Raw genomic sequence first — 111,123 nt, 5'->3', positions numbered from 1 at the left:
CAAGAGTGACCATGAGCGGGAGGAGGAGCGTCCGGTGAGTGCCAGGGAATGGCTCGACAAGGATTTCTACGCTGAACTGGGCGTCTCCTCCGATGCTTCATCCGAGGACATCAAGAAGGCTTACCGGAAGCTGGCTCGGGAGAACCACCCCGACGCCAACCCCGGCAACGCCCGGGCCGAGTCCAAGTTCAAGGCGGTCTCCGAGGCGTACGGGGTGCTGTCCGACCCCGACAAGCGCAAGCAGTACGACGAGGCCCGGCGGCTCTTCGGAGCCGGCGGGCTCGGTGGCGCGGGCGGTGGCTTCGGCGCTCCGGGTGGCTTCGGCGGTCCCGGCGGTGCCGGTGGCGGATTCGACCTCGGTGACCTCTTCGGTGCTCAGCAGGGGGCCGGTGGCCTGGGCGACCTGTTCGGCGGGTTGTTCGGCAACCGGCGACCCGGTGGTGGCGCGGGCCCGACCACGGCCAGCAGGCCGCGGCGCGGGGCCGACGTCGAGACCGAGGTGCGCATCGACTTCTACGAAGCGGTGCGCGGTGCCACGGTGCCGTTGAGGCTGTCGAGCCCGGCGACCTGCCAGACCTGCCGGGGCTCGGGGGCCAAGCCCGGAACCCGGCCGCGCGGCTGCTCCACCTGCGGTGGCGCAGGTCTGGTCACCCGCAACCAGGGCGCGTTCGCGTTCAGCGAGCCGTGCCCGGACTGCCGGGGACGCGGCCAGATCATCGACAGCCCGTGCGAGGACTGCGGCGGTGAGGGCATCAGCACTCGCACCCGGACGCTGACCGTGCGCATCCCGCCAGGGGTGGACGACGGGCAGCGGATCCGGCTGGCGGGGCAGGGCGAGCCCGGGCGACAAGGCGCCACCTCGGGCGATCTGTTCGTCGTGGTGCACGTCAACGGCGACAAGGTGTTCGGACGATCCGGTGATGACCTGACGATCTCGGTCCCGGTCACCTTCCCGGAACTCGCGCTGGGCACTACGTTGGCGGTGCCGACCCTGGACGGGAAGGTCACGTTGAAGGTTCCCGCCGGAACCAGCAGCGGACGGACCTTCCGGGTGCGTGGCAAGGGCGTGGGCAAGAAGGCCGGTGGCAACGGGGACCTCCTGGTGACGCTGCAGGTCGCGGTGCCGTCGAAGCTCGACGGCAAGGCGGCCGAAGCGCTCGCCGAGTACGCCGAGGCCACCGCCGAACACGACCCGCGCAGCGAGCTGAACGAGTTGCTCGGGAGGTGAGCATGGCCGGCCGCATGACGGGCCCCGGTGGGCTCGGTCCGGAGATGGGATTCGCGTTCCCGCCCGGTTCAAACGAGGACACCCCGATGTTCGTGATCTCGGTGGCGGCGCAGCTGTCCGGTCTGCACGCGCAGACGCTGCGCAGCTACGACCGGCTCGGACTCGTCTCGCCCGGACGCACCGCGGCAGGAGGCCGACGCTACTCGCTGCGCGACATCGCGCTGCTGCGCGAGGTGCAGCGGCTCTCCCAGGAGGAGGGCGTCAACCTGGCCGGTATCAAGCGCATCATCGATCTGGAGAACCAGGTCGACGCGCTGCAGGCCAAGGTCACCGAGCTCACCGAGGAGGTCGCGGCGGCCTACGCGGCGGCGGAATCGGCGGCGGCCCAGATCCACGCCTCCTACCGCCGGGACCTCGTCCCGTTGCGGCAGGAGACCGCGTTGGTCGTCTGGAAACCCAACCGCAAGCGGTAACCCCGTGAACGCGAAGGAGGGCGTCTCCCCTGGTGGGAGGCGCCCTCCTCGGCGTCGAGCACGGTTCAGAAGCCGGTTCGCTTCGCTGAGCAGGACGAGCGGACTCAGTCCAACGTGAACGGGTCGTAGCGGATGTGGTCGAGGGTGGTGCCCGCGACCAGCATCTTCGAGACCGTGGCGCGGATCATCGCCGGAGAACCGGAGACCAGCACGTCCCAGCCCTCCCAGGCGCCGTAGCGGGAGACGACGTCGGCGATCGTGCCGTGCTCGACACCGTCGAAGTTCGGGTCGTTCTCCAGCACGGCCGTGATCGTCAGCCACGGGTTGTGCATCGCGATGCGGCGGAGGTTCTCCAGGTCGTAGAGGTCGTCGCGGGTGCGTCCGCCGTAGAAGAGCTGCACGCGCGGGTTCTCGCCGTACTGGGCGAGGTCGTCGATGATCGCGCGCAGCGGCGTGACTCCGGTGCCGCCTGCGACCATCAGGACGTCCGGCGAGTTCCCCCGGTCGACCGTCAGCCGACCCATCGGCGAGCCGATCCGCCACTGGTCGCCGGGCTGCGCGTGGCCGACCACCGCACGGCTGACCCACCCGCCCTCGACGGAGCGGACGTGGAACTCCATCACGCCGTCGTCGCTGGGCGCGTTCGCCGGCGACAGGTACCGCCACATCCGGGGCCGCTGGGGGACCTCGACGCTGACGTACTGGCCGGGCAGGTAGGGCACCGGGTGGTCGGTCTGCACGCGGACCACGGCGAGGTCCCAGCTCAGCCGCTCGTGGTGCAGGACCTGGCCGGTGTACCAGGCGGGACCGTCGTCGGCGGCAGCCGCTTCGGTCATCGCCGAGGCCATGACCGTGTACGCCTCCGCCCAGGCGCGTTCGACCTGGTCGGTCCAGCTGTCACCGGCGTAGCGCTTGATGGCCGCCAACAGCGCGGTGCCGACCGCCTCGTAGTGCTGGGTGACGACACCGAACTTGCGGTGGTCGCGACCCAGCTGCTGCAGGAACGGCAGCAGCTCGTCGGGCTTGTCGACCATCTGGATGACGTGCACGAGCGCCCGAAGCAGGCGGCTGCGCTGCACCTCCATGTTGGCGGCGAACAGCTCGCGGGTGTGCGGCGCGATGCTGAACAAGGTGCCGTAGAAGAACTTCGCCACCTCGTCGGAGTGCGGTTCGACCACCGCGTAGCTCTCGCGGATGAGTCGAACCATCTTGCTCACACCGGAGTGGGACGGCTCGTGGTTCGGGGGCGGACCTGGACTCAGTACGGCGTTCGTCATCGTTTCGGGCGCAGTCTTCTCCACGTTGGCGGCAGGCACCTGGGGTGGGCGCAACCGCTACCTGCAAACGTCCCCCGACATCAGGGGCGACCCTAACCTCTGATCGGACGTACGTCTGCCTTGATGGCACTTTCGAGTGCTTTGCAACTACTTCACGTAGATAATCCATCAATCGGTCGGGGGAAAGCTAGTGGCCAACCTGTTACCGGACGGGTTGACATGACACTGTGGTCCGCCGTGACCCCCGATCACATCAACCCGGCCGGCGTGGCTCCCGCTGCCATGCTGGACCTGGAGCTGTCCGACAGCACAACACCCCCCGTCCCGATCCCCGCCCGATTATCCGAGCCGCAGCTCGCCGACCCGTTCCGGCAGGAATCCCCGACTCTGCCCGGATCGGCCGGTGAGCACCTGCTCCAGAGCGCCTACGGCACCGAGAAGCGGGCCCGCCGCTTCTACGACGACCAGGTCCTGGACAGGCTCAACGACGAGATGAAGGAGTTCATCGGGCGCATGGAGCTGGCCTTCGTGGCGACCTCCGACGCCCGAGGTGAGTGCGATTCCAGCCTGCGGGCAGGCCCGCCCGGCTTCCTCGAGGTCCTCGACGACCAGCACGTCTGCTACCCGGAGTACCGGGGCAACGGAGTGATGGCCAGCCTCGGCAACATCAGTGAGAACCCGCACGTCGGCATCCTCCTGGTGGACTTCGTCACCGACCTGATCGGCCTGCACGTCAACGGCAAGGCCCGCATCGTCGAGGACTCGGACCTGCGCGGCATCTACCCCGCGCTGCCCTCGGAGTTCGACCGGGGCCGCACGCCCGAGCGCTGGGTGGTGGTGCAGGTCGAGGAGGCCTACATCCACTGCCGCAAGCACATCCCCCGGATGATGCCCGTCCTGCGGGAACGCACCTGGGGCACCGACGACGTGAAGCGCAAGGGTGGCGACTACTTCAGCGCCAAGGGCATGCCCCGTCCCTGGCACGAGGTCTCCGCCTAAGCCTCCTGGTCGTGTTGCGTGGCGGTGCGGGTGGCGGAACTCCAGACGCCGTCTGGCTCGGTCCGGGACCTGAGTGTGGAGCGGACACGAAAGCGGGCTACGGCTGTCCCGCCAGACGACGTCTGAGAACTCGCGGTGCCGGCTGCTCAGGCGGGGCGCTGAGGAAGCGCCGTCAGCGCTCGCCTGGCGGTCGGTGACAGTCGTCGTCCGGTTGGGAATTCGGTTGACGAGTTCCCGGGCTGGTGCTCTGCGTTGCGGCCGTGCTCCCTAGAGTGGGGCGAAACGGTCGCAAGGTGCGGGGAGTGACGTGAGCGAGCAGGACGACGAGATCGCTGAGGACCCCGCGCGCCGCGAAGCGGCCGAGGAGATCGAACGCGAGCTGGTGATGATGTTCCGCAACGCGCGGAACCTCTCCACGCACGTCGCCGCGCTGGTGCACCCGGACCTGGACCCGGCCTCCTACACGATGTTGCTGATGGTGGCCAACGAAGGACCGCTGCGCGGCATGGACTTGGCCGACCGCACCGGCCTGGACAAGTCCACGGTCTCGCGGCAGATCGCCACCCTCGTCGATCTGGAGCTGCTGGAGCGCGCCCCCGACCCGGACGACGGCCGCGCCCGCCGCATCCAGCTCTCCGACCTGGGGCAGGAGCGCCTGGAGCGGGTGCGCGCCGAGCGCCGCAAGCACCTCCACGGCCAGTTCGCCAGCTGGAGCACGCAGGACCTCGCCGACCTCGCCCGGCTGCTCGGCAAGCTGAACCAGACCAGCTGATCTGACGGGCCCGCCAGCTCGGCTCCCGTGCGCTGAATCGTGCCCCATCGCGCAGAAGGCCCTGAATGGCCGGTGGTGCGAGTCACCCCCATTTCAGTTGCGTGCTGCAACCAAGTGGCCCTATTGTTGCCTAGAGCAACTAACAGGATGGGCTCGCGATGGGACCTACACCAGAGACCTGCGGTGAGCTGCTCCGCCCACTCCGCGCCTTGATGGACCTCAAGCAGGTCGCGCTGCAACGGGGGTTGCAGCTGTCCGACCAGGTCCCCTACGCCGCGGCGGGGCTGCTCACCGAGCTGGTGCACCGCGGCGAATGCCGGGTCTCCGACCTCGCTCACCACCGCATCGTCGATGCGTCCGTGGTGAGCCGGCAGGTGAACCAGCTCGAGCAGGCCGGACTGATCACACGCCGACCGGACCCAGTCGACCGCCGGGTCTCGCTGCTGCGGACCACCGATCTCGGCAACCGGGTCGTCACCGAGCTCGAGCGGAAGAAGGCGGAGTGGATCGGTGAGGCGCTGGTCGACTGGGAGGACGCGAAGGTCCGCGAACTGGCCCGGTTGCTCGGCGACGCGATGTCGGACATCCGCCGCCACACGATCGAAAGCGGAGATCACTCAGGCTCCGGGATGGGGGGACGAACTCGATGACCAGCTCGACGGAGACGGCGCCCAAGGTGTCGGCTCAACCGAGCGCGCCGCACGACTCGACCCAGGACCAGGCGATGTCGCACCGCCAGGTCCTGGAGGCCATGTCCGGCCTGATGTTGGCGCTGCTGGTCGCCATCCTCAGCTCGACCATCGTGTCCAATGCGCTGCCGAGGATCATCGCCGACCTGCACGGCACCCAAGGCCAGTACACCTGGGTCGTCACGGCGATGCTGCTGACCTCCACCGCCTCCACCCCGCTGTGGGGCAAGCTCTCCGACCTGTTCAGCAAGAAGCTGCTGTACCAGATCGCGATCACCATCTTCACCGTCGGCTCCGTGGCCGGTGGTTTCGCGCAGTCGATGGAGACCCTGATCGGTTTCCGCGCCCTGCAGGGCATCGGAATGGGCGGACTCCAGGCGCTGATCCAGGTCGTGATCGCCGCGATGGTCCCGCCGCGCGACCGCGGTCGCTACAGCGGCTACATCGGCGCCACCTTCGCCGTGGCGACCGTCAGCGGCCCGCTGGTCGGCGGCGTCATCGTGGACACCCCGTGGCTGGGATGGCGCTGGTGCTTCTGGGTCACCGTGCCGATCGCCGTCGTCGCCTTCATCGTGCTCGGCCGGGTGCTCAAGCTGCCGGTGATCAAGCGCGAGGCCAAGATCGACTGGTTCGGTGCGCTGTTCCTGGTCGGCGGCGTGTCGCTGCTGCTGATCTGGGTCTCGCTGGCAGGCAAGGACTTCGACTGGCTCTCGCCTGAGACCGGCTCCTTCGTCGGTGGCGGCATCCTCGCGCTGATCATCGCGCTGATCATCGAGTCCAAGCACAGCGAGCCGATCGTGCCGCTGAGGATGTTCCGCAACCCCACCGTCACGATGGCCACCATCGGCACCGTCGCGGTCGGCACCGCGATGTTCGGCGGCGCGGTGTTCCTGGGGCAGTACTTCCAGATCGCGCGCAGCTTCAGCCCGACCACCGCGGGCCTGATGACGCTGCCGATGGTCGGCGGTCTGTTCATCTCGTCCACGGTCAGCGGTCAGGTCATCTCCCGGTACACCGGCAGGACGAAACCGTTCCTCGTGGTCGGCTCGATCGTGATGATCATTGCGATGGGGCTACTGAGCACCGTCGATCATGAAACGAACCTGGTGCTGGTGGGGGTCCACCTCTTCCTGATGGGCACCGGAGTGGGCATGCTCATGCAGAACCTGGTGCTGGCGGTGCAGAACGCCACCAGCGCCAAGGACATGGGCTCGACGACCTCCGTCGTCACCTTCTTCCGCACCTTGGGAGGTTCGGCTGGTGTGTCGGTGCTAGGCGCGGTGCTGGCCACCCGCGTTCAGGACTACATCGTGGAAGGGCTGGCGAAGGTCCCCGGCGCGGCTGAGGCCGCGGCCTCCGGCGGCGGAACCGGATCGCTGGACGTGGGAAACCTGCCCGGGCCGATCCAGACCATCGTCCGCGCGGCGTACGGGGATGCCATCGGCGACATCTTCCTCATCTCGGCGTGCGTCTCCGTGGTCACCTTCCTCGCGGTGCTGTTCATCCGCGAGAAGCCGTTGCGGACCACGATCGAAAGCAACGAGGAAATGGAGACGGCTTCAGTGGCCGCACACGAAGAGGGCCGGAACAACGGCGCGCAGAGCAACTCCGCCCAGGCCAGCCCGTGGACCGAGCCGTCGATCCCGTCGTTCGCCTCCAACGGCGCGGCGCTGACCGGCGGCCACCACGTGGACGGCCAGGAGCACGCCCAGCAGCGGGTCGTGCACGGCGTCGTCCACGACTCGATCGGCACCCCGGTGTCCGGTGTGGTGCTGACCCTCACCGACGCCAACGGGCGCCAGGTGGAGCGGGCGCGCACCGACATCGACGGTGAGTTTCACTTCGCCGTCGACAACGGCGGCACCTACGTGCTGATCGCCTCCGGCGGCAGCTACCAGCCCACCGCCTCGATGGTGGTCGTGGCCGACCGACCGGTGCGGCACGACGTGCAGCTGCTCGGCGCCGGTGAGCTCAGCGGCCTGGTGCACGTCGGCGGTGTCGGCGTGGCGGGCGCGATGGTGGTGCTCACCGACGTGCGCGGCGAGGTCGTGGCCACCAACGCCACCGACGCCGACGGCGACTACGGCTTCTCCGACCTGGTCGGCGGTTCCTACGCGCTGACCGTCACCGCGGACGGATACCGTCCGGTGGCTAACCCGATCGTGGTCACCGATGGGGAGCGGGTGAGCCTCGACGTCGCCCTCCAGACCGGAGCGCAGCTGAGCGGCGTCATCCGGTCGGCCAACCTGGGCGTGCCGGTACCGGACGCGAGGGTGACGCTGCTCGACGATTCGGGCGCGGTGGTGGCCGCGGGCACCACCGACATCGACGGCAACTACCACTTCACCGACCTGCCCGACGGCGAGTACACGGTGATCGCCAGCGGTTATCCGCCGGTGGCCGGCTCGCTGCGGCTGACGGGCCAGGAGACGTCGCACGACGTCGACCTGGGCTATCCCGAAGGCTGACCGGTCGCAGCAGCACCACCCGGAGGTCACGGTCGTGCTGCGGCGGGCGGGATCGACTGGACGTCGGCCCGCCCGCCGAGCAAGATCATGATCGAGCTCTGCTTCAAAGGAGTGTTCTCAGATGGATTTCGGCCAACCGCAGGCCGCGTCCGCCAACGGCGAGACCGGTGCCGCCCGGGGGTCCGGGGCGGTGACGGCGTCGGTGTGCGGAAGCGACGGCTGGCCGGTGCCGGAGGCGGTGCTCACCGTCATCGACGGAAGCGGCACTCAGGTCGCACGGGCTCAAGGCGACGCGCAGGGCTCGGTGATGGCCTCCGGTCTCGCCGCGGGCGCCTACACCGCGATCGTCACCGCGATCGGCCACGAGCCGGTAGCTCGCACCACCCTGGTGCACGAGGGCGCGACCGCCAACCTCGGTGCCGTCGAGGTCCGCCGCATCGGCGGCTCCGACCTGCCCGCCCCCGGGCTGTGGCGGATCGACCCCGTGCACTCCTCCATCCAGGTCACCGCCAAGCACCTCGGCCTGAGCAGCATCCACGGCCGCTTCAACGAGTTCTCCGGCGAGGTGCGCATCGGCACCCCGATCGAGAAGTCGCTGGTGGAAGCCCGCATCAACGCAGACACCATCGACACCGGCAACAAGCTGCGCGACGACCACCTGCGCACCGAGGACTTCCTCGACGTCGCCGAGTACCCGGCGATCACCTTCCGCTCCACCGGGCTGCGCCCGCGCGGCGGCGACAAGTGGGACCTGGAGGGTGAGCTCACCATGCTCGGCGTGAGCAAACCGGTCATGCTGGACACCCGCTTCGACGGAGTCGGCCCCGACCAGTGGGGCGGCACCCGGGCCTCGGCCTCGGCGGTCGCGCAGCTGCGTCGCGACGACTTCGCGGTGCGGTTCCGCCAGTCGCTCAAGAGCGGCATCGCCACTGTCGGCACCACCCTGCGCGTGCAGATCGACGTCCAGGTGGTGCACGAGCAGGAATGAGACCAGGAGCGGTCTGCTGTGGCTGGCTCGGCCGCTCCTTAGGAAGAAGAAGCCGTGCGCACGTCGGGGGTGCGCACGGCTTCTTCATGCCTCAACCCCGATCACCGCCGATCGGTGACCGGGCACCGCGATCAACGCGGTGATCCGTGACCCGAGTTGCGCCGGTGTTCAGGGCAGGCGTCGGTCTTGCGTTCAGACGCCGGACTTCGAGTTGACCTTCCGAACCTCTCCGGAGCGGATCTTGGCCTTGTAGTCGGCCAGCTCCCGCTTGACCACCGGGATCATGATGTAGAGGCCGATGATGTTGAACAGGGCCAGCAGGAACAGCACCGCGTCGGTGAAGTCCATGACGCTGCTCAGGCTCAGCACCGAACCGACGACAACGAACAGGCAGAACACCACGTTGTAGATGTTGCGGCTCACCGAGGTGTTGCCGAACAGGAACAGCCACGCGCGCTGGCCGTAGTAGCCCCAGGTGATGATCGTCGAGACGGCGAAGAGCACGACCGCCACGGTCAGCACGTACGGGAACCAGGGCAGGACGCTGGCGAACGCCTCGGAGGTCACCGTGACGCCGTCCGGCTCCTCGCCGCCGGCCAGCACCGCCTTCTGCCCCTCGACCCACAGCTGCGGCTGCGCGATGACGATGGTCAGCGCGGTCATGGTGCAGATGATGACGGTGTCGATGAAGGGCTCCAGCAGCGCCACCAGGCCCTCGGTGGTGGGGTTCTTGGTGCGGACCGCGGAGTGCGCGATCGGCGCCGAGCCCAGGCCGGCCTCGTTGGAGAACGCCGCGCGCTGGAAACCGACGATCAGCACACCGATGAGACCGCCGAAACCGGCCTCCGGGGTGAACGCGCCCTGGATGATCGTGGCGACCGCGTCCGGCACAGCGGTGATGTTGACGCCGATGACCGTCAGCGAGGCCAGGACGTAGACGATGGCCATCGCCGGGACGAGCTTGCTGGTCACCGCGCCGATGGACTTGATGCCGCCGACCACGACCGAGCCGACGATGATCGCCAGGATGATGCCGAAGATCAGCGCGGCGCCGTCGGAGCCGAGCAGGCCCTCCTCGCCACCGGTGACGTCGCGCACCTGGGCGAAGGTCTGGTTGGCCTGGAACATGTTGCCGCCGCCGATGCCGAACAGCAGGATCATGATCGCCGACAGCACGGCGAGCACCTTGCCCAGGCCGCGTCCGAAGGCGTTGGGGATCTGCTCGGCGAGGCCCTTGCGCAGGTAGTGCATCGGACCGCCGTGAACGTTGCCGTCCGCGTCGATCTCGCGGTACTTCACCCCGAGGGTGCACTCGACGAACTTGGTCGCCATGCCGAGCAGACCGCAGAGGATCATCCAGAACGTCGCACCCGCGCCGCCGACGGTGACCGCGACACCGACGCCGGCGATGTTGCCCAGGCCGACGGTTCCCGACAGCGCTGAGGCCAGTGCTTGGAAGTGGTTGATCTCGCCGGGCTCTTCCTTGCTGGTGTACTTGCCGCGCACCAGGTCGACCGCGAGCTTGAAGTTCCGGATCTGCACGAAACCGAAGACCAGCGTGAACACCGTCGCGGCGATCACCAGCCAGGCGACGATCCACGGGAAGGTCACGCCGAAGACGGTGATCTCACCGAAAACGAATCCGGAGAAGGCCTCCGAGATCGGCGTGAAGACGTTGTTGATGGTGTCCTCGATGCCGGCGAGTGGGCCGGCATCAGCCGCAAGGACGAGTTCGCCGTCCGGCGGTGGTGTCCCCAAGGTGTAGGTCATGGCGCAATAGCAAAGCGAGCAAAACCGCTGAAAGCAAGCACTGTGCGTAACAATCTGCGGAAGGTTGGTCCGAATGGCCAGGCCCATGTTCACGCGGTGTGAAAAAAGAAAACTAGTGTGAAATCATGACTTGAGTGGAACGCGCTCAACTTTTGTTATGTTGGAAGTGTGAGTCTGGTGCCGACAGGCGGACCGACCAGGCACGGAACCGGCACGAGGTGAGTGATGGACGCGTTCAACCCGACGACGAAGACCCAACAGGCCATCTCCTCCGCGGTCCAGGCCGCCACCATGGCGGGGAACCCGGACGTGGGCCCCGCGCACGTGCTCGGGGCCCTGCTCGCGCAAGGTGACGGGCTGACCGCACCGCTGCTGACCGCCGTCGGGGCGGACGTCGCCGACGTGCGGCGCGAGCTCGACTCGCTGACGAACTCACTGCCCGCCGCCACCGGCAGCACCGTCGGCGCCCCGCAGCTGTCGGGCGAAGCCGTCAAGGCGCTCACCCGCGCGCAACACCTGGCCACCGAGATGGGCGATCAGTACGTCTCCACCGAGCACCTGCTCGTCGGGCTGGCAGCCGAGGGCGGCAGCGTCGCCGACCTGCTGCGCAAGCACGGAGCCACGCCCGACGCCCTGCGGGAGGCCTTCGCCAACGTGCGCGGCTCGGCCCGCGTGACCAGCCCCGATCCCGAAGGCACCTACCAAGCGCTGGAGAAGTACGGCCAGGACCTCACCGAGCGCGCCCGCGCAGGCGAGCTCGACCCGGTCATCGGCCGCGACGCCGAGATCCGTCGCGTCGTGCAGGTGCTGTCCCGGCGGACCAAGAACAACCCGGTGCTCATCGGTGAGCCCGGTGTCGGCAAGACCGCCATCGTCGAGGGCCTCGCGCAGCGGGTCGTCGCAGGTGACGTGCCCGAATCGCTGCGCGGCAAGCGGGTCATCTCGCTCGACCTCGGTTCGATGGTGGCCGGCGCGAAGTACCGGGGCGAGTTCGAGGAACGGCTCAAGGCCGTGCTGAAGGAGATCACCGAATCAGCCGGTCAGGTGATCACCTTCATCGACGAGCTGCACACCATCGTCGGCGCTGGTGCCTCCGGTGATGGTTCGATGGACGCGGGCAACATGATCAAACCCATGCTGGCGCGCGGCGAGCTGCGCATGGTCGGCGCGACCACGCTCGACGAGTACCGCGAGCGCATCGAGACCGACGCCGCGCTGGAACGCCGATTCCAGCAGGTGCTGGTCGGCGAACCGAGCCCCGAGGACGCCGTGGCGATCCTGCGCGGGCTCAAGGAGCGCTACGAGGTCCACCACGGCGTCAGGATCACCGACGGGGCCCTGGTGGCCGCAGCGACGCTGTCCGACCGCTACATCACCGCCCGCTTCCTGCCGGACAAGGCCATCGACCTGGTCGACGAGGCCGCCTCCCGGCTGCGCATGGAGATCGACTCGCGTCCGGTGGAGATCGACGAGGTCGAGCGGGCCGTGCGCCGGCTGGAGATCGAGGAGATGGCGCTGGCCAAGGAGTCCGACCCGGCCTCGGTCGAACGCCTCGCGGCGCTGCGCGCCGAGCTCGCCGACCGGCGCGAGAAGCTCTCCGAGCTCACCGCGCGCTGGCAGCAGGAGAAGGAGTCCATCGACAAGGTCCGCGACCTCAAGACCCAGCTGGAACAGCTGCGCGGGGAGTCCGAGCGCGCCGAGCGCGACGGCGACCTCGGCAAGGCCGCAGAACTCCGCTACGGGCGAATCCCCGCGCTGGAGAAAGAACTCGACACGGCCACCCACGCGCAGACCGAGCGCAAGGCGATGCTGCAGGAGGAGGTCACCGCTGACGACGTCGCGGACGTCGTCAGCGCCTGGACCGGCATCCCCGCGGGGCGCCTGATGGAGGGCGAGACCACCAAGCTGCTGCGGATGGAGGACGCCCTCGGCGCCCACGTCGTCGGTCAGGCGGAAGCGGTGCGCGCGGTCGCCGACGCGGTCCGGCGCACCCGCGCCGGTGTCGCCGACCCGGACCGGCCGACCGGCTCGTTCCTGTTCCTGGGCCCGACCGGGGTCGGCAAGACCGAGCTGGCCAAGGCGCTCGCCGGGTTCCTGTTCGACGACGAGCGGTCGATGATCCGCATCGACATGAGCGAGTACTCCGAGAAGCACTCGGTGTCCCGCCTGGTCGGTGCCCCGCCCGGCTACGTCGGCCACGACCAGGGCGGTCAGCTCACCGAATCGGTCCGCCGCAGGCCCTACTCGGTGGTGCTGTTCGACGAGGTCGAGAAAGCACACTCCGACGTCTTCGACGTGCTGCTGCAGGTCCTCGACGACGGGCGGCTCACCGACGGGCAGGGCCGCACGGTCGACTTCCGCAACACGATCCTGGTGCTGACCTCCAACCTCGGGTCGCAGGCCATCGCCGATCCCAACCTCGGCGAGCGGGACCGAGACGAGGCCGTGATGTCGGTGGTGCGCGGGCACTTCAAGCCCGAATTCCTCAACCGGCTCGACGACGTCGTGGTGTTCCACCAGCTCAACACCGAGGAGCTCACGTCCATCGTGGACATCCAAGTGGACCGGCTGGCCAAGCGGCTCGCGCAGCGCCGGCTGGCCCTCGACGTGCAACCGGCGGCGCGGGACTGGCTGGCGCTCAACGGTTTCGACCCGGTCTACGGCGCTCGCCCGCTGCGCCGCCTGGTGCAGTCGGCCATCGGCGACCAGCTGGCCCGCAAGCTCCTCGCGGGCGACATCCGCGAAGGCGACAAGGTCCGCATCGACGTCACCGACGACAACGAAGCCCTTGCCGTCGAACCCGCGGAGTGACCCCGCTCCCCGGGCGGCCTCGAACCTCGCGCGGAGTTCTGAGGCCGCCCGGGGTCAGCGGCGGAGCGTGGAGAGGGCGGCGATCGCGGCGAACGAGGAGGCCGCTGCGGTGAAGACCAGGGTGGCCGTCGTCAGGTCCGTGATGGTGCTGATGTAGCCGAGCACTACGGCCGGGACCGTGGCCGAGAGGTAGGCGACGACGTAGATCATCGCCGCCGTGCCCGCGCGCTGGTGCGGGGCCGCCAAGCCGGTGAGCATCCGGAAGGCGCCCATGAACATCAGCCCCCAACCGACACCGAGCACGGCGGTGGCCACGAAGAACAGGAACGCGTGCTGGGACAGGACCGCGGCAGCGACCCCGGCCATCGCGGTGATCATCAGCACCGCTCCGGCGCGCACCGCGCGCTCGGCGGGCCAGCGCGCCAGCAGCAGCTGAGTGAGGCCGCCGAAGCCGGCCAGCACCGCCACGGGGAGCCCGCTGATCAGGTTCGGGAGGTCGTGCACCATGCCCTTGGCCACCGACGGGGCCAGCGACATGAACATCCCGCCGACGATCCACGAGGCCAGCACCATGGTCGACATCAGCGCGAACCGAGCGCTCTGGCCCGCCGGGACGACCGGCCTGCGCGGGCGCAGCGCCTCACCGAACGAGCTGTTCTTCGCCACCGTTTCCGGCATCGCGAGCACGACCGGGATCGCCACCGCGAAACCGGTCGCGAGCAGCAGGTAGCTGGTCAGCGTCGGTCCGGGGGCGAACTGCACGAGGATTCCCGACAGCAGCGACCCGCCCGCCATGCCCAGCGCCGCCGCGACCCCGTTGACCAACGAGCCCTGGCTGGACCCGGGGCGTTGGAAGTCCAGCAGCGCACCGCTGATCGCGCTCGTCGCAGCGCCCGTGGCCAGCCCCTGCAGCACGCGGCCGGCGAACAGCCCGCCGACGCCGCTGGCCAGCGCGAGCACCAGCACAGCGGCGATCTCGACCACCAGCGCGCCGATCAGCACCGGGCGTCGTCCGACGTGGTCCGACAGCGACCCGCACAGCAGCAGCGCCACCAGGATCGCCACCGCGTAGGAGGCGAAGACCTCCGTCAGGACGGTGTTGGTGAACCCCCACCGCTGCTGGTAGATCGAGTACATCGGGGACGGGGCGGTGGAGGCCATCAGGAACAGGGCGTAGATCCCGCCGATGAACCAGAACGAGCCGGAACGCGACAACCCGCGCTCGCTCGCGGGGCCGGGGCGTGCCAGTTCGGTGGTCATGGATTTCCTCTGCGGTCGGAGTTCGGGAGGTCCGGACAACGACAACCTCTTAGCGGAACGAACCATTCCGCGCGGGCGTAGCCTTGTGTCCATGGCCACAGCAACGACCGCTCGGCACGACGACGCCGTGATCCGAGCCGCCCGGGAGGTCTTCGCCGAGCACGGGATGGCCGCTCCGATGGCCGAGGTCGCCAAGCGCGCCGGGGTCGGCGTGGCCAGCATCTACCGCCGCTACCCGAGCAAGTCCGAGCTCGTCGAGCAGGTGCGCATCGCGGCGTTCCGCCTGGTCATCGATGAAGCCGAGGCCGCGCGCGCCGAGGAGGGAGATCCCTGGCGGGCGCTGAGCCGCTTCATGCACCGCTGCCTGCGGGAGGGCTCGGGCATCGGGACCGCGCTGCCGCAGCTGGAGGAGCGGCACACCTCCTCGGTCGAGTTCCGCGACCTCCAGGAGCGGGTCGCCGAGGTGATCGAGGCGCTGGTCGACGACGCCAAGCGGGCCGGTGAGCTCCGGGCCGATGTCGACGGGACCGACGTCCTGCTGCTGTTCAAGCACCTCAACCCGTCGCTGCCGACCACCGAGTCGCGCCGCGCCGAACTCCGCGCCCGCTACCTCGGCCTGGTCCTGGGGGGCCTTCGCGCCGGCGGCGCCGCCCTGCGCGGCCCCGCGCCCGACACTGCCGAGTGGCGAGCCCTCTGCGACGACCGCGCCGGGTGAGCCTCCCGGAGCGCGGTTTTCGCACGTCAAGATCAGCCGAATGAGCGGTTCGAATTCCGATGCCCAGGTGATCTTCGAGTTCCGCGATGTTCGGACTACCCTGCCCGGTGTGGGCATACCTGCGTGGCTCTGGTTCCTCGTCGCCGTCGTCGCGATCGTCGCCGGCGTCGCGCTGCTGATCTCCGACCGATCGCAGCGCACCTCCAACAACCGGGAGCGGCGTCGCTGGGCGGCGCTGCGCGGTTGGCAGTTCGCCGAAGTGGACCGCGTCCTGCCGACGCGGTGGGAGCGCGGCGTGCTCGCCCAGTACGGCGCGACGACCGCGATGGACGTGGTGGCGGGCTCGACGTTCACCGCGAACGGCCGTCGTCAGGTCTACGTGCTGGACCTGGAAACCGGGGGGAAGAACGTCGCCGTCCTGGTGGGCGTCCGCTGCCGCCGCACGACCCCGGCGACCATCGAGCTGTGGCTGCCGGACGTGCCGGTGCCCCAGGACTCCGGGCTGGACCTGCTGGGCCCGGTCGGCTCGCGCTACGCCTTCGTCACCGAGGTCGCCTCGGCCCGCCCGCTGGTCACCGCCGACCTGGTCGAGGCCACCGAGGAGATCGGCCAGGACGTCACCGTGGTCTGGCTGGAGAACGACTGGGTGCTCGCCGCGATGCACCCCGCCGACGTCGACCCGGCACGCCTGGAGCGCCTGCTGCGCGATCTCGGCGACCTCGCCGACCTGGTCGACCCGTTCGACAGCGACCCCAACGGCACGTCGGCCGGGACCGAGGTGGAAGAGCCCTCGGAGCACATCCAGTAGGCCAAGAGGCGTATCCGTTCTGAGGTTGTTCTTCCCGCCGAAGCGGACGTGGTGCATCGGCGGCACGAGTCGGCGCGCCCGGAGCAGGAGGGCCGAGAGCTTTCCCGTTGGGCCCTGCGGCCACCCGCACCGCGCGCGAGGCAGGACGACCGCAGCACCGCCCTCATCTCGAGGCGGGTAGGTTCGGCACATGCCTACCGCACTCGTCACCGGTGCCACCGCGGGTATCGGCCGCACCTACGCCCGTCGGCTGGCCGCTGAGGGTCACGACATGGTCCTGGTCGCGCGCGACACCGAGCGTCTCGAAGAGCTCGCCGACCGGCTCAAGACCAGGCACAACGTGGCGGTCGAGATCCTCCCGGCGGACCTGTCCGACGCCGCGCAGCGGGCGGAGGTCGCCGAGCGCCTCGGCGACGCGACGAGGCCGGTGGACGTGCTGGTCAACAACGCCGGGTTCGGCACCGGCGGAGCTTTTTGGGACCTCGCGCCCGAGGTGCTGCGGCAGCAGCTGGACGTCAACGTCGCGGCGGTGCTGGAGCTGACCCACGCGGCCGTGCGGACGATGCGCGAGCGCGGGCGCGGCGACGTGATCAACGTGGGCAGCGTGGCCGGGTTCTTCACCGTTTCCGGCTCCACCTACGCCGCCACCAAGGCCTACGTGATCGCCTTCTCCGAGGGTCTGGCGACCTCCCTGGCGGGCACCGGGGTGCGGGTCATGGTGCTGTGCCCCGGATTCACCCGGACCGAGTTCCACGAGCGCGCCGGTCTGGAGATGAGCAAGCTCCCGCGCGCCTTCTGGCTGCAGGCCGACCAGGTCGTGCACGAGTCGCTGGCCGACCTCCGCGCGGGCAAGGCGGTGTCGATCCCGGGCGCCCAGTACAAGGCGCTGGTCGCCATCGGTCGGCTGATCCCGAAGAAGCTGCAGCGCATGGTGGTCACCCGCACCGTTCCCGGCCGGACCTGAGAACTATCCTCGGGTCTCGTGGTGAACGAGAAGCAGCGCTCCGAACTGGCCCGTCTGGTCAAAGAGCTCGCGGTGGTGCACGGCAAGGTGACGTTGTCCTCCGGCAAGGAGGCCGACTACTACGTGGACCTGCGCCGGGCGACCCTCCAGCACCAGGCGGCCCCGCTGATCGGGAGTCTGCTGCGGCAGATCACCGCTGACTGGGACTACACCGCCGTCGGCGGGCTCACCCTGGGCGCCGACCCGGTCGCCGCGGCGATGATGCACGCCGATGGTCCCGGGCTGGACAGCTTCGTGGTGCGCAAGTCCGCGAAGGCCCACGGCATGCAGCGCCAGATCGAGGGACCGGACATCACCGGCAGGCGGGTGCTGGCCGTGGAGGACACCTCGACCACCGGCGGCAGCGTGCTCACCGCCGTCGAGGCGCTGCGCGAAGCGGGCGCCGAGGTGGTCGGCGTGGCGACCGTCGTCGACCGCGACACCGGGGCTCGCGAGTCCATCGAGGAAGCGGGACTGCCCTACCGCACGTTGCTGGGGCTGTCCGACCTCGGACTGGCGTGAGCGAGGACGTCGGGCCCACCGAGTGGGGGACCAGCGTCGGCGTGGGCCCGTGGGAGGGTTCCTGGCCGGACGACGAGCGCTACGACCCGGAGCTGCTGGAGCACGGTGACCGGCGCAACGTCGTCGACCACTACCGGTACTGGAAGCGGGAGGCGATCGTCGCCGACCTGGACCAGCGGCGGCACGACTTCCACGTGGCCATCGAGAACTTCCAGCACGACCACAACATCGGCACCGTGGTGCGCACCGCCAACGCGTTCCTGGCGGAGGCGGTGCACATCGTGGGTCGTCGCCGCTGGAACCGGCGCGGCGCGATGGTCACCGACCGGTACCAGCACGTCCACCACCACCCGGACGTCGAGTCGCTGACCGAGTGGGCGCGGGAAGCGGACCTGGCGGTCGTGGCGGTGGACAACACGCCGGGCGCGATCCCGGTGGAGCGCGCGGAGCTGCCGCGCCGTTGCGTGCTGCTGTTCGGTCAGGAGGGGCCCGGTCTGCACGAGGAGTCCCGCCGCGAGGCCGACCTGGTGGTCTCCATCGCGCAGTTCGGTTCCACCCGATCGATCAACGCCGGAGTCGCCGCGGGAATCGTCATGCACACCTGGGTGCAGCAGCACGCCGACCTCGGCTTGGCGTGGTGAGGACTCCGGGCAGAACCGCCCCTTGATGCGGGAGAAGAGCCGGACCCGAACGGTCCGGCTCTTCTCCCGAGGGTTCCGTCAGGCCGCTTCGCGGGCCTTCTCGCGGCGTCCCTTGATGTACTCGACGATGATCGGCACGATCGAGATCACGACGATGACGAGGGCCATGGCCTCGATGTTGTTCCGGATCCACGGGATGTTGCCCAGGAAGAACCCGAGCAGCGTCATGCTCAGGGTCCAGGCCACACCGCCGATGGCCGAGTAGCTGAAGAACTTCTTCTGGTCCATCTGGCCGATGCCGGCCACCGCTGTGATGAACGTGCGGACGATCGGCACGAAGCGCGCCAGGATGATCGCGCGGGCCCCGTACTTCTCGAAGAACGCGTGCGTCTTGTCGACGTGCTCGCGCTTGAACAGCTTCGAGTCGGGCTTGTTGAACATCGCCGGGCCGACCTTGCGCCCGATCCAGTACCCGGTCACGTTCCCGACGAAGGCGCACACCGCGAGGAGCACGCAGACCAGCCAGATCGGCGTGTTGATCGCGCCGATGGCGACGAACATGCCGGTCACGAACAGCAGCGAGTCACCCGGCAGGAAGAAGCCGATGAGCAGACCGCATTCGGCGAAGATGATCAGGCAGACGCCGATCAGCGCGAACGGGCCGAGACCAGAGACGATGTTCTCCGGATTCAGCCAATCCGGAAGCAGAGCGAGCGCGGGTTGTGCCGCGGCGGCGAATTCGGACGTCACGCTTGCCAACGGTACCGTGACGCCGCTTCGCCCGATTTTCGGGAGAGCCGAGGGACATCAACGCAGCGCACACCCCCGATCACCCGTTGGGGTAACGGGTTGTGGCATCCGCAGCGAGCAATCCGGACAGGAGTCCCAGAACGATCACGAGGAGCCGCACGCCCGTGGGACCGGGTCGCAGCGTGCGCTGCGACGGGGTGGGACGGCTGCTCGCTCGCGCCGGCAACGCGGCGGACAGCGTGTCCTCGGTTTCCCGGCTGTCCATCCCCCGACCGCAACCAGCCGCCCGGCCGAACGGCCGCAGATCGGCGATGCGCCAGGTCACGCGGGTTCCGCAAGCCACCGGCCGCCGTGCATGACGCCCTGCAGGTCCAGGTCCTCACCGAGCACGACCATGTTCGCGTCCGCTCCCGGACGGATCTCGCCCACGTCGGCCAGCCCCAACCGCCGCGCCGGGTTCGTCGAGGTGGCCGCGACCGCGGCCGGTATGGACAGCCCGCAGCTGCGCACCAGGTTGCGGAACGCGGCGTCCATGGTCAGCGTGCTGCCGGCCAGCGAGCCGTCGGCCAGCCGGGGCTCGCCGTCGACGACCGCCACCGGCAGCGCGCCCAGTTCGTAGGTGCCGTCACCGGCGCCGGTGGCGCTGATGGCGTCGGTGACCAGGATCGTCCGGTCGGTTCCCGCGTGGGTGGCGGCCAGCCGGGCGACGGTCGGGTGCAGGTGCACCAGGTCGCAGATCAGCTCGACGCTGACCCGCTCGTCGTCCAGCAGCGCCCCTACCGGTCCGGGCTCGCGGTGGTGCAGCGGACGCATGCCGTTGAACAGGTGCGTCGCCACGGTCGCTCCGGCGTCCACGGCCTCCAGCACCTCGTCGGCGACCGCGTCGGTGTGCCCGACGGCGGCGATCGCACCGCCGTCGACCAGCTGCCGGACCGCGTCCCGCGAGCCGGGCAGCTCGGGAGCGAGGGTGACCATCCGGACCGTGCCGCGGCCAGCGTCGAGCAGCTGGCGGACGTCGTCGGCCTCCGGCGCGCGCAGCGCCTCCGGAGCGTGCGCGCCGCAACGGGCGTGCGAGAGGAACGGTCCTTCCAGGTGAACACCGGCCAGCAGACCGTCGGCGGTCAGCTCGGCCAGCGTGCCGATCTGCTTGACCAGCTCCGGGAGCGGCGCGGACACCAAGCTCGCCAGCATCGTTGTGGTGCCGTGCGCGCGGTGGTGGGCCACCGCGGTCTCGGTCTGCTCGGGTTCGAGTGAGGTGAACGAACCGCCACCACCGCCGTGGCAGTGGATGTCCACGAAGCCTGGCACCAGCCAGCGCCCGGACAGCTCGATCGCCGGGCCCTGGGGGACCGCGCCGTCACCGACGGCGGCGATCTTGCCTGCGGACACCCGCACCCAGCCCGGTTGCGCGATTCCGCCCGGGGTGACGACCCGCGCGCCGGTGAGGATCAGTTCGGCAGTGTTCACAACGACGATCCTCCGCCAAACGCGAGCAGTGGTCTACACCAAAACCGGTGTTCTACGGCTCAGCCGAACCGAACCCACCGAAGCGGTCACGGACGGTGAGACCGGGGGAATGTCTGATTCACCGAATATAGACCGTCGTCAGCTCGCCATGTGCTTCTGCAACGCCTCCAGGGCGCGGCTCGCCGTCGACTTGACGGTGCCCTTCGAGACGCCGGTCGCCTCGGCGATCTCGGCCTCCGACAGGTTGCCGTAGTAGCGCAGCACGAGCACCTCGCGCTGCCTGCGCGGCAGCTTGCCCAGCGCGTCCACCACCGCCTGGTGCTCGGCGGTGAGCATCGCCAGCGACTCCGCCGAGCGCGCGTTGGCCTGGTGCGGCGGCTGGTACTCGCGGGCGGTCTTGCGGCGGCGCAGCATCGAGCGGGACCCGTTGACGACCGCCGTGCGCAGGTAGGCGATCGCGGCGTTGGCGTCGCGCAGCCCGGACCAGTTCCGGTAGAGCCCGGTGAAGGCCTCCTGGACCACGTCCTCGGCGCTGCTGATGTCGTCGACCAGCAGGATCGCCAGCCGGACCATCCGCATCCGCTGCTGCTTGTAGATGTCCTCCAAGGACAGCGGTTGCTGCGTCTCCCGGTGGGCTCCGTCCAACTTGCGCAGCGTGCCGAAGGTCTTCTCGACGCTGCGCTCGATCCCATCCGAATCACCGCCCATGATCGAAGAACTTACCGGGCGAGGATGGGTTCGCGGGGCGGGTTCGGGTTAGCGTCCATGGCGATCGTTGAAACCGCCGCTAGGGAGGCAGAACATGGCGAGGTTCGTTGTCGAGCTGGTCTACGGGCCTGATGAGGAGAAGCGGCTGGCGGTCCGCCCGGAGCACCGGGAGTACTCGCGCGGACTGGCCGAACGGGGCACGCTGCTGGCCGGCGGGCCCTACACCGACGGCGAGGGCGCGCAGATCGTCTACGAGACCGCCGACGAGGCCGAGCTCGAGGACGTCCTGGCCGCCGACCCGTACACGAAGGCCGGGGTGATCGCCTCGACCACCGTCCGCCAGTGGGAGGTCGTCACCGGCGCTTGGCTGTAGGCGGCAGGCGCTCCGGCGTGTGAGTATGTGCACAGGATCGTTTTCTGAATCCTTGCACCAACTTTTCAAAACAACACCGCTGGGGCACTGTGACGCGCGAAAGAGTGGTATGTGCCCCGACGCGCCGCGGACGGTGCGCTGGGGTTCCTAGGATGCTGCGCGATCTCGCGTCACTTCACGACCGAACTCCATCTGAGGAGGATGACCGATGCCCATCGCGACCCCCGAGGTCTACGCGGAGATGCTGGACCGGGCGAAGACCGGTGAGTTCGCCTACCCAGCGATCAACGTGACCTCGTCGGAGACGCTCAACGCGGCGCTGCGCGGGTTCGCCGAGGCCGAGAGTGACGGCATCATCCAGGTGTCGACCGGGGGTGCCGAGTTCGCCTCCGGCACCAAGGTCAAGGACATGGTCACGGGTGCCGCCGCGCTCGCCGAGTACGCGCACGTCGTCGCCGCCAAGTACCCGGTGAACATCGCGCTGCACACCGACCACTGCCCGAAGGACAAGCTCGACGGCTACGTCAAGCCGCTGATCCAGATCAGCCAGGAGCGGGTCAACCGCGGCGAGAACCCGCTGTTCCAGTCGCACATGTGGGACGGCTCGGCGATCGACCTCGACGAGAACCTGCAGATCGCGCAGGAGCTGCTGGAGCTCTCGGCCAAGGCCAAGATCGTCCTGGAGCTGGAGGTCGGCGTCGTCGGCGGCGAAGAGGACGGCGTCGCCAACGACATCAACGACAAGCTCTACACCGCGCCCGGCGACTACATCAAGACCGTCGAAGCCCTCGGCACCGGCGAGAAGGGCCGCTACCTGCTGGCCGCGACCTTCGGCAACGTGCACGGCGTCTACAAGCCGGGCAACGTCAAGCTGCGCCCGGAGATCCTCAAGCAGGGTCAGGACGTGGTGTCGGAGAAGCTGGGCCTGGCCGCCGGCTCCAAGCCGTTCGACCTGGTCTTCCACGGTGGTTCCGGTTCGCTGCTGGAGGAGATCCACGAGGCGGTCTCCTACGGCGTGATCAAGATGAACATCGACACCGACACCCAGTACGCCTTCACCCGGCCCATCGCCGACCACATGCTGAAGAACTACGACGGTGTGCTCAAGATCGACGGCGAGGTCGGCAACAAGAAGACCTACGACCCGCGCAGCTACCTCAAGGTCGCCGAGCAGGCCATGGCCGCTCGCGTCGCCCAGGGCTGCGAGGTCCTCAAGTCCGCAGGCCGCATGATCGCCGGCTGATCATCGATGTTGCTGCTCGTGCTGCTTGGCGGTGCGGGTGGCGGAACCTGAGCGACTCACTGGCTCCGGGATCCGAGTCTGGTGTATGCAGCTTGCCTGACGTTGGTCGGCTTTGTTGTTCTGCGACGGTCCGTCCGCCCGGTGGGTGGACGGACCGTCGTCGTCTTGGGCGAAGTGCGAGGATGGGTGCATGACGAGGAACCTGTTGGAGCCGCCGGAGACGCTGCTGCCGGAGAGCCCGGAGGCGCAGGGCGCCCTGGACGCAGGCACCGACCCCGCCGAGGTCGCCGCGCAGCACCCGGCGTTCAGCGCCGCTTGGGCCGCGCTCGCCGACAACGCCCTGAACAGCGGCGAGAACATCGCCGCCTACGCCTACGCGCGCACCGGGTACCACCGCGGTCTGGACGCCCTGCGCCGCTCCGGTTGGAAGGGCTTCGGCCCGGTCCCGTGGCGCCACGAGCCCAACCGCGGCGTGCTCCGCTCGATCGCGGCGCTGGCCAAGGCGGCTCGAGCCATCGGCGAGACCGAGGAGTTCGACCGCTGCCGCCAGCTCCTCGAGGACAGCGACCCGGCCTCCCTGGAAGCCAACGACCTCGCCTGACCCGCAACCGTCATCACCACACACCCCCGCGATCACCGCCGAGTTCCGGGGCCGGATCACGGCGGTGATCGGGTTTCGGATCGCGGCGGTGGTCCGGGTCGGGTGACTGCGGCGGTGGCCGGATCTGCCGGTGGAGATGGCATTCGATGGCGGAGGATGGGTTCGTGGGGCGTTTGCGCGAGGAGTTGACCCGCCGGTTCCGGCGGTTGCTGCGAACCGGTGTGCCGATCGTCCAGTGCGCGCTGGCCGCCGGTGTGGCCTGGTTCCTCGCGCACGACATCGTCGGGCACGTCGCGCCGTTCTTCGCCCCCATCGCCGCGGTGATCTCGCTGGGCGTCTCGCTCGGGCAGCGGATGCGACGAGCCTTGGAGCTGGTCGTCGGCGTGTGCATCGGTGTCGGGGTCGGCGACGTGCTGATCTCGGTGATCGGCACCGGGACGTGGCAGATCGCACTGGTCGTCGCGCTGGCGATGTCCACGGCCGTGCTGCTGGACAGCGGGGGCGTGATCGTGCTGCAGGCAGCGTCGTCATCGGTGCTGGTCGCGACGCTGCTGCCGCCGGCCACGGCCGGCGGGCTGACGCGGATGCTCGACGCCGCGATCGGCGGGCTGGTCGGCTTCGCCGTCGCCGCGCTGCTGCCCGCCAACCCCCTCGCGGTCGCGCACCGCAACGGTCGCGTGGTGCTGGGAGCGCTCGCCGACGCGTTGCGCGGGGTCGCGAGCGCGGTCGCGCACCGGGACGTGTCGATGGCCGCTGATGTGCTGGCCGACGCCCGCAAGAGCCACAAGTCCGTCGAGGAGTTCCGCGCCGCGCTGGAGGCCGGGGCCGAGATCGCCCGGTTCGCGCCGATCCGCTGGCGCAGGCGCGGCGACCTGGAGCGCTACGAGAACGCCGCTACCCCCGTCGACCGCGCGCTGCGCAACACGCGCGTGCTGGCCCGGCGGGCGCTGGCCGCGCTGCGCGACGAAGAACCCGTTCCGCGCCCGCTACCGGGCATGCTGGAGGAGCTCGCGGGAACCGTGGTGCTGCTGCGCGACGAGCTGGCCAGCGGCAAGGATCCGCTGCAGGCGAGGGACGCTGCGCGCTCGGTCGCCAAGAAGTCCACAGTGGAACTGCTCGGCGAGGGCGACTTCTCGATGCAGGTCGTGGTCCTGCAGGTGCGTTCGATCGCCGTCGACCTGCTGCAGGCGTCCGGCCTGACCCGCACCGAAGCCGTCGCGGCCCTCCCGCCGTTGCACCCGGACGAGGGCTAAGGCCGGTTCAGCACGGCCGCCAGGCAGGCGTGCAGCGGCTCGTGGTCACGCGGGTCGTGCAGCTCGCAGTCGGCCGCTGAGAGGCGGTACCACTCCTCAGCGCCGGAGTAGCGGATGCGCACCCGCACCGCGCCCTGCTCGCAGGAGGTCGCCAGTTCCAGCTCGCCGGTGATCACGCCCACCTCGTCGGTCAGAACCCCGCCGGGAGGTGCGGTCAGAGTCGTGCGCAACTCGCCCATGACCGCAGTATGCCCTCGCCGAGTTCGTGCGGGGGCGCTTCGCGTGGCGGTGCGGAACCTGAGGCCGCCCTCCTGCTCCGGGCGCGCCGACTCATGTGGCCAGGTGCACAGCGCCGACGCGCCGTCACAGGAGGACCGCCCCGCGGCGGTGCCAGCTGATCAGGTGGTGGGGCGGAAGCGGCTGTGCCGCTTCAGCAGCCGTCCAGGGCGGTCTGGAGAGCGCCCTTCTCGGCTTCGGTGATGGTCAGCTGGTACTTGTGCTTGGTGCCGACCCACATGGAGGCGTAGGCGCAGTGGTAGTCGGCGGCCGGCGGCATCCAGGTGTCCGGGGTCTGGTCGCCCTTCTCCTGGTTGACGTTGTCGGTGACAGCGATGAGCTGCGGGCCTTCCAGGTCGTTGGCGAACGCCTGGCGCTGGTCCTGGGTCCACTCGGCGGCACCCGAGCGCCACGCGGCGGCCAGCGGAACGATGTGGTCGATGTCCAGGTCGGACGGCTGGGTCCAGGTCTCGCCGTCGTACGGGCTGGCCCAGCTGCCCGCGGTCGGGTAGCAGTCGGAGCCGACCTCGACGCCGTCACCGTCCCGCTTGAGCACCGCTTCGCGGGTGTTGCAGTTGTCCGGCCCGTCGATCCAGTGCGGGAACTCCTCCCGGCTGTAGCCGTCCATCGAGCCTTCGGCTGCGACGGTCAGGTCAGCGAGCTCGGCCTTGGCCGTGGTCGGGTCGGGGACGCCCGGCGGCTCGGCGGCGGCCGGGGTGGCGAGCCCGATGCTGATCAGTCCGGCCAGCGGCAGGGCGGTCAGGGTGGCGCGCAACGAACGTGACATGGCTTCCTCCGCAATGGGCTTGGTCGCCTGCTTCGGGATGACGATTGCCCACGTGGGTGGCCGATTCAATGCCGAGGAGTGGCCGGGAGGTGACATGGCGTGAAGTCGCCACCGCTCGTGCCACCTATATGTGAATTCCACACACCCCGGTGATCAACGCGCCAGGTTGAGGTCCTCGGTGTGCCGGTACCAGACCCACTTCTCCACCGGCCTGGGATGATCGCTGCCGTCGTGCCGCACGGTGGCCGACCGGAACGACGCCTGGAAAGCCCGCCCCCGGGCCGATCCGGTGCGACGGCGCAGCAGCCGGCGCCGGGTGACGCTGACCCGCAGCCCGTCCATCGGGGGCTCGATCGTGTGGTTCAGCGGATCTGCCGTCGGGTCCGGCAGCGGTGCCGCATCCGGGTCCGGGGAGACCACGAAACTCTGCGCGGCGCCGTTGAGGACCTGCTCGTCGTCGCAGTACGCCTGGCCGGTGACCGGCGCGATCACGCCCTCCCCCAGCAGGATTCCGCCCGAGTCGTCCCTGATCAGCGGCACCGGTCGCGGGGGCGCGGTCAGCGCGCGCTCGAAGTCCCCGACGCCCAGGCCCCACAGCCGGGCCACCGGTGAGTCGGCCACCGGCACGTAGCCGACGGCCAGTTCGGTCAGCCGTTCCTTGCGCAGCAGCCGCAGGACGACGGCGGCGAGGTCCATGTCCGTGCCGTGCACGACCACCCGATCGGTTGCTCCTGCCAGCAGCGGATCGACCTCGTTGCGACCCGGCGCGGCGGAAACTTCGTGCCATTGCACAGAGTCACCGGACGGACGCGCTGCGCCAGCAACGTTTCCGCAGGACAATGCGGTGGTACTCACGATTCGCTCCTGGTTTACCCTGATCGACCGGCATACCCCGTGGTGGGAGCGGGCGAAGCGTGCGGTCACGCTGGCGACCACCCAGTCCAGGTTGGAGTTTCACATGCCGGCGATCGTGCTGATCGGCGCCCAGTGGGGCGACGAAGGCAAGGGTAAGGCGACAGACCTGCTCGGCGAGCAGGCGCAGTGGGTCGTGCGTTACCAGGGCGGCAACAACGCGGGACACACCGTCGTGCTCCCGGACGGGCAGGACTTCGCGCTGCACCTCATCCCGTCGGGAATCTTGACCCCCGGCGTGACGAACGTGATCGGCAACGGCGTCGTCGTCGACCCGGGCGTCCTGCTGGAGGAGCTCGCCGGGCTGGAGGAGCGCGGGGTCGACACCTCGCGGCTGCTGCTGTCCGCCGACGCGCACCTGATCATGCCGTACCACGTGGCCATCGACCGCGTGACCGAGCGGTACCTGGGCAAGAAGCAGATCGGCACCACCGGCCGCGGCATCGGCCCCTGCTACCAGGACAAGATCGCTCGCGTCGGCGTCCGGATGCAGGACCTGCTCGACGAGAAGATCCTGCGCCAGAAGGTCGAGGCCGCCCTCGACATCAAGAACCAGATCCTGGTCAAGGTCTACAACCGCCGCGCGATCGACGCGGAAGAGGTCGTGGACACCGTGCTGGGGCAGGCGGAGAAGTTCGCGGGCCGCATCGCCGACACCAAGCTGCTGATCAACAAGGCGTTGGAGCGCGGCGAGCGGGTGCTGCTGGAAGGTTCGCAGGGCACGCTGCTCGACGTCGACCACGGCACCTACCCGTTCGTGACCTCCTCGAACCCGACCGCCGGTGGCGCTTCGGCCGGTTCCGGCGTCGGCCCGACGAAGATCAGCGCGGTGATCGGCATCCTCAAGGCCTACACGACGCGCGTCGGTGCGGGCCCGTTCCCGACCGAGCTGACCGACGAGGCCGGCGAGAACCTGCGCAAGCAGGGCGGCGAGTTCGGCGTGACCACCGGTCGCTCGCGGCGGACCGGTTGGTTCGACGCGGTGATCGCCCGCTACGCGACCCGCGTCAACGGCATCACCGACTACTTCCTGACCAAGCTCGACGTGCTCTCCGGCCTGGAGACCATCCCGGTCTGCGTCGCCTACGACGTCGACGGCGAGCGGGTCGAGGACATGCCGATGACCCAGACCGGCGTGCACCACGCGGTTCCGGTGTACGAGGAGATGCCGGGCTGGTGGGAGGACCTCAGCGACTGCCGCAGCTTCGAGGACCTGCCTGCCAACGCCCGCGCCTACATCGAGCGCATCGAGGAGCTCTCCGGAGCCCGCGTGTCGGCGGTCGGCGTGGGCCCGGGACGCGATCAGACGATCGTGCGCCACTCGATGGCATGATCCTCACCGGTTCCGCCGGAAACCTCCCAGGGCCGCTTCCCGCAGGTCCAGTTCGCGGAGGACGCGGCGCAGCACCTCGTCGCCGAGGTGGCCCGCGTCGCCTTCGTCCGCGATCGCCGAGCGCTGCACCGCGATGATGTTGCGGCGAAGTTCGGAGAACGTCCGGGTCGAGGTGTCGGCGCGCTCGGCTGGAGTGCGCCGACACCTGCTCGGTGCCGCCAGGTCCTGGTGCTCGACCACGTCCCGCACCCGGGCGAGCACCTGGTCCAGCGCTGAGCGCTGGCAGTGCGCGCCGCCCAGGTAGGCCAGGGCCGCGCTCGCGGCTGTCCGGCGAGCTAGGTGCGCTGCGCGGCGATCACCCGCGACGACGGAACCGCCGCCCCCGGAAGAGGACGGCGGTTCCAGCTCACCCGGATCGACCCGGGCTGGTCAGCGCTGGTCGCGAGCGGTGATGGCGAGGTCGGGCATGTCGCTGAAGACGCCGTCGATGCCCTGGTCGAACAGGGCGTGGAAGAAGCCGAGGGCGTCGCCCCACTGGGCCGGGTCCTGCGAGGACTGGAAGTCCTCCGGCAGGAAGGTGTTCTCGGCGCGGACGGTGTAGGGCACGACCTGCAGACCGGCGGCGTGGGCGTCGGCGACGACCGCGGTCGGCTCGGTGAGGTGGTTGCTGTCGTCGACCGGGAGGATCACCTTGGTGTCGGGGCCGATCACGTCCGCGTAGGTCGAGATCTCCTCCAGCCCCTCCGGTGTGACCAGGTCGGCGTAGGTGCGCGGGTCACCGGACTCGATGAAGTCCTGCGGTGCCCCGCTGTTGCTGATCAGCTGCGCCAGCCGCACCTGGAGCTCACCGCGCAGCTCCTTGAGGTTGCCGACCTCGAAGGACTGCACGACGACTTTCGCGCCCCGCTCGTTCAGGCCGTTGGCGTTCAGCGCCTCGACCACGCCGGGCTCCAGCGCCAGACCCAGACGGCGGAAGTGGCTGGGGTGCTTGGTCTCCGGTGCCACGCCGATGTCGCGGCCGAGTTCCTCCGACAGCCGCGCCCGCAGGTCGAGCACCTCCTGGAAGGTGGGCACCTCGTAGAGGCCGTCGTAGACGGTGTTGTGCTGGCGGATTTCCGGGATGCGCTCCTCGGCGCGCAGCGTCTTGAGCTCGGCGAGGGTGAAGTCCTCGGTGAACCAGCCGGTCATCTCGGTGCCGTCGACGACCTTGGTCGTCTTGCGGGAGGCGAACTCCGGGCGCTCGTCGACGTCGGTGGTGCCGCCGATCTCGGGCTCGTGCCGGGCGACCAGCACGCCGTCCTTGGTGGGCACCAGGTCGGGCTCGATGTAGTCGGCGCCCATGCGCGCGGCCAGCTCGTAGGAGGCGAGCGTGTGCTCCGGCCGGTAGCCGGAGGCGCCTCGGTGGCCGAACACCTCGATCTGGGCGGTGTCCGGAGCCGGCTCGGCGGCAGCGGGCCCCACCGAGGTGATCACCCCGAGCGCGGCAGCGCTCACAACGGACAAAGCGATCAACCGTCCCCGAATCTTCATGTTTCTCCTCGTTCCGACTGCGGCGGCTCCACCCAACCCCCCTCATCCGACGCCAGGGACACACCAGTGCGACATGCGGCCGACCGCCGGATGAACGCCGCGCGACCTGCGATGCGCCATCCGGCGGCAACACTTCCCCGGGGGCAGCCGCCAAGTGGCCCACCGCACGCTCTACGCTGCGTTTCGTGCGAATCCTCGTGATCGGCGGCGGCGGCCGGGAGCATGCGATCGTGTTGGCGCTGTCCCGTGATCCGTCCGTGACGGCACTGGCCTGCGCGCCCGGCAACGCCGGTACCGCCGCGTTCGCCGAGTCCTACGCCGTCGACGTCGCCAAGCCCGACGAGGTGGCCGCGCTGGCCACCCGCTGGAAGGCCGACCTGGTCGTCTTCGGACCGGAAACACCGCTGGTCGCAGGCGCTTCTGACGCCGTGCGGGCCGCGGGCATCCCGTGCTTCGGCCCGTCCAAGGCCGCGGCCCGCATCGAGGGGTCCAAGGCCTTCGCCAAGGACGTCATGGTCTCCGCCGGCGTGCCGACCGCGCGCAGCGAGATCGTGGACAACCCCGCGAAGCTGGACGCCGCGCTGGCCGGTTTCGGCCCGACCTGGGTGGTCAAGGACGACGGTCTGGCCGCGGGCAAGGGCGTGCTGGTCACCGGCGACTTCGACGCCGCCCGCGCGCACGCCATGAAGCTGCTCGACGGCGGCCACCCGGTGCTGCTGGAGTCCTTCCTCGACGGGCCCGAGGCCTCGCTGTTCTGCCTGGTCGACGGCACCACGGTGGTCCCGCTGCTGCCCGCGCAGGACTTCAAGCGCGTCGGCGACGGCGACGCGGGCCCGAACACCGGTGGCATGGGTGCCTACGCGCCGCTGCCGTGGGCCCCGGACGACCTGGTCGACACAGTGGTGCGCACGGTCGTGCAGCCCACCGTCGACGAGCTCGACCGCCGCGGCAGCCCGTTCTCCGGTTTGCTCTACGCCGGTCTCGCGCTGACCTCGAACGGCCCGCAGGTCATCGAGTTCAACTGCCGCTTCGGCGACCCCGAGACCCAAGCCGTGCTGGCGCTGCTGCACACCCCGCTGGCGCAGCTGTTCAACGCCGTCGCGCGCGGTGAGCTCGCCGAGCAGCCGGAACTGGAGTGGGAGCAGGGCTCGGCGGTGACGGTTGTGCTGGCCGCCGAGGGTTACCCGGGCCGTCCGCGCGTCGACGACGTCATCAAGGGGGCGGACCTGCAGGGCGTGCTGCACTCCGGCACGCGCCGCCGCGAGGACGGCGCCGTGGTGTCGTCGGGCGGGCGGGTCCTGTCGGTCGTGGCCACCGGCCCAGATCTCAGCGCTGCGCGCGACGCGGTCTACGAGCGGGTCGAACGAGTCCACCTGCCCGGCGCGCACTGGCGCACCGACATCGCCCGTCGCGCGGTCGATGGCGAGATCAGCGTTCCGAAGTACTGACGACCGGCGGCACCGAGACGTCGGTGCCCGTTCGGCGGGGCGCCCGCCTGACGGTCCACGCGCGGCCGCCGGCTCCGTCGGGGGCATCACCGATCCGATGCCCGCCGCACCTCCGGTGACCAGCGCGACCTGGCCTTCCGGACGTGCCGGGCGCCATCACCTCATCCGCATCTCATCGGACGAGAACACCGCTACAGATGATTGCCGCTCCCGGTCATCGGGATCCGCACCGACATCTGGCACGCTGGCTCGCATGGTGAAGCCCGCCGCGCTGGCCGCAGCTCAACGTGCGAACGTAGCCCCGTTCCAGGTCATGGAGGTCCTCACGGCAGCAGCCGCCCGGCAGCGGGCGCGCGGCGACGTCGTGTCGCTGGCCGCGGGTCAGCCCTCCACCCCGGCGCCGAAGGCGGTCCGCGAGGCCGCCGCGCGGGCGCTGGAGAGCAACGCGCTCGGCTACACCGAGCAGCTGGGCGTCCTGGAGCTGCGGGAAGCCATCGCCGGGCACTGCGAGAAGGCGTACGGCAAATCCGTACCGGTGGACGAGGTCGTCGTGACCACGGGTGCCTCCGGCGCGTTCCTGCTGGCCTTCCTCGGCGCCTTCGACGCCGGTGACCGGGTCGCGCTGGCCAGCCCTGGGTACCCGGCCTACCGCAACATCCTGTCGGCGCTGGGCTGCGAGGTCGTGGAACTGCCCTGCGACGCGTCCACCCGGTTCCAGCCGACCGTCGAGATGCTCGAAGGCCTCGACGAGCCGGTGCGCGGGCTGATCGTCGCCAGCCCCGCCAACCCGACCGGCACCGTGCTCTCCCGCGACGAGCTCGCCGGGCTCGCGGGCTGGTGCGAGGCCAACGGGGTGCAGCTGATCAGCGACGAGATCTACCACGGCCTCAGCTACGGCGAACCGCTGCACACCGCGCGGGAGTTCTCCGCCGAGGCGATCGTGGTCAACAGCTTCTCCAAGTTCTGGTCGATGACCGGGTGGCGGCTCGGCTGGATGCTCGTGCCACCACGCCTGCTGCGCGCGGTCGACTCGCTCACCGGCAACTTCACCCTCTGCCCTCCCGCGATCTCGCAGCAGGCGGCGGTCGCGGCGTTCAGCCTGGAGGCCTACGACGAGGTGCAGGCCCACGTCGAGCGCTACCGGGAGAACCGGACGCTGCTGCTCGACGGTCTTGCGGAGGCGGGCATCACCAAGGTCGCCCCCGCCGACGGCGCCTTCTACGCGTGGGTGGACATCAGCGACCACACCGACGACGCGGCGTCGTTCTGCCGCCGCCTGCTCGACGACACGGGCGTGGCGCTGGTCCCGGGCGTCGACTTCGACCCGGCCCGCGGCCACCACTACCTGCGCCTCTCCTTCGCGGGCGATCACCGCGACATCACCGAGGCCGTTCACCGGCTGGGAGCCTGGCTGTAGACCCCGGTGGTGCGCTGGACCTCAGGGGCACCCTGATGTTTTCCCGGAACCGGCCCTTCGACCTGCCGATTTCCGCGTTCCCTCTGGCAGGCTGGACCCGCGGGACTTTCCCCGGTGAAGAGGTGGTCGTGATGTTGTGGAAGGTGATCGGCGGTCTGCTGGTCCTGTGGCTGGTGGTCTCCGCCGCCGGAGTGCTGATCGAGGGCCTGTTCTGGCTCGCCGTGATCGGCGGGGTCCTCTTCGTCGCCACCGCCGCCCTCGGCTGGGCCAAGGACAAGAAGGAGATCAAGCCCTAGGCCCGTCGAGCACGTCGGAGGCGGTGTCGCGGCGTGCTCGCCACGACGCCGCTCGGACCCGGCCGGTGCGAGCTGCGCAGGTGGTGGAGGACAGGACCTTCGGTGCTCAGGCGGTCAGTCGCTCCCGGAGGAGGTCGCGGGCGTGGTCGGCCGAGCGCCAGAGCTCGGCGTTCAGCCCTGCTTCCCGGGCGCCGGCGATGTTCTCCGCTCGGTCGTCGAAGAACAAGCACTCCGCGGGCTCGGCGCCGATGGTGTCGAGCAGGATCTGCCAGATCTCCGGCGCGGGTTTGGCGACGCGCAGGTCGCCGGAGAACAGCAGGTGGTCGAAGAACCGCGCCCACGGCTTGCTCTCACCGGCGCGGGCGAACGTCGACGAGGCGTTGGACAGCAGCGCCAACGGGACCTCGCGCCGGTGCAGGTCTTCCAGCAGTGCCAGCGAATCCGGATCCGCGGACATCCAGCCGTCGACGTCGACGCTGGTCAGGCGGTGGATCAGCGAGTCGTCCAGCTCGCGGTCCAGCCGTGCCGCCACCGCGCGCCAGTAGTCGGCGTCGGACCGGCCCGCGTCGTAGTCCCGGCGCTCGGCCCAGTAGGCCCTCTCGAACTCCGCGGGATCGGTGTCCAGCAGCGCCGCCATGTCGGGCAGCGTGTCGGTGCGTCGGCTGATGACCTCGCCGTAGTCGAAAACGATCCACCGCAGCATTCGAAACTCCGCTCCTCGCCCTAGATCCCGGCTTCGCCGATCCGGCGCAACGCTTCTTCCACGTCCGGCTTCGACACGTCCCGATGCGTGACGAACCGGACCTGCCCGTTCATGGGCACCGCCAGCACGCCCACCGAGCGCAGCCGCTGCAACGTCAGCTGCACGTCCGGGACGGCCGCGAGCAGCATGTTCGTCTGCGGCGCGGTCACCTGCCAGCCCTGCTCGGTCAGGCCGTTGGCGAGCACCCGCGCGCTGTCGTGATCATCCGCCAGCGCGTCGACTCGGTCCAGCGCGACCAGCCCTGCCGCCGCCAGCACGCCGCCCTGCCGGACGCCGCCACCGAGCATCTTGCGGATCCGCCGCCCGGCCTTGATGAACTCCGCTTCTCCGGCCAGCACCGATCCGACCGGCGCGCCGAGGCCCTTGCTCAGGCACACCTGCACGCTGTCCACGCCCACCGTCAGCGCGGCGGGAGGCACTCCGAGCGCGACCGAGGCGTTCCACAGCCGGGCGCCGTCGAGGTGCACCTTGAGGCCGAGCTCCTTCGCCGCGGCCGCCAGCCGGGCGTGCTCGTGCGGCGGGAGGACTGCGCCACCGGCGCCGTTGTGGGTGTTCTCCAGGCACAGCAACGTGGTGTGCAGGGCGTCGTAGGCCATGGTGAGGTTCGCGTGCGTGCGCACCGCCTCGGCCGTGGGCGCGCCAGGACCGGCGTCCCACTCCAGCGGATCCGGCATCCCGCCCGCCAGCCACGCCGCCGAACCGAGCTCGTGGTTGAGCACGTGCGCACCGCGCGGCGCGAGGAAGCGGTGGCCCCGCTCGAGGTGCAGCATCAGCGCGATCAGGTTGCCCATCGTGCCGCTGGGCACCCACAACGCCGAGGCGGTGCCCAGGAGCTGGGCCACCCGTTCCTCCAGCGCGCGCGTGGTGGGATCGTGGTCGAGTACGTCATCGCCGACTTCGGCGGCGGCCATCGCGGCAAGCATCTGCTCGTCGGGACGAGTCACCGTGTCGGAGCGGAGGTCGATGGGCGCCGGAGTGGTCACGAACGGATCACATCACACCTGCGCGGGGTCCAGGCAATGGCCCTGTGGGACGTGATCTCACCGCTGCGGTATCAATCACAGGTGGATCGGCTCGAAACAGCGTGCAACGGTTCGGGCACGCGATCCCGTCATAGCAGTGCAGGCAACGAACGAGCGGAGAGTTCCGCGTGGACCAGCGCGAAGAGCAGGAGTTCGCGGAGTACTTCGTGGCTCGGCGGGAGGCGGTGCGTCGGATGGCGTACATGATGTGCGGCGATTGGCACCGCGCGGACGATCTCGCCCAGACCGCGTTCATCGCCCTGCACCGCCACTGGCGGAAGGTCCGGGACAAGGGCGCGCTGGACGCGTACGTGCGCCGGACCTTGACCCGGGCGGTGATCGACGAGTCGAGGCGGCCCTGGCGACGGGAGAGGGCCGCCGAGGCTCTGCCGGACAGTCCGGTCGACGGCCTGGACGTGGATGACTCGGTGTCCACCAGGCAGACCCTCATCGCCGGGTTGCGCAAGGTGCCGCCGAAGCAGCGCGCGGTGCTGGTCCTGCGGTTCCTCGAGGGGCTGGACGTCGCGGGAGTGGCGGCGGTGATGCGATGCAGCGAGGGAACCGTGAAGAGCCAGTGCGCCCGGGGGTTGGCGACGCTGCGAGAGGTGCTGGGAGACGAGCTCGGGGATCTGAGGTCCGCGTGAAGGGGGTGCGGGGTGGACGAGCGCAAGCTCGAGGAGCTTTTCCGTGACTCGGTGCGAGCCGTTCCGCCGGCGTCGTTCGACGAAGGTGACGTCTCGACGGCGTCGCGGCGGATCACGGCCCGGCGCCGGATGACCGCGACCGCCGGTGGGACGGTGGTGGCGGCTGTGGTTCTGGTCGGCGGGATCGGTGTGGGAGCCGGTTGGTTCTCGTCGACGACTGACACGGTGGCGGGCCCGCCACCCGTGGCGCCGCTGACGGAGGGCCCCGGCCCGCAGGTCGGGTCCAGCGGGATCACCCCGCGCTCGGCCGGCTGCGAGCCGGACGCGTCGCTGGTCGAGGCGGTCGAGGTCACGCTGCCCGAAGCCGGGAGCACCACGCCGACGTCGGTGCGAACGTGCCCGACCGGCGCGAGAGCGGCGGCGTTCTCGCTGCGCGACGGTGCTGCGGCCGGGCGGGTGACGGTGATGATCAGCCCGGCGGGCGCGGCGCAGGCGGGTCAGTCGACCCCGGGTGACGTGCAGCGTCCCGACGGTGCGCAGCAGTCGGTGCGCAAGGCGCGCAGCGGCAAGCTCGTGGTGGTGCTCAGCGAGCCCGAGGCCGGTTCGCCGGGGGCTCCGTTCGTCGCGCGGGTCGGCAGCATCGCCGGGGATCTCGCCACCCGGTTCTGATCGGTGGAGCGGCTGGTCGGCCGTGCTGCGGGGCTCCTCCGCAGCGGCGATCAACCGGAGTTCCGGACACGGCTTAGGATCGCGGGTCATGACAGCGGCCAGCACACCGAAGGGCGAGCGGCGGCGGCAGGCGTTGGTGGCGGCTGCGGCGCAGCTGCTCGTCGAGGGCGGGTTCGACGCGGTGCGGCACCGCGCCGTGGCCGAGCGCGCCGCTCTTCCGCTGGCGTCGACCACCTACTACTTCTCCTCGCTGGAAGACCTGATCACCGCAGCGGTGGAGCACAACGCAAGGGAGGAGCTCGCCGCCGGGCGAGCCCGCCTCGCCGATCTGTCCGAGCAGCATCGCAGCACCGACGCGGTGATCGAACTGCTGCTGGACCTGCTCCTGGGTGTGGATTCCCGCCACGGCGGCGTGGAGCCGGTGCTGCTGCGCTACGAGCGGTTGGTCGGTTCGCCGCGCCGCCCCTACCTGGCTCCGCTGATGCGCGAGATGGCCGTCGAGCTGCAGGAGCTGCTCGCGGAGATCTTCTACCGCAGTGGCGTGGAGGTGGGCGCGGAGCGGCTCACCGAGCTGGTCGCGCTCGTCGACGGAGCCGTGGTCAACGCGCTGATCGAGTCCGATCCCGATCCGCGTGGAGTGGCCCGCAGGATGTTGCGGACGCAGCTCTCCTGATCCGCGTGCAAGAACGCTGCTCGGTCATCTGGCGAACCGAGAACGTTCTTCCACATCAAAAGTCCCAACTGGTTCCCGCGTAGTTCTCGACCTCAACTATTCCTTCGCATTCTGGGCACTTCCTCGTGACTTTCTTCGTCAGTGGATCGCGTCCCAGAGGGGTTGACTGCGGAATCTTGATCTGAACGTCGCAGAGCGCCGCTACGCATTGCCCTGCGTATACCGCCCCTGGTCGCATGGTTGTCGCGTGGCGTTCCGCCTGACCTGCGCCCACGATCCAGAACACGTCCTGCCGCTCTTCGGCGAACCTGGTGATGTCCATCCGCTCCCGTTCCTGTGCACAGCCGCGAATGTGTCGGCCAACGATAAGTTCGCGCCGTTGTATTCGTCCAGAATCCCACACCTGATCGAGCGGAATTGATGATTTCGCCGAACCAGTGATTGACGGGAAAATGTTCCGACGTGAACGCCCTGGACCGGACGGGTTCGGCGGGCCAGGATCCGCTCATGGTGAACTCCACGGGAAGCACCCTCAGCCACCTCGAGTGCACTGCGTGCGGACGCATCTTCGACGCCGACGTCCTGCACCGGTCGTGCGAGGAGTGCGGCAAGGTCCTGTACCCGCGCTACGACCTGGCGAGGGTCCGCCTACGGCCGTCGGACCTGGTGTCCCGGGAACCTTCGATGTGGCGCTACCGGGAGGTGCTGCCGATCCGCGACGCCGAGCACATCGTGAGCCTCGGCGAGGGGTTCACGCCGCTGCTGGCCGCACCGCGGCTGTCCGAGCGGCTGGGCATCGCCGACGTGCGGATCAAGGACGAGGGGCAGAACCCGACCGGCAGCTTCAAGGCGCGGGGCATGTCCGCCGCCGTGTCGCGCGCCCGGGAGCTGGGGGCCAAGGCCGTCGCCGCGCCGTCGGCGGGCAACGCCGGTGGAGCGCTCGCCGCCTACGCAGCGCGCGCCGGACTGGCCGCCGCAGTGGTGATGCCCGAGGACTGCCCGCGCATCAACCAGGTCGAAGCAGTCGTCTCCGGTGCCGGTACGTGGCTGGTCGAGGGCCTGATCGACGACGCCGGACGCCTGGTGCGCACCACCTCCGAGGCGCGCGGCTGGTTCGACGTCTCCACGCTCAAGGAGCCCTACCGCGTCGAGGGCAAGAAGACGCTCGGCTACGAGCTGGCCGAGCAGCGCGGCTGGGAGCTGCCGGACGTGGTGATCTACCCGACCGGCGGCGGCACCGGGCTGGTCGGCATGTGGAAGGCGTTCGCCGAGATGACCGAGCTCGGCTGGATCGGCGAGGAGCGCCCGCGCATGGTCGTCGTGCAGGCCGAGGGCTGCGCCCCGATCGTCCGCGCCCACGACCAGGGCGAACGGCACGCGCCGCGCTGGGAGGACGCCACGACCGACGCCAGCGGCCTGCGGGTTCCCGTCGCCGTCGGCGACTACCTGGTCCTCGACGCCGTCCGCGACTCCGGCGGCACGGCGGTGTCGGTGAGCGAGGACGAGATGCGCGAGGCTACCCGGGAACTCGCCGCGTCCGAGGGCATCTACGCGGCACCGGAAGGCGCCGCGACGCTCGCCGCGCTCCGCCGACTCCGCGACACCGGCGCGGTCACCGGCTCCGACCGGGTCGTGCTGTTCAACACCGGTGCCGGCCAGAAGTACCCGGACTTCGTGCCTGCCGCGCCGGAGGTGGTCCCGGCGGACTCCCCCGCCTGGACGTCGGGCCTCTGAGCAGCCCGGCGGCGAAGCCGCTCTTCTCCTCGCCCACTCGAGCCCTGCACGCCGCCAGGGTTCTGAGCCGTGCTGTGGAGAGCAGACCGCGGATTGGCACGCATCAGGAGTGGCGCGCTAGGTCCACAGCGCGGCTCGGGTTCCCCTGCCCCTCCGCAACGCAAAACGACCTCGGAGAACGCGCTGGTTATCCTGACCGGGTGACGGACAAGCCCAGCATCCCCAATGTTCTCGCCGGTCGCTACGCCTCCCCGGAGCTGGTCGAGCTGTGGTCGCCGCAGCACAAGATCGTTCTCGAGCGGCGCCTCTGGCTGGCCGTGCTGCGCGCCCAGGCCGACCTCGGCATCGAGGTGCCCGAGCAGGCCGTGGCCGACTACGAGCGGGTGCTGGAGCAGGTGGACCTCGACTCCATCGCCGCGCGCGAGCGCGTGACCAGGCACGACGTGAAGGCCCGGATCGAGGAGTTCAACGCCCTCGCCGGTCACGAGCAGATCCACAAGGGCATGACCTCGCGGGACCTGACCGAGAACGTCGAGCAGCTGCAGGTCCGCCGCAGCCTGGAGCACGTCCGCGACCGCACCGTCGCCGTGCTCGCCCGGCTGGCCGAGCTCGCAGGGCAGAACGCCGAGCTGGTCATGGCCGGTCGTTCGCACAACGTCGCCGCGCAGGCCACCACGCTGGGCAAGCGCTTCGCCACCGCCGCCGACGAGCTGCTGGTCGCCTTCCGCCGCATCGAGGAACTCCTCGACCGCTACCCGCTGCGCGGCATCAAGGGCCCGGTCGGCACCGCTCAGGACATGCTCGACCTGCTCGGCGGCGACACCGACAAGCTCACCGAGCTGGAGCGCCGCGTCGCCGGTCACCTCGGCTTCGCCAGCACGCTCACCAGCGTCGGCCAGGTCTACCCGCGCTCGTTGGACTTCGAGGTGCTGAGCCTGCTCTCGCAGCTGGCCGCCGCGCCCTCCAGCGTCGCCAAGACGATCCGGCTGATGGCAGGGCACGAGCTGGTCACCGAGGGCTTCAAGCCCGGCCAGGTCGGTTCCAGCGCCATGCCGCACAAGATGAACACCCGCTCCTGCGAGCGCGTCAACGGTCTCGCGGTGATCGTGCGCGGGTACGTCTCGATGAGCGCGGAACTGGCCGGTGACCAGTGGAACGAGGGCGACGTGTCGTGCTCGGTGGTCCGCCGGGTCGCGCTGCCGGACGCGTTCTTCGCCTTCGACGGCCTGCTGGAGACGTTCCTGACGGTGCTCGACGAGTTCGGCGCGTTCCCCGCCGTCGTGGCCCGCGAGCTCGACCGCTACCTGCCGTTCCTGGCCACCACCAAGGTGCTGATGGGTGCGGTTCGCGCGGGCGTGGGCCGGGAGGTCGCGCACGAGGCGATCAAGGAGAACGCCGTCGCGGTCGCCTTGGACATGCGCGAGCAGGGCGCCGAGCGCAACGACCTCCTCGACCGGCTCGCCGCCGACGAGCGCCTGCCGCTCGACCGCGTACAGCTGGAAGCCCTGCTGGCCGACAAGCTGGCCTTCACCGGCGCGGCGTCGTCGCAGGTGAGCGACGTCATCGCCGCAGTGGAGAAGGTCGCGACCCAGTACCCCCAGGCCGCGACCTACTCCCCGAGCGACATCCTCTGATCGCAGGTGCTGCACGATTTCAAGGGGAATCAGGGACCGGACTTCAATGGAAACCGGAGACCCGAGTGCCGTTTGAAAATCGTGCGACCCGGGAGCAGTTCTCAGTCCCAGTGGGCGTTGAAGAAGTCGATCTCGCATCTGGTGGCCTGCTGGAACAGGCGCAGGCACCGGGCTCGTTCGCGTTCGTCCAGCTCGGCGCCGACGCGGTCGAGCTCGGAGCGCAGCCAGCTCACCCACTGCTGGAAATCGGGGTTGGCGTGCAGCTCGATCCACTCGGCGTGGACGAAGTTGTCCGGCTTCGCGGGGGCGCGCACGGCCCACTCCAGGTATGTCCACTCGGCGACGGTGAGCACCGTCAGGACCTCGGCGTAGCCGCCGTTGTCGCGGGTGTCGCGCATCAGCTCGCGGAACGCCACCGTCGCCGGGTCGAGCTCCGGGTTGACCCGGTCGGCCTCACCGATGCCCAGCGCGTCGAAGGAGCGCTGGAAGTAGGTGTTCTCCTCGCTGGTGACCACCGCGATGCTGCCCGCCAGCGCCAGCCGCGAGGAGTACCGGTCGGCCCGGGCGACGGCGGCTCCGAGCAGCGCCAGGAAGTCGTCCACGAACTGGTAGTCCTGCACCAGGTAGGAGCTCATGTACTCGTCGGGCATCGACCCGTCGAACAGCGCGTCGGTGAACGGGTGTTCCACGACCTCGGTCCAGTCTGGTTCGCTGCGACCACGCAGCCAGTCGGTGAAGTTGTCGGTCACGATCTCCTCCTCCTGATCCCCCCAATCCCACCACGTGCGAGCCGCCAACCTGCGGTGGGAGACAATCGCGTCGTGGTTGCACTCGCCGATTACCCCCAGATCGCGGCAGGCAAGGTTCGCCAGCTGCACGCCGTTGACGACGAACACCTGCTGCTGGTCGCCTCGGACCGCATCTCGGCCTACGACCACGTGCTGGCCACGCCGATCCCGGACAAGGGCGCCGTGCTCACCGCGATGAGCGTCTTCTGGTTCGAGCTGCTGGCCGACGAGCTGCCCAACCACCTGGTGGCCTACGACGACCCGCGCATCCCCGCAGAGGTGCGCGGCCGCGCGCTGCTGGTGAAGCGGCTGAGCATGGTGCAGGTCGAGTGCGTGGCCCGCGGTTACCTGACCGGATCCGGGCTGACCGACTACGAGCGCACCGGTTCGGTGTGCGGCGTCGCGCTGCCGGACGGGCTCGTCGAGTCGTCGCGGCTGCCGGAGCCGATCTTCACGCCGGCGACCAAGGCCGAGATCGGCGAGCACGACGAGAACGTGAGCTTCGAGGCCGTGGCCGCGAAGGAGGGCGCCGAGCTCGCCGCCGAGCTGCGCGACCTCACGCTGCGCGTCTACGCCCGCGCGGCGGAGCACGCGCGCGAGCGCGGGGTGATCCTCGCGGACACGAAGTTCGAGTTCGGCCGCAACGCCGCCGGTGAGCTCGTGCTGGGCGACGAGGTGCTCACCCCGGACTCGTCGCGCTACTGGCCCGCCGACGGCTACGAGGCGGGCAAGGTCCAGCCGTCCTTCGACAAGCAGTTCGTCCGCAACTGGCTGACCTCGGAGGAATCCGGCTGGGAACGCCACTCCGACACCCCGCCGCCCGCGCTGCCGGACCACATCGTCGAGGCCACCCGGGCCCGCTACATCGAGGCGTACGAGCGCATCACGGGCCGCTCCTTCGCCGACTGGTTGCAGGGCTCCTGACCCGTCGGCTTCACCCGGTAGCGGGATTGGGCGGCGTGTCGCGGGGTGGACCTGGCCTGTGCGTTTGATGGTTGCACGGTGGAGGTTCGCCGGATTTGCGTCGGGGGGACACCTGGCTTTCAGGTAACGGTCACCCGCGCCAGGCCGAATGGGTGTTTGTGAGCACGCCGCTCGTGGTGTCGTTGTCGGGGCTGGAGCACCGGTCGCTGGACAGCTGCGCGGAGTTCGCCGCGGAGCTGGACCGCCGGAAGGTCCCGCTGTCCCTGTTGATCTCGCCGAGCCCGACCGACCTCGACTCCCGCGACAGCAAGTCGCCGCTGCTCGGCTGGGTGGCCGATCGGCTCGACCGCGGGGACACCGTGAGCCTGCACGGCTTCGCCAGGACCGCACCCGGTCTGCGATCGCGGCTCGCGCCCGCGGCGCGGCTCCCCGCGCACGAAGCGGGTTTGCGGCTGGTGGCGGCCTCGGCGGTGCTGGAGCAGGCCGGGCTGCGCACGCACACGTTCATCCCGCCGCGCTGGCTGGCCTCGCCGGGGACGGTCCTGGCCGCTCAGCGGCGCGGTTTCGCGGTGTGCGCGGACGCCATGGGGGTGCGCGACCTCGGCACCGGCAGCGTGCTGCGCTCCCGCATCCGGATCTTGGGTCCGGGTGAGGTCGCCGAGCCGTGGTGGTGCCGGGCGCTGGTGCTGGGTGCCGGTCGCGCGGCTCGCCGGGGACGTGCCGTCCGCTTGGCGCTGGAGGCGCAGACGTTGGCAAAACCGGCAGTGCGCCACGCCATCCTGGACGCGGTGGACCTCGCGCTGCACCACGGCACCGAGCCGGTCACCTACGCGTCGTTCGCCACGGTCCGCTCCGAGCCGGACCGAATCCCGGAGCCGCGAATTCCGCACGAGGCCCGGTGATCGGGCGGTCCTGGTCGAGCCGTCCATGATCGACGGCCCTGACGGCTGTGATCAGAACCGCCAGGTGCCTAGACCTCGGTCGCCGAGCCCCGGGGGAGGACGTCGACCGTGGTCTCCGAGGGGCTGAGCTCTTCGAACCTGCGGTAGTGCATCGCGGGCATCGCCAGGACCGCTTCGTGGATCGGAACGGCGGCGCGCGGTGCGACGGCGCGCAGGAAGTCGACGGCCTCGGAGAGCTTGAGCCAGGGCGCGCCGGTCGGCAGGCCCAGCACGTCGACCCGCTGCTCGGGGACGTGGAACGCATCGCCCGGGTGGTAGAAGGCGCCGTGGTCGACGAGGTAGCCGATGTTGTCGACGTTCGGGATGTCCGGGTGGATCACCGCGTGCTGCCCACCGACGATGTCGATCGAAGATCCGCCCAGGTCAAGGGCATCGCCGGGCCGAGCCGTGGTAGCGGTCAGCCCCTTCTCGGCGACGACGGGAGCGCTGCCCGGGTCGACGACCAGACGGGCGTCCGGGTTGGCGGCCAGCAGCGCCGGTAGCCGGTCGAAGTCGAGGTGGTCGGGGTGCTGGTGGGTGATCAGCACGGCGTCGAGGTCGCGCAGGTCCTCGAAGTCGGTCGAGAACGCGCCCGGGTCGAGCAGCAGCTTGGCCGACCCGGTCTCCAGCAGCACGCACGCATGTCCGAAGTGGGTGATGTGCACGCGAATCCTCCTCCGCAGCGGTCGCAGCGGGCGAAACCCGCGCCCCACTCTGCCACCACCGCGCGAGGGCGGAGACCGGTGGACCCCCGAGCCCCCGGTCTCCGCCTCCAGTCACCGGACGGTGATGGTGACGCCCGGGACCGAGCCGCCGCCCACGCGTGCGTGCACCACGTACTGGCCGGGCGGGACGTCGCCGATGGTGGCGACCGCGTCGGCGCTGCCGCCGGAGTCGCGGACCACGTGGGCGACGCCCTCGTCGGCGCCCATCGGGTGCTCGGAGTCGCGGACGAACGAACCGGAGGAGATCCAGCTCAGCGCCTCCGGCCCGTGGTCGAGGTGGATCGTCAGCTGCTCACCCGGGCGCACGGCGGTGTGGTCGACGGTCAGTCCGCCGCCCTGGGCGGTGACCGTGGCGGCCGGTGCGGTTGCGGTGGTGGCCGGAGCGGCGGCGGCGATGGGCGCGGCGGTGGTCAGCGCGAGGCCGGCGAGTGCGGCTCCGGCGAGCGCGGTCTTCGAGCTGCGCATCGTGAAAATCCCCTCAGTGCGGCGAGCGATGTTGTTGATGCCCTGAGGACGTCCAACTCGGGAACAGGTTCAGACGACACCTATTTCGTGACGCGGCACACAGTTGGTGGGTGAGCTGCGACGCACGTCAGGCCCCTGCTCGGAGGGGTGAACGCCCAGCTCAGTTACGCTGCGCAGGTACTGCTGGCCATCCGCCGGTACCGGCGGATCTGCACGGAAACCGGGAGCAGCACCCGTGGCCCGAGTCGTTGTCGACGTCATGCCGAAGCAGGAGATCCTCGATCCGCAGGGACAGGCGGTGGCCAACGCGCTGCCCCGTCTCGGGTTCGACGGCATCACCGAAGTCCGCCAGGGAAAGCGGTTCGAGCTGGAGGTCGCCGACGACGTCGACGACGCCACGCTCGCCAACATCGCTGAAACGTTGCTGGCCAACCCCGTGATCGAGGACTTCGTCGTGCGCCGGGTGGAAGCATGAGCGCGAAGATCGGCATCATCACCTTCCCCGGCACGCTCGACGACGTCGACGCCGCGCGCGCGGTCCGCCGCGCCGGTGGCGAGGCCGTCGCCCTGTGGCACGCCGACCACGACCTCAAGGGCGTCGACGCCGTGGTCGTGCCCGGCGGCTTCTCCTACGGCGACTACCTGCGCTGCGGCGCGATCGCCAAGTTCGCGCCGGTGATGACCGAGGTCATCGTCGCCGCGGGCAAGGGGATGCCGGTGCTCGGCGTGTGCAACGGCTTCCAGATCTTGTGCGAAACCGGGCTGCTGCCCGGCGTGCTGACCCGCAACGCGGGCCTGCACTACGTGTGCCGCGACCAGTGGCTGAAGGTGGAGAACAACTCCAGCGCCTGGACCACTCGCTACGACGCCGGCGCCGAGCTGCTCATCCCGATCAAGCACGGCGAGGGCAACTACGTGGCCGACGAGGCCGTGCTCGACCAGCTCGAAGGCGACGGCCGCGTGCTGTTCCGCTACGCCGGTGAGAACCCGAACGGGTCGCGGCGCGACATCGCGGGCATCACCGACGCGCGCGGGCGGATCGCGGGCATGATGCCGCACCCCGAGCACGCGATCGACCCGCTGACCGGGCCCACCGACGACGGCCTCGGCATGTTCCTGTCCGCTCTGGATTCTTTGGTGGCAGCGTGACCGACACGATCGACACGGCCGGTGGAGCCGGCCACATCGACTCCGTCGACCGGGCGAAGGCCTCTCCGGACGTCGACCAGCCGTTCCGCGAGCTGGGCCTGAAGGACGACGAGTACCAGCGGATCCGCGAGATCCTCGGCCGCCGGCCCACCGAGGCCGAGCTGGCGATGTACTCGGTGATGTGGAGCGAGCACTGCTCCTACAAGTCCTCGAAGGTCCACCTCAAGTACTTCGGCGAGACCACCACCGACGAGATGCGCGCCAAGATGCTCGCCGGCATCGGCGAGAACGCCGGCGTGGTCGACATCGGCGACGGCTGGGCGGTCACCTTCAAGCTGGAGAGCCACAACCACCCGTCCTACGTCGAGCCCTACCAGGGCGCGGCCACGGGGGTGGGCGGCATCGTCCGCGACATCATGGCGATGGGCGCCCGCCCGGTCGCCGTCGCCGACCCGCTGCGCTTCGGCCCCGCCGATGCCCCGGACACCAAGCGCGTCCTGCCGGGCATCGTCGCCGGAGTCGGCGGCTACGGGAACTGCCTGGGTCTGCCCAACATCGGCGGCGAGGTCGTCTTCGACGAGTCCTACGCCGGAAACCCGCTGGTCAACGCCATGTGCGTCGGCGTGATGAAGACCGAGGACCTGCACCTCGCGCACGCCTCCGGCAAGGGCAACAAGATCATCCTCTTCGGCGCGCGCACCGGCCTCGACGGCATCGGCGGCGTGTCCGTGCTGGCCTCGGAGACCTTCGACGGCGACGAGAGCGCGGGCGGCCGCAAGAAGCTGCCCAGCGTGCAGGTCGGCGACCCGTTCGCCGAGAAGGTGCTCATCGAGTGCTGCCTGGACCTGTACCACTCGGGCCTGGTCGTGGGCATCCAGGACCTCGGCGGCGCCGGGCTGTCCTGCGCGACCTCCGAGCTGGCGGCGGCCGGTGACGGTGGCATGCGCGTCGACCTGGACCAGGTCCCGCTGCGCGCCGCCGGCATGAACGCTGCGGAGATCCTCTCCAGCGAGTCCCAGGAGCGCATGTGCGCCGTCGTGGATCCGTCCAAGGTTGACGAGTTCATGAAGGTCTGCCAGAAGTGGGACGTCACGGCCAACGTCATCGGTGAGGTCACCGACGGCGAGAACCTCGAGATCCACTGGCAGGACGAGCTCGTCGTCGACGTGCCGCCGCGGACCGTGGCCCACCACGGTCCGGTCTACCAGCGTCCCGTCGAGCGGCCGGGCGAGCAGGACCTCATCGCCGCCGACAACGCCAACACCCTGGCCCGTCCGTCCACTTCGGACGAGCTGCGGGAGACCATCCTGACGATGGCCGCCTCGCCGAACCTGTGCTCGCGCGCGTGGGTCACCGACCAGTACGACCGCTACGTTCGGGGCAACACCGTGCTGGCCCAGCCATCCGACGGCGGCGTGCTGCGCATCGACGAGGAGACCGGTCGCGGCATCGCGATCGCCACCGACTGCAACGCCCGCTACACCCGGCTCGACCCGTACACGGGTGCGCAGCTGGCGCTGGCGGAGGCGTACCGCAACGTGGCCACGACCGGTGCCACCCCGACGGCCGTCACCAACTGCCTGAACTTCGGCTCGCCCGAGGACCCCGGCGTGATGTGGCAGTTCCAGCAGGCGGTGCGTGGCCTGGCCGACGCCTGCGCCGAGCTGGGCATCCCGGTCACCGGTGGCAACGTCAGCTTCTACAACCAGACCGGTCAGCAGGCGATCCTGCCGACTCCGGTCGTCGGCGTGCTCGGCACGATCGACGACGTCGCCCGCCGCATCCCCACCGGAATCGGTGGCGAGGAGGGCGAGACGCTGATCCTGCTCGGCGAGACGCGCGAGGAGTTCGGCGGTTCGGAGTGGGCCCGCGTGGCGCACGACCACCTCGGCGGCACGCCGCCGGAGGTCGACCTGGCCCGCGAGAAGCTGCTGGCCGAGATCCTGCTCGCGGGTTCCCGCGACGGCATGATCTCCGCGGCGCACGACCTCTCCGAGGGCGGTCTGGCGCAGGCGTTGGTCGAGACGACGCTGGTCGGCGAGTGCGGTGCACGCGTGGTGCTGCCGGAGGACGCGGACCCGTTCGTCCAGCTGTTCTCCGAGTCCGCCGGTCGTGTCCTCGTCGCGGTCCCGCGTTCCGAGGAGCAGCGGTTCACCGACATGTGCACCGCCCGCAGCCTGCCGTGGGCCAAGGTCGGCGTCGCCGACGCGGGCTCGAACTCCCTGGACATCCAGGACGTCACCGAGATCCCGCTGCCGGAGCTGCGCGAGGCCTGGGAAGGAACCCTGCCCAAGCTGTTCGGCTGAGGACCGGAAGTCCGCTCACTCAGGAGCCCCGACCGCGATGGTCGGGGCTCCTGTCGTTCCGGTCAGGTCTGGAGCCTGCTCGAAGACGACGCCGTCGAAGTCCGACCGCCCTTCGAACGTCGAACCGGCCAGCGTCACCTCGTCGGTGAAGGTGCTGCCGGAGAACTTCACGGGCCCGTGGAACGTGCTTCGCTGGCAGCGCACCGGGCCGCCGAAGTGCACGCCGCTGAACCACGCGCGGCGGTGGAACACCGCGTCGTCGCAGCGGAACCTGCCGCTGAGCCTTCCGGTGCCGAAGGCGCTGCCGGTGAAGTAGACGTTGCCGTGGAAGGCGCTGCGGCTGAGGTTGTTGCTGCTGAACAGGTGCGCGTGGCGCAGCAGGACGGTGCCGACCTTGCGGTCGGACAGCTCGAAGTACTCCAGCGTCGCCCCGGTCAGATCGAGGTCGAAGGCCGGTTCGTCGGCGTCGTCCGCGCCGGGCAGCAGCTCGGTGATCAGCCGCTGCGCGGTCAGCCGCACCTGCAGCTGCCGCTCGGCGTCGTCTGCCTCCTCCGGCTCCCAGCGCTGCGACGACGAGTAGCGCGGGTGCTGGAAGGGGCGGCGCAGGTAGGAGCAGAGCACGTCGAGGACGGTCTGGGTGTAGTCGCGATTGCTGCGCGCCAGGCCTGCCAGCGCGTGCAGCGCACCCACCCTGACCTGGTCGGTCTCGTGCCCCAGCAGCTCGACCGCGCGGGCGAATCGCTCATCGGCGACGCGGTCGCGGTCCAGGTCGGCGCGGCGGCTCTCCAGGGACTGCCGCTGCTCCTCGACTCGCCGCCGCCGATCGTTGAGCCACAGCGCGTACAGCGCGACCACCGATCCAGCCGCAAGCCCACCGGTCCGCAGAGCGTCCGCCCCGGTGGTGCGCGGGTCGAACACCAACAACGCCACGCTCACCCCGCACAGCACGAGGATCGCGAGCGCGATCGTCAGAACCAACCCGACCCTGCGTTCACCCATGTCAGTGATCCTCCCCGAATCGCGATCACCGGACGACCTCCTCCCGCGCCGCGCTGACCGGCTTCCCCGTGTTCCGCCCCCGATCACGACCGTGTTCGGGGTTCCCTTCGGGGCGGGTCAGCCGTGGGCCAGGGCTTGGAGGCCTGCCATGGGGCCGTTGGAGGTGTTCTGTCCAGGGGGTCTGAGCTGTGCTGCCAGAAGGTCCACAGCAGCCAGCCGCGGGGGGGGGGAGTTCGCCGGGGCTGTCGGCGTAGCGGGCCGTGCACAGCGGGTTGGTGGTGCCGAAGGATCCGGAGACGCACTGGTTCCACCAGTTCGTCCTCGTGCAGATGACCGGGTAGCGGCCGGTGCGCGCGTGGTAGGTGTCGCTGCGGATCTGCGATCCCAGCGTCGCGTTGCCCTCGACGGCAGGACGCGCCTGAGCCGGAGCGGTGAGCACCGAGCACGCCGGTGCAACCACCATGACCAGGCTGAGCGACCGCGTGCAGTCATCGTGGCCTCGCATTCACGAATGGTCGTGGAGCATGTCGAGCGACTACGCATCGGTGCCCCGGAAGTGTGGCGAACGCTTTTCGATGGCTGTAGGTGCTGTGTTAGCTTTTGACCGGATCGGCTCAATCCGTACAGCTGCGGGGCACCGAACAGGGGTTATGGCGAAGAATTGCCAGCGCAACCTCTAGGGGTGGGTTGAGCGTCCAACAGCGGAGGGTTCGAACTCCGTCGCGGTTCATCGACGAACTGATCGCGTACGGTAGCGGTACTTCGTCCACCGGCCACGCGGATGGCCGCCCGACACAGGTGTCGCGACTGCTCCGGGTGCCGTACATGATGTTCGACCGCCGAGCTCAACCGGTCGTATGCTCCGACGAGGAACGGCCCAGGCTAGGACGACGAGTGGAGGGCGCCCAGGCATGACTGGCTGGACCGCGCCGGTGCCCAGCGCTCATGAGGTGGTCGCCGAGGTGAACCGAACGGACCGACGACGCTTCGCCGCGGTCTGGGCGCAGGCGCTGATGGGAACCAGCTACGTGCCGATGACCAGCGCCGAGGTCGAAGGCCGTCTGCAGGGTTACACCGACCGCCTGGTCGACGCGCTGGTCGGCGAACCCTTCGACGCCTCGCCCGCCCGCTCGGTGGGCGCAGACCTGGTCGGCGTGCACTTCACCAGCTCCGAGTCGCTGGCCCGCACCGTCGAGCTCATCGGAGACGAGATGCTCGACGTGCTGCGGCTCGGCGACGACCCGGTGTGGCGCAAGCGCGTGGCCGCGCTGCAAGCGGCGCTGTGCTCCGGGTTCGTGCAGGCCGCGCGCAAGCGCACGCTCGACGAGCAGGAAGCCATCCGGCAGGCCGTGCTCGACGCGCGCGACGCCGTCGAGCTGGCGTTGCGCACCAGCGAGGCCCGCTTCCGCGCGATCTTCTCCGAGGCCGCCATCGGCATCGGCATCGCCGACATCGACGGCCGGATCCTGGAGGTCAACGCGTCGCTGGCGCGCATCCTGGGCCGCTCCTCCGACGACATCCGCCGGATGCACGTCCCGGACATGGTGCACCCCGCCGACTCGGAGCGGATGTGGCGGCTCTACGACGAGCTGTTGCGTGGCGAGCGCGAGCACTTCAGGGTGGAGAAGCAGTTCTCCCGGCCCAGCGGCAAGACGGTGTGGACCGAGCTGTTCGTCTCCCTGATCCGCGATGACGAAGGCAAGCCGCTCTACCAGGTCGCCCTGATCGAGGACGTCACCGACCGTCGCGAGCTGCAGGAACGGCTGCGGTACCAGGCGATGCACGATCCGCTGACGGCGTTGCCGAACAGGGCTCTGTTCCTCGACCGCCTGGGGTCGGTCCTCAGGCGGTACGACCCCGACGACCGGATCGCGCTGTGCTACATGGACCTCGACGGCTTCAAGGTCATCAACGACAGCCTCGGCCACCACGTCGGCGACGAACTGCTGGTGACCGTCGCCGAGCGGCTCGCCGCGGCGGTGCACGGCGACGACCGGCTGGTCGCGCGGATGGGCGGGGACGAGTTCGTCATCCTGCTGCAGGAGTCCACTGGAACCGAGCAGGCGGTCGAGGTCGCGGAGAAGGTGCTGTCGGTCATCGATGAGCCGATCCGCATCGACGGCCACGAGCTGACCGTCTCGGCCAGCGTCGGCATCGTCGAGCGGAACGTCGACGGGCAGACCGCCGCCGAGCTGATGCGCGACGCCGACGTGACGCTGTACTGGGCGAAGTCCGACGGCAAGGGCCGATGGGCGCAGTTCGACGCGGAGCGCAATGCCAACGAGGTCGCCAGGCTGCGGCTGGGGGCGTCGATGCCCGCAGCGCTGGAACGCGACGAGTTCTACGTGGACTACCAGCCGCTCATCGGGCTGCGGGACAGCTCAGTGGTCGGGGTCGAGGCGCTGGTGCGCTGGGCGCATCCGGATCTCGGCAGGCTCGGGCCGGACAAGTTCATCGGGCTCGCCGAGGAGACCGGGCTGATCGTCCCGCTCGGCCGGTGGGTGCTGCACGAGGCGTGCGAGCAGGCCAAGAGGTGGCAGGACCGGTTCGGCGACTCGGCACCGTTCGTCAGCGTGAACCTCGCGGTCCGGCAGTCGCGCGACCCGGAACTGGTCCGCGACGTCGCCGAGATCCTGGAGGAGACGGGTCTCGCCCCGCATCGGCTCCAGCTGGAGCTGACCGAGAGCACGATCATGTCCACTGCCGACGAGCCGCTGGACAAGCTGCGCGCGCTGTCGCGGATGGGCGTGCGCATCGCCATCGACGACTTCGGCACCGGCTACTCCAACCTCGCCTACCTGCGGCACCTCCCGGTGCACGAGCTCAAGATCGCCGGCTCGTTCATGGAGGGCCTGCGGGACGCCGAGCGCGCCGACCCGGTCGACGCCCGCATCGTCGGCACCCTCGTCGACCTCGCCCACACGCTCGGCCTCACGGTCACCGCCGAGGGCGTGGAGACCCAGGCCCAGGCCCGCCGCATGGCCGAGATCGGCTGCGAGACCGGTCAGGGCTACCTCTGGGCCAAACCCGGTGATCCCCAGACCGTCACCGACTACATCTCCTCCCACCTGGACTGAGCGGCCGAGGCGTCAGGTGCCGTCCCCGTTGCGGCGGGACTTCTGCTCCCGCGTGCGTCCGCCGTAGAGGACCGCCGCCGAGTTGACCAGCGCGAGGTGGCTGAACGCCTGCGGGAAGTTGCCGGTGAAGCAGCCGCTCTCGGCGTCGAACTCCTCGGAGTAGAGACCGACGTCGTTGGCCATCTCGACGAGTTCGGTGAACATCCGCTCCGCCTCCTCGCGCCGACCGCAGTAGACCAGCGCGTCGACCATCCAGAACGAGCAGGCCAGGAACGAACCCTCCCGCCCGGCCAAGCCGTCGACCTCGTTCGCCTCGTCGGTGGTCGTGTAGCGGTCGACCAGCACACCGTGCTGGAGCTCGCGCTGGATGGCCTCGACGGTGCTGCGCATCCGCTCGTCGTCGCCGGAGAGGAAACCGACCGCGGGCAGCAGCAGCACCGAGGCGTCCAGCGAGGTTCCGCCGTAGAACTGGGTAACGCGCGGATCTCGGGGTTCCACGCGCGCCGCAGCACCTCCTCGCGGACCTCGTCGCGCAGCTCCCGCCAGTGCTCGACCGGTCCCGGCAGCCCGTCCTCCTCGGCGCCGCGCACCGCGCGGTCGAAGGCGACCCACACCATCACCTGCGAGTGCGTGAAGTGCCGGTCCGGCCCGCGCACCTCCCACAGGCCGCGATCGGGTTCCCGCCAGATCCGCTCCAGGTGGGCGAGCATGCCGCGCTGCAACGCCCACGAGTCCTCGCTCTCCACCAATCCGCGTTCGCGGGCCAGGTGCAGCGCGTCCATCACCTCGCCGTAGACGTCCAGCTGCCGCTGCCGGTAGGCGGCGTTGCCGACCCGGACGGGGCTCGTGTCCCGGTACCCGCGCAGCCAGTCCGCTTCCCACTCGATCAGGTGCCGTTCGCCGCCGACGCCGTACATGATCTGCAGGTCGGCGGGGTCGCCGGCCACGGAGCGGACCAGCCAGCGTCGCCACGCCTCGGCTTCGGAGGTGCAGCCGAGGTCGTCGAGGGCGAGCAGCACCAGCGTCGCGTCGCGGAGCCAGCAGTAGCGGTAGTCCCAATTGCGCTTGCCGGGAACGGCTTCCGGCAGCGAGGTGGTGGGGGCGGCGACGATGCCCCCGGTCGGGGCGTAGATCAGCGCCTTGAGCGTGGCCAGCGAGCGGCGCACGGCCTTCGGGTAGGGCCCGTCGTAGACGATCTTGGCGGACCAGTCCCGCCAGAACCCCTCGCACTCCAGCAGTTCCTGCTCCGGGTCCATCGGCGCTGGCAGTTCGTCGGGGTCCGACGCCCACTGCAGCACCCAGGACATGCGCTGACCGGCGGAGATGGTTCCGGTGTGGCGGTGGGCTCGTTCGCCGTCGACCCGGGTGGGCAGTTCTTCGCCGCGCAGCACGACGGTGTTCGGACCGGCGATGCCCAGGACGTACTCGTCGAGCACCGGCTCGGTCTCGCTGACCCGCCGCACCCACGGCACCGAATCGCCGTAGTCGAAGCGCAGCACCCAGTCGAGCTGGAAGCCGACCTCCCCGGACACGCCCTCGACGATCCGCACCACGCACGGCTCGTCGTGCTGGTTCACCTCGTGCGGCGGCATGAAGTCGATCAGCCGCAGCACGCCGGAGTCGGTGCGGAACTCGGTTTCCAGCACCAGGGAGTTGTCCCGGTACCGGCGGCGCACCTCGCGCACCGGCTCGGTCGGGGCGATCGACCAGCGGCCCTCACCGCCCAGCAGTCGCGCGAAGCAGGCGGGGGCGTCGAAGCGCGGCAGGCACAACCAGTCGAGGGATCCGTCCTTGCCGATGAGCGCGGCCGTCCGCAGGTCGGACAGGAGCGCGTAGTCCTCGATCAGGCCCGGTCCGGTCATTCCGCCGACCCTAGGTTCGACTAGAGCGACCGGCCATCCGCCGATCGAGTCTCGACGGCAACCGGCGAAGCCGGTCCCTCCTCACCCCACCCTCGTAGCGGGCACCGCGGGTTCTGAGCGCCTTCGTGGCGAGCACACCGCGAACGCCGCGCGTGCCCACCTCGGGGGTGAGCGGAGGACATCAAGGGTGGCGCGCGGAGCCCACGAAGCCGCTCACGTTCCCCTGCCCGCACCCCCGAGCGAGGTGAGTGGCCTCATCGACCTCGTTCTTCGGCGAACTGGACGAGTACGCCGTTGGGGATCACGGCCTGGACGGCTTCGTGCAGGTTGAGGCCGAGGTCGTAGCCGCCGAGGACGTCGGGGAGCCAGGAGCCGGGAACAGTGCGGTAGCCCGGCCAGTCTTCGGGAACCCGCGCGGCGGAGGTGCAGGCCGGGACCAGCGTGGTGCCGTCGGACATCTCGGCGGTGTAGACGTTGCGGTCGTCGGCCGACGGCGCGTAGAGCATCACCTCGCCGTCCAGCACGGCCTGCGGCAGGTCGTCCTCCGGGCGCTCGCCGTCGGCGATCTCGTCGAGCACGCGCTCCAGGTCGTTGCTCGGCTCCGGCCGGTGCAGCATCAGGTCCGAGGGGACGTACTGCTCGTTGAACTGGAATTCCTCGTCGATCACGCCGTTCTCATCGATCCGGTAAGCACCGACGACGCCCTCCGGCGGCATGTCGCCCTCTTCGTCCTGGGCGTAGCCCGGGTCGGCGATGTACAGCCAGGTGTTCGGGTTCTCCTGGGCGTGCGCCCGCATCTCGTCGGTGATCGGCGGCGTGGGTTCGGTCATGAGGATCGAGGCTCCGTTAGCTCGGCTGGACAAGAACACGCCCCGCGACTGCCGAGCGTTCCCGTTGAAGGGTCCCATTCTTCGCCGGGCGTGGTCCGAAGAGGTCAGTCCGCCGTTCTGAGGTGCCGCCCCGCGCGAGGAAGGGGGAAACTTGGTTCCCGGGCTTTGCGGGAGGGGTGCTCGATGATCGGTCAGCGGGAAGCGTTGCGCATGTTCGGGTGCGAGGTCTTCGATCCGGCGGGGCAGCGAATCGGCATCGTGGGGCAGCTGTTCATCGACGACGACACCGAACAACCCGCGTGGATCACGGTTCAAACCGGTCTGTTCGGCACGAACGAGAGCTTCGTGCCGCTCGACGGCGCCGCTTTCGACGGCGACACGGTCACCGTCTCGGTCGGCAAGGAGGCCGTCCGCCAGGCGCCTCGGGTGGATCTGGACAAGGGCGACCTGCCGCTGGCGACAGAACGGGCGCTGTACCGCTACTACGGGATGACCTACGGCGTGGATCCCGAGTCGGCCGACGGCGATTCCGAGCAGTCCGACGAGTACGTCGAGTCGGTGCGGCTGCGGTTGCGGCGCTGGGTAGCCACCACCCGCTAGAGCGGCCGCCCTCCGTTATGTTGAGTACTCAGCGTTATGGCTACCTGTGGGTAACAACTGGGAAATCCGGCGATCGCCGGGCCGTTCAGCCCCTTGCGCTTGCGGGAGTTTCAGCTGCTCATTCCCGGTAAGCCCGGTCCGGTTGGGAACGCGTTAACCCCAACGTCCGATTGTTTGGCGCAAAATCGCCAACGTCGCCCATACGAGTGCACTCGCTGGTTACGTTCCGCTCTGAAACACCTCCGCTCGGCCCCACCCGAGCGGAACCGCTCGAAGGAGGGGAACGCATGAGGAAGCTGCTCTTCGGCACCGGGGCAGGGGTTGCCGCGGCGGCGCTCGTGTTCGCCGGAGCTCCCGCCGGCGCACAGCCGCAGGTCGAACTCGCCCCGCTGACCCTGCACCCGCAGGCCCAGTCCAGGGACACCGCGGACGTCTACATCGTCAACCTCGAGGACGGCATCGCCCCGCAGGGCGTCGCCGAGGAGCTGGGCGTCCAGGCCCGGCACACCTACACCAAGTCGATCAACGGCTTCTCGGCCAAGCTCAACCCCGAGCAGCTGGAGAAGGTCCGGGCCAGCGACAAGGTCCAGAACATCTCGCAGAGCTACCGCATGGCGGTTGAGCCCAACGTCAAGCCGGCCGCCGTCGGTTCGTGGGGCCTGGACCGCATCGACCAGCCGGCCCTGCCGCTGGACGACACCTACGCCCCCACCGGCAAGGGTGAGGGCGTGACCGCTTACATCATCGACACCGGCATCGCGCCCGACCACCCCGACTTCGGCGGTCGCGCCTCGGTCGGCTTCGACGCCACCGGTGGCGACGGCCTCGACAAGCAGGGCCACGGCACGCACGTCGCCGGCACCATCGGCTCCAACACCTACGGCGTCGCCCCGGCCGTCAAGCTCGTCGGCGTCCGAGTCCTCGACGACCAGGGTCAGGGCACCACCGAGTCCGTCGTCGGCGGCATCGACTGGGTCGCGCAGAACCACGACGAGAACTCCGTCGCCAACATGTCGCTGGGTGGTCCGAAGGACCCGGCCCTCGACGAGGCGGCCACCAACCTGGTCAACAGCGGCGTGTTCCTCGCCGTTGCCGCCGGCAACGAGGCGCAGGACGCAGAGCAGGTGTCCCCGGCCAGTGCTGAGGGCGTGTTCACCACGGCCGCGTCGGACAACACCGACACCTCCGCGGAGTTCACCAACTTCGGCGCCACCGTTGAGGGCTACGCCCCCGGCGTGGACATCGTCTCCACCGTTCCCGGTGGCAGCACCGAGGCGATGAGCGGCACCTCGATGGCCAGCCCGCACGTGGCCGGCGTCGGCGCGCTGTTCCTGGGCGCCAACCCGGGCACCGCTCCGGCCGACGTCATCAAGGGCCTGCAGGGCCAGGCGTCCGCGGGTGTCGTGCAGGGAGCCCCGCAGGGCACCCTCGCCGACCTCCTGCAGATCGGCGACCTGTGATCGCCTGACGCGGTAGAGCGCCATCGCGGGCCCTTCCTGAGCGCTTCAGGGAGGGCCCGCGCTGCGTGGAGGCGCTGCTTCCGGGGGTATCGGGGCTCCGCTGATCGGGCGCAAGCACGTTCGTCGCCCAACTTGTCCGGCGAAAGTCGGTTCCGGCGGTTGTTCCCGGTAGATACGTTGCCCACAACAGGGGGAGCTCAGTGTCCATTGCGGTGCCCGTGCCTGATCGCGAGGCGGGCGTCGCCGGGGCACATCGAGGAGGGATGTGCCGTGTTACCCGGATACACCGAGGAACTGACCAAGCCGCCGACCGGGGTGGCCGAGCCGGGCGCACCGGAACAGCTCAGCCAGCGCGCCGTGCAGGCGCAGGTCGCATCGGTCACCCGAGCGGCTCGGACGCAGGCGGGCAGCGGCGGAGTGCTGCAGGTCGTGCACGGGGCCAAGCGGGTCGGCTGGGCGGCTTACGAGCTGCAGGCCAGCGCCACGCACCTGGTGCAGGGCGTCGCCAAGCCGCCCTACGCGCAGACCGGCACGCTGGACTCGCTGGAGTCGCGCAAGCTCGCCGAAGGCGTGCGCTACCAGGTGCTCTACGACCGCTCCGCGCTGGCTCGTCCGCCGCAGCTGGACATCACGACCAAACTCGTGGCACTGGGCGAGCAGGCGCGGGTGATCCACGTGGCGCCCACCAAGCTGATCATGGTGGACAACGAGATCGCGTTGATGCCGCTGACCGTCACCGAGACCTCGGTGGAGAGCGCGGTCGTCGTGCGCAGCTCGGCGATGCTGGCGGCGATCGCACGCATCTTCGAGGACCTGTGGCGCTGCGCGGCGCCGTTCACGGCCAACCAGGACCTCGACGGCAACGAGCTGCGGCCCACCGAGGAGGAGCGGTGGATCCTGTCGTTGCTGGCCTCGGGCGCCACCGATGACACCATCGGCCGGCTGATGGGCTTCAGCGCTCGCACCGCGCACCGCCGGGTGCGTGAGCTGATCTCGCGGCTCGGCGTCGAGACGCGGTTCCAAGCCGGGATGCAGGCGGTCAAGCTCGGCTGGCTGTGAATCGATCAGGCGTCTCGGTGCCGGTCCTGCACATGTGAGCACCGGCACCGAGGCGCACGATCGGGCGTTCCAGAGTCCGAGGAGCTCTTGAACGAAATCTCTTTTGCCCGGTCAGCTCGGACCAGGACCGCCCGCACTAAACTCCGCGCCATGCCGAAGCGCGGTGCGGTGGACCCCGGGGAGGTGCGCGAGGCGGTCACCGCCGTGCGCGAGTGGCTCGACGACGCCGAACGTCGTCCGGCCAGGCCGGAGCTGGCCAAGGCCGTGCGGCTGAGCCTGCGAACCCTGGAGCAGGTCGCGCCCGGCAACAGCGTCGAGGTGCGGGTCCCACCGTTCGCGGCCGTGCAGTGCGTCGAAGGCCCCCGGCACACCCGCGGCACCCCGCCGAACGTCGTCGAGACCGATCCGCGAACCTGGCTGCTGCTCGCAACCGGGCGCCTGAACTGGGCGGAAGCCGTCGAAGGCGGCACGCTGAGCGCTTCGGGTCCGCGCTCCGACGTCTCCCAGTGGCTCCCCATCGTGCGCGTGGAGCAGGGCTGAGGGCTTCGGGCCTGCTACGTGTTGTGATGAGATGGCCGACACGCTTCGTGCGGGGTTCGCCCAGGTTTCCGGCGCCTTACACTGAGGTGTAACTCCGACTCCGTCATCCAGGGAGTTCTCGGTGGTCACCGACCGTCCGGCTAGTGCCAGCACGACAACGGACCTGCCCTTTCCGACCTTCGACACCTCCGCCGACGCGTTGGAGCGGGACATCCCCCGCGAAGAGTGCGGTGTGTTCGGCGTCTGGGCCCCTGGCGAAGAAGTCGCCAAGCTCTCGTTCTACGGGCTCTACGCCCTCCAGCACCGAGGCCAGGAAGCCGCCGGCATCGCCGTCGGTGACGGTTCTCAGGTGGTCGTTTACAAGGATCTGGGCTTGGTCAGCCAGGTGTTCACCGAGCAGACGCTCGCTTCGCTGCACGGTCACGTCGCGGTCGGGCACTGCCGGTACTCCACCACCGGTGGAGGCTCTTGGGAGAACGCGCAGCCGACCTTCCGCACCACCGGTGCTGGCAGCGGCCTCGCGCTCGGCCACAACGGCAACCTCGTCAACACCGCCGAACTGCTCGAACGCGCGCGCGACTTCGGCAAGGTCGACGGCGGCAACCTGTCGTCGCCCGCCAACGGCTGCGAACGCGCCACCAGCGACTCCGACCTGGTCACCGGCATGCTCGCGGCCAATGCCGCGGACATCGGCCTCGAGCAGGCCGCGATGGAGCTGTTCCCGACCGTTTCGGGCGCCTTCTCGATGGTCTTCTGCGACGAGGACACCCTCTACGCGGTCCGCGACCCGCAGGGCGTGCGCCCGCTGGTGCTCGGTCGCCTCGAACGCGGCTGGGTCGTGGCCAGCGAGACCGCCGCGCTGGACATCGTCGGCGCGTCGTTCGTCCGCGAGGTCGAGCCCGGTGAGCTGCTGGCCATCGACGCCGACGGGCTGCGTTCGCAGTCCTTCGCCAGTCCCAAGCCCAAGGGTTGCGTGTTCGAGTACGTCTACCTGGCGCGCCCGGACACCACGATCTCCGGCCGCACGGTGCACGGCACCCGTGTGGAGATCGGCCGCAAGCTGGCCAAGGAACACCCGGTCGACGCCGACCTGGTCATCCCCGTTCCGGAGTCGGGCACCCCGGCCGCGGTCGGGTACGCGCAGGCGTCCGGCATCCCCTACGGCAACGGCCTGGTGAAGAACTCCTACGTGGGCCGGACGTTCATCCAGCCCTCGCAGACGATCCGCCAGCTGGGCATCCGGCTCAAGCTCAACCCGCTCCGCGAGGTCATCCGCGGCAAGCGGCTGGTCGTGGTCGACGACTCCATCGTGCGCGGCAACACCCAGCGCGCGCTGGTGCGGATGCTGCGCGAGGCCGGAGCCGTCGAGGTGCACGTGCGGATCGCCTCACCGCCGGTGAAGTGGCCGTGCTTCTACGGCATCGACTTCGCCTCCCGCGCCGAACTGGTCGCCAACGGTCTCGACGACGACGGCGTGCGGCGCTCGATCGGCGCCGACAGCCTCGGGTACGTCTCTCTGGACGGCCTGATCGCCGCCACCGAGCAGCCCCGCAACCGGCTGTGCGCGGCGTGCTTCGACGGCGAGTACCCGATCCCGCTGCCGGACGACGCGCGGATCGGCAAGTACCTGCTGGAGGGACTCGGTGGTGAGCGCGGCGTGACCGGTCCCGCCGAGCCCTTGCTGCCCAGCGGTTACGGGGCGGAAGACGCGCTGCAACGTCCTTGACCTCACCGTCGCCGCGTAGCGTGGGCCGTGCCAGGATTGCGCGTCCGGCGAATCGCAAATCGCACTAGATGTGGAGCCAGTCGTGTCCGAAGACCTGATCGCAGGGTCTGCCCAACCCGAAACCACGAAGGCCACCTACGCCGCGGCGGGAGTGAGCATCGAGGCCGGTGATGAGGCGGTGGAGAAGATCCGCCCCTGGGCGGAGCGCGCGACCCGGCCGGAGGTGCTCGGTTCCCTCGGTGGGTTCGCGGGCCTGTTCCAGCTCAAGCTCGACCGCTGGAAGGAGCCGGTCCTCGCGTCCTCCACCGATGGCGTGGGCACGAAGCTGGCCGTGGCGCAGGCCGTGGACAAGCACGACACGGTCGGCATCGATCTCGTCGCCATGGTCGTCGACGACCTGGTGGTCGCCGGTGCCGAGCCGCTGTTCCTGCAGGACTACATCGCCGTCGGCCAGGTCGTCCCAAACCGGGTCGCGGACCTGGTCAAGGGCATTTCCGAGGGCTGCGTGCAGGCCGGTTGCGCACTGCTGGGCGGCGAAACCGCCGAGCACCCGGGGATGATGGCGCCCGGCGAGTACGACATCTCCGCCACCGGTGTGGGCGTCGTGGAGGCCGACGGGATGCTGGGACCGGACAAGGTCCGCCCCGGCGACGTGGTCATCGCGCTGGGCTCGTCCGGTCTGCACTCCAACGGCTACTCGCTGGCCCGGCACGTGCTGCTGGACCTGGCGCGGATGCCGCTGGAAGGCCACGTGGAGGAGTTCGGCCGCACCCTCGGCGAGGAGATGCTCGAACCGACCCGGATCTACACCAAGGACTGCCTGGCGCTGGCAGCCGAGGCGGAGGTCCGAACGTTCGCGCACGTCACCGGCGGTGGTCTAGCGCAGAACCTGGCGCGTGTCATCCCGTCGGGCCTGACCGCGACGCTGGACCGCGGCACTTGGACGCCTGCGCCGGTGTTCCGGATGATCGCCCAGCGCGGCCGGGTCGAGGCCGAGGAGATGGAGCGCACCTTCAACATGGGCATCGGCATGGTCGCCGTGGTCACGGCGGAGGACGTCGACCGCGCCCTGGCCGTGCTCACCGCCCGCCACGTGCCCGCATGGGTCCTCGGCGAGGTCGCCAAGCAACCCACGGTCGAGGGCACCACCGAAGACGACCGAGTCGTCCTCCGGGGCAACCACCCCCGCTTCTGACGAGCGCACGAGAAGCCGCAGCGCCCGCGCAGGGCGCTGCGGCTTCTCGCTTCTCCGCACGTCCGTCAGGCAAGCGACGCAGGCGCTTCCTCATCGCCCTGACCTGAGCAGCTGGCACCGGCGGTTTCTAAGGCGGCTTCGTGACGAGCGCACCGCGACGCGCGTCTTCGCATGCTCGAGGAGTCGCTCAGGGCCGCCGCCCGCACCGCTGAGCAGGGGGACCACCCGGGACTGGGGGAAGAGGAGCCGGGTCGTGCGGGCCGCCTCTCGGCGGGTGGCACTGATGGGCTCCAGCCGAACGGTATTCCCAGCAGGCGATAGTTGGAGCCCGGGGGCACGCGCACGACGCCGGCACCCCGTACAACGAACAGACCCCGCCGAGGATTCCCGGCATGGTGACGATCACCCGTTGGAGGGTCCTCAAGCGCGCAGCACCAGGGGCGGTGCGGGAGTTGATCCCCGCACCGCCCCTGACGCGCTCTCGGTGTTCAGCCCCGTTCCCGGGTGTTTCTCAGACGTGAGTGGCGCCGCCGGTCGTGACCGGCGGCGCCATCCACGTCGTTGTTCCTCTAGTGGGTCCTGCGAGCTAAGCGACGCACTCCGCCATCGAGCGAACAGCGTTGGAACCGCTGTTCTCACCGGAGGAGTGCGTCAACGTCGACCGTAGTCGTAGTCGTCGTACCCGTCGTCGTGCGAGTCATCGCGGTCTTCGCTGGACCACTCGCCGGACTCCGAGGTCGACAGCTCTCGCTGCAACGCCTCTATGTCCATGGACGGGGAACTGTACTTAAGCTCGCGGGCCACCTTCGTCTGCTTGGCCTTAGCCCGGCCGCGCCCCATGGCTCGACCCCCTCGCACAGGGTGTGCGGGGCGGACAGGGGAAAGCCGGCCCCGCATGATCTCGACAACTTTTCCTGTAACTACCGTACCGTGTCGAGGCGGTTCAACGCGACGTGGTGCCAGGAGTTGGCCGCCGTGTCTTGGGTGACCTCGCCCTCGCCCGATTCGATCAACCGCTCGGCGCGGCTCGCGGAGGGCCGTGAGTCGCGCGAACCGGCTCGTCGGAGGCATGACACCATGCTCGCTGTGCCAGAGCCGTTCGTCGCCTACCTGAGGGTTTACGAGCCCCTGTCGTCGTTCGAACCACCGCTGCGCGAGGAAGTCGACGCCGCGGTGGAGCGCGGGTCCGTGGACCCGTTCGACGCGGGGCTGTGGGAGCAGCACCTGTGGCTGCGCAGTCAACTCGCCGCGCCCCCGCGGTTGCTGCCGGGCGAGAACGCCGACGGCGAAGTACAAGGCGTGGGCGGTGTCCTCGTGCTGGCCCCCGAGGACGTGCCCACGGCCCCTGCCGCCACGGTCGGCCCGGGACCGCTGGTGTGCCCGCTGGACGTGCACGGGCGCGCTGCGGCGGCTCTGGTGGGGTTCCTGGGCGACGCGGACGTCCCGTTGCGCACGGCGGCTCTGCCGGAGTCGGTGGACAAGGCCCGCACTCGCGCCGGCGCGGTGGTCAGCGAGCTCTCCGGCGGCGCCGTGCACGTGCTGTCGTCGACCTGGACCGTTCCGCTGCCCTGGTTCGTCGTGGTGGATCCGACCGAGCGCTGCGTGTTCACCGAACCTGATCGCCGCCGCGTCTGCTGGCGGGTCGCGATGGCCGATGCTCGCCGACGGGTGGCTCGTGCGCACTCGGTGTCCAAGCAGTCGATCGGTGACGACGGTCCAACCCAGATCCTCAAGGAGACCGGACGCTGGCTGGAGCGCTTCCACCCGCACAGCGCCGTCGAGCTCGACTACGGCGGCCTCGTCCAGCTGATGACCCAGTCGGATCTCGACGCCGACACCTCGGCCGAGGACGTCCACGCCATCGTCGACGCCATGGAGGCCGACGACGCCGAAGAGGTCGCCACCCGCTACGAGCAGCTCCGAGACTTCTGGTCGGAGTTCGCCGCCCGCGAACACCACAACTAAGTCCCCGCTCGACCACTGCTCTGAGGCCACCCCGCGGGTGGTCTTCCCGATTCCAGTGGAAATCAGGGTCCCGACTTCAGTGGAAATCAGAGCCCTGATCTCCACTGGAATCGGATGTCCGCTGCAGGGGCGGTGGGTCAGGTGCGGCAGCGGACTTCGCCGTTGAGGACGGCGAACCAGCCGGTGTCGGCGTCGCGCCAGGCGTGCCAGGCCTGGGCGAGGGACTCCAGTTCGTCCTGCGTGGTCAGGCCGTGGGCGATGGCCTGGTGGGCGAAGGAGGACTGGCGGATCCGGTCCGCCCAGAGGTCGCCCCACCAGGCGCGTTCCTCGGGCGTGGCGAAGCACCAGGCCGAGGCGGTGCACTCGACGTCGGTGAAACCCGCCTCCAGGGCCCAGGTCTTGAGGAGCTTGCCGCCGTCGGGGTAGGCGTGGTTGCTGCGGGCGACCGCGCGGTAGAGCTCCAGCCATCGGTCCAGCCCCGGGTGATCGGGTGACCAGCGCATGCCGCCGTAGTCGGCGTCGCGGGCGGCGACGACCCCGCCGGGCTTGCACACGCGGCGCATCTCGCGGAGCGCGGCGACCGGGTCGGTGAGGTGCTGCAGGACCTGGTGGGCGTGCACGACGTCGAAGGAGTCATCGGCGTGGGGCAGGCGGTAGACGTCGGCGACCTCGAACCGTGCGTTGTCCACTCCGCGCTCGGCTGCGGCGGTGCGCGAGATCGCCAGCGGCTCTTCGACGTTGTCGATGCCCAGCACCTGGCCCGGCGCGACCCGTTCGGCGAAGTCGAGGGTGATCGTCCCCGGACCGCAGCCGACGTCGAGCACCTGGACACCGGGGCGCAGGTCTCCGAGCAGGTGCGGGGCCGAGTTCTCAGCCGTCCGCCACTGGGGCGACCGCAGCACGCTCTCGTGGTGCCCGTGCGTGTAGGTGTCCTGCGCGCCCATGCTCACCTTCCCGGGATGTGGGAAATCTGTTCCGAGATATGAGCGTATCGCGGGCCAGGTGCTGATGAGAAGCGTTCGACCTGGACCGGGAGCCGGGAGGTCAGTCCAGGGCGTTGGGGATGAGGCGGATCGACCCGACGCGGTGGCCTCCGCCGAAGACCGGTTCCTCGGCGAGCTCGTCCAAGCCCGTGACGCCGAGAGCGGAGAGGATGCCGACAGCGATCGGCAGCCGGGCGCGGTCACCGCCGTCGGCGATCTTGATCGCCGCGGCGCGGCCGTCCGGCAGGGCGAAGGCGAAGACGCCTTCCGCCCCGATCTTGCTGATCAGCCCAGGGACCGCACCCATCAACCGGACGTCCTCGCGGCCGGTTCCCGAGACCAGCCACGGGTGCTCGTGCATCGCTTCCCCGACCGGGGAGTTGACCAGCCGCTGGAACACACGGGCGAGCCCGGTCAGCGAGATCGCGAACAGCGGGGCACCGCAGCCGTCGACCGCGGTGTTGGCCAGCGGCTCGCCGGCCAGTTCCACGACGGTGTCGGCGATCGCGACCTGCAGCCTGTGCTTCGGATCCAGGTAGTCGGCGGTGGACCAGCCGTTGATCACGCAGGTGGCGAGCATCGCGGCGTGCTTGCCGGAGCAGTTCATGGTGATCCGCCGCTCCTCGGAGACGCCCCGGCGCGCGGCCTGGCCCAGCGGCAGGTCCGGCGGGCAGCGCAGGTCGTCCTCGGTCAGCGAGAACCGCTCCAGCATCTCCGAGACGCGAGCGATGTGGTCATGCTCGCCGCTGTGCGAAGCGGCGGCGAGCGCCAGGTCGGCGGAGGGGAGTTCGAGCCCGCAGCGCAGCATCCCGACCGCCTGCGCGGGTTTGAGCGACGACCGCGGGTACATCGGAGCGGTCGCGTCACCCCGCGTGATCAGGGGCGCGCCGTCCGGGCCGATCACCACCACCGAAGCGTGGTGCACACCTTCCCGAAGTCCACTTCGGACGATCTCGATGAGTGGAACAGGGGGGATCAACGCCGGTCTCGCTCCTCTGCCAGAAGGTCATCCACCGACGCGGCGCCCTCCCGGTAGCGGCGTGCGATCTCTGCGTTGAGTCGATCCACGACCTGCTGGACCTCGCGGCGGCGCCGGGAGACCGAGTTCTCCTCGGCGGTGTAGGCGCTCAGCGCCCGGTCCAGTTTCTCATCGGACAGCGACATGACGTCGGAGAGGTCCACGTCCGAGACCAGCGCTTCCACGTGCCTGCGGTGCGCCTCGGCCCGCGAGGGCTCGGTGGTCTGGTAGCGGCCCGAACCGGTGGCCGGGCCGACCGCGTTGTCGGACAGGATGTTCACCAGCTGCTCGACCACGGACCGCGAACCGTCCTCGCGCCGGCGGCGCTGCTCAGCGCGCACGATGTCGATGCGCGCGTGCAGCACCCGTCGCAGGTAGGACAGGTCCGTCTCCTCCTGGGCGGCCTCGTCCCGCAACGCGCGCACATCACCCAGCACGTGTTGTTCGATGCCACTGGTGTAGTCCGGGGACAGGACCCTGTCGATACGACGGCGTCCACCCGGGCGGACTTCGATCACGTGGCCATCCTCCGGCAATTCGGTCGAGCTCGCCAACAGTTCGGGTGATGTCGTTACGGCAACAGTGTGACGCCGGGCCTTCGATCAGCGCTCCTCGGTGTTCGAAACGACCCCTGATCGGGCGACCGGCATGCCTCAAGGCATACCCGCCTTGTCAAACACCGACGTCACTTGGCGCGCAGAACTTGAGGACCGTTACCGAAGCTAACCGGTCACCGGCCGCGAAGCCGGTCGACGGCCACCCGGCCGGGCGGCTCACCGCTGTCCGGCGGCACCGAGTCCGGGTCGACCGCCGCGGCCACCGCGCGGTCCTCCTCCGGATCACCGGCCATCAGCTCTCCGTCCACCGGAGCCGTGCGCTTGAGCAGTGCCAACGCCACCGGTCCGAGCTCGTGGTGCTGCACGACGCTGCCCACCCGGCCGACCTTGCGGTCGCCGTGGAACACCGGGTCGCCGATCTCCGGCGAGACCTCCACCGAACCGTCCAGGTGCAGCAGCACCATCCTGCGCGGGGGCTTGCCGACGTTGTGGACCTTCGCGACCGTCTCCTGCCCGCGGTAGCAGCCCTTGGCCACGTGCGCGGCGAGGTGGATCCAGCCCAGCTCGTGCGGGATCGAGCGGTCGTCGGTGTCCATCCCGACCCGAGGCCGCAGCGCCTCCACGCGCAGCGCCTCGAAGGCCATCGTCCCCGACGGGCGGATGCCGGCGTCGGTGAGCTTGAGCCACCAGTCCACCAGCGACTCGCGCGGAACCAGCAGGTCGTAGGTCTGCAACGCGCGGAACGGCACGTTGCGCACGAACCCGCCGCCCGGCAGTCCGCGCACCTCGTAAGCATCGGAGGGGACCTCGGTGAACCCGGCGAGGATGCCGCCGGCGTCGGGGCCCATCGCCGTCAGCACCGCGAACTCCGAGGTGGCGTCGCGCGGCTCGACCTTCGACCAGAACCGCATCGCGTCCAGGTAGTCCGGCAGCGACTGCCTGCCGTTGACACCGATCGACGGCAGCGCGCTGGTGACCTCCGAGGCCGCGTCGGTGTCGAGGTACACGACGCCCTCGTGGTGGGCGACCAGCATGTGGCTGTCCACCCGGCCGTGGGTGTCGAGCACGAGCGCCTCGGTGCCCTGCCCGTCGGGCAGTTCCGTGAGGTGCTGCGAGAGCACCAGGTGCAACCAGCTCAGCCGTTCTTCACCGGGAACCGCGATGACCTCGCGGTGCGAGCGGTCGACCAGGACGGCCGCACGCGCTGCCGAGCGCTGCTCGGCGAACGGGTCGCCGAAGTGCCAGGGAACGCCCCGGTCCACCGAGTCTTCCGGCGCGGGTACCGCACCCGGCAGATCCAGCGTGGGTGAACTCATTTAACGCTCCTTGAGTCGTGCTCGTGCGACACCGGGTTCAGCCGATGTCGGCGGCCTGGCATTCCCGGCAGGTGCCGGACAGCGCCAGGTGCGTCGCGTCGAGGGCGAAGCCGTGCTCGGCGCGCAGCTTGTCGGCCAGCTCGTCCATCGTCTCGATGGGCACCTCGTCGATCCGGCCGCATCGGTGGCAGGCGAGGTGGACGTGCTCGTGCTCTTCGGCGGAGTAGGTCGGCGCACCGTGGCCGAGGTGGGTGTGCCGCACCAGCCCGAGCTGTTCGAGCAGGTCGAGCGCCCGGTAGATGGTGGTGATGTTGATCGTCGGGGCGATCTCCTGCACCTTCTTGCACGCCTGCTCCGGCGTGGCGTGGCCCAGCTCGCGCACGGCGTCGAGCACCAGCTGGCGCTGCGGCGTCATGCGCATGCCCCGTTGGTGCAGAGTGCTGCGCAGCGATCCCTGGTCGCTCAATGCCCGCTCCCGTGCTCGACGCGCTCGGATGGGGAAACCCACCTCGATCGTAACCTCCGGTCCGACTCCGGGACCTGGACGCTCTACCCTTCCGGCATGCGCGTACTGGCACTTCTGGACGGGACCCTCGCCGACCCCGAAGCTCCGCTGTTCCGGGCCGATGACCTCGGTGTGATGCGAGGTGACGGCTGCTTCGAGACGATCCTGGTCGTCGACCGGAAGCCGCGTGAGCTCGGGCCGCACCTCGACCGCATGGAGCGGTCCGCGCGGCTGCTGCAGATGCGGCTTCCCGAGCGGGCGGCCTGGGAGCGCGCCGGGCAGGCGGTCATCGACGCCTGGCCGTGGGATTCCGAGCCTGAGATGGCCCTGAAGCTCGTCTGCACCCGAGGCATAGACGGTGGGGACGGCACGCCGCACGGGTTCGCGATGGGCATGGACGTCGGCTCCGACACCAAGCGCAAGCGCGACAGCGGAGTCGAGGTCGTGACCCTGGACCGCGGCTACGCGCCTGACCTGATGGACCGGGCCCCGTGGCTGCTGCTGTCGGCCAAGACGCTGTCCTACGCGGTGAACATGGCCGCGCTCCGCGAGGCCGAGTCGCGGGGCGCCGACGACGTCATCTTCACCGCCAGCGAGGGCACCGTGCTGGAGGGCCCGACCTCGACGGTCGTGCTGGCCCAGGGCCGCAAGCTGCTGACCACACCACCCGCCTCGGGGGTCCTGGCGGGGACCACCCAGGGCGCGCTGTTCCGCGCGGCCGAGCAGGCGGGCTGGGAGACCGAGGTGGTGGACTTCCCCACCTCAGCGCTCTTCGAATCCGACGGCGTCTGGCTCGCCTCCAGCATCCGCCGCTTGACCCAGGTCCGCGCCATCAACGGCACGTCCGTGAAGGCCGACGACGCGCTGCACACCGAGGTCGTCGGCCTCTACGAGTCGAACTACTGAGGCGTCGGGCAAGCGCAGCAGGCGCTCTCGCCTCCACCGCCTGAGCAGCTGGCACCGCGGGTCAGGTTCCCCTGCTGCACCGCTGTGCAGGTCGACATCATCCTGCGATTCGGTCGAGCTTCGCCGAGAGGCGCGGCTGCAGCTCGTGCTCCGAGGTGGCTCGTTCCTCCACGTACGCGAGGGCTCCGTCGACGACGCCGTAGAGGCGGCTGGCGGCGGTGACGTCCTCGCCCGTCGGGGTGCGCAACACCGCGTCGGTGCCGAACTCCCAGGTCGTGGTGTTGCGCGGCTGCCCGATGAACAGCTCCGAGACGCCCGTCGAGTGCATCAGCATGAGCTCGATGGTGTCGTCGGGCTGCGGGCGCAGGAAGCCGGTCTCGCGGAACGCGGGTGCCACGACGTTGCCGCCCTCGCCGTCCAGCCGCCACGCGCGGCTGGAGTACATGAGGAACGGGCGGCCGTCGTGCGAGATCGTCACCTGCTGGATGAACCGGAAGGTCTCCTCCAGCGACGGGTGCGAAGCCTCGCCCTCGCCGCGCCACACGCCGACCAGCGGCAGCAGCGACAGGCAGGCGTCGTCGAGCGAGGGGCCCAGCCGCAGGTTCGCGGTGTCGCCCTCGCCGGGGAGGTCGTCGAACTCCGGGACGTTGAGTTCCCGGGTGGTCTTGGCTCGTTCCGCTGCCGCGGCAACTGCGGCATCGCCGCTGCCCGGCTGCGGTTCGTTCGGCGTTGCAGTCATCGCATCGAGGCTACAACGAGGCCGTCATCAGTCGTTGAACAGGCGGTACACCACGTAGAAGGCGAACCAGATGGTCGCGACCGCAGCGAGTCCGACGAGCGTGACGAGGCCGTAGTGCAGAAAGTCGAGGAGTTCCACGGGTGAAGGATAACCACGGCGACGTCCCGGCGGAGTGTGGCGTGCGGCATGATCGGCGTGGTGAGCGGCGAGAACATCCGCTGAACACCAGGAACGTCAGAGCCGGGACGAGGATCACATGGACTTCGAGACGCTGCGCGAGCGCGCGCTGGCCTACCGCGAGGAGCTGCTGGCCCGCAAGGACAAGATCGCGCCGGCCGACTTCAGTTGGTACCCGTACGACACCATGGCCAACATCTTCCACCTGGACGCCCTGCTCAGCGGGCCGCAGCGGCAGGTGTTCGACAGCATCGCGGGCACCCGCATCGCCGACATCGGGGCCGCCGACGGCGACTTCGGGTTCTTCCTGGAGGACGAGCTGGGCTGCGAGGTCGACCTGGTCGACAACGCGCCCACCAACTTCAACGGCTTGCGCGGCGCCCGGCGCCTGGTCGAGGAGCTGCCCTCGCTCGCGCAGGTGCACGAGATCGACCTGGACGCCCAGTTCCGGCTGCCCGCCGAGCACTACGGCGCGGTGTTCTTCCTCGGCCTGCTCTACCACCTGAAGAACCCGTTCCTGGTGCTGGAGCGCCTGGCCGAGCGCGCGGAGCTGTGCTTCATCTCGACCCGCATCGCCCAGGTCACCCCGGACGGCACGCGCATCGCGGACCAGCCCGTCGCCTACCTGCTTGACCCGGCCGAGGCCAACGACGACGCGACCAACTTCTGGATCTTCAGCGAGACCGGTCTACGCCGGATCTTCGACCGGACCGGCTGGGACGTCGTCGACTTCACCACGGTCGGCTGCCAGGAGAACTCCGACCCCCGGGCCCCGGACCGCGACGAGCGGGCCTTCGCGCTGCTGCGCTCCCGCAAGGCCTGACACGGCGAAGGGCCGGCACCTCGCGAGGTGCCGGCCCTTACTGCGCAGGTCAGGCGACCGCGATGTCCACGGCGTGGACGCCGGTGCCCGTCGGGGAGACCTTGGACTCGCCCTTGCCGCTGCGGTGCAGCGCGCGGACGGTCCAGTCACCCGGAGCCGCGTAGAACCGGAAGTCGCCCTCCTCGGAGGTGACGACCTCGGCGGTGAACTCGCCGGAGGAGTCCAGCAGGCGGACGAAAGCCCCGCCGACGGGCGACTCCCCGGCCCGCACCTTGCCGGCCACGACGACCTGGTCAGTGGCCTCGTCGACCGCGGTTGCCGACTGCTGCGGCGCTCCGCATCCACTCATGACACAAACTCCTTGCTCGGTGTTACCGGGGTGATCAGGCGCCGGACGGGTTCTCGATCGGCACGCCGATCAGCGAGCCGTACTCGGTCCAGGAACCGTCGTAGTTCTTCACGTTCTGGTGGCCGAGCAGCTCGCGCAGCACGAACCAGGTGTGCGAGGAGCGCTCGCCGATGCGGCAGTAGGCGATGGTGTCCTTGCTGGTGTCCAGCCCGGCCTCGCCGTAGATCTCCTTGAGCTCCTCGTCGGAGCGGAAGGTGCCGTCCTCGTTCGCGGCCTTGCTCCACGGCACGTTGATCGCGCTGGGGATGTGGCCACCGCGCTGCGCGGCCTCCTGCGGCAGGTGCGCCGGGGCCAGCAGCTTGCCGGAGAACTCGTCGGGCGAGCGCACGTCGACCAGGTTCTTGGTGCCGATGGCGTCGACGACCTCGTCCCGGAAGGCGCGGATCGAGGTGTCCGGCTCCTGGGCCTTGTAGGTGGTCGCGGCCTTGGTCGGCTCGTCCTTGGTCAGCTCGCGGCCGTCGAGCTCCCACTTCTTGCGGCCACCGTCGATCAGCTTGACGTCGCTGTGGCCGTAGAGCTTGAAGTACCAGTAGGCGTAGGCGGCGAACCAGTTGTTGTTGCCGCCGTAGAGCACCACGGTGTCGTCGTTGCCGATGCCCTTGGCGGACAGCAGCTCCTCGAAGCCCTCGCGGTCGACGAAGTCACGACGGACCGGGTCCTGCAGGTCGTTCTTCCAGTCCAGCTTGATGGCCCCGGGGATGTGGCCGCCGTCGTAGGCTGTGGTGTCCTCGTCCACCTCGGCGAACACCACCCCGGCGGTGTTCAGGTTCTCTTCGGCCCACTCGGTGGAGACCAGGACCTCTGCGCGGCTCATCGAGCGACTCCTTCGTTGATCTTCGAACTTGGTCAGTCAGTTGGGTACCCCGGCCGGCGCGAACCGGCGGAGCACCAGGTACATCTGGCAGCCGAGGCAGTAGCCGAACACCGCGTTGAGCAGTGCCGCCACGAGGGCTAAGGCGTTTGCCGCGATGCCGAGAGTGGTCAGGCCCGCCGCGTAGCCGATGGTGGCCACGAGGGTGAAGACGAAGCCCACTCCTTGCGAGAAGCGAACGGGTGCGGGGTCCTCGCGCTCTTCCGGTGCGACCGGTGCGAGCTTGGGCTGCACGGTGGTCCGGTACAGCGCGCCCCACGGGTTGAGCTGCATCCCGATGAACGTGCACAGACCGAACAGGACCATCTGGGCCGCCATGACGCGCCAGCTCGTGGTGATCAGGCCCAACGCGAGGATCGCGCTGGTCATCGCTGCGGTGAACCTGACCCCGCGTGGGTCGAGCGTCGTGACAGACATCCTTCGAGGGCCTCCTGACGATGTGGACTGGGTCTGCCGAGTCCGTCAGGCGGTGGGCGCGCGCCGGCGAGGGTCATGAGGACATGACGAGGCCGTGCTCGGAACGCGTACTACCGCCCGGTCAGTGCCATCAACACAGGCTGCTACCCACGCGGCAGAGATCAACCGCGCGCCTTCGGGTCAGCAGCACATGCACGACCCGGAGATTACCCGGATCGACCGATCGCCGGGAAGAACGTTCATACAGTGGGACGGATTCCACGGTGCTGCTCGCTCCCCTGCGGTCGGCTAGCGGAACGACACGCCGCCTGAACTCCGGGCGCCGCTAGTCGTGCGCGCCGGTGCACGTCGTCGCTGGGTCCTCGCCAGACGACGTGTCGGAACCCGCGGCGGTGCGAGCCGCTCAGGTGTGAACGAGGTGACGGCTGCGCGATCAGCAGGTCACAGGTGCGGCTGGATCACCTCGGAGAGGGCCTGGGGGCGGGGGACACCGCCGACGCGGAAGAGCTCGCGGCCCGCGCGGTCCAGGACCAGGGTGGTCGGGGTGCTGTGGACGCGCAGCGGCGTGGACCACTCGGGGTGGTTGGTGAGGTCGACCTCGACGTGGCGGACGTCGGAGTTCTTGCCCGCGAAGTCGGCCAGCAGGATGCGGGCGTGCCGGCACGGCTGGCAGAAGGTGGTCGACAGCTGGAGCAGGGTCACCTTCGCGTCCGGTTCCGGGGCGTCCGCGAGCCGCTGCTTGAGCCCGTCCGGGAAGTTGTCGGTCACGATCTCCTCGCCGCCGCTGTTGCGCACCTTGCCCTGCCGGGCCTGCCAGGCCAGTCCCAGCACGAGAACCACCGGCACGACGATCAGCAGTGCGATCACACCCGGGCTCATCCCGTGGTCACCCCGGTGCCGTTGATCGTGACGTTCTCCGCGGTGCCCTCGATGACCAGCGCGCCGCGCTCGGCGCGCACCGCCGTGGGCTGCACCTCGAACGGCAGCATCCCCGGGTCGAGGGTGGTGTTGAACTGCTTGAGCACCGACTGCTCGAAGATCGGCGGCAGGTCGATCGGTCCCAGCGCGCTGTTGTTCAGCTCCAGCTCGCGCGGCTCGATCTCCATCTTGCCGTTGACCAGCGACAGCACCGCGATCACGCGCACCTTGTTGTCGGAGCCGGCGATGTTGACGGTGCCGTCGAGCTGGACCGGCGCGCGCTGGTCGTCGCCGCCCTCGGCCAGCCGCTTGTCGGATTCGCTGATGTTGCCGTCGTCGTCGGCGAGCGCGTCCGGGGCCGCGGGTTCGATGGTCAGGTCCTGGACGCCGATCAGGCGCGCGACGTCGGAGGCCTTCAGCTTCACCCGGCCCACCAGCTGGTCGACCGTGAACTGCTCGGCGGTGCCCGCGATGACCTCGGAGGTCGCGACCTTCACGCCGTGCAGGTCGGCCTCGATGCCCACCTCGTTGAACGGCTCGACCGGCACCGCGTTGGCCACCAGCTGCACGTCGCGGAAGTTGCCCGCGGCGACCTGGGTCAGGAACGGGAAGCCGTTGATCGAGACTTCGGGCTGCTCCGGCAACTTGAGCTGCTGAGCGACCCTCTTCGACACCTGGTACTCGGCGAACGCGGCCGAGCCGAAGTCGGCGGCGACCAGGAGGCCGATGACGAGGACGAGGGTGATCGCGAGCTTCTTCACTCCGCGCGTTCCGTTCTGTCGGGGCGCCGGGAGCCCAACCGGGCTCGATCGGGTGGTCCCACTGTATCGACCGCCCACGCCGCGATCCGGTCCACCAGTTCCGGATTGGTCGAGCTCTCCGCGTGCCGCATGCCCTCGACCAGCCAGAACTCCGCTCCGCCCGCCTCGCTGAGGGCGCGCGCGTCGGCTGGGGGGAAGTAGTGATCCTCGGCACCGTGCACGATCAGCTGCGGCACCTCGATGCGGGTGGCGAGTTCGATCGGGGACACCGGGACCCGGGGCCACGGACCGGCCAGCCGCACGCCGAGCAGGCGGGCGCTCAACCGCCCGTGGGGCTGTTCGAGCAGCCAGTGGACCCTGCGCATCGCGGGGGTGTCGCGCACGAACCAGCGCGCGGGGCTGCTCACCGAGATCACCGCGTCCGGCGGCGTCCCCAGGGCCGCCTGCCGGAGCACGACGGAGCCGCCCAGGGAGAACCCGACCGTGACGACGCGCTCGCATCCGGCCGCGCGCAGGTGCGCGACGGCCACGTCGATGTCCATGGCCTCGTTCGGGCCGACGGTGGTCCGGCCGCCGGAGCGGCCGTGGCCGCGGAAATCCGTCGCCAGCACCGGCCCGTGCGTGGCGAACCGTTGCAGGACGCTGCGCACGCTGGGTTTGCGGATGTGGTTGGTGAAGCCGTGACCGACGACGAAACCCAGGGGCGCGGGAAGCCCCGGCCCGGGGTGCAGAACGCCGCGCAGCCGGGTTCCGTCTTCAGCGCGCAACGTGATGGGGTGATCTCGAAACACCCGTGAAACATGCGGTGCGCTGCTGTTCACAAATGTGATGCCCTCGGTTGGACCTGGGTTTTTCCGCCGCATGTCGGTTATTCTCCTTGCCATCCACAGGCAACGACGCCAAGTCATCCGATGACTGCGGGTGATGGCCACTTCACGGCCGTCGGTCGTTCTCGCCTGGAGATGGAGGCCCCAGATGAGCTCCGAGCTGCTCCTGCTGACCAGTGAATCCGATTGCGACGCGGTCCTTCCGTCGCTGGCACTGCTGCCGCACCGGGTGCGAGTCCTGCCCCCGGACCCCGGGGCCATCCTCTCGGGTGGCGCGCACGACGTGGTCATCGTCGACGCCCGCACCGACCTCGCCGGTGCCCGCGACCTGTGCCGCCTGCTCGCCGCAGGTGACGCCCCGGTGATCGCCCTGGTCAACGAGGGTGGTCTGGTGACCGTCAACGCCGAGTGGGGGGTCGACGACCTCCTGCTGCCCACCACTGGGCCGGCCGAGATCGACGCTCGGCTGCGCCTGCTGGTCTCCCGCCGCAGCGAAACCTCCTCCAGCGGAGACGGTTCGCTGAGCGTCGGCGACCTGGTCATCGAGGAGGCCACCTACACCGCCCGGCTGCGCGGCCGGGCGCTCGAACTGACCTACAAGGAGTTCGAGCTGCTGAAGTACCTGGCCGGGCACGCCGGCCGGGTGTTCACCCGCGCCCAGCTGCTGCAGGAGGTCTGGGGCTACGACTTCTTCGGCGGCACCCGCACCGTCGACGTGCACGTCCGGCGGCTGCGCGCCAAGCTCGGCCCGGAGCACGACTCGATGATCGGCACCGTGCGCAACGTGGGCTACAAGTTCGTCCGCCCGAACCGCAGCGGTTCGTCCTCCCCGCTGGCCGCCGAGGTCGCGGAGGCCGCCGAGATCGAGTCCGCTGCGGCGGAAACCGTGGAAGCGGCGGACTTCCGCGGCATCAACGCGTAACCGCGAGATCAACGACGAAGCCCTCGATCTTCGGGATCGGGGGCTTCGTCGCGTGCGCGTGGGTAGGGTTGCGGGTGTGCAACTGACTTGGCGCAATGGACTGGACGACAGCGAGACGGCCGAGGTGATGGGCCTGCTCGACGAGACGGAGAAGGCCGACGGTGTCGCTCCGGTCGGCGAGCACGTGATCCTGCGGCTCAAGGCCCACAGCGACGTCGTGCACCAGATCGAGCCGGTGCAGGCCGACGTGCGGTCCGAGCACTTCATCGTTCGCAATTCCGGCGGCGCGCTGACCGGGTACGCGCACCTGGACACCGAGCACGAGGCCGGTTCGGGCCAGCTGGTCGCCGAGCTCGCCGTCCACCCCGAGCACCGGAGGCTGGGTGCGGGCACCCGGCTCGTCGAGGCGCTGCTGGAGCGCGCCGATCTGGGTGCCGAGCCCGACGCCGACACCGGGCGGCTGCGGATCTGGTCGCACGGCGAGCACCCGGGCGCGCTGCGGCTGTCCGAGCGCTACGGCTTCCACCGGCCGCGCGAGCTGTGGCGGATGGGCCGCGAGCTGGCCGAGCCGGAGCTGCCCGAGGCGCAGCCACCGCAGGGCGTGACCATCCGCACCTTCCGGCCGGGCCATGACGAGGCCGACGTGGTCCGGGTCAACCACCGCGCGTTCGTCTGGCACCCGGAGCAGGGAGACATGACCGAGCAGGACGTGCGCGCCAAGGAGCGGGAGGACTGGTTCGACCCGGAGGGCTTCTTCCTGGCGGTCGACGAGTCCGGTGAGCTGCTGGGGTTCCACTGGACGAAGGTGCACCCCGACGGGACCGGTGAGGTCTACGTCGTCGGGGTCGACCCGCACGCGCAGGGCGGTGGTCTGGGAAGGTCACTGACCGTGGTCGGTTTGCGACACCTCCGGGATACCGGGCGTAGTCGCGTGATGCTCTACGTCGAAGCCGACAACGTTCCGGCGGTGAAGGTCTACCAGCGGTTGGGCTTCGCGAAGTTGGACAGCGACGTGCAATTCGGACGCTGAGCCGAGAATGCTGTGAGTCACGTGTGAGCGGAAGATCCGCGTCCCTCTCGCCCGTTGGGGTGTGTCCCCGCTTACTAAGCGTGCCTTGTTCACTTCGCGTTCACTTGGATGGTGAGGGCAGTCCATCCGCGCTGCTTAGCGTCAGACCCAAGCGGCATGAAGCACGAGCCTGCGTGGCTCCGCCGCGCCCGGCAGTTTGTCCCTTGGGTGGAGGAACGAAGTGAGAATCAAGCGGCACAGCGCTGCGATGGCCGTCGTCGCCGCGGGCGCGCTCGTGCTCGCCGGCTGCGGAACGGACCAGAACGTCCCGCAGGGTGGTGGCAACCCGGCTCTCGACAGCGTGCAGGTCCAGTGCGGCACCAAGCCGATCTCCGGCGAGGGCTCGTCGGCGCAGAAGAACGCGGTCGACGTCTTCGCGCGCGACTACGGCCTCAAGTGCGCCAACCAGACGGTGAACTACACCAAGTCCGGATCCGGCAAGGGCGTCGCCGCCTTCACCGCCGGTCAGGTCGACTTCGGTGGCTCCGACTCCGCCCTCAAGGAGGAGAAGGGCGAGGTCGCCAAGGCCGCCGAGCGCTGCCAGGGCAACCCGGCCTGGAACGTCCCGATGGTGTTCGGCCCCATCGCGATGTCCTACAACATCCCGGGCGTGAGCGACCTGACCCTCAACCCCGACGTGATCAGCAAGATCTACAAGGGCGAGATCAAGAAGTGGGACGACCCGGCGATCAAGGCGCTGAACCCCAACGCGCAGCTGCCGGCGATCGACATCGTTCCGTTCTTCCGCTCGGACGAGTCGGGCACCACCGAGAACTTCCAGAAGTACCTGAAGACCGCCACCGGTGGCGCGTTCACCGGTGAGGGCAAGACCCTCCAGGGCGGCCAGGGCGTCGGCCAGGGCCGCGACGGCTCTGACCAGGTGGCGCAGTCGGTCAAGGCCACCGAGGGCAGCATCACCTACGTCGAGTGGTCCTTCCCGAAGAACCTGGGCCTGGGCATCGCCAAGATCGACAGCGGCGCCGGCCCGGTCGAGCTCAACACCGCCAACGTCGGCAAGGCCATCGAGAGCGCCAAGATCGAGGGCGAGGGCAACGACCTCAAGGTCGACCTCGAGTCGATCTACGGCAACAAGTCCGCGGGCGTCTACCCGATCGTGCTGAACACCTACGAGATCGTTTGCTCGAAGGGCTACGACCCGGAGACCGCCAAGGCGGTCAAGGCGTTCCTGACCGTGGCGGCCAACGCCAACCCGCAGGAGCTGGAGAAGGCGGGTTATGTCCCGCTGCCCGAGGCTTTCAAGGGCAAGGTCCTCCAGGCCGTTAACGCCATCTCGTGAGAGTGACCGGGCCCGCCCGCACCTCGGGCGGGCCCCTGGTCCAACGGATTAGATGAGAGGCTGCAAACAGCAGTGACCGACTCGACGAGAGCCGCCACGCGCCCCGCGGGCACCACCGGTGCCCAGCGGGGCGCTTCGGCGCCCAGTTCCGGACCGGAGGCTCCCATTTCCGCTCCAGAGAAGACAGCGGGCAAGTCCTCCCGCGTCGGCGACAAGGTGTTCTCCTCGCTCGCCACCGCGTCCGGCGCATTCGTGGTGGCGGTGATCGCCGCGATCGCAATCTTCCTGCTCATCCGGGCGGTTCCGGCGCTGCAGGTGAACCACGTGAACTTCCTGTTCAGCCGGGAGTGGGACACCGGGGATCCGGCGAACATGAGCTTCGGGATCTTCGACATCGCGTGGATCACCGTCGCCAGCTCCGTGGTCGCGCTGGTGATCGCGATGCCGCTGTCCGGCGGGATCGCCCTGTTCCTCACCCGCTACGCGCCGAAGAGCCTGGCCCGCCCGTTCGCCTACATCGTCGACCTGCTGGCCGCGGTGCCCTCGGTCGTCTACGGCCTCTGGGGCTTCCTGGTGCTGGGGCCGTTCCTCAAGCCGGTGTCGACGTGGCTGAACGAGACGCTGGGCTGGATCCCGATCTTCGGCCAGGGCAACATCGCCCAGGTCGACTCCGGGGCGAACGTGTTCACCGCCGGGATCGTGCTCGCGGTGATGATCATCCCGACGATCACCGGTGTGACCCGCGAGGTCTTCGCCCGCACCCCGGACGCCCAGGTCGAAGGCGCGCTGGCGCTCGGCGCCACCCGCTGGGAGGTCATCAAGACCACGGTGTGGCCCTTCGGCCGCAACGGCTTCGTCGGCGGCTCGATGCTCGGCCTCGGTCGCGCGCTGGGCGAGACGATGGCGCTGACCATCATCCTGAGCGCGACCACCGCGCCCCCCGGGTACAGCATCTTCGACAGCGGGGCGACCTTCGCCTCCAAGATCGCCCTCGGGTCCGCGGAGTTCAACAACAACCTGCAGGTCGGGGCCTACATCTCGGCCGGTCTGGTGCTGTTCGTCATCACCTTCGCAGTCAACGCGATCGCGCGCTGGATCGAGAGTGCGGCCGGCGCTAAGGGGAAGTCATGAGGACCGACGCTGCCGACGTGGAGCAGCTCGCAACCGCGCCGGCCTTCCAGAGCATCGGCTTAGGCCGGAAGTTCAAGGACAACCTGGCCACCGTCCTGTTCGCGGCGGCCTTCGCGATCGCGGTCGTCCCGCTGCTGTGGGTGCTGTGGACGCTGCTGGAACGCGGTCTCAAGCCCGTCCTCAGCGCCGACTGGTGGTCGCACTCCTTCAAGGGCCTGCTGCCCACCGACTTCGGTGGCGGCATTTACCACGCCCTGGTCGGCACGGTCTTCGAAGGCCTGGTCTGCCTGGTCTTCGCGGTGCCGCTGGGCGTGATGGTCGCGGTCTACCTGGTCGAGTACGGCCAGCAGTCGAAGCTGGCCAAGGCCGCCACCTTCATGGTGGACATCCTCAGCGGTCTGCCCTCGATCGTGGCCGGTCTGTTCATCTACGCGCTGTGGATCACCACCTTCGGCATGACCCGCAGCGGGTTCGCGGTGGCGCTGTCGCTGCTGCTGCTGATGTTGCCGGTCGTCGTCCGGGTCACCGAGACGATGCTGCTGATCGTGCCGAACGAGCTGCGCGAGGCGGCCTACGCGCTCGGCCTGCCGAAGTGGAAGACCATCGTGCGGATCGTGCTTCCGACCGCGCTGTCGGGCATCGTCACCGGTGTCATGCTCGGCCTGGCGCGCGTGCTCGGCGAGACCGCCCCGCTGCTGATCCTGGTCGGCTACTCCTCGTCGATCAACTTCGACCTCTTCCGCGGGGAGATGGCGTCGCTGCCGCTGACCATCTTCATGGAGCGCAGCACCGGAACCATCGCCGGCGAGTACCGGATGTGGGGAGCGGCGCTGACTCTCGTGATCGTCATCATGCTGATCAACCTTGCCGCGACCGGTCTGTCCAAGATCTTCGCGATCAAGACCAAGTAGGGACATTCGACATGGCCAAGCGTCTCGACATCAAAGACCTGAACCTGCACTACGGCAAGTTCCACGCGGTGCAGGACGTGACCCTGCAGGTGCCTGCCCGCAGCGTCACCGCGTTCATCGGTCCCTCCGGTTGCGGCAAGTCCACCGTGCTGCGGTCGCTCAACCGGATGCACGAGGTCATCCCAGGTGCCCGCGTCGAGGGCAAGGTGATGCTCGACGGTGAGGACATCTACGCCGACAACGTCGACCCGGTGCAGGTCCGCAAGACCATCGGCATGGTCTTCCAGCGGGCCAACCCGTTCCCCACCATGTCCATCCGGGACAACGTGGTGGCCGGGCTGAAGCTCGCGGGTGAGAAGAACAAGTCGCACCTCGACGAGGTCGCCGAGCAGGCGCTGCGCGGCGCGAACCTGTGGGAAGAGGTCAAGGACCGGCTGAACAAGCCGGGCGGCGGCCTCTCCGGTGGTCAGCAGCAGCGGCTGTGCATCGCCCGCGCCATCGCCGTGCGTCCCGACGTGCTGCTGATGGACGAGCCCTGCTCGGCGCTGGACCCGATCTCGACCCTGGCGATCGAAGACCTGATCTCGCACCTCAAGCAGGACTACACGATCGTCATCGTCACCCACAACATGCAGCAGGCCGCTCGCGTCAGCGACCAGACCGCGTTCTTCAACCTGCGCGCGGTCGGTGAGCCCGGTCAGCTCGTGGAGATCGACGAAACCGGCAAGATCTTCTCCAACCCCACCCAGAAGGCCACGGAGGACTACATCTCCGGCCGCTTCGGCTGATCTTTTGGTTGGTCTGCCGCTCGGTGGTCGCGCTGCTTGGTAGGTGTTGGCGGGAGTGTCCGACTCGCCTTCACTGACACTGCTCAGTGGTCTCTTTGCCGGGCGGTGCCAGAAGCGGAACCTGAGCGGCTCTCTGGCTTCGGGATCCGAGACTGATGTATGACCAGTACACGGCGCTACGGCTGTCCTCCCCAGAGAGCCGCTCAGAACCCGCGGCGGTGCCGGCTGCGTGCTCGGGGTAGTGGCGAAAGCACCTTCGGCGCTTGCCTGACGCTCGTTGGTTGTGCGAAAAGGGCGGGGCCTCCCTCTTTTTGGGAGGCCCCGCCCTTTCTGCTCTTCCTCACACCGGCAGTTCGTCGGCCACCGATGAGATGAAGGCGCTGGAGTCCTTGGGGGTGAGTGCGCTGGTGCAGACCTGCTCGAAGGCTTTGAGGTAGTCGGCTGCGTCGGCGGCCTTGTCGAGGAAGCGGGAGTTGGCGGAGTCACCGAGGTGCACGACCTGGGGGTCGGCCTCGTCGGCGAAGGAGAACACCGCTGCGCGGTCGCCCATCAGCGGGTGGCCGCCGTTGCGGAACGGCAGGACCTGGATGGTGACGTTGCGGCGGTATCCCAGCAGGACCAGGTGCTCCAGCTGCTGCCGCATCACCGCGGGACCGCCCACGCGGCGCCGCAGGGCCGACTCGTCGAGGACCGCCCACAGTTCCAGGGGCTGTTCGCCCAGCAGCCGCTGCTGGCGGGTGGAGACCACCTTGAGGCGTTCGGCGATCTCGTCGTCGGTGAGCACCTGGGAGTCAGAGGTCAGCAGCGCGCGCGTGTAGTCGGTGGTCTGCAGCAGCTCGGGCAGCGGGTCGCTGCCGAAGCAGCTGACGGCCTTCGCCGAGGTCTCCAGCCCGAGGTAGGTCTGCAGGCCGGGACGCAGCGCTGTGCTGGGGTACTGCTGCCACCAGCCGCGCTGCTTGGAGTCCTGGGCCAGGTCGATGAGCGCTTCGAGCTGGTCGCCTGCGGCGCCGTAGAACTCGGCCATCAGGCGCACGTCGGAGGTGCGCACCGGTACCCGGCCCAGCTCGATCTGGCTGATCTTGCCCTGCGAGCAGTCCAGGTGGGCGGCGACCTCGCGGTGCGTGCGGCCGGCGATCTCGCGGAGGCGTCGGAGTTCACTGCCCAGTCGACGTCGGTGCACGGTCGGACTCTTACCCACCGAGCACCTCATCGGTACGAGTTCGGTCGCTTCTCACTCCAAGGAGGATGGCACACGATGATCACAACATCGAGTGCTGAGACCGACTATTAATACGTCCCGAGTGAGATCGTCACTGACCTGCGGAAGCCGATCAACGGGACGGCATCTTCCCGGTCACGATGAACTCGACCCGGCGAGCGACCGCGACCGCGTGGTCGGCGAAGCGCTCGTAGAAGCGGCCCAGCAGCGTCACGTCGACGGCCGTGGCCACGCCGTGCTCCCAGTCCGGGCTCATCAGCACGGTGAACAGGTGGCGGTGCAGGTCGTCCATCTCGTCGTCGACCTCGTCCAGCAGCCGGGCGGCCTCGACGTCCTGGGTGCGGATCACGGTGCTGACCTGGTGGGCCAACTTCACGGCGATGCGGCCCATCTCGGCGAAGTAGGCGGCGACGTCGTCCGGCAGCACCGCGTTCGGGTGCCGGCGCCGCGCGGCCTTGGCCACGTGCAGGGCGAGATCGCCCATCCGCTCCATGTCCTCGGCGGCGTGGATGGTGGCGATGACGCTGCGCAGGTCACCGGCCACCGGGGCCTGCAGGGCCAGCAACCCGAAGGCGTACTCCTCGGCCCGGGAGCGCGCCTCGTCGACCAGCGCGTCCTCGTCGATGACCTGCTCGGCCAAGCTCAGGTCGGTCTCCAGGAGCGACTTGGTGGCGCGCTCCATCGCAGTGCCGACCATCGCCGACATCGAGGCGAGAACGTCGGTGAGCATGCCTAGTTGTTCCTGGTAGACCTCGCGCATGTCACCCAGCGTACTTCCCCGCGGAATCGGACAGAATGACCTGTGGTGAACCAAAGGTGAAATCGCCGTGATCGACCAGCTCGGCTCCGACGATAACCGCAGGTCAGCCGCAGATTCCGGTTCCAGCGCCCACGGTGGAGTCGCCCGGCGGGGACGGCTGGGCGGGCTGCTGGTGCAGCACCCGGCCGACACCGGCCGCGCCACCGGAACCGCCCGAACCGCCGGTCGGCGTGGACTGGGCGGCCTTCTGCGGAGTGCCGTCGGTGGTCACCGGCGCGTCGTCGATCATCGACTGGAACAGCGCCCTCGCGTCGTCGTCGCGCAGGACCTCCATGCCTTCTTCGTTGGCGTAGCCGGTGGTCGGGACCGTCATGAAGGTGACCTTGTTCGGGTCCAGGCCCTGCAGCTGCTGGCCCAGGTCCATCAACCGGTCGGCACCGATGTTGTCGCCGAAGGTGTTGGCGCTGACGGCCTTGACGAAATCGCTGAGCTTGCGCGGGTCCAGCAGCACCTGGCTGGACATGGTCTTGCGCAGCAGCGACGACAGGAACATCTGCTGGCGCTGCATCCGGCCGTAGTCCGAGGTCGGGTCGCCCTCGACGTGCCGGGCGCGGACGTAGGTCAAGGCCTGGTCGCCGGTGAGGTTGTGCCGTCCTGCCTCGGGGATGACCGTGCCGAGCGTGGAGTCCACGACGGGCCTCTCGGTGCAGATCTCGACACCGTGCACGGCGTCGACCATGGACTTGAAGCCGTTGAAGTCGATGCCGAGGAAGCTGTCCATCCGCAGGCCGGAGATCTGCTGGATGACCTTGGTGGTGCACAGCGGGCCGCCGACGGCGTACGCCTCGTTGAGGCGCGCGCCCTTCTTGCCCGGGACGATCTCTTCGCTGTACCTGCCGGTCTTGGGGTCCCAGCGCTGGCAGTCGGGCCTGTCCACCTGCAGGTCGCGCGGGAATGACACCAGCTCGACCCGGCTCCGGTCGGCGGGGATGTGGGCGACCATCGTGGTGTCCGAGCGCGCACCCGGCTCGTCGTTCTCGTCGCCGACGCCGTCGGACGCACTGGCCCCAGCGCGGGTGTCGGAACCGATCATGAGGAAGTTCTGGTCGCCCGCCTGCCCCGCGGCGTCCTTGATGTCGGAGGAGTTCGGGTCCAGCGCCAGCACGGCCGACGGCCCGAACAGCGCGGTCGCGCCCCAGGCGAAGCCCAGCGACAGGAACACCGTCAGCGACGCGGCGACCGCCACAGCCATGACGATGAGGTGCGTGCGGCGCTTGCGCTGCTTCTTCTTCCACTCCATGCGCGACCCGCCACCGCGGTCGTTGCGGAAGTCGAAGGGCATGTCGCTGCCGAGCTCGGGTTCCTTCTTGTTGCCGGGCAGCCACGCGTAGCGCTTGCGGCGCTTGGCCTCCTCGGCGGCGATCTCGTCGTGCACCGCGGAGAACCGGGCGAGCGTGAGGTCGATCTGCTCGATGTCGTTCTTGCGGTCGTCGTCGCCGAAGTCCTCGGCGGCGTCAGCACCGTCGTCGAACTCATCGAACTCATCGAACTCATCGAACTCGTCGAACTGGTCGAACTCGTCGAGTTCGGAGTAGCCGTCGGCGGGCGCCACGATCGCCGTCTCCTCGGCTCGCTCGACCGGCGGCGGAGTGGGTCTGGCGGGCCGCGCGGGCCGCTCCTGCTGCGGGGCCGCCGGCACGCGCGGGTGCTGCGTGGTGGCTTCCATGTCGGCAGGGGGGCGCGTGGGGTTCGGGCGCGGGTTGCGGCCGGACGGAGGAGAGACGCGCTGCGGGGCGTCGGTGCTCAGCGCCTGGCTGATCCGGGTGGCCTGGTCCGCGGGCGGCTCGGGGCTGCGCCGGGCGGGACGTGCGGCGGCGCCACCGGCGAACGCGGCGGCGGCACCCGGAGCGGCGGGCGGTGGCGGTGTGGGCCGCTGGTTGCGGCCGGAGGGCGGGGACACCGGGACTGCCGGCGGCTGCTGCACGGGCCGCGGGGCGGTGCTCGGCGGCGTCCAGCCGACCGGGGGCGCCGGGTTGTTCGGCGGGGCGGGCGGCGTGGGCATCGGGCGGCTCGGCGGTGCCTGCCGGGGGCGCCTGCCGGTCGGCTCGGGCGAGGTCCAGGCCTGCGGGGGTTCCGGCGGTGCCTGCGGAGCGACCCGACGCGGGCCGGTCTGCGGAGGTTCTTGCGGAGCTTGCGGTGCCGACGGCGGCTGCGGTTCAGCGGCGCGGCGGCGGCCGGAGGTGCCCGGGCCCTTGCCGTGCTTGGACAGCAGGTCGATCACGCGGGTGCCGCCCGAGCCGTCCTCGGACAACGCGCGTCGGCGACGTCCGGAACCACTTGCCGAACCGGTGGCATCGGCGTTTTCGTCGGGGCGGGTACGCCGGTGCCCGAAGTCGCCATGCCGGGGGTCTTGCGGCACGCGTGTTCCCTCCCAACCTGCCTCAGTCATCGTTCTGTGCGGATCTTGACGCGCTCGACACTCCCCGACATGTATCGCCTTGCGCCTCAAAGATAGTACGGCTGATCGCCCGAACTGACGATAGCGCCGACAGTTTCTTCACAATCAGTGCACGATGCTATCGGTCCACTGGTCTGTTACGACTAGCCGTGCTAAGCCAGATGACCCGTATGCGCAAATCCGAAAGCACCCTGTGTCCTTGATTGATCGCCATCAGTAACCGGCGGCTCTTCTCCCCGGTTCGGTGACGCGCTCGGCTGCGGCCCCGGCCAACCGGATTTCCGCGCCCTTCCGGTACGCGACTGCGTTCCTGCCGGCCCGCTTCGCCGCGTACAGCAGCGCGTCGGCCGAGATCAGCTGCTGCTCGCCGGATACGTGCCCGCCTGTGCCCTGCTCGTGCACGACGCCGATGCTGATGGTCACGCCGAGGCCGGGCGTCATGGTCTCCCACGGGAAGTGCTCCACGCGCTGCCGGGCCGCTTCGCAGACCTGCACCGCCGAGTTGGGCAGGATGTGCGGCAGCACCAGCACGAACTCCTCGCCGCCGTAGCGGGCGCAGAACGCGCCGTCCGGCAGCGCTTCCTGCAAGAGGTCCACGACGCGCTGCAACACCCGGTCCCCGAACAGGTGCCCGTAGGTGTCGTTGATCAGCTTGAACCAGTCCAGGTCGATCAGCGCCACGGCCATGCCCTCGCCGGTCATGGAGTTCTCGGTGACCAGGTTCGCGAGCCGTTCGTCGAGGTAGCGACGGTTGTAGCTGGCCGTGAGGCTGTCGCGCAGGCTCTCCTCGCGTGCTTTGGCGTGCTCCTTGCGCAGCAGTTCGACCTCGCTGCGCAGCTGTTCGGGCACCGCGGGCTTGTCCGAGGACATCATGTCCAGCGCCGACCGCAGGTGGTGGTACGCCTGCCGCCACTGGCCCCGGGAGGCCAGCAGGCGCGCTATGGACTCGTGCAGCTCCGCCATGCCCGTGCCGTTGGCGACTTCCTCACGGCTGCGAGGCGTGGGCGGTTGCGGCACGTCACCGCCACCGGAGTGCGGATCTTGCCCGGCGCACCTGTTGCGGATCACGTCGACCACCTCCCGTCCGCGCTGTCGTCATCTGACGGAACGATCATGCCGGTTGGACTCGCCCCACGTCTCGATCCGCGCAGTCGGGTGACAACGCCGACGATCGGACACCGAGTCCTCAGCTCCTAGGTGTGTACCGGGCGGAGGGGCGGATGTGGAAGCGAATCGGTTCGGACCCACCCGCACGGACGAGCAAACCAGTGTCGGTTTCATACCACCGCCCTGCGACCACTTCGACGTGATCTTGGCCGCACTGCGTGGTTTTCGGTCATTGGGGGCAGGGTGCGAACCCGAAGGTCCGCCCGTCCAGGACTACGAGGTGTTGTGACCCGATCTGATGACCGGTGGCGCTGCCGTTCACGCGGGTGGTGACTTCGACGCCGATCGCCCAGATCTCGCCGCGCGGAACCACGCCGTCGGCGCTGAACCCGGGATCGGGCCGCAGCGTGCTCCAGGCGGGGTCCAGCTGGACCGTGAGATCGCCGAGTTCGCACGTGCTGTCGGAGAAGTCGGGGTGCTGCGAGCGGCGGAAGAAGTCCTGCTGCGCCTGCGGGCCCGCTGCCGCGGCGGCGTTGTTGTCCGCGAAGTAGCCGCGGAAGTCCGGCTGCTGCGGGGCCGTCGCACACCCGGTCGCGCACAGCGCGACGAGAAGCGGCCAGACCACTCGCACGGGTCAGCCGCCGCTGGAGTCGACCTCCGCGCCCGCGGGCACGGTGAGGTCGTCGGGGTCGTCCAGCCAGCCCTCCGGCAGCACGACCTTGCCCGCCGATCCCTGCCGTCCGCGCGGGCCTTCGGCGTCGACCGGGAACGGGACGTCCGGGTCGAGCTGGGCCAGCAGGTCGTCGAGCTGCGCGAGGCTGGAGACGAGTCCGAAGCCGTGCCGCAGGTCCGATCCCACGGGGAATCCCCGCAGGTATTGCGACATGTGCTTGCGGAGGTCCCGAAGGCCCTTCTCCTCGCCCATGTGGTCGGCGAGCAGCTCGGCGTGACGTCGCAGCACGCGCGAGACCTCGCCCAGGTTCGGGCCTTCCGGGACGGGCCGTCCGGTGAACGCGGCCTGCAGGTCGCGGAACAGCCACGGGCGTCCGAGGCAGCCGCGGCCGACGACCACGCCGTCGCAGCCGGTTCCGGCCACCATCCGCAGCGCGTCGTCGGCGCTGAAGATGTCGCCGTTGCCGAGCACCGGGATGGAGGTGACGTGTTCCTTCAGGGTGCGGATCGCCGACCAGTCGGCCGTGCCGGAGTAGCGTTGCGAGGCGGTCCGGCCGTGCAGCGCGACGGCGGCGGCACCGTTGTCCTCGGCGATGCGACCGGCGTCGAGGTAGGTGATGTGCTCGTCGTCGATGCCGATGCGGAACTTCACGGTGACCGGGATCCCGGCGGGCTCGGCGGCTTCGACGGCGGCGCGCACGATGTCGGCGAACAGCCGCCGCTTGTACGGCAGGGCCGATCCGCCGCCCTTGCGGGTCACCTTCGGCACCGGGCAGCCGAAGTTCATGTCGACGTGATCGGCGAGGTCCTCCTCGACGATCATGCGCACGGCCTTGCCCATGGTCACCGGGTCGACGCCGTAGAGCTGCATCGAGCGCGGGTGCTCGTCGGCGTCGAAGGTGATCATTTCCAGCGTCTTCGGGTGCCGTTCGACCAGCGCGCGGCTGGTGATCATCTCGCACACGTACAACCCGGCGCCGTACTCACGGCACAACCGCCGGAACGCGACGTTGGTGATGCCGGCCATGGGCGCGAGCACCACCGGCGGATCGACCTCGTGGGGTCCGATCCGCAGCGTCTTGGCGCCCGTCGCGGCGGGCAGGTCCAGAGCGGTCATCGCCCCCATTGTCCCTGATGCCGAACCTCGATCACCCGTGACCTGCGTCGCGGGTGGTTCCCGCACTCGGAGGAGCAGGAGGGCACCCGCCTGTCGGCGAGTGCCCTCCCACGCGCTTCAGGCGGCTCAGAAGTCCGAGGAGATGCAGGCCAGGCGGCTGCCCGCGGAGCCGGCCTTGCCAGGTTCGGAGTGGGTGTGGGTCTCGTGGATGACGACCGACTGGGCGTCATCGCGGGTGGCCAGCGCCCAGGCTCCCTCGGCGGTGGCCGTGCCGTTGCCCTGGGCGTCGGTGTGGAAGTCCAGCCAGACCTCGTTCTGCGGATTGGCGAAGGCCGGGTCGACCGATGGCTTCACGGGGTCGGCCTTCTCCTGGTAGTGCGAGCCGGCGTCCTCGCCGGTCGGGCCGCACGACTTGACGTGCACGTGCGCACCGTAGGAGCGGTTCGGCTGCAGGCCCTTGACCTCGACGGTCACCTTGCTCTTGCCGTCGGCGTTGGAGGAGGACACGTTGATCTGCCCACCCACCGGCACCTGGTCCGGCTTGTAGGTGATGGCCTTGGCGGCCGGCGAGAAGTTCTCGAACGTCCCGGAGGTCTGCTTGCCCGCAGCGGACTGTCCCTGGACGGGCGCCTGCGGCGCGGGCTGGTGCTGCGCGTGCTCGGCTGAATCGCCCCCGCCCCCGCCGCCGCAGCCGGCGAGCAGTGCGCCGGCGGTGCACAGGCCCGCGATGGAACCGAACAGTCGCGTCCGCTGCTGAAGCATAGGTATCTGTCCTTAGTGGTTGCCGACGAATCGGCGCCGTTTCTGCCCGCACGAACGCTTTTGGCATGGTCAGTCTCATGCCTGCTCAGCGGCCGTGCGGGCAACCCTTCCCTGGGATTCGATCCTATGCGCCCAAGGTTGCGGTTCGGCATCGGCCAGGCCACGTGGAACCACAGCGTCCGGTTGCGCGAAGGCATAGCCGCAGGTCGGAACGATCAAGTCCCCCTCTGGGGCGAACCTCGTCACGCTCGGCGCGGACACTCCACATTGGACACGACTCGACGTCCCGGCGGACTCCGGCCAACGCCGCCTCAGTGCTCCGTTGGCCCACCGGCGCGGCTCGCTGCGGAGGGCGTTGCGGGCGGGGTGTGATGCACCTGATGTGTTACCCGAAGCAGCAGGTTCGTTCCGACGTCTCCGGAGGAGGTCGCGGTGCCGGTTCCCGACGCGCTCTCGAAGCCGGAAATCCCGGGCTCAGGCGTTCTTCTCGGCGTCGAGGGCGCGGTTCACCGATTCCGGGTCGCGGCCGACGACGGTGGTGCCCTCGGACGCGGTGATGATCGGCCGCTGGATCAGCTTCGGGTTCTCGCTCATCAACCGCACCCAGTCGTCCCGGTGCGCGGCGTCCCTCGGCAGCTCGCGGAGCCCGAGCTCCTTCGCCACGGCCTCGCCGGTCCGCGCGATCTCCCACGGTTCCAGGCCGAGTCGCCCCAGCACTGCTTCGAGTTCCGCGACGGACGGGGGATCTTCGAGGTACCGCCGCACGGTGTAGCCGGCTCCGGCGGCGTCGAGCTCGCCAACAGCGGAACGGCACTTCGAGCACTGCGGGTTGACCCAGATCTCCATCACTGCTCCACAGTACCCACGCCGCCCGTCGATATCGGCTGATGCCCCTTGTGCGCAGCGAGAACGTCCCGCACGGCCCCGGTTTCGCGGATCGTGCACCCGTCCATCCAGATCGCCGTGGTGCACAGCTCCTGCAGGAGTTCGTCGGAGTGCGAGGCGAACACCAGCACTCCCGAGCGCTCGACCAGGTCCACCATGCGCTGACGGGCTCTCGCGATGAACGCCGCGTCGACCGCGCCCAGGCCCTCGTCGAGGATGAGGATCTCCGGGTCGATCGTGGTGACCACCCCGAGCGCCAAGCGCACCCGCATGCCGGCGGAGTAGGTGCGCAGCGGCATGTGCAGGTAGTCGCCGAGCTCGGTGAACTCCGCGATGTCGTCGGCGCGTTCCCGCATCTGCGCGCGGGTCATGCCGAGGAACAGGCCGCGGATGATGATGTTCTCGTAGCCCGATACCTCTGGGTCCATCCCGACGCCGAGGTCGAGGACCGGGGCGACCCTGCCGCGGATGCGGGCGGTGCCGCGGGTGGGTTCGTGGATGCCCGACAGCAGCCGCAGCAGCGTTGACTTGCCCGCTCCGTTGTGCCCGACGAGCGCCACGCGGTCGCCGTCGCGCAGCGACAGCGTGATGCCGCGCAGCGCTTCGATGATCGGCACCTTGGCTCCGGCGCCGATTCTGCCTCCGACCTTGCCGAAGACCTCCTCCTTCAGCGAGCGCGTTCTGGCGTCGAAGATCGGGAAGTCGACGTAGGCGTCGCGCACCTCGATGTTCACCACGGTCCGACCTCGCTTTCGCGGATGAGAACGAAAATTACCATTCGCTTCTGGAGGGGTTCAGAGGCGGGCGGTAGCGTCGTGGAGATGACCGCCCCGCACTTCCGGCCGCCGCAGCAAGCCCGCAGCCGAGAGTCCTTGCAGAAACTGCTGACCTCGGCTGAGCACGTCCTCAGCACCGGTGGCATCGACGACTTCACCGTCGCGGCGGTCGCCGAGCACGCGGGCGTGTCGGTGGGTGCGATCTACCGCCGCTTCAGCGGCAAGGAGCGGCTGCTCGACGCCGTGAAGGACCAGCTCCTCGAACAGCTGGAATCCGCTGTGGCCGAAGCTCTCCGGTCGGCGCGTCCTGGTCTGCGCGGGGCCATCGAAGCCTTCACCAGCGCGATGGCGGGCGCCTTCTCGGGGCACACCCGCGCCTTCCCCGAGCTGCTCAGCGGGCAGTCGGCGGACGGGGCCGAGCGCGGCTTGCGGGCGCTCGACACCGTCCAAAGCGCTCTCGTCGACGCCGTCGAGCCGCACCTGAACGACATCGCGCTGCCCGAACCGCGTGCTGCCGCGCGGTTCACCGCTCGCACCATCATCGGTGCCTGCGTTCACCGAGCCGCCAGCTGCCATTCCTGGCCGGACGACCTGACCTGGACGACCTGGGCCGACCGGACCGCGGACATGGCGGTGGCCCACCTGACATCGCGCGGTTGACGACCACGGTCGGCGGCTGCGCGACCCCGGACTCGGTCAGCACGGTCGCGCTCAGCTCCGCCACGACCCCGATCGAAGCACATGCGCCCTCCACCGGTGGGCACTCCTGGCCCGAACCGACCGGGCTGCACCGACATCGAGCGCGGACGGTGCGGACCAGTACAGCCCGATGCCAACGGGGAGGCGGTGGGTGAGCGGACCGTCGATCGGTCGTGGTTCGGTAGGCTCGGCGAGGAGCGGTACGCGCCGAGTTTTCCCAGTTAGGGGGCTGGATGCCTGAGTTGGTCTTCCGGGGTCGAGCGGTGGTCAGCGATCGCGCCTTGATCATGGCGATCGTCAACCGCACGCCGGACTCGTTCTACGACCACGGCGCCACCTTCGAGGAAGGCCGGGCACGGGCAGCCATCTCCGACGCGGTCGCCGAAGGCGCCGACGTCCTGGACATCGGCGGCATCCCGGCGAGCCCGGGGCCGGAGGTGACGGTCGAGGAGGAGATCCGCCGCGTGCTCCCGATTCTGGAGTGGGCCCGCGCGGAGTACCCCGACCTGATCATCAGCATCGACACCTACCGGCACGAGGTCGCCGACCGCGTGTGCCAGGCCGGCGCCGACCTGCTCAACGACACGTGGCAGGGCTACGACCCGGAGATGCTCGACGTGGCCGCTCAGCACGGCGTCGGCTACGTCTGCTCCCACACCGGCGGACTGGAACCGCGCACGGACCCGACGCGCCCCCACTACGACGACGTCGTCGCGGACGTCATCGACCAGACGACGAGGCTTGCGGAGAAAGCGGTTTCGCTCGGTGTTCCTCGCGAAGGCGTGCTGATCGACCCCGCGATCGACTTCGGCAAGAACACCTACCAGTCGCTGGAGGTCCTCCGCCGGCTGCCGGAACTGATCGACACCGGCTGGCCGGTGCTGATGGCGATGAGCAACAAGAACGTCGTGGGCGAAACGCTCGACGTGGAGCTCGACGACCGCGTGACCGGCACGCTCGCCGCGACCGCGCTCGCTGCGCAGGCCGGGGCGGTCATGTTCCGCGCGCACCAAGTTCGGCAGACCCGGCACACCTTGGAAATGGTCGCGAGCATCGCCGGCGGGCGCGAGCCCTCGAACGTCGTGAGGTATCTGGACTGATGTACCGGTTGTGGCCGCCCGACGAGGCGGGGAACGTCGATCGCGCGGAGCTCGAACGCCTCTACGGCTACCCCGATGGCGAGTCCAAGTGGCTGGCGGTGAACTTCGTGTCGAGCGCGGATGGCGCCGTCGAGGTCGCCGGACGCTCCGGTGGGCTGACGAACGCGGCCGACCGCGAGGTGTACCCGCTGGGGAGCGATTTGGCCGACGTCATCCTGGTCGGGTCGAACACCGCGGTCATCGAGGAGTTCCGCGGCATCGAACCCGACGAGGACCAGGCCGAACTCCGCGAGCGCCACGGTTTGGCGCCGATCCCCCGCATCGCGGTAGTGACGTCCGGCCGAACCCTTCCGCCGGACGCGCCGGTCATCTCCGATGCCCAGGTCCCGACGATCGTGATCACCAGCGGTTCAGCACCTCGCGAACTGCGGGAGCAGTGGGAAGCGGCCGGTGCCGAAGTCGTGCTGGCCGGTGGATCCGAGGTCGACCTCGCCGCGGCGACAGCGGCTCTGGAGCAGCGCGGCCTCCGGCGGATCCACTGCGACGGCGGGCCGAGGCTCTTCGGCTCGCTGCTCGAAGCGGGTGCCGTCGACGAGCTGCGCCTGACGATCTCGCCGCTGCTGGTGTCCGGGACGGCGGGTCGTATCGCCAAGGGCGCCGGCATCGACCCCGCAAGGCTCAGCCTCGCCTCGGTGCTCGCGCAGGACGACACCCTGCTGGTCCGCTACCTGGTCTCGAACAGCTGACGCTCCTCGCGGCTCGGTCGCTCTGGCAGACTTGCCCGCATCGGGCCTCCGAGGCCCTCTCAGGAAGGAACGGGCATTGCGAGATCTTGGCTCCAGCGCGGTTGACCTGGTGTTCCGCGGTCGCCGAGTCGTTCGGGACCGGGCGTTGGTGATGGCGATCGTCAACCGGACGCCGGATTCGTTCTACGACCGGGGCTTAACCTTCGAGGAAGACGCGGCCAAGGCTGCTGTGAAGCGCGCCGTCTCGGAGGGCGCCGACGTGATCGACATCGGCGGGGTGACCGCGAGCCCCGGTGCGGAGGTCGACTCCGACGAGGAGATCCGGCGCGTGCTCCCGACGGTGGAATGGACCCACCAGAACTACCCGGACGTGCTGATCAGCGTCGACACCTGGCGGCACGAGGTGGCTGACGCGGTCTGCCGAGCGGGCGCGGACATCATCAACGACGCCTGGGGCGCGGCTGACCCGCAGATCCTCGACGTGGCGGCGAACCACGGCGCCGGGTACCTGTGCACCGACGCCAACCGCGACCCCCGCGCCGAGCCGGTCCGCTCGGACTACGACGACGTCGTCTCCACAGTGGTCGAGGAGACCACGCGCTTGGCCGAACGCGCCGAATCCAAGGGCGTGCCCCGCGAAGGCATCCTCATCGACGGCACCGGCTACGGGAAGAACACGGTCGACCACCTGGACCTGGTGGCACGCGTGGAGGAGATCGTCTCCGCGGGATGGCCGGTGCTGATGGCGCTGTCGAACAAGACCTTCGTCCGCGAAAGCCTGGACCTGGACGCCGCCGACAAGGACGAGCTCCTCACCGGGACCTTGGCGGCCACCGCGGTCGCGGCCCACGCGGGAGCCATCATGTTCCGCTCCCAGCAGGTCCTGCCCACCCGGCGCACGCTGGAGATGGTGGCCTGCATCCGAGGCATGCGGCCCCCGGTCCGAGAGCAGCAGTGGATCTCCTGACCACGACCAGAGCGAAACCCCACGTCGTCTGCCTGGAACCCCGGGGTGGTCGTCACGACGACGGCCTCGCCGTGCGTGGTCGCGGCGACCTCGTCCACGAGGTGGACTCGGCGCGCTCGCCGTTCGGTCGTGCAGCGCCGCACAGGTTCGCGACCTGGCAGCAGGTTCGGTGACCGCCGTTTCGCACCCTTCTTCGCCGGTCGGGTCGAGCTGATCCGCGCTGTGTTGAACACCCACGTCTGGCCACCGGTGGTGACTCGGTCTGCAACAGACGATGTGCCTCACGACCGAGAAGATGTCACCGGTCTCGCCCAGAAGTGTCACCCTGCGCGTTCTGATTCCACTCCCCGAGGTCGATCTCCGGTTGCATGGCCCGGGCCAGTAGCAACGTGATGGTCTGTCGTGCCTCGGCTTCATCGGCGAGGGTGACGGTGATGTCCTCGTGTCCGGGGGCGGTGTAGCTGAGGGTCCACGCGCCGTTGCGATGCCGGGTGATGCCCAGGCATGCGCCGTCGCCAAGGGGGATGGTGCGCTGCATTGGGGCCTCGGAAGGTTCGACGGTTACTAGCAAGGATCCGAACCTCCGATAATCCTCACAGGGTCTTTCGGCCCTCGATCGTCGGTTTTCGCGCCACCCGGGCCTTGGCTGATCACGGGTCCTGTTTGGCCTCGGCTCTGCTGGCTTGCCAGGCCGTCAATGCGCAGCGACGTTGGCCCGCAGGCTCATGAGCGCGACCCACAGCGCACAGCCATCGCCACCCTCGTTCGCCACCTGGTGCCCGTTCCGACGTGGAGTATGGGGCGGGTCGGCCAGAGAGGTGCAGCAACCGACCCGCGCCGCGCCGTCGAGCTTGCCCCTCCTCCAGCTCGACAACTCGAGGCGAGAACACGAGCGCGAATGGTCGCCAGCCTGGCTCCCGCCACGGCGCGCAGCCACCCGTTCGGGCAGCGAACAGAGGTCCCCGGCGCTTCAACTCAAGGTGCGGTGAGGCGGTGGCGCTTCACAGGCTGTCCCGAAGCACCGAAGGCGGACCGGCGGTGCAGCAATTGACCACCAGTCCGCCCAGGCGGAGATTTCAATTCCAGAATGGTCCTGGCGAGCAGAAGCAGTTGAGCGGAATTCGTCATACCACTTCTGCCGTAGGCCTTCCGGCCTTGCAAGCGTCAGCGGCGGAGCGCCTTGATGATGAGCTTGCCGCCGACGGCCCAGACGAGGGCGGCGAGGGCGTAGTTGAGGACAACGCCGAGAAGTTCGTCGTCGGGCGTGAAGACGTCGCCGAGGCCGAGCACGAAGACCTGCGCCATCGCGTAGATGAAGGAGACGAAGCCGTTGCCCTGATTGGCGTCGAAGACGACGAACAGCACGTGCAGCGTGAAGATCGCGATGACCACGCCCACGACGACGCGGACGATGTGGGCGATGGTCTCGCTGCTGTCGTCTCGGCGCCGGTCGTGCGGCGGCTCGCCGTAGTACCCGCCCTGGTGAGGCGGCTGCTGTGGGTACTGGCCCGGCGGCGGCTGCTGGTACGGGCCTGGCTGCTGCGGGTGGGGGTAGCCCTGCTGAGGCGGCGGACCGTAGCGCGGGTCGTAGTTCATGGCTGCGGATTGTGTCCGTCTTGACCCGGCTGAAACAACCCAGCCCTCATCTGGGTGAGGCGAGAGAAGGTTCACGAGACCTTGCGCCAAACCTGAATCTGCGTCGCTTCGCCGACGTGCGCAGCTGATATATCAAATTGCCTTGTGCAACTAAATTGCATCTTGCGCGGATGGTTACCGCCGCGTGATGACTCTGTGTTCAGACCGTAGGTCACCCATGTGGGCTACACCCTACTTTCGTCGGTATCGCTCTGCGATGCTTCGCGCCGTGCCGTCGGGGGGCGGACACGTGCCCGGCAATTGTTTCGGAAGGCGATATGACCTACGCACAGCGACAGCATCCCTACGGACCGCCGCAGAACCACCGTCCGCGTCGCCGTCCGGGCCGCAAGATCCTGGCGGTCATCGCGGTCTTCCTGCTGGTCCTGGTGGGGTTCCTGGTCTACGTGGACTTCTCGCTCAAGCGCGAGGACGCCATCCGGACCGACGGCGAACGGCCGGCCGATGGGCCGGGGACGAACTGGTTGCTGGTGGGCTCGGACTCACGCGAGGGCCTGGACTCCGAACGGCAGGCCGAGCTCGGTACCGGCGACACCGCGGGCCGCCGCACCGACACGATGATGCTGGTGCACGTTCCGGCTGCTGGTGGCAAGCCGACGATGGTCAGCCTGCCGCGCGACTCCTACGTGTCGATTCCCGGGCAGGGCAAGGACAAGCTCAACTCCGCGTTCGCCCACGGCGGGTCGCAGTTGCTGGTCAAGACGATCGAGGCCAACACTGGGCTGCGCGTGGACCACTACGCCGAGGTCGGCCTCGGCGGGTTCGCCGACATGACCGACGCGGTCGGCGGTGTGGACCTGTGCGTGGAGGAGCCGATGCAGGACCCCAAGGCCAACCTGGACCTGCAGCCGGGCTGCCAGACGCTGACCGGCCCGCAGGCGCTGGGCTACGTGCGCACCCGCGCCACCGCGCGCGGTGACCTCGACCGCGTGGAGCGGCAGCGCGAGTTCCTCAGCGCGCTGTCCGAGAAGGCCTCCAGCCCGGAGGTGTTCCTCAACCCGCTGCGGCTCTTCCCGCTGATCCTCAACACCTCCAGCACGTTCCTGGTCAACCGCGACGACCACGTGTGGCACCTGGGCGGTCTGGCGTTCGCCATGAACGGCATCGCGTCCGGGGACGGGATCACCACGACCGTGCCCTTCGGCGGTTTCGGTGAGACCGACGCAGGCGGGTCGGTGGTCAAGTGGGACAAGCAGAAGTCCCAGACCCTCTTCGAGGCGCTGGCATCAGACTCCCCGGTTCCGCCCGAGGTCATCACCACCGCCGAGTCCATGGGCGGCTGAGCCGAGCAGGGGCGATGCGGGAAACGCGACTGGGCGGCATCGGAGGCGATGTGGAGGGGGCGTTGTGATCGCCCGAGCCGAGGCGCTGCCGAGCATCTGCTGGCCCCGGCCCAGACGCGAGCACTGCCGAGGGCAGCGCGAGGTCTCCGCGGTGCAAGTGCTCACCGAGACCGGGCGAGCACCGCAGATCGGCCATTGAGGACGACCTTCACCAATCTGATCGGGCTACGTAGGATCGGCCGGGCTGACGCCCGCTCGCGGATGGCGGTCACACACCATCTCGAAGCGGGCGTCGGCACCAGCCTTCGTGCCCCCGCAACCAGCCGCAGTGGGTGTGGATCGGGGCGCAGTCGAGCACGAAGGACGACGAGTGAGCGGGATCGGCACGCTGCTGGCCAGCCACCGTCGTGAACGGCAGGTGGCCACTGACGAACACCTGCAACGCCCCGTCGCGGTTGCAGCACCAGGTCAGCATCGTGCACCGCGACATCGAACCAGCCAACGTGCTGCTCGGTGACGACGGCACAGCGAAGATCACCGATTTTCGGGATCTCGCACGCTGCCGACGATGCTAGAACCGGAATCCTGTCAGGTATCCCGGCCTACCTCGCCCCCGAGATCGCCCGAGGCGACGACCCGGACCCGGGCTCGGCCCTGCACTCCCTCGGCGCCACCCTCCACACCGCCGTGGAGGGCTCCCGCTCCCGTGAAGACACGGAAAATGTAAAACCCCAGGCCGTGTGACCTGGGGTTTCTTGTGGGCCGCCAGGGGATCGAACCCTGAACCCGCGGATTGCCGATCCATGATGGACAGTGCTTGCCGTTGTCTGACAGCACCTTTGGTTAGCTGCGTAGACAGCTACCGGGAAGTTCGCCTTGCCTGGTGTTATCTGCTGTAATCTGCGGCTGATTCTTGGCAATTAATCGGCGACTTCTGCTGTCCCCTGCCGTGGTTGGACGGCCTTCGCGGGGGCCAGCTGTGTGACCACCAGGCCGGGCCTCCGGATCTTCCCCATCCTCCAGCTCGACCTCCAGAGCATAGAACCTGTGTGCGAAAGATTGCCAGGTGCCGAGCACCCCGTCGGCCGAAGGACATAAGGCCCCTCCGTGCCCACGTGGATGGGCGCACAGTCATGAGTACTACTTACGGAGGCGCTATGAGCAGCGACGATCGCAACAGCAAGCAGCCAGAGAAAAAGCCTGTGCCCGAGCCCGAAAAGAAGCCTTGGCCTCCCGCGCCCGAGAAGAAGGATTGAGGGCCTGCGTACTTACCTGCAAGGGAGGGCCTCTGTCCTCACCCCGTCGACCTGGCGTAGCCCTCATCAGGCCGTGTCAAGGGGGCAACCGCCGAGGCCAGCTGGGCATGCCGGCATGAAGCTTGCCCCCTTGACGCGGGCTGATAGCCCTTGTGGAGGTCGATGGGGTGAGGACAGAGCAGCCACGACCGAACCGCAGCCGATGTGCCTGTCCCCCTCACCCTGTTGGCCTGCCCGTCCGGCGAGGACATCTTTTTGTGCCTGAGCGTGGGCCCGTTCTGGCGGTGCGGGGCCGTCTGCCTTCCCGTTTGGCCGGGGCGCGGGCGCCGGGACCGGCCGCCAGGCCGCATGCCCGGGGTCCCGCTGCCCCGGCCAGAGAAACAGCAGGTAGGCGGCCCCGCAGGGGCCGCCCTTGATGAAGAAAAGAAACTCTGAACACACGCGCAGTGCATCAAAATGTGCTCCGTCGGGTGATGTGCGACAGGCGTCCGCCAGCTGATGTGCGACACGGCCATGATCGGCTTCCTCGTTCAGGACGTTTCCGTGGAGCGTCCCCAGTGCTGGGAGGCCGGGATTGGCACTGGTCGTCTTGTCTGTGGTGGAGCAGCGTCTGGACGCGGTTCGGGCCGTGTTGGCGGGCGCAGAGGTTACTGAGATCGCGGCCCAGCTCGGGGTGCATCGGTCAACAGTGCATTGATGGACGCGCGGTATTTGTCGGGTCAGTTTGCGGGGTTGGCGGATCGCTCGCATCGCGCGGTGTCGTGTCCGCACCAGGTCGACGAGGCCGTGGAGGTCGTGGTCACCGAGATGCGTCGCGAGCATCCGCGGTGGGGTTCATTTCGGGCGATGGGTCGTCGTCGCGTAGAGGGCCGGGGCCAATGCTCGTGGAGTTGAGCGTTTGTGGAGCAGCGTTATCACTTGGTCATGGAGGTCATGCCGTATTCGTGCACCCCGAGGAAGCTCGCGGCCCAGCCCATCACCGCCGCCAGCGCCGCCATCCCCAGCGCCCATAGGCCGAGGCCCTGGCAGCCGCTTGGCGTGGTGCCTCCCGTTTCGTGAAGCGTCCGCACCTGTTCTCGGACCCCGACACCACAGGTGCGGGTGCTTCCCAGTCGCCGCGTATCTACTGCTTGCGGTGAAGGTATCGCGCGCCGCCCGGAGGGGGAGTTCAGGGGCGCTGCGACCCGGCCCTGGTGAGCGTCGGCCGGGGAAACCAGCGGTCACCAGTGGCGGGAAGGCTAACTGCCAGCGTCCGACATTCGTCAGCGTCGAGGCGCGAACTCAGAGGTTGCACAATGAGTAACCCGGCACGAAAACTGCTTGCGCAACGCTTCGGCAACAGTTGATCGACATCTGAACCCCTTGTCCTTAAGGGAGATAGCGTTGCGCGCGTTCGTAGAGAACGTCCCCGCCCGCATTGGCCGTGGGCGTGGACTCGCGCGCTACCTCTGCGTCACCACTGGCGCAAACTCAGAGGTTGCACAATGAGTAACCCGGCACGAAAACTGCTTGCGCAACGCTTCGGCAACAGTTGATCGACATCTGAACCCCTTGTCCTTAAAGTTGTGGCTCTTCCCTTCCCTGGAGGAAGACGAATGTTTGCTAAATCGATGCGTCGCGCTTTGATTGTTGGCGCCGCGCTGATCGGTGCGATGCTGGCGCCTGCCGCGGTCGCTACGGAGACGTCGGCCGCACCGAAGAACAGTGTCGCAAGTACCGTTAGGCTTTCTGTTTCCAGCGACGGTTCGGGCGTGAACCGCATGGTCGTGTTGCGCTGCCACCCGACGGGCGGCAACCACAAACACACGGTGAAAGCCTGTGCTCAACTCGACCAAGTCGGTGGATCTTTCACATCGTTGCAGGCAGAAGAACCCCGTGCGTGCACGCTGCAGTACGCCCCCGTTATGGTCAGCGCTACAGGCACCTGGCGTGGATCCGAAATCCGGTTCGAAGAGACGTATTCCAACATGTGTGCCTTGCGCGTGGAAACAGGTGTGGTGTTCGACTTCTGACCGACCTCCACCTGAATTCAGCTGGAACTCTCGCTGACCTTGGGGCCAGGGCCATTCACCACCGCTCTGGCCCCAAGGCCCAATTCAATCTAACTGTGGAGAAAGCCCGAGATGAGCTACTACGAGATGACGCGCTTTGTTGCGCCCTTGGGGCAGATCACGACGGCGGCCTCTGCCGTATCCCAGTGGCCTACCGAGGACCCCGACGCCCCCGCCCGCCGCTTCGCGGATCCAGACACAAACAGGCTGCGCATCCCTCACCAACGGGTTCCGCGATCGCTTCGATCTCAAGGCGCCCTGCCTGCCGCAAAACCCGCCGAGGCGCAACGTGGCGAAGCAACCAGGTACCTCCCGCAAGCCGCGGCACGGACCCGCGTTCTGCCTGCCGCAAAACCCGCCGAGGCGCAACGTGGCGAAGCAACCAGGTACCTCCCGCAAGCCGCGGCACGGACCCGCGTTCTGCCGATCCGAAGAACATAATTACAGCGCGAAAAGCATCGTTTCAAGGAAGGTTGAGACCGTGATAGCTAGCGAGGCTGCTTGCCTGTTCGAGCTGCGCGCTCTTCTAAAGCTCGCCGGACACGAGGATAGCGCCGCGCTCTCCGCATTCCATGCACTTGTGGACAAACGCGGCTGTACCGCTGTCCGCAGGGCGCTCACACGGCTCGAAAAAGAGCATGCAACGCCAAAATCGGAAGCCTCACGCTCGTAGCCAAGGTCGTTAAGGAGCCACGAGAGGGCACCCTGCCGACATCGCAAACTCCGGTGTCAACGGAAGGGGGCAAGGCGACCACCGCTGTGGAGGGTCGTTGAGTGTGCGCCGAGCGTGAATCCGTGCCGGAGTCGATGGTCGAGCCCTCAGTGCCGCAGCGTCAGCCCCGGGGATGCGATCGAGCTGGACCGGGTGATGCCGCCCTCGGGCAACCTGTGGTCCGCGGCCGGCAGTTCTGGCTCGGCCCTGCCCGTTGTGGGCAAGTCGTGCGGTTTTCAGCTCGGTTGCGAGTGAATTCACCTGTCGGTCGGTGGGCAGCGGGTAAAGTCGCCTCCGTCGCGGTTCACCACCAGCGACCTCGCCACCCTCGCCTCGCACGCGCGATCCCCCGGGCCCGAACCGGTCACATTCAGAGGCGGGCCAGGCAGCCGGGCATTGGCCGCACCAAAGATTAACCGGTCCGGAGCACCAAAGGCCAACGGCCACGGACCGCTACCCCCTCAATTTCCTAGGCCGAGTGACGCAAATCAGGTGGCAGACCGATGTCGCAGATCACCTGACGGATCACACGCAGTGCATCAAAATCAAGATCTGGGGTCGGGTCCTCGATCCGGTCGACGACTGCGTCGGGGTTCAGTGCCAGCATGCGGTCGTGGGGCGTACTGGCCGGGGGCTTACCTGAAGCGGACAGTAGCGATGGCCTTGTCGTCATGCCGCTTAGAGCGCGGAAAGAGCTTCCCGTCCGGATCATCGGTCTCTTCCCATTCGTGCAGGCGATCAAGCAATGCCAGCAGCGCGGACTGACCGGCTGCCGCTAGGTCCGGCCAGTTGTCGAGGCCAGTATGACGCGCCGTGTTTAGAGCACCGTCGGTCAGGAGAATCGCCCAGGGCGTCGACTGGACCGGGTGAGTCGCAGTGAGAGCGTGCGCTGCTGCGGCGGGGTCGGCTTCGGCGATCCAGTATCCCCCGGACTGGTTTCGATGCTTCGCCTGTTGATCCTGGAGTTCACGCAACAGCTGCGTGTGATCTTCGTCGTAGCCAGTCCCTTGGGCCAATCGCTCTTGGTACCGGCTCCGCTCCTCCAGGTTCAGGGCGTCGATCCGCCCATCGGTGACAATTCCGCTCGGAAGCACGATCGCGCTGTCACCGAGCACGAGCGTGTCGACCAGATCACCGCGCTGACGAACGATGGCCACCGTGCTTGATGGAGATTCCCCAGCACTCAGGTTCAGTTCCGCTGCCGCCTCTTCGATCGCGACCGCCAGATGATTGGAGAGGTCTGCCTCGGGGGCTTCCTCCAGGGAACGGCTGAGGCGGCTGCCCAGGGTCGCCGCATACCTGCTCGCCGAGACCGGAACCGGTATGAACGCAGATGCTCCGTCTAGGACGAGGACGGCATTCCTGGTCACGAAGATCTTGTCGTCGCTGTTCTCGGAACCAGGAAGTTGGGCGGTCGCTACAGATGCGACCTCACCAGGCATAAGGGCCTCCTACGAGTTCGCTCTTGGTGATGGTGAGGCCGTCGTAGGCTGCGCGCACAGCTCCGCTGAAGGACACGTCGCCGACCCGGCGGTAGAGGTCGGCGAGGTTGCCCGTGAGGTAGTGAGCGACTCCAAGCGACCCGATAGCGTGGATGCCGGCGATGTGCACGACGACCCGACCGTCATAACGATGACGCGCGAAGTACCCGAGGTCTGCGTGCTGCGGCGTCTCGTCATCTGCAGGCGAGCCGAACCGCTCCCCTGAATCGCGGTGTTCGAACCACCACCGACCGCCGTCCTTGATAAGCGTCGCGACGGGGTCTTCATCAAGGAGTTCGGCACCGATTGGGGCGGACTTCGGGCCGCAGACCACGACACCGTCGCCTTCCGGCGCGGCTTCGGTTTCCGGACCGATCTGGTATCGATCGACCGTGAATGACAGTGCGGCCAGCAGCGATTCCAGCTGCTCCCCCGTCTCCGCGTCCTCGGCGGCAATGAGCGGGCGTTCGCGGTCGGTGACCTGGTACCGGTACGGAATACCGATGCTCACTGGCCCCACACCGAAGAAGGCGCGCTGAGCAGCCGCAGCCGACTGCTTGATCTGTGTGACACGGCCCTTGGTGATGCCGAGACCCGCTGCAATCTCCGTGTAGCTCATCCCCAGCTCACGGTGGGCCTCTTCGATCGCTGCCTTGCGCAGCCGGGCGAGCTCCGTAGCACGCTGCTGATAGATCGTGATGAGATCTGTGGCGCGCTGACCTCGGCGGATGGGGTCAGTCTCCCTCCGCACGGCTTCGAACTCGTCCTTGGTGGTCACACCCGGAGTTTAGACCCCTTGACAGCCGAGGGCCAACGCCCTACCTTGTTGTTTAGACCCCCTCAACAACAGATCGCGCCGCAGGTGTTTAGAGGGGTAAACACAGCCGAGAAGATCTAGCTGGAGGCAGAGATGCTTAGGAACATCCCGGTCAACATGCAGGGCTACAAGCTGATGATCACCGAGGCACCGCAGGAGAAGACCCGAGAGAAGGACGGCGTGCAGGAGTTCGTGAAGGACCGCGAGGGCGTGCAACAGTTCGTGGTGTCGCTGTTCGCGAAGCGTCGAGTTCAGCCGGGCGAGTTCGCGGGCAAGGGCGAGGAGATCAAGGTGACCTTGACCGCCGACCCCGGTGAGGGCTTCGAGGAGGGCGTCTACGTCCAGCTGATCGACGCGACGGTCAGCCACTGGGAGAACGACAACGGCTCGGGCTTGTCGTTCAAGGCAGGCGGCCTCGCCCCGGCCAACGCCCAGATCCCGGCCGCCGCCTGACCGGATCTACATTCTGACCATTCCAATCTGACTTTTCACTAAGCCTAATTTGGGCTGTTGTTCCTTGAGAATTACATAGTGGGCCGAGCCATGCCTTTTTTGGCGCGAAATCGTGCGCCGGAGAGGCCTTATTGGCCCCGGGAAGAGCAGTTTCCCGGGGTCTTTATGGACTCTCGCGAAGGGATAGCGAGAAAGGAGGTGACTTCGATGTCGCCTTATCGAGAGAGCAGCACCGCGTCGTGTGCGAATGGTTGCGGAATGCCCGTGTGGGGTTCGCAGGTGATGTGCACGTCATGTGCCACGAAGTGATCAACCATTGAAGAAGGAAGTGGTTTGTGTGTCTTTGTGCTACTGCCCGGCGTGCCACATCGACTCGATGCGGTACCGGCACTCCGGCGACCAATTCTGCAGCCACGAGGCGAACGGAGGTGAGGGTCATGGGTGGGTTTGATTTCCACGGCTCCGGCTGCCTGGGCTCCGACAAGGGGTGAGCGGGTATGGACGGTGAAACGGACCTGTTCGGAAACCCCGTGGCCCCGCTTCCGAAGCGGGAAGAGTCCCGGCCGCCGATCAATGACATGGATCTGATCGAGAAGGTCCTTCGATCCGCCTCGCGCATCGGGTTTGTGCTGGTGGGCATCCGGGAGGACGTCTACAAGCGCCTGAGCAATGACGAGGTGGAGAAGGTCCCCGACCACGTCGACGTGGCCGTGCACCAGCTGATCGAGGCTCGCTGGTTGGAGATCGGCAGCACGCACCACGTGCGCTACGGCCGATACCAAGGCTCCGCCCGGTCGGTGCTGGTGCCGCGCAGGTCGAAGCAGGCCTCCTACCGATGGGAGGCACTGGCAAATCCCTGGAACACCGTCGAGACGGAAAGGGGGCGGGTGGCGTGAGTGCGTGTGCGCACTGGTTCTACTTCGTCAGCCCCAACGGCACCGCGCAGTGCCAGGACTGCCCGCATTCATGGACGGTCAAGTGAATTCAGCACGTGCACCACCATTCGACCCGGGAAAAGAACCGGGCCGCATGCAGTTTCCAACCTATGAAAGGGAGTGTGATAGATCGTGCAGGTTCAGGCTGCGAATCGCCACGCCATGAACAAGTACCGCGACCTGATGGCCGCTGTTGCTTTGGTTCGCACGGCGCTGGATGAGGCCAAGAAGCTCCACAAGAAGATCCAAGAGCCCGGCGAGACTGACTGGCGGGTTCCCGGTCGCGATGAGGTCGACGGCGCGCACGCGAAGGCGGCCGTGCAGTTGACGTCGTTCCACGCGGCGACGGTCAAGTGGGAAAAGGAACTCGTCTCGAAGGGTTGGAGGGTCTGAGCATGAGCAACAACAGCTATCAGGTCACCGCAGTGATCGAGGACATCGACAAGGCCATGAGCAAGCTTCGCGAGGCCATGAAGGGCTTGCAGGTGCGCACGGCGGGGTTCAAGAAGGACCACGACGAGCTGGCGCGGACGGTCGCGAACTACAAGGTCGACCTCGAAGACGCCCAGATCAACAATTCGAAGTAACCCGAATACGCATGTCCCCCGAGGGGCTCGGCTACTGGCTTCGCGCTGGTGGTCGAGCCCCTTTTTTGCTCTTAAAGGAGTGGATCCGCAATGGCTTTGGTGAACCGACGCAAGGGCATCGAGTTTCGCGCGGCTGCCTGGATGGCCCGCCACCCCGGCATGACCGGCACACCCGCCGCACTGGCCGCCAGCGTGGTCGAGCTCGGACCGGTCACCACCGGAACCGCCCTGGCCGGAGTAGGGGCGGCTGGGCTGTCGTGGTATCGCGGACACCCCGAGACCTTCGACCGCTTCGGCGCCCCCGTGCTGCGCTCGTTCCGCCGCAGATGGCTGCGCTACGTCGGCCGCCGCTGGCGTGGGCTAATGATCGATTGCGAGTTCGGCCGGGAGAACCGCCGCACCGGCCACATCGAGGTCCCCCGCCTGGTCCGCGTCCGCTCAGCTTCCCCGTCGATCGACACGCTGTATGTGAAGGTCCTGCGGGGCCAGTCGCTGAAGAAGTTCCAGGACGCCGCCGACGAGCTCTCGATGGCACTGCGAGCCGACGCCCTGGGCATCGTGAAGGTCAAACCCGGCCTCATCGCCTTGACCGTCGTGCGGGGCAACCCGTTCGAGCAGTTCATCGACCCCGCCGAGATTCCCGCGGACTCCTCCGACGTCGATCTGTCCGCGCTGTACTTCGGCGAGGACGAGTACGGCAACGACTGGACCGAGCCCATCCTCGGCAACCACCTCCTCGGTGTCGGCGCTGCTGGAGCGGGCAAGAGCACGCTGATGTGGAACCCGCTTCGAGCGATGGGCCCGGCGATCCGCGACGGCCTGGTGCGGGTCGACATGTGCGACCTCAAGGGCGGCATGGAAGCGGGCAACGCCCGACCGCTGTTCAACAAGTACGCCGACGACCCGGACAAGGCCCTGCAGGTCATCGAGGCCTTCCGCAACGACATGAAGACCACGCAGCGCTTCCTCAAGGACGAGAAGTTGCGCAAGGTCCGCGTCAGCACCGAGACGCCAATGCGGGTGCTGATGATCGACGAGCTGGCCATGATGACCGCCCTCGGCAGCTCCAGCGTCACCCGTGCCGCTGTGAAGCTGCTGGCCGAGATCATGACCCAAGGACGCGCCTCCGGCTTCGCGGTCTGCGCGTACTTGCAGGAACCGACCAAGGACATCCTCCCGGTCCGCGACCTGTTCACCCGCCGGATCTGCCTGCGCACCACCGCCGAAAACCACGCCGACATGACCCTCGGCGACGGCATGCGCGTCAAGGGCGCCCTCACCGACGAGATCCCCGCCGACGAAGACCACGCCGGGATCGGCTTCCGCGTCGACCAGTACACCCGCAAGCCAATCCGAGTGCGCGCCGGAAACGTCACCGACGACGACATCGAGGAACTCGTGCGCACCTGCCCGGCACCCACCGAAGACACCCCCAACGTCGTCCCGTTCAACCGCGACGAAGACGAAGAGGCCGCCTGACCCAAGGAAGGAAACCGTGCACCGCACACAGCTTTTCGACCCAACACCGGGTGATCAGCGCCCGATCGTCATCGCCCGCCCGCACGCGGAGGGTTTCGAGGTGGCCATCACCTGGCCCGGCAGCGCCGCGAGACCAGAACCGCTTCGCGTGGTCAGCCTCGCCGCGTTCTGGGAGGTCCTCAACGACCTCACCTCACTGCACGCCGGAACCACCCGAGACCCGAATCAGTACGCACTGTTCACCGATGAGGAAGGAACGAAGTCATGAAGCCCGTTGTCCACGTGGAACTGACCGGCAAGGCCATCAAGACCGTCCTGGTGTTACTGGCCTTCATCTCCGCGATCCTCGCGCTGGTGTGGCTGCTGATCAGCCCCGCCTACGCCATCGCCGGAGGCATCGGCGTGATCCTGATCGTGCGGGGCCTGTACGCCCTATTCACCCCCAGCACCGAGTAAGGGGTGATTGCGATGGACCAGGACACGCCCCAGAGCAAAGCGCATGCGTGGCTCTCGGGTGTCGCGCTCGGTTTGGTGGCGCTGGCTGCGGTGATGGGCTGGGCTGCGAGCTTCGTCGGACTGCACGAATACGGCATGACCTCCATGACCGGCTTCAGCTACTGGACCGCGTGGCTCGTGCCGGCCACCTTCGACGGGGCCGCGTTCGCCTGCACCCTGATGACCTACCGGGCCTCCATCCACGGCCGCTCCGCCCTCCGGGCACGGCTGCTGATGTGGGGATTCACCGCGGTGAGCTCGTGGATCAACTGGATCCACCAACCCACCCTCGAAACCCGCCTCGTGGCCGCAGGGCTGCCGGTCGCGGCGGTCGCGGTCTTCGACATCGTCCTGCTGGAAATGCGGGCCGACTACGAAGCCCGCACCGGCCGCACCAAGTTCCGGCTCCGCCCGGTCCTGCTGGTCCTGCGCTGGCTGGTCGACCGCACCGGCACCACCGCCGCGTTCCGCGCCCAGATCACCGCCGTGCCTGTCCACCAGCTCATCGGGCAAGCCACCCCAGCGGAGACCGCGGCACCGGAAACGGCATCGGCACCCGCAGCGGCTCCCGAACCGAGTCTGGCCACCCCACCCGCGCCACCGGCACCGCCCGTGACGGCCACGCCGACCACCGAGATTCCGAAGGCCGTCAGCAGGGGCCCGAAACTTCCGCCCCCGATGGTCAAGGCCGTTCAGGCCGCTTATACCCGTGCCCGGGATAAAGGCCGGGAGTTCACCGCTGATGACGTTCACGCCGTAATCAAGGTCCCAGCCGACAAGGCGGAACAGATCGCGGCCAGCTACAGCACCACCAACGGACACGCCCTCGCGTAAGCCGTTGCCGCACAACTGAAAAGCACCGATCGCTCGGCGGGACACCACCGGGCAGATCGGTCAGGTGGTGTCCCGCCTCTCACCTTGTCAGGAGGTGGAGATGTCACCGACTACGTTCATGACCGCCGACGATTACCGTGCGCTGGTCGCTGACGGCTTCCAACGCCGCGCCCGCGCCGCAGGTTTTCAGCAGTGGCGCACCGAGGCCGCTATGACCGGCGGCTGCACTCACCCGATCCGCCTGTCCGGACAGTGGGCCATCCAGGACACCGCCAGCGGACAGGTTCTCGGTTCCCGTTCCGGACACGTGTCCGTCCCGTGCGGTAACCGCCGTGAATCGGTGTGCGTGGCCTGCTCGGATCGCTACGCCGCCGACGCCTTCCACCTCCTCAAAGCCGGACTCACCGGCGACACCAAGGGCATTCCGGCCTCGGTCGCGGACAAGCCCCGCCTGTTCCTGACGCTGACCGCCCCGTCGTTCGGGCCGGTCCACAACCGCCGGGCACCGCACGGCAAGGCCATCCCGTGCCGCTGCGGCGAGTACCACCACCCCGACGACCCCCGCATCGGACAGCCCCTCGACCCCGAGGGCTACGACTACACCGGCCACGTCTTGTGGCAGGCCCACGCCGGGGACCTGTGGCACCGCTTCACCACCTACCTCAAGCGCTACCTCGCCCAAGCCGCCGGGCTCCCGCAGCGCCTGTTCGCCGAACACGCTCGCCTGTCGTTCGCCAAGGTCGCCGAGTTCCAGCGACGCGGCGTGATCCACTTCCACGCCGTCCTGCGCCTGGACGGGCCTAATGGTGCGGGCGATGCGACCCCGAGGTGGGCCACCTCCGATGTGCTCACCGACGCCATCCGCCTCGCCCACGCCAACACAATGCTCACCTCGCCCAAGGTTGACGGCCGCACGTGGGAGCTGGCGTTCGGAAAGCAGATCGACATCCGCCCCATCCGGCCCGCCGACGCCGGACAGGTCGAAGACGACCAGGGCGTGATCACTGACGATCGCCTTGCGTCCTATGTGGCCAAATACGCCACCAAGGGCACCGGCAAGAGCGAAGCCGTCGACCGGCGCATCCGCACCCAAGCCGACATCGACCGCCTCCGCGTCACCGAGCACCACCGGCGGATCATCCAGACCGCCTGGGACCTCGTTGCCCCGGTCCCGTGCCCGGACTGCCACTCCGAGGGCTTCCACGCCCCTGAGGGCTGCGGCTGTGAGCACGCCCAGTACTGCACGACCTGCAACAACGGCGGCGAAGTCACCCGCACCGTGCTGTGGCACCGGCTCCACCCCGAGCAGGGCGACAAGCCGGACCCGCTGGACGCACTCAAACCCCGGCACTGGGCGCACATGCTCGCCTTCCGAGGCCACTTCCTCACCAAGTCGCAGTACTACTCCGTGCCGTTCCGGCAGATCCGCGACGACCGCCGCCAGTACCGGCACGAGGAAGTACTCGACGAGCTCGGGGTCACCGACGACTCGATCACCGTCATCAACGACTGGTCGCTGGTCAGTGTCGGTCACCGCACCCCTGAAGAACGCGAACTCGCCGCGGCGATCGCCGAACGGCAACGCGAGGCACGCAAACACCGCCAAAGCATCGAAAGGAAGGACTGACCATGCGCAACCTGTGGGGAATCGACGACGTTGCCAGCTACCTGGGTGTGCCGGTCGGCACGCTCTACCAGTGGCGCAGCCGTGGATACGGCCCGACTGGGCGCAAGATCGGAAAGTACGTCAGGTTCAAGCCCGAGGACGTCGAGGACTGGTTCGAGTCCCAAGCTGCGGGGGTGATTTGAGGTGGCGGGTCGTTTGCCGCTCCCGCTGGGAACGATGGGGGAGGTCTCGGTCAAGCAGGTCGGGAAGTCCTGGTCGGCAAGGGCCTGGTACCGGCGTGAGGACGGGACTTATGCCGACGTGCGTCGCCGCGGCCGGACCAAGGAGCTGGCTCGGCAGGCTGTCCGGGATGCGATCAAAGACCTGGTGCCGGTGTCTGACGGTATCGACCTCACGGCCACATCGCTGTTCGCGGATGCTGCTAATGCCTGGTTCGACCAGTTCAGGAAGGACGCCGAGAACGGCACATACTCGCTGACTTCGTTGGACACGTACGAGAACGTCTACGAGAACCACGTCAAGCCGAGTCTCGGTGAGCTGCGCCTGTACGAGGTGAAGACACCGGTGGTCAACAAGCTCTGTCAGTCGAAGCTCAAGGGCAACAGCCTGACTCTGGCGAAGCTCGTCAAAGCGGTGATCAGCAACGTCATGATCTTTGCGATTCAGGCTGGGGCTGTCGAGACCAACCCAACGAAGGGCATCGCTGCCCTGTCCGAGCGGAGAGCCAAGATTAAGCGGAAGAAGCCGCGGGCTTTGACCAAGGACGAACTGAGCGACCTGCTCAAGATCCTTGACCAGGATGAGAAGGCGAAGAAGCAGGACCTGCCTGACCTCGTGCGCTTCTTCATCGCGACGGGCGAACGAGCGGGTGAGGCTCTGGGTGCTCACTGGGAGGACTTCGATCCGGAGTCCAAGAAGCTGCGGATGAGCGGCAACCTGATCCGTGCACGCGGCAAGGGTGCGCTGCGCAACGATGGGAAGACGGACGGATCGGCGCGAGACATCGCGCTCCCCGATTGGGCGGTGAACATGCTCCGGGAACGTGCCGAGCAACTGGGTGAGGTTGATCCTGGTAATCCGATCTTCGTCAACACGAAGGGTGGGTACCTCAACGCGTCGAACGTCTACAACCGGACGTGGGCGCCGTTCCGGAGCCGCGCTGGCTACGAGTGGGTGACCTTCCACACGCTGCGCAAGACGGTCGCGACCCTGCTGGACGAAGCTGGCCTGACCGCTCGCCAGGTGGCCGACCTGCTGGGCCACTCGCGGGTGTCGATGACCCAAGACGTGTACTTCGGCCGGGGGCAGCAGTCCCGAGCCAGTGCCGAAGCCCTGGCCTTCGTGGTACCCATCGAGGGGCCGGGGAAAGTTGGCAATTGATTGGCAACCGGGCCTCGGCAACAAAGAACCCCAGGCCTATGACCTGGGGTTTTTGGTGGGCCGCCAGGGGATCGAACCCTGAACCCGCGGATTAAAAGTCCGCTGCTCTGCCAGTTGAGCTAACGGCCCGCGTGCCCAAGGTTACAAGGTCCGGATGATCTTCGCGGCTCGTGGTGGCGGCAATCCGGACCGAAGTCGCACGAAGCATCCTAGGGGCCGCGCAGCCGGGCTGTCCGGGTGCGTGCGCTTCCGCTGAACTCGAAGGGTGGGCGACGTCGTGACCTACCAGCACCGGCTCGCCACGCGCGAGGACTTGCCCGCGATCGTGGACATCTACAACTCGGTGATCCCGGAGCGCTCGGCGACCTGCGATCTGGAACCGGTCACGGTCGCCTCCCGGGAGGCGTGGTTCGCGGAGTCCGATCCGCAGCGCCATCCGATCTGGGTCGGCCACGAGTCCGGGAGGCCGGAGGTCGTGACCGGTTACGTGTCGTTGGAGCCGTTCCTCAACGGGCGCCGGGGCTACGACGTCACCGCCGATCTGGCGCTGTACCTGCATCCCGAGCATCGGGGCAGCGGCCAGGGCGCGTACCTGCTGAGCCAGGCCGTCGCGCGGGCGTCCGCACTGGGCTTTCGGACCATCGCGACCACGATCTTCGCCTCGAACGAGCGGAGCCTCCGCCTCTTCCGGTCTCACGGTTTCCGGGAGTGGGGACGTCTTCCGGCAGTGGCCGATCTCGACGGTCGTGCGGAGGACGTCGTCTTCGTGGGGCTTCCCCTCGGAGGCTCCTCCCGGGAGCAGGGCGGCTCGGGGCTGGGCTGACCGGGCCTGACGGAACTGGATCATGGTCCGCCGGGTCGGTTCTCGAGTGTGGTGGGGGGTGTTGACCGGGGGC

117 protein-coding genes, 1 tRNA gene and 1 pseudogene (1 of these 119 only partly in view) are annotated in these 111,123 nt (G+C 68.9%); 68 read left to right on the top strand and 51 right to left on the bottom strand.

The features are described 5' to 3' along the window. The 3 genes in view from grpE to E1161_RS09805 are tightly spaced (at most 44 nt apart) and all read left to right on the top strand, a layout consistent with a single transcriptional unit that may run on beyond the window. On the top strand, positions 1–9 hold the end of the coding sequence (gene grpE, locus E1161_RS09815) for a nucleotide exchange factor GrpE (protein ID WP_132621984.1). 696 nt of this gene lie to the left of the window's left edge; only the last 9 of its 705 coding nucleotides appear in the window; its start codon lies beyond the left edge, outside the window; the stop codon is at positions 7–9. 25 nt (positions 10–34) lie between these two features. After that, complete coding sequence (dnaJ, locus tag E1161_RS09810; protein WP_132621834.1) at positions 35–1,228, top strand: molecular chaperone DnaJ; 1,194 nt, start codon at positions 35–37, stop codon at positions 1,226–1,228. Between the two features lie 44 nt (positions 1,229–1,272). Continuing rightward, complete coding sequence (locus E1161_RS09805) at positions 1,273–1,701, top strand: heat shock protein transcriptional repressor HspR (RefSeq protein WP_165939738.1); 429 nt, start codon at positions 1,273–1,275, stop codon at positions 1,699–1,701. 104 nt (positions 1,702–1,805) lie between these two features. Here the strand turns inward: E1161_RS09805 and E1161_RS09800 are convergent, their stop codons facing one another. Next, positions 1,806–2,909, bottom strand: coding sequence for an FAD-binding oxidoreductase (locus tag E1161_RS09800; protein ID WP_132621980.1), 1,104 nt, complete (start codon positions 2,907–2,909; stop codon positions 1,806–1,808). A gap of 288 nt (positions 2,910–3,197) precedes the next feature. Here E1161_RS09800 and E1161_RS09795 point away from each other — a divergent pair, with 288 nt between their 5' ends. The 5 genes from E1161_RS09795 to E1161_RS09775 all read left to right on the top strand — a co-directional run bounded on the left by E1161_RS09795 (position 3,198) and on the right by E1161_RS09775 (position 8,894). After that, on the top strand, positions 3,198–3,977 hold the full coding sequence (locus E1161_RS09795) for a pyridoxamine 5'-phosphate oxidase family protein (RefSeq protein WP_132621832.1): 780 nt from the start codon (positions 3,198–3,200) through the stop codon (positions 3,975–3,977). 307 nt (positions 3,978–4,284) lie between these two features. Then, positions 4,285–4,749 (top strand): MarR family winged helix-turn-helix transcriptional regulator, encoded by a 465-nt coding sequence (locus E1161_RS09790; RefSeq protein WP_235874907.1) that lies wholly within the window; start codon positions 4,285–4,287, stop codon positions 4,747–4,749. Between the two features lie 158 nt (positions 4,750–4,907). Further along, on the top strand, positions 4,908–5,399 hold the full coding sequence (locus tag E1161_RS09785; protein WP_132621830.1) for a MarR family winged helix-turn-helix transcriptional regulator: 492 nt from the start codon (positions 4,908–4,910) through the stop codon (positions 5,397–5,399). Next, positions 5,396–7,906 carry an MFS transporter gene (locus E1161_RS09780; protein ID WP_132621828.1) on the top strand — a complete coding sequence of 837 codons (2,511 nt, stop codon included), beginning with the start codon at positions 5,396–5,398 and terminating at the stop codon, positions 7,904–7,906. Before E1161_RS09785 ends, E1161_RS09780 begins: the two co-directional genes overlap by 4 nt. A 121-nt stretch (positions 7,907–8,027) precedes the next feature. Further along, positions 8,028–8,894 carry a YceI family protein gene (locus tag E1161_RS09775; protein WP_132621826.1) on the top strand — a complete coding sequence of 289 codons (867 nt, stop codon included), beginning with the start codon at positions 8,028–8,030 and terminating at the stop codon, positions 8,892–8,894. A 192-nt stretch (positions 8,895–9,086) separates the two neighbouring features. On the opposite strand, the gene E1161_RS09770 is transcribed toward E1161_RS09775, so the two are convergent. Beyond that, the gene (locus tag E1161_RS09770; protein ID WP_132621824.1) at positions 9,087–10,664 is read right to left on the bottom strand and encodes an alanine/glycine:cation symporter family protein; all 1,578 of its coding nucleotides are present in this window, start codon (positions 10,662–10,664) and stop codon (positions 9,087–9,089) included. A 225-nt stretch (positions 10,665–10,889) separates the two neighbouring features. On the opposite strand from E1161_RS09770, the gene clpB reads away from it, so the two are divergent. Next, positions 10,890–13,475, top strand: coding sequence for an ATP-dependent chaperone ClpB (clpB, locus tag E1161_RS09765; protein WP_132621822.1), 2,586 nt, complete (start codon positions 10,890–10,892; stop codon positions 13,473–13,475). A gap of 54 nt (positions 13,476–13,529) precedes the next feature. Here the strand turns inward: clpB and E1161_RS09760 are convergent, their stop codons facing one another. Then, positions 13,530–14,735: an MFS transporter gene (locus E1161_RS09760; protein WP_132621820.1), complete on the bottom strand. Its 1,206-nt coding sequence runs from the start codon at positions 14,733–14,735 to the stop codon at positions 13,530–13,532. A gap of 91 nt (positions 14,736–14,826) precedes the next feature. Here E1161_RS09760 and E1161_RS09755 point away from each other — a divergent pair, with 91 nt between their 5' ends. From E1161_RS09755 to E1161_RS09735, 5 genes are all read left to right on the top strand, one after another. Next, complete coding sequence (locus E1161_RS09755) at positions 14,827–15,450, top strand: TetR/AcrR family transcriptional regulator (protein WP_132621818.1); 624 nt, start codon at positions 14,827–14,829, stop codon at positions 15,448–15,450. Positions 15,451–15,565: 115 nt separating this feature from the next. Beyond that, positions 15,566–16,258: a type III secretion system chaperone family protein gene (locus E1161_RS09750; protein WP_408011972.1), complete on the top strand. Its 693-nt coding sequence runs from the start codon at positions 15,566–15,568 to the stop codon at positions 16,256–16,258. A gap of 190 nt (positions 16,259–16,448) precedes the next feature. After that, a complete protein-coding gene (locus tag E1161_RS09745; protein WP_132621816.1) occupies positions 16,449–17,222 on the top strand; it encodes an SDR family NAD(P)-dependent oxidoreductase in 774 nt (257 codons plus the stop codon). Positions 17,223–17,240: 18 nt separating this feature from the next. Further along, positions 17,241–17,783, top strand: coding sequence for an orotate phosphoribosyltransferase (pyrE, locus tag E1161_RS09740; RefSeq protein WP_132621814.1), 543 nt, complete (start codon positions 17,241–17,243; stop codon positions 17,781–17,783). Beyond that, positions 17,780–18,424: a TrmH family RNA methyltransferase gene (locus E1161_RS09735; RefSeq protein WP_132621812.1), complete on the top strand. Its 645-nt coding sequence runs from the start codon at positions 17,780–17,782 to the stop codon at positions 18,422–18,424. The genes pyrE and E1161_RS09735 overlap by 4 nt, the downstream gene beginning before the upstream one ends. Positions 18,425–18,502: 78 nt before the next feature. Here E1161_RS09735 and E1161_RS09730 read toward each other — a convergent pair whose 3' ends face one another. From E1161_RS09730 to E1161_RS09720, 4 genes are all read right to left on the bottom strand, one after another. Continuing rightward, complete coding sequence (locus tag E1161_RS09730; protein WP_132621810.1) at positions 18,503–19,174, bottom strand: DedA family protein; 672 nt, start codon at positions 19,172–19,174, stop codon at positions 18,503–18,505. Positions 19,175–19,253: 79 nt separating this feature from the next. Continuing rightward, the gene (locus tag E1161_RS27555) at positions 19,254–19,499 is read right to left on the bottom strand and encodes a hypothetical protein (protein WP_207920160.1); all 246 of its coding nucleotides are present in this window, start codon (positions 19,497–19,499) and stop codon (positions 19,254–19,256) included. Next, entirely contained in the window at positions 19,496–20,650 is a 1,155-nt protein-coding gene (gene nagA, locus E1161_RS09725) for an N-acetylglucosamine-6-phosphate deacetylase (RefSeq protein WP_132621808.1), read from the bottom strand. Before nagA ends, E1161_RS27555 begins: the two co-directional genes overlap by 4 nt. Positions 20,651–20,779: 129 nt before the next feature. Then, positions 20,780–21,349, bottom strand: a complete 570-nt coding sequence (locus E1161_RS09720; protein WP_132621806.1) for a SigE family RNA polymerase sigma factor — start codon at positions 21,347–21,349, stop codon at positions 20,780–20,782. A 94-nt stretch (positions 21,350–21,443) separates the two neighbouring features. On the opposite strand from E1161_RS09720, the gene E1161_RS09715 reads away from it, so the two are divergent. From E1161_RS09715 to E1161_RS09700, 4 genes are all read left to right on the top strand, one after another. Then, on the top strand, positions 21,444–21,722 hold the full coding sequence (locus E1161_RS09715; protein ID WP_132621804.1) for a YciI family protein: 279 nt from the start codon (positions 21,444–21,446) through the stop codon (positions 21,720–21,722). Positions 21,723–21,930: 208 nt separating this feature from the next. Beyond that, positions 21,931–22,965, top strand: coding sequence for a class II fructose-bisphosphate aldolase (fbaA, locus tag E1161_RS09710; protein WP_132621802.1), 1,035 nt, complete (start codon positions 21,931–21,933; stop codon positions 22,963–22,965). Positions 22,966–23,155: 190 nt separating this feature from the next. Further along, entirely contained in the window at positions 23,156–23,566 is a 411-nt protein-coding gene (locus E1161_RS09705) for a DUF3151 domain-containing protein (protein ID WP_132621800.1), read from the top strand. 164 nt (positions 23,567–23,730) lie between these two features. Continuing rightward, complete coding sequence (locus E1161_RS09700) at positions 23,731–24,819, top strand: FUSC family protein (RefSeq protein WP_235874905.1); 1,089 nt, start codon at positions 23,731–23,733, stop codon at positions 24,817–24,819. Here E1161_RS09700 and E1161_RS09695 read toward each other — a convergent pair. The 3 genes from E1161_RS09695 to E1161_RS09685 form a co-directional block, all read right to left on the bottom strand. Then, a complete protein-coding gene (locus tag E1161_RS09695; protein ID WP_132621796.1) occupies positions 24,816–25,058 on the bottom strand; it encodes a hypothetical protein in 243 nt (80 codons plus the stop codon). The genes E1161_RS09700 and E1161_RS09695 overlap by 4 nt on opposite strands. Positions 25,059–25,249: 191 nt before the next feature. Next, positions 25,250–25,882, bottom strand: coding sequence for an HNH endonuclease family protein (locus E1161_RS09690; protein ID WP_132621794.1), 633 nt, complete (start codon positions 25,880–25,882; stop codon positions 25,250–25,252). Between the two features lie 153 nt (positions 25,883–26,035). Continuing rightward, the gene (locus E1161_RS09685; protein ID WP_132621792.1) at positions 26,036–26,674 is read right to left on the bottom strand and encodes a hypothetical protein; all 639 of its coding nucleotides are present in this window, start codon (positions 26,672–26,674) and stop codon (positions 26,036–26,038) included. Between the two features lie 166 nt (positions 26,675–26,840). Here E1161_RS09685 and E1161_RS09680 point away from each other — a divergent pair, with 166 nt between their 5' ends. Then, a complete protein-coding gene (locus E1161_RS09680) occupies positions 26,841–28,127 on the top strand; it encodes an adenylosuccinate synthase (RefSeq protein ID WP_132621790.1) in 1,287 nt (428 codons plus the stop codon). Between the two features lie 3 nt (positions 28,128–28,130). Here the strand turns inward: E1161_RS09680 and E1161_RS09675 are convergent, their stop codons facing one another. Beyond that, positions 28,131–28,376: a hypothetical protein gene (locus tag E1161_RS09675; protein WP_132621788.1), complete on the bottom strand. Its 246-nt coding sequence runs from the start codon at positions 28,374–28,376 to the stop codon at positions 28,131–28,133. 180 nt (positions 28,377–28,556) lie between these two features. Further along, on the bottom strand, positions 28,557–29,657 hold the full coding sequence (locus tag E1161_RS09670; protein WP_132621786.1) for a glycerophosphodiester phosphodiesterase: 1,101 nt from the start codon (positions 29,655–29,657) through the stop codon (positions 28,557–28,559). A 185-nt stretch (positions 29,658–29,842) separates the two neighbouring features. On the opposite strand from E1161_RS09670, the gene purD reads away from it, so the two are divergent. The 3 genes from purD to E1161_RS27095 all read left to right on the top strand — a co-directional run bounded on the left by purD (position 29,843) and on the right by E1161_RS27095 (position 32,818). Beyond that, positions 29,843–31,105 carry a phosphoribosylamine--glycine ligase gene (gene purD, locus E1161_RS09665; protein WP_132621784.1) on the top strand — a complete coding sequence of 421 codons (1,263 nt, stop codon included), beginning with the start codon at positions 29,843–29,845 and terminating at the stop codon, positions 31,103–31,105. A 253-nt stretch (positions 31,106–31,358) separates the two neighbouring features. Next, on the top strand, positions 31,359–32,522 hold the full coding sequence (locus tag E1161_RS09660) for a pyridoxal phosphate-dependent aminotransferase (RefSeq protein ID WP_132621782.1): 1,164 nt from the start codon (positions 31,359–31,361) through the stop codon (positions 32,520–32,522). A gap of 131 nt (positions 32,523–32,653) precedes the next feature. Continuing rightward, entirely contained in the window at positions 32,654–32,818 is a 165-nt protein-coding gene (locus E1161_RS27095) for a hypothetical protein (protein ID WP_165939735.1), read from the top strand. Between the two features lie 106 nt (positions 32,819–32,924). Here E1161_RS27095 and E1161_RS09655 read toward each other — a convergent pair whose 3' ends face one another. Further along, positions 32,925–33,521, bottom strand: coding sequence for an HAD family hydrolase (locus E1161_RS09655; protein WP_132621780.1), 597 nt, complete (start codon positions 33,519–33,521; stop codon positions 32,925–32,927). A gap of 20 nt (positions 33,522–33,541) precedes the next feature. Beyond that, entirely contained in the window at positions 33,542–34,564 is a 1,023-nt protein-coding gene (locus tag E1161_RS09650) for a threonine aldolase family protein (protein WP_132621778.1), read from the bottom strand. A 167-nt stretch (positions 34,565–34,731) separates the two neighbouring features. On the opposite strand from E1161_RS09650, the gene E1161_RS09645 reads away from it, so the two are divergent. The 6 genes from E1161_RS09645 to purB all read left to right on the top strand — a co-directional run bounded on the left by E1161_RS09645 (position 34,732) and on the right by purB (position 39,957). Then, positions 34,732–35,247: a SigE family RNA polymerase sigma factor gene (locus tag E1161_RS09645; protein WP_132621776.1), complete on the top strand. Its 516-nt coding sequence runs from the start codon at positions 34,732–34,734 to the stop codon at positions 35,245–35,247. Between the two features lie 51 nt (positions 35,248–35,298). Beyond that, a complete protein-coding gene (locus tag E1161_RS09640; protein ID WP_235874904.1) occupies positions 35,299–35,916 on the top strand; it encodes a hypothetical protein in 618 nt (205 codons plus the stop codon). A gap of 88 nt (positions 35,917–36,004) precedes the next feature. Beyond that, a complete protein-coding gene (locus tag E1161_RS09635; RefSeq protein ID WP_132621772.1) occupies positions 36,005–36,589 on the top strand; it encodes a TetR/AcrR family transcriptional regulator in 585 nt (194 codons plus the stop codon). Between the two features lie 247 nt (positions 36,590–36,836). Next, complete coding sequence (locus tag E1161_RS27090; protein WP_165939734.1) at positions 36,837–37,010, top strand: hypothetical protein; 174 nt, start codon at positions 36,837–36,839, stop codon at positions 37,008–37,010. An 86-nt stretch (positions 37,011–37,096) separates the two neighbouring features. Next, a complete protein-coding gene (locus E1161_RS09625) occupies positions 37,097–38,323 on the top strand; it encodes a threonine synthase (RefSeq protein ID WP_132621768.1) in 1,227 nt (408 codons plus the stop codon). 200 nt (positions 38,324–38,523) lie between these two features. Then, complete coding sequence (purB, locus tag E1161_RS09620) at positions 38,524–39,957, top strand: adenylosuccinate lyase (protein WP_132621766.1); 1,434 nt, start codon at positions 38,524–38,526, stop codon at positions 39,955–39,957. Between the two features lie 101 nt (positions 39,958–40,058). Here purB and E1161_RS09615 read toward each other — a convergent pair whose 3' ends face one another. Then, entirely contained in the window at positions 40,059–40,706 is a 648-nt protein-coding gene (locus tag E1161_RS09615; protein WP_132621764.1) for a TenA family protein, read from the bottom strand. Positions 40,707–40,778: 72 nt separating this feature from the next. On the opposite strand from E1161_RS09615, the gene E1161_RS09610 reads away from it, so the two are divergent. After that, positions 40,779–41,669 carry a phosphoribosylaminoimidazolesuccinocarboxamide synthase gene (locus tag E1161_RS09610; protein WP_132621762.1) on the top strand — a complete coding sequence of 297 codons (891 nt, stop codon included), beginning with the start codon at positions 40,779–40,781 and terminating at the stop codon, positions 41,667–41,669. A gap of 158 nt (positions 41,670–41,827) precedes the next feature. Next, a complete protein-coding gene (locus E1161_RS09605; RefSeq protein WP_132621760.1) occupies positions 41,828–42,571 on the top strand; it encodes a DUF2334 domain-containing protein in 744 nt (247 codons plus the stop codon). Between the two features lie 68 nt (positions 42,572–42,639). Here the strand turns inward: E1161_RS09605 and E1161_RS09600 are convergent, their stop codons facing one another. Further along, positions 42,640–43,275, bottom strand: coding sequence for an MBL fold metallo-hydrolase (locus E1161_RS09600; RefSeq protein WP_132621758.1), 636 nt, complete (start codon positions 43,273–43,275; stop codon positions 42,640–42,642). Between the two features lie 111 nt (positions 43,276–43,386). Beyond that, positions 43,387–43,800: a hypothetical protein gene (locus tag E1161_RS09595; RefSeq protein WP_132621756.1), complete on the bottom strand. Its 414-nt coding sequence runs from the start codon at positions 43,798–43,800 to the stop codon at positions 43,387–43,389. Positions 43,801–44,035: 235 nt separating this feature from the next. Between E1161_RS09595 and purS the strand changes: the two genes are divergently transcribed. Genes purS through purL form a run of 3 tightly spaced genes read left to right on the top strand, consistent with a single transcriptional unit; the run spans position 44,036 to position 47,255 of the window. After that, positions 44,036–44,275: a phosphoribosylformylglycinamidine synthase subunit PurS gene (gene purS, locus E1161_RS09590; protein ID WP_132621754.1), complete on the top strand. Its 240-nt coding sequence runs from the start codon at positions 44,036–44,038 to the stop codon at positions 44,273–44,275. After that, positions 44,272–44,949 (top strand): phosphoribosylformylglycinamidine synthase subunit PurQ, encoded by a 678-nt coding sequence (purQ, locus tag E1161_RS09585; RefSeq protein WP_132621752.1) that lies wholly within the window; start codon positions 44,272–44,274, stop codon positions 44,947–44,949. The genes purS and purQ overlap by 4 nt, the downstream gene beginning before the upstream one ends. 35 nt (positions 44,950–44,984) lie before the next feature. Further along, the gene (gene purL / locus E1161_RS09580; RefSeq protein ID WP_207920165.1) at positions 44,985–47,255 is read left to right on the top strand and encodes a phosphoribosylformylglycinamidine synthase subunit PurL; all 2,271 of its coding nucleotides are present in this window, start codon (positions 44,985–44,987) and stop codon (positions 47,253–47,255) included. A gap of 15 nt (positions 47,256–47,270) precedes the next feature. Here purL and E1161_RS09575 read toward each other — a convergent pair whose 3' ends face one another. After that, complete coding sequence (locus tag E1161_RS09575; protein WP_132621750.1) at positions 47,271–48,254, bottom strand: pentapeptide repeat-containing protein; 984 nt, start codon at positions 48,252–48,254, stop codon at positions 47,271–47,273. A gap of 911 nt (positions 48,255–49,165) precedes the next feature. On the opposite strand from E1161_RS09575, the gene E1161_RS09570 reads away from it, so the two are divergent. Further along, the gene (locus E1161_RS09570; protein WP_207920159.1) at positions 49,166–51,331 is read left to right on the top strand and encodes a putative bifunctional diguanylate cyclase/phosphodiesterase; all 2,166 of its coding nucleotides are present in this window, start codon (positions 49,166–49,168) and stop codon (positions 51,329–51,331) included. Positions 51,332–51,343: 12 nt separating this feature from the next. Here the strand turns inward: E1161_RS09570 and E1161_RS28505 are convergent, their stop codons facing one another. The 3 genes and pseudogenes from E1161_RS28505 to E1161_RS09560 all read right to left on the bottom strand — a co-directional run bounded on the left by E1161_RS28505 (position 51,344) and on the right by E1161_RS09560 (position 54,023). Next, positions 51,344–51,769 (bottom strand): glycoside hydrolase family 15 protein, encoded by a 426-nt coding sequence (locus tag E1161_RS28505; protein WP_328591239.1) that lies wholly within the window; start codon positions 51,767–51,769, stop codon positions 51,344–51,346. 107 nt (positions 51,770–51,876) lie between these two features. Next, positions 51,877–53,193: pseudogene (locus E1161_RS09565) on the bottom strand (glycoside hydrolase family 15 protein); the annotation flags it as partial. Between the two features lie 254 nt (positions 53,194–53,447). Continuing rightward, positions 53,448–54,023, bottom strand: a complete 576-nt coding sequence (locus tag E1161_RS09560; protein ID WP_132621748.1) for a type VII secretion system-associated protein — start codon at positions 54,021–54,023, stop codon at positions 53,448–53,450. Positions 54,024–54,206: 183 nt separating this feature from the next. Here E1161_RS09560 and E1161_RS09555 point away from each other — a divergent pair, with 183 nt between their 5' ends. From E1161_RS09555 to purM, 6 genes are all read left to right on the top strand, one after another. Further along, positions 54,207–54,623, top strand: coding sequence for a PRC-barrel domain-containing protein (locus E1161_RS09555; RefSeq protein ID WP_132621746.1), 417 nt, complete (start codon positions 54,207–54,209; stop codon positions 54,621–54,623). 287 nt (positions 54,624–54,910) lie between these two features. Further along, positions 54,911–56,083 (top strand): S8 family peptidase, encoded by a 1,173-nt coding sequence (locus tag E1161_RS09550; RefSeq protein ID WP_132621744.1) that lies wholly within the window; start codon positions 54,911–54,913, stop codon positions 56,081–56,083. Positions 56,084–56,353: 270 nt separating this feature from the next. Further along, positions 56,354–57,142, top strand: coding sequence for a helix-turn-helix domain-containing protein (locus tag E1161_RS09545; protein ID WP_132621742.1), 789 nt, complete (start codon positions 56,354–56,356; stop codon positions 57,140–57,142). 150 nt (positions 57,143–57,292) lie between these two features. Beyond that, the gene (locus tag E1161_RS09540) at positions 57,293–57,682 is read left to right on the top strand and encodes a sterol carrier family protein (protein WP_132621740.1); all 390 of its coding nucleotides are present in this window, start codon (positions 57,293–57,295) and stop codon (positions 57,680–57,682) included. 163 nt (positions 57,683–57,845) lie between these two features. Beyond that, positions 57,846–59,408: an amidophosphoribosyltransferase gene (purF, locus tag E1161_RS09535; RefSeq protein ID WP_132621971.1), complete on the top strand. Its 1,563-nt coding sequence runs from the start codon at positions 57,846–57,848 to the stop codon at positions 59,406–59,408. An 82-nt stretch (positions 59,409–59,490) separates the two neighbouring features. Next, positions 59,491–60,603, top strand: a complete 1,113-nt coding sequence (gene purM, locus E1161_RS09530; protein WP_132621738.1) for a phosphoribosylformylglycinamidine cyclo-ligase — start codon at positions 59,491–59,493, stop codon at positions 60,601–60,603. A 651-nt stretch (positions 60,604–61,254) separates the two neighbouring features. Here the strand turns inward: purM and E1161_RS09525 are convergent. Beyond that, on the bottom strand, positions 61,255–61,443 hold the full coding sequence (locus E1161_RS09525; RefSeq protein ID WP_093419982.1) for a DUF3073 domain-containing protein: 189 nt from the start codon (positions 61,441–61,443) through the stop codon (positions 61,255–61,257). A 246-nt stretch (positions 61,444–61,689) separates the two neighbouring features. Between E1161_RS09525 and E1161_RS09520 the strand changes: the two genes are divergently transcribed. Then, positions 61,690–62,568, top strand: a complete 879-nt coding sequence (locus E1161_RS09520) for a hypothetical protein (RefSeq protein ID WP_132621737.1) — start codon at positions 61,690–61,692, stop codon at positions 62,566–62,568. Between the two features lie 137 nt (positions 62,569–62,705). Here E1161_RS09520 and E1161_RS09515 read toward each other — a convergent pair whose 3' ends face one another. From E1161_RS09515 to E1161_RS09495, 5 genes are all read right to left on the bottom strand, one after another. After that, positions 62,706–63,512 (bottom strand): methyltransferase domain-containing protein, encoded by an 807-nt coding sequence (locus E1161_RS09515; protein ID WP_132621735.1) that lies wholly within the window; start codon positions 63,510–63,512, stop codon positions 62,706–62,708. 100 nt (positions 63,513–63,612) lie between these two features. Beyond that, entirely contained in the window at positions 63,613–64,530 is a 918-nt protein-coding gene (locus tag E1161_RS09510; RefSeq protein WP_132621733.1) for an asparaginase, read from the bottom strand. After that, positions 64,527–65,087, bottom strand: coding sequence for an RsiG family protein (locus E1161_RS09505; protein ID WP_132621731.1), 561 nt, complete (start codon positions 65,085–65,087; stop codon positions 64,527–64,529). The genes E1161_RS09510 and E1161_RS09505 overlap by 4 nt, the downstream gene beginning before the upstream one ends. Before the next feature lie 212 nt (positions 65,088–65,299). Next, on the bottom strand, positions 65,300–66,442 hold the full coding sequence (gene ygfZ, locus E1161_RS09500) for a CAF17-like 4Fe-4S cluster assembly/insertion protein YgfZ (protein ID WP_132621729.1): 1,143 nt from the start codon (positions 66,440–66,442) through the stop codon (positions 65,300–65,302). A gap of 37 nt (positions 66,443–66,479) precedes the next feature. Next, the gene (locus tag E1161_RS09495; protein WP_268951377.1) at positions 66,480–66,908 is read right to left on the bottom strand and encodes a Fur family transcriptional regulator; all 429 of its coding nucleotides are present in this window, start codon (positions 66,906–66,908) and stop codon (positions 66,480–66,482) included. A 96-nt stretch (positions 66,909–67,004) separates the two neighbouring features. Between E1161_RS09495 and E1161_RS09490 the strand changes: the two genes are divergently transcribed. Continuing rightward, on the top strand, positions 67,005–67,853 hold the full coding sequence (locus E1161_RS09490; protein WP_132621727.1) for an aminodeoxychorismate lyase: 849 nt from the start codon (positions 67,005–67,007) through the stop codon (positions 67,851–67,853). A gap of 97 nt (positions 67,854–67,950) precedes the next feature. Here E1161_RS09490 and E1161_RS09485 read toward each other — a convergent pair whose 3' ends face one another. Further along, the gene (locus E1161_RS09485) at positions 67,951–68,592 is read right to left on the bottom strand and encodes an FABP family protein (protein ID WP_132621725.1); all 642 of its coding nucleotides are present in this window, start codon (positions 68,590–68,592) and stop codon (positions 67,951–67,953) included. A 256-nt stretch (positions 68,593–68,848) separates the two neighbouring features. Here E1161_RS09485 and E1161_RS09480 point away from each other — a divergent pair, with 256 nt between their 5' ends. Further along, complete coding sequence (locus E1161_RS09480) at positions 68,849–69,592, top strand: class I SAM-dependent methyltransferase (protein ID WP_132621723.1); 744 nt, start codon at positions 68,849–68,851, stop codon at positions 69,590–69,592. Between the two features lie 49 nt (positions 69,593–69,641). On the opposite strand, the gene E1161_RS09475 is transcribed toward E1161_RS09480, so the two are convergent. The 7 genes from E1161_RS09475 to E1161_RS09450 all read right to left on the bottom strand — a co-directional run bounded on the left by E1161_RS09475 (position 69,642) and on the right by E1161_RS09450 (position 73,735). Then, positions 69,642–69,941 (bottom strand): DUF1416 domain-containing protein, encoded by a 300-nt coding sequence (locus E1161_RS09475; RefSeq protein WP_132621721.1) that lies wholly within the window; start codon positions 69,939–69,941, stop codon positions 69,642–69,644. A gap of 34 nt (positions 69,942–69,975) precedes the next feature. Beyond that, positions 69,976–70,815, bottom strand: coding sequence for a sulfurtransferase (locus E1161_RS09470; protein ID WP_132621719.1), 840 nt, complete (start codon positions 70,813–70,815; stop codon positions 69,976–69,978). 36 nt (positions 70,816–70,851) lie between these two features. Then, positions 70,852–71,289 carry a DUF4395 domain-containing protein gene (locus E1161_RS09465; RefSeq protein ID WP_132621717.1) on the bottom strand — a complete coding sequence of 146 codons (438 nt, stop codon included), beginning with the start codon at positions 71,287–71,289 and terminating at the stop codon, positions 70,852–70,854. Positions 71,290–71,419: 130 nt separating this feature from the next. Then, positions 71,420–71,479 (bottom strand): putative leader peptide, encoded by a 60-nt coding sequence (locus E1161_RS28655; protein WP_408011971.1) that lies wholly within the window; start codon positions 71,477–71,479, stop codon positions 71,420–71,422. A 251-nt stretch (positions 71,480–71,730) separates the two neighbouring features. Further along, complete coding sequence (locus tag E1161_RS09460; protein ID WP_132621715.1) at positions 71,731–72,168, bottom strand: TlpA family protein disulfide reductase; 438 nt, start codon at positions 72,166–72,168, stop codon at positions 71,731–71,733. Then, positions 72,165–72,968, bottom strand: coding sequence for an LmeA family phospholipid-binding protein (locus tag E1161_RS09455; RefSeq protein ID WP_132621713.1), 804 nt, complete (start codon positions 72,966–72,968; stop codon positions 72,165–72,167). Before E1161_RS09455 ends, E1161_RS09460 begins: the two co-directional genes overlap by 4 nt. Beyond that, on the bottom strand, positions 72,965–73,735 hold the full coding sequence (locus E1161_RS09450) for an alpha/beta hydrolase (protein WP_235874902.1): 771 nt from the start codon (positions 73,733–73,735) through the stop codon (positions 72,965–72,967). Before E1161_RS09450 ends, E1161_RS09455 begins: the two co-directional genes overlap by 4 nt. Positions 73,736–73,943: 208 nt before the next feature. On the opposite strand from E1161_RS09450, the gene E1161_RS09445 reads away from it, so the two are divergent. The 6 genes from E1161_RS09445 to pstB all read left to right on the top strand — a co-directional run bounded on the left by E1161_RS09445 (position 73,944) and on the right by pstB (position 79,913). Further along, positions 73,944–74,717, top strand: coding sequence for a winged helix-turn-helix transcriptional regulator (locus E1161_RS09445; RefSeq protein ID WP_132621709.1), 774 nt, complete (start codon positions 73,944–73,946; stop codon positions 74,715–74,717). Positions 74,718–74,793: 76 nt separating this feature from the next. Then, positions 74,794–75,747 carry a mycothiol synthase gene (gene mshD / locus E1161_RS09440; protein WP_408011969.1) on the top strand — a complete coding sequence of 318 codons (954 nt, stop codon included), beginning with the start codon at positions 74,794–74,796 and terminating at the stop codon, positions 75,745–75,747. A gap of 220 nt (positions 75,748–75,967) precedes the next feature. Next, positions 75,968–77,083 (top strand): phosphate ABC transporter substrate-binding protein PstS, encoded by a 1,116-nt coding sequence (gene pstS / locus E1161_RS09435; RefSeq protein WP_132621707.1) that lies wholly within the window; start codon positions 75,968–75,970, stop codon positions 77,081–77,083. A gap of 165 nt (positions 77,084–77,248) precedes the next feature. Next, positions 77,249–78,214 (top strand): phosphate ABC transporter permease subunit PstC, encoded by a 966-nt coding sequence (gene pstC, locus E1161_RS09430; protein WP_235874918.1) that lies wholly within the window; start codon positions 77,249–77,251, stop codon positions 78,212–78,214. Next, a complete protein-coding gene (gene pstA / locus E1161_RS09425) occupies positions 78,211–79,125 on the top strand; it encodes a phosphate ABC transporter permease PstA (protein ID WP_132621703.1) in 915 nt (304 codons plus the stop codon). Before pstC ends, pstA begins: the two co-directional genes overlap by 4 nt. A gap of 11 nt (positions 79,126–79,136) precedes the next feature. Beyond that, positions 79,137–79,913 (top strand): phosphate ABC transporter ATP-binding protein PstB, encoded by a 777-nt coding sequence (gene pstB / locus E1161_RS09420; protein WP_132621701.1) that lies wholly within the window; start codon positions 79,137–79,139, stop codon positions 79,911–79,913. 340 nt (positions 79,914–80,253) lie between these two features. Here the strand turns inward: pstB and E1161_RS09415 are convergent, their stop codons facing one another. From E1161_RS09415 to wzt, 9 genes are all read right to left on the bottom strand, one after another. Then, a complete protein-coding gene (locus tag E1161_RS09415) occupies positions 80,254–81,111 on the bottom strand; it encodes a helix-turn-helix domain-containing protein (RefSeq protein WP_235874901.1) in 858 nt (285 codons plus the stop codon). Between the two features lie 133 nt (positions 81,112–81,244). Further along, the gene (phoU, locus tag E1161_RS09410) at positions 81,245–81,892 is read right to left on the bottom strand and encodes a phosphate signaling complex protein PhoU (protein WP_132621699.1); all 648 of its coding nucleotides are present in this window, start codon (positions 81,890–81,892) and stop codon (positions 81,245–81,247) included. A 103-nt stretch (positions 81,893–81,995) separates the two neighbouring features. Beyond that, entirely contained in the window at positions 81,996–84,311 is a 2,316-nt protein-coding gene (locus tag E1161_RS28320; RefSeq protein ID WP_268951376.1) for an LCP family protein, read from the bottom strand. A 252-nt stretch (positions 84,312–84,563) separates the two neighbouring features. Further along, on the bottom strand, positions 84,564–85,418 hold the full coding sequence (locus E1161_RS09400) for a GGDEF domain-containing protein (RefSeq protein WP_328591236.1): 855 nt from the start codon (positions 85,416–85,418) through the stop codon (positions 84,564–84,566). Between the two features lie 268 nt (positions 85,419–85,686). After that, positions 85,687–86,088 carry a hypothetical protein gene (locus E1161_RS09395; RefSeq protein WP_132621697.1) on the bottom strand — a complete coding sequence of 134 codons (402 nt, stop codon included), beginning with the start codon at positions 86,086–86,088 and terminating at the stop codon, positions 85,687–85,689. 3 nt (positions 86,089–86,091) lie between these two features. Further along, on the bottom strand, positions 86,092–87,246 hold the full coding sequence (dusB, locus tag E1161_RS09390) for a tRNA dihydrouridine synthase DusB (RefSeq protein WP_132621695.1): 1,155 nt from the start codon (positions 87,244–87,246) through the stop codon (positions 86,092–86,094). A 126-nt stretch (positions 87,247–87,372) separates the two neighbouring features. After that, positions 87,373–88,008 (bottom strand): superoxide dismutase family protein, encoded by a 636-nt coding sequence (locus E1161_RS09385; RefSeq protein WP_132621693.1) that lies wholly within the window; start codon positions 88,006–88,008, stop codon positions 87,373–87,375. A gap of 474 nt (positions 88,009–88,482) precedes the next feature. After that, a complete protein-coding gene (locus E1161_RS09380) occupies positions 88,483–88,854 on the bottom strand; it encodes an ArsC/Spx/MgsR family protein (protein WP_132621691.1) in 372 nt (123 codons plus the stop codon). Continuing rightward, positions 88,854–89,630: a galactan export ABC transporter ATP-binding subunit Wzt/RfbE gene (gene wzt, locus E1161_RS09375; protein WP_132621689.1), complete on the bottom strand. Its 777-nt coding sequence runs from the start codon at positions 89,628–89,630 to the stop codon at positions 88,854–88,856. The genes E1161_RS09380 and wzt overlap by 1 nt, the downstream gene beginning before the upstream one ends. An 84-nt stretch (positions 89,631–89,714) precedes the next feature. On the opposite strand from wzt, the gene E1161_RS09370 reads away from it, so the two are divergent. From E1161_RS09370 to folP (E1161_RS09355), 4 genes are all read left to right on the top strand, one after another. Further along, positions 89,715–90,329, top strand: coding sequence for a TetR/AcrR family transcriptional regulator (locus E1161_RS09370; protein WP_235874900.1), 615 nt, complete (start codon positions 89,715–89,717; stop codon positions 90,327–90,329). A gap of 272 nt (positions 90,330–90,601) precedes the next feature. Further along, positions 90,602–91,468 carry a dihydropteroate synthase gene (gene folP, locus E1161_RS09365; protein ID WP_132621685.1) on the top strand — a complete coding sequence of 289 codons (867 nt, stop codon included), beginning with the start codon at positions 90,602–90,604 and terminating at the stop codon, positions 91,466–91,468. Continuing rightward, on the top strand, positions 91,468–92,214 hold the full coding sequence (locus E1161_RS09360; protein WP_132621683.1) for a pyrimidine reductase family protein: 747 nt from the start codon (positions 91,468–91,470) through the stop codon (positions 92,212–92,214). Before folP (E1161_RS09365) ends, E1161_RS09360 begins: the two co-directional genes overlap by 1 nt. Positions 92,215–92,365: 151 nt before the next feature. Further along, a complete protein-coding gene (gene folP, locus E1161_RS09355; RefSeq protein WP_132621959.1) occupies positions 92,366–93,181 on the top strand; it encodes a dihydropteroate synthase in 816 nt (271 codons plus the stop codon). A gap of 298 nt (positions 93,182–93,479) precedes the next feature. Here folP (E1161_RS09355) and E1161_RS09350 read toward each other — a convergent pair whose 3' ends face one another. Both E1161_RS09350 and E1161_RS27980 read right to left on the bottom strand, forming a co-directional pair. After that, positions 93,480–93,719, bottom strand: coding sequence for a hypothetical protein (locus E1161_RS09350; RefSeq protein ID WP_132621681.1), 240 nt, complete (start codon positions 93,717–93,719; stop codon positions 93,480–93,482). Positions 93,720–94,345: 626 nt separating this feature from the next. Next, positions 94,346–94,777, bottom strand: coding sequence for a hypothetical protein (locus E1161_RS27980; RefSeq protein ID WP_235874899.1), 432 nt, complete (start codon positions 94,775–94,777; stop codon positions 94,346–94,348). Positions 94,778–95,094: 317 nt separating this feature from the next. Here E1161_RS27980 and E1161_RS09340 point away from each other — a divergent pair, with 317 nt between their 5' ends. Together E1161_RS09340 and E1161_RS28650 are read left to right on the top strand one after the other, a co-directional pair. Next, positions 95,095–96,120 carry an LCP family protein gene (locus E1161_RS09340; RefSeq protein ID WP_132621679.1) on the top strand — a complete coding sequence of 342 codons (1,026 nt, stop codon included), beginning with the start codon at positions 95,095–95,097 and terminating at the stop codon, positions 96,118–96,120. Between the two features lie 1,851 nt (positions 96,121–97,971). Then, positions 97,972–98,073, top strand: a complete 102-nt coding sequence (locus E1161_RS28650) for a helix-turn-helix domain-containing protein (RefSeq protein ID WP_408011970.1) — start codon at positions 97,972–97,974, stop codon at positions 98,071–98,073. Between the two features lie 217 nt (positions 98,074–98,290). Here E1161_RS28650 and E1161_RS27080 read toward each other — a convergent pair whose 3' ends face one another. Then, positions 98,291–98,446, bottom strand: a complete 156-nt coding sequence (locus E1161_RS27080; RefSeq protein ID WP_165939733.1) for a hypothetical protein — start codon at positions 98,444–98,446, stop codon at positions 98,291–98,293. A 525-nt stretch (positions 98,447–98,971) separates the two neighbouring features. On the opposite strand from E1161_RS27080, the gene E1161_RS09325 reads away from it, so the two are divergent. Further along, positions 98,972–99,388: an SSI family serine proteinase inhibitor gene (locus tag E1161_RS09325; RefSeq protein WP_132621677.1), complete on the top strand. Its 417-nt coding sequence runs from the start codon at positions 98,972–98,974 to the stop codon at positions 99,386–99,388. A 1,220-nt stretch (positions 99,389–100,608) separates the two neighbouring features. Here E1161_RS09325 and E1161_RS27075 read toward each other — a convergent pair. From E1161_RS27075 to E1161_RS09315, 3 genes are read right to left on the bottom strand one after another with little or no spacing between them, the layout of a single operon-like run. After that, a complete protein-coding gene (locus E1161_RS27075) occupies positions 100,609–100,746 on the bottom strand; it encodes a hypothetical protein (protein ID WP_165939732.1) in 138 nt (45 codons plus the stop codon). Positions 100,747–100,774: 28 nt separating this feature from the next. Beyond that, positions 100,775–101,581, bottom strand: a complete 807-nt coding sequence (locus E1161_RS09320; RefSeq protein ID WP_132621675.1) for a protein phosphatase 2C domain-containing protein — start codon at positions 101,579–101,581, stop codon at positions 100,775–100,777. Then, the gene (locus E1161_RS09315; RefSeq protein ID WP_132621673.1) at positions 101,571–102,398 is read right to left on the bottom strand and encodes a sigma-70 family RNA polymerase sigma factor; all 828 of its coding nucleotides are present in this window, start codon (positions 102,396–102,398) and stop codon (positions 101,571–101,573) included. Before E1161_RS09315 ends, E1161_RS09320 begins: the two co-directional genes overlap by 11 nt. A gap of 132 nt (positions 102,399–102,530) precedes the next feature. On the opposite strand from E1161_RS09315, the gene E1161_RS09310 reads away from it, so the two are divergent. The 11 genes from E1161_RS09310 (at position 102,531) to E1161_RS09260 (ending at position 110,227) form a co-directional block, all read left to right on the top strand. After that, on the top strand, positions 102,531–102,890 hold the full coding sequence (locus E1161_RS09310; protein WP_132621671.1) for a hypothetical protein: 360 nt from the start codon (positions 102,531–102,533) through the stop codon (positions 102,888–102,890). 578 nt (positions 102,891–103,468) lie between these two features. Next, complete coding sequence (locus E1161_RS09305; RefSeq protein WP_132621669.1) at positions 103,469–103,786, top strand: hypothetical protein; 318 nt, start codon at positions 103,469–103,471, stop codon at positions 103,784–103,786. Positions 103,787–103,957: 171 nt separating this feature from the next. Beyond that, a complete protein-coding gene (locus E1161_RS09300) occupies positions 103,958–104,218 on the top strand; it encodes a hypothetical protein (RefSeq protein ID WP_132621667.1) in 261 nt (86 codons plus the stop codon). A gap of 2 nt (positions 104,219–104,220) precedes the next feature. After that, positions 104,221–104,412 (top strand): hypothetical protein, encoded by a 192-nt coding sequence (locus E1161_RS09295; RefSeq protein WP_132621665.1) that lies wholly within the window; start codon positions 104,221–104,223, stop codon positions 104,410–104,412. 90 nt (positions 104,413–104,502) lie between these two features. Next, a complete protein-coding gene (locus tag E1161_RS09290; protein ID WP_132621663.1) occupies positions 104,503–105,891 on the top strand; it encodes an ATP-binding protein in 1,389 nt (462 codons plus the stop codon). 16 nt (positions 105,892–105,907) lie between these two features. Beyond that, positions 105,908–106,159 (top strand): hypothetical protein, encoded by a 252-nt coding sequence (locus E1161_RS09285; RefSeq protein ID WP_132621661.1) that lies wholly within the window; start codon positions 105,908–105,910, stop codon positions 106,157–106,159. Then, positions 106,156–106,347, top strand: a complete 192-nt coding sequence (locus E1161_RS09280; RefSeq protein ID WP_132621659.1) for a hypothetical protein — start codon at positions 106,156–106,158, stop codon at positions 106,345–106,347. The genes E1161_RS09285 and E1161_RS09280 overlap by 4 nt, the downstream gene beginning before the upstream one ends. Positions 106,348–106,359: 12 nt before the next feature. Further along, positions 106,360–107,220 carry a DUF2637 domain-containing protein gene (locus tag E1161_RS09275; RefSeq protein WP_235874898.1) on the top strand — a complete coding sequence of 287 codons (861 nt, stop codon included), beginning with the start codon at positions 106,360–106,362 and terminating at the stop codon, positions 107,218–107,220. 100 nt (positions 107,221–107,320) lie between these two features. Next, on the top strand, positions 107,321–108,847 hold the full coding sequence (locus E1161_RS09270; RefSeq protein ID WP_132621657.1) for a replication initiator: 1,527 nt from the start codon (positions 107,321–107,323) through the stop codon (positions 108,845–108,847). A 2-nt stretch (positions 108,848–108,849) separates the two neighbouring features. Next, a complete protein-coding gene (locus E1161_RS09265; RefSeq protein ID WP_132621655.1) occupies positions 108,850–109,029 on the top strand; it encodes a helix-turn-helix transcriptional regulator in 180 nt (59 codons plus the stop codon). A 1-nt stretch (position 109,030) separates the two neighbouring features. Next, entirely contained in the window at positions 109,031–110,227 is a 1,197-nt protein-coding gene (locus E1161_RS09260; RefSeq protein ID WP_132621653.1) for a tyrosine-type recombinase/integrase, read from the top strand. 53 nt (positions 110,228–110,280) lie between these two features. Here E1161_RS09260 and E1161_RS09255 read toward each other — a convergent pair. Then, positions 110,281–110,356, bottom strand: a tRNA-Lys gene (locus E1161_RS09255). A 136-nt stretch (positions 110,357–110,492) separates the two neighbouring features. Here E1161_RS09255 and E1161_RS09250 point away from each other — a divergent pair. Then, on the top strand, positions 110,493–111,050 hold the full coding sequence (locus E1161_RS09250; RefSeq protein WP_207920156.1) for a GNAT family N-acetyltransferase: 558 nt from the start codon (positions 110,493–110,495) through the stop codon (positions 111,048–111,050). Positions 111,051–111,123: the final 73 nt, after the last annotated feature.

The sequence above is a fragment of the Saccharopolyspora aridisoli genome, assembly GCF_004348445.1.
GTDB lineage: Bacteria > Actinomycetota > Actinomycetes > Mycobacteriales > Pseudonocardiaceae > Saccharopolyspora > Saccharopolyspora aridisoli.
The sequence above is the reverse complement of the archived record's forward strand: the minus strand, read 5'-3'. Positions and strand labels throughout refer to the sequence as shown.

Excerpts from the sequence above, each read along its gene's own strand:
- E1161_RS09380 (WP_132621691.1), bottom strand. The coding sequence starts at position 88,854 with ATGGAGATCTGGGTCAACCCGCAGTGCTCGAAGTGCCGTTCCGCTGTT.
- E1161_RS09460 (WP_132621715.1), bottom strand. The coding sequence starts at position 72,168 with ATGAGCCCGGGTGTGATCGCACTGCTGATCGTCGTGCCGGTGGTTCTC.
- purQ (WP_132621752.1), top strand. The coding sequence starts at position 44,272 with ATGAGCGCGAAGATCGGCATCATCACCTTCCCCGGCACGCTCGACGAC.
- E1161_RS09550 (WP_132621744.1), top strand. The coding sequence starts at position 54,911 with ATGAGGAAGCTGCTCTTCGGCACCGGGGCAGGGGTTGCCGCGGCGGCG.
- E1161_RS09695 (WP_132621796.1), bottom strand. The coding sequence starts at position 25,058 with ATGGGCGAGTTGCGCACGACTCTGACCGCACCTCCCGGCGGGGTTCTG.
- phoU (WP_132621699.1), bottom strand. The coding sequence starts at position 81,892 with ATGCGCGAGGTCTACCAGGAACAACTAGGCATGCTCACCGACGTTCTC.
- E1161_RS09705 (WP_132621800.1), top strand. The coding sequence starts at position 23,156 with ATGACGAGGAACCTGTTGGAGCCGCCGGAGACGCTGCTGCCGGAGAGC.
- clpB (WP_132621822.1), top strand. The coding sequence starts at position 10,890 with ATGGACGCGTTCAACCCGACGACGAAGACCCAACAGGCCATCTCCTCC.
- E1161_RS09360 (WP_132621683.1), top strand. The coding sequence starts at position 91,468 with ATGTACCGGTTGTGGCCGCCCGACGAGGCGGGGAACGTCGATCGCGCG.
- E1161_RS09780 (WP_132621828.1), top strand. The coding sequence starts at position 5,396 with ATGACCAGCTCGACGGAGACGGCGCCCAAGGTGTCGGCTCAACCGAGC.
- E1161_RS09805 (WP_165939738.1), top strand. The coding sequence starts at position 1,273 with ATGGGATTCGCGTTCCCGCCCGGTTCAAACGAGGACACCCCGATGTTC.
- E1161_RS09325 (WP_132621677.1), top strand. The coding sequence starts at position 98,972 with ATGTTTGCTAAATCGATGCGTCGCGCTTTGATTGTTGGCGCCGCGCTG.
- E1161_RS09515 (WP_132621735.1), bottom strand. The coding sequence starts at position 63,512 with ATGGGCGCGCAGGACACCTACACGCACGGGCACCACGAGAGCGTGCTG.
- E1161_RS09465 (WP_132621717.1), bottom strand. The coding sequence starts at position 71,289 with ATGTCTGTCACGACGCTCGACCCACGCGGGGTCAGGTTCACCGCAGCG.
- ygfZ (WP_132621729.1), bottom strand. The coding sequence starts at position 66,442 with ATGAGTTCACCCACGCTGGATCTGCCGGGTGCGGTACCCGCGCCGGAA.
- E1161_RS09320 (WP_132621675.1), bottom strand. The coding sequence starts at position 101,581 with ATGCCTGGTGAGGTCGCATCTGTAGCGACCGCCCAACTTCCTGGTTCC.
- E1161_RS09350 (WP_132621681.1), bottom strand. The coding sequence starts at position 93,719 with ATGCAGCGCACCATCCCCCTTGGCGACGGCGCATGCCTGGGCATCACC.
- E1161_RS09340 (WP_132621679.1), top strand. The coding sequence starts at position 95,095 with ATGACCTACGCACAGCGACAGCATCCCTACGGACCGCCGCAGAACCAC.
- E1161_RS09655 (WP_132621780.1), bottom strand. The coding sequence starts at position 33,521 with ATGCTGCGGTGGATCGTTTTCGACTACGGCGAGGTCATCAGCCGACGC.
- E1161_RS09445 (WP_132621709.1), top strand. The coding sequence starts at position 73,944 with ATGAGCTCCGAGCTGCTCCTGCTGACCAGTGAATCCGATTGCGACGCG.
- E1161_RS09490 (WP_132621727.1), top strand. The coding sequence starts at position 67,005 with ATGCGCGTACTGGCACTTCTGGACGGGACCCTCGCCGACCCCGAAGCT.
- E1161_RS09745 (WP_132621816.1), top strand. The coding sequence starts at position 16,449 with ATGCCTACCGCACTCGTCACCGGTGCCACCGCGGGTATCGGCCGCACC.
- E1161_RS09680 (WP_132621790.1), top strand. The coding sequence starts at position 26,841 with ATGCCGGCGATCGTGCTGATCGGCGCCCAGTGGGGCGACGAAGGCAAG.
- folP (WP_132621959.1), top strand. The coding sequence starts at position 92,366 with ATGGCGATCGTCAACCGGACGCCGGATTCGTTCTACGACCGGGGCTTA.
- E1161_RS09270 (WP_132621657.1), top strand. The coding sequence starts at position 107,321 with ATGTCACCGACTACGTTCATGACCGCCGACGATTACCGTGCGCTGGTC.
- E1161_RS09470 (WP_132621719.1), bottom strand. The coding sequence starts at position 70,815 with ATGAGCCGCGCAGAGGTCCTGGTCTCCACCGAGTGGGCCGAAGAGAAC.
- E1161_RS09785 (WP_132621830.1), top strand. The coding sequence starts at position 4,908 with ATGGGACCTACACCAGAGACCTGCGGTGAGCTGCTCCGCCCACTCCGC.
- E1161_RS09775 (WP_132621826.1), top strand. The coding sequence starts at position 8,028 with ATGGATTTCGGCCAACCGCAGGCCGCGTCCGCCAACGGCGAGACCGGT.
- E1161_RS09670 (WP_132621786.1), bottom strand. The coding sequence starts at position 29,657 with ATGAAGATTCGGGGACGGTTGATCGCTTTGTCCGTTGTGAGCGCTGCC.
- E1161_RS09555 (WP_132621746.1), top strand. The coding sequence starts at position 54,207 with ATGATCGGTCAGCGGGAAGCGTTGCGCATGTTCGGGTGCGAGGTCTTC.
- E1161_RS09475 (WP_132621721.1), bottom strand. The coding sequence starts at position 69,941 with ATGAGTGGATGCGGAGCGCCGCAGCAGTCGGCAACCGCGGTCGACGAG.
- E1161_RS09575 (WP_132621750.1), bottom strand. The coding sequence starts at position 48,254 with ATGGGTGAACGCAGGGTCGGGTTGGTTCTGACGATCGCGCTCGCGATC.
- E1161_RS09770 (WP_132621824.1), bottom strand. The coding sequence starts at position 10,664 with ATGACCTACACCTTGGGGACACCACCGCCGGACGGCGAACTCGTCCTT.
- E1161_RS09760 (WP_132621820.1), bottom strand. The coding sequence starts at position 14,735 with ATGACCACCGAACTGGCACGCCCCGGCCCCGCGAGCGAGCGCGGGTTG.
- E1161_RS09690 (WP_132621794.1), bottom strand. The coding sequence starts at position 25,882 with ATGTCACGTTCGTTGCGCGCCACCCTGACCGCCCTGCCGCTGGCCGGA.
- E1161_RS09370 (WP_235874900.1), top strand. The coding sequence starts at position 89,715 with ATGACCGCCCCGCACTTCCGGCCGCCGCAGCAAGCCCGCAGCCGAGAG.
- E1161_RS09305 (WP_132621669.1), top strand. The coding sequence starts at position 103,469 with ATGGATCTGATCGAGAAGGTCCTTCGATCCGCCTCGCGCATCGGGTTT.
- pstA (WP_132621703.1), top strand. The coding sequence starts at position 78,211 with ATGAGGACCGACGCTGCCGACGTGGAGCAGCTCGCAACCGCGCCGGCC.
- E1161_RS09800 (WP_132621980.1), bottom strand. The coding sequence starts at position 2,909 with ATGGTTCGACTCATCCGCGAGAGCTACGCGGTGGTCGAACCGCACTCC.
- E1161_RS09625 (WP_132621768.1), top strand. The coding sequence starts at position 37,097 with ATGGTGAACTCCACGGGAAGCACCCTCAGCCACCTCGAGTGCACTGCG.
- E1161_RS09720 (WP_132621806.1), bottom strand. The coding sequence starts at position 21,349 with ATGGGCGGTGATTCGGATGGGATCGAGCGCAGCGTCGAGAAGACCTTC.
- E1161_RS09560 (WP_132621748.1), bottom strand. The coding sequence starts at position 54,023 with ATGACCGAACCCACGCCGCCGATCACCGACGAGATGCGGGCGCACGCC.
- E1161_RS09660 (WP_132621782.1), top strand. The coding sequence starts at position 31,359 with ATGGTGAAGCCCGCCGCGCTGGCCGCAGCTCAACGTGCGAACGTAGCC.
- E1161_RS09540 (WP_132621740.1), top strand. The coding sequence starts at position 57,293 with ATGCCGAAGCGCGGTGCGGTGGACCCCGGGGAGGTGCGCGAGGCGGTC.
- E1161_RS09795 (WP_132621832.1), top strand. The coding sequence starts at position 3,198 with ATGACACTGTGGTCCGCCGTGACCCCCGATCACATCAACCCGGCCGGC.
- pstB (WP_132621701.1), top strand. The coding sequence starts at position 79,137 with ATGGCCAAGCGTCTCGACATCAAAGACCTGAACCTGCACTACGGCAAG.
- E1161_RS09310 (WP_132621671.1), top strand. The coding sequence starts at position 102,531 with ATGCTTAGGAACATCCCGGTCAACATGCAGGGCTACAAGCTGATGATC.
- E1161_RS27980 (WP_235874899.1), bottom strand. The coding sequence starts at position 94,777 with ATGAACTACGACCCGCGCTACGGTCCGCCGCCTCAGCAGGGCTACCCC.
- E1161_RS09715 (WP_132621804.1), top strand. The coding sequence starts at position 21,444 with ATGGCGAGGTTCGTTGTCGAGCTGGTCTACGGGCCTGATGAGGAGAAG.
- E1161_RS09385 (WP_132621693.1), bottom strand. The coding sequence starts at position 88,008 with ATGCTTCAGCAGCGGACGCGACTGTTCGGTTCCATCGCGGGCCTGTGC.
- E1161_RS27095 (WP_165939735.1), top strand. The coding sequence starts at position 32,654 with ATGTTGTGGAAGGTGATCGGCGGTCTGCTGGTCCTGTGGCTGGTGGTC.
- E1161_RS09595 (WP_132621756.1), bottom strand. The coding sequence starts at position 43,800 with ATGCGCAGCTCGAAGACCGCGCTCGCCGGAGCCGCACTCGCCGGCCTC.
- dusB (WP_132621695.1), bottom strand. The coding sequence starts at position 87,246 with ATGACCGCTCTGGACCTGCCCGCCGCGACGGGCGCCAAGACGCTGCGG.
- E1161_RS09485 (WP_132621725.1), bottom strand. The coding sequence starts at position 68,592 with ATGACTGCAACGCCGAACGAACCGCAGCCGGGCAGCGGCGATGCCGCA.
- E1161_RS09570 (WP_207920159.1), top strand. The coding sequence starts at position 49,166 with ATGACTGGCTGGACCGCGCCGGTGCCCAGCGCTCATGAGGTGGTCGCC.
- folP (WP_132621685.1), top strand. The coding sequence starts at position 90,602 with ATGCCTGAGTTGGTCTTCCGGGGTCGAGCGGTGGTCAGCGATCGCGCC.
- E1161_RS09635 (WP_132621772.1), top strand. The coding sequence starts at position 36,005 with ATGACAGCGGCCAGCACACCGAAGGGCGAGCGGCGGCGGCAGGCGTTG.
- E1161_RS09525 (WP_093419982.1), bottom strand. The coding sequence starts at position 61,443 with ATGGGGCGCGGCCGGGCTAAGGCCAAGCAGACGAAGGTGGCCCGCGAG.
- E1161_RS09275 (WP_235874898.1), top strand. The coding sequence starts at position 106,360 with ATGGACCAGGACACGCCCCAGAGCAAAGCGCATGCGTGGCTCTCGGGT.
- E1161_RS09265 (WP_132621655.1), top strand. The coding sequence starts at position 108,850 with ATGCGCAACCTGTGGGGAATCGACGACGTTGCCAGCTACCTGGGTGTG.
- E1161_RS09480 (WP_132621723.1), top strand. The coding sequence starts at position 68,849 with ATGGACTTCGAGACGCTGCGCGAGCGCGCGCTGGCCTACCGCGAGGAG.
- E1161_RS09755 (WP_132621818.1), top strand. The coding sequence starts at position 14,827 with ATGGCCACAGCAACGACCGCTCGGCACGACGACGCCGTGATCCGAGCC.
- E1161_RS09280 (WP_132621659.1), top strand. The coding sequence starts at position 106,156 with ATGAAGCCCGTTGTCCACGTGGAACTGACCGGCAAGGCCATCAAGACC.
- E1161_RS27075 (WP_165939732.1), bottom strand. The coding sequence starts at position 100,746 with ATGCTGGCACTGAACCCCGACGCAGTCGTCGACCGGATCGAGGACCCG.
- fbaA (WP_132621802.1), top strand. The coding sequence starts at position 21,931 with ATGCCCATCGCGACCCCCGAGGTCTACGCGGAGATGCTGGACCGGGCG.
- E1161_RS09295 (WP_132621665.1), top strand. The coding sequence starts at position 104,221 with ATGAGCAACAACAGCTATCAGGTCACCGCAGTGATCGAGGACATCGAC.
- E1161_RS09290 (WP_132621663.1), top strand. The coding sequence starts at position 104,503 with ATGGCTTTGGTGAACCGACGCAAGGGCATCGAGTTTCGCGCGGCTGCC.